Below are 115,343 nucleotides of genomic sequence, written 5' to 3' on the forward strand. Positions count from 1 at the left end.
GAGTTTTTCGCCCGTGAATCCTGCGGCTGGTGTACACCGTGCCGTGACGGTCTACCGTGGAGCGTGAAAATTCTGCGTGCGCTGGAGCGGGGCGAAGGTCAGCCGGGCGATATCGAAACACTTGAGCAACTGTGTCGATTCTTAGGCCCGGGTAAAACCTTCTGTGCCCACGCACCTGGTGCGGTGGAGCCGTTACAGAGCGCCATCAAATATTTCCGCGAAGAATTTGAAGCGGGAATCAAACAGCCGTTCAGCAATACCCATTTGATTAATGGGATTCAGCCGAACCTGCTGAAAGAACGCTGGTAACCGAATTTCGATTAACGCTCAGTCTCTGACTGAGAAAACTGGAAGCATGCTAATGGCTACAATTCATGTAGACGGCAAAGAATACGAGGTCAACGGAGCGGACAACCTGCTGGAAGCTTGTCTGTCTCTGGGTCTCGATATTCCTTACTTTTGCTGGCATCCGGCGCTGGGAAGCGTCGGTGCTTGCCGCCAGTGTGCGGTGAAGCAATACCAAAACGCGGAAGACACGCGTGGTCGCCTGGTGATGTCCTGTATGACACCGGCTTCCGATGGCACCTTTATTTCCATTGACGACGAAGAAGCGAAACAGTTCCGTGAAAGTGTGGTCGAGTGGTTAATGACTAACCACCCGCACGACTGTCCGGTATGTGAAGAAGGCGGTAACTGCCACCTTCAGGATATGACCGTGATGACCGGGCATACCTTCCGTCGCTACCGTTTCACCAAACGTACCCACCGCAATCAGGATCTGGGGCCGTTCATCTCTCATGAAATGAACCGCTGCATCGCCTGTTACCGCTGTGTGCGTTACTACAAAGATTACGCTGACGGTACGGATCTGGGCGTTTATGGTGCGCATGACAACGTCTACTTCGGTCGCCCGGAAGATGGCACCCTGGAAAGCGAATTTTCCGGTAACCTGGTCGAAATTTGCCCGACCGGCGTATTTACCGACAAAACGCACTCCGAGCGTTACAACCGTAAATGGGATATGCAGTTTGCGCCGAGCATCTGCCAGCAATGTTCCATCGGCTGTAACATCAGCCCCGGCGAACGTTACGGCGAACTGCGTCGTATCGAAAACCGTTACAACGGTACGGTAAACCACTACTTCCTCTGCGACCGTGGTCGTTTCGGTTACGGCTACGTCAACCTGAAAGATCGTCCGCGTCAGCCGGTACAGCGTCGTGGCGATGATTTCATTACCCTCAACGCCGAACAGGCAATGCAGGGCGCAGCAGATATTCTGCGTCAGTCGAAGAAAGTCATCGGCATCGGCTCTCCGCGTGCCAGCGTGGAAAGCAACTTTGCGCTGCGTGAGCTGGTGGGCGAAGAAAACTTCTATACCGGTATTGCTCACGGTGAGCAGGAACGTCTGCAACTGGCGCTGAAAGTACTGCGTGAAGGCGGCATTTATACGCCGGCACTGCGCGAAATCGAATCTTACGATGCGGTACTGGTACTGGGTGAAGACGTTACCCAGACCGGCGCACGCGTCGCGCTGGCGGTGCGTCAGGCGGTGAAAGGTAAAGCACGCGAAATGGCGGCAGCACAGAAAGTGGCTGACTGGCAGATTGCGGCAATCCTCAACATCGGTCAACGTGCGAAGCATCCGCTGTTTGTCACTAACGTTGATGACACCCGTCTGGATGATATCGCAGCGTGGACTTACCGCGCACCGGTTGAAGATCAGGCGCGTTTAGGTTTTGCCATCGCCCATGCGCTGGATAACTCCGCACCGGCAGTTGACGGTATCGAGCCTGAGCTGCAAAGCAAAATCGACGTCATCGTGCAGGCACTGGCTGGTGCGAAGAAACCGTTGATTATCTCCGGGACGAACGCCGGTAGCACAGAAGTGATTCAGGCGGCGGCTAACGTGGCGAAAGCCCTGAAAGGTCGCGGCGCTGACGTAGGTATCACCATGATTGCCCGTTCCGTCAACAGCATGGGGCTGGGCATTATGGGCGGCGGTTCGCTTGAAGAAGCGTTAACCGAACTGGAAACCGGACGCGCCGACGCGGTGGTGGTGCTGGAAAACGATCTGCATCGTCACGCTTCCGCAACCCGCGTGAATGCTGCGCTGGCTAAAGCGCCGCTGGTGATGGTGGTTGACCATCAACGCACGGCGATCATGGAAAACGCCCATCTGGTGCTTTCCGCCGCCAGCTTTGCTGAAAGCGACGGTACGGTTATCAACAACGAAGGTCGCGCTCAACGTTTCTTCCAGGTTTACGACCCGTCCTATTACGACAGCAAAACGGTCATGCTGGAAAGCTGGCGCTGGCTGCACTCGCTGCACAGCACCCTGCTGAGCCGTGAAGTGGACTGGACGCAGCTCGACCATGTGATTGACGCTGTTGTGGCGAAAATCCCGGAACTGGCGGGTATCAAAGATGCCGCGCCGGATGCGACATTCCGCATTCGTGGTCAGAAACTGGCTCGTGAGCCGCACCGTTACAGTGGTCGTACCGCCATGCGCGCCAACATCAGCGTTCATGAGCCGCGTCAGCCGCAGGATATTGACACCATGTTCACCTTCTCGATGGAAGGTAACAACCAGCCGACCGCGCACCGTTCACAAGTGCCGTTTGCCTGGGCGCCGGGCTGGAACTCCCCGCAGGCGTGGAACAAATTCCAGGACGAAGTGGGCGGCAAACTGCGCTTTGGCGATCCGGGTGTGCGTCTGTTTGAAACCAGCGAAAACGGTCTGGATTACTTCACCAGCGTACCGGCACGCTTCCAGCCGCAGGAAGGGAAATGGCGTATCGCGCCGTACTACCACCTGTTTGGCAGCGATGAACTGTCACAGCGTGCTCCGGTCTTCCAGAGCCGTATGCCGCAGCCGTACATCAAACTTAACCCGGCAGATGCCGCGAAGTTGGGTGTGAACGTGGGTACACGCGTCTCCTTTAGTTACGATGGCAATACGGTCACGCTGCCAGTTGAAATCGCCGAAGGGCTGACGGCAGGGCAGGTGGGCTTGCCGATGGGGATGTCCGGCATTGCTCCAGTGCTGGCTGGCGCGCATCTTGAGGATCTCAAGGAGGCACAACAATGAGTTGGTTATCACCGGAACTGATTGAGATCCTGCTGACCATCCTCAAAGCGGTGGTGATCCTGCTGGTGGTTGTCACCTGCGGGGCATTCATGAGCTTTGGCGAACGTCGCCTGCTGGGTCTGTTCCAGAACCGTTATGGACCTAACCGTGTTGGCTGGGGCGGTTCGCTCCAGCTGGTCGCGGACATGATCAAAATGTTCTTTAAAGAAGACTGGATCCCGAAATTCTCGGATCGCGTCATCTTTACCCTGGCGCCGATGATTGCCTTTACCTCGCTGCTGCTGGCCTTTGCGATTGTGCCAGTCAGTCCGGGTTGGGTGGTTGCCGACCTGAACATCGGGATTTTGTTCTTCCTGATGATGGCAGGTCTGGCGGTCTACGCGGTGCTGTTTGCGGGCTGGTCAAGTAACAACAAATACTCGCTGTTGGGTGCGATGCGTGCTTCTGCGCAGACCCTGAGCTACGAAGTGTTCCTCGGGCTTTCCCTGATGGGCGTGGTGGCGCAGGCCGGTTCATTCAACATGACCGACATCGTCAACAGCCAGGCGCATGTGTGGAACGTCATCCCGCAATTCTTTGGTTTTATTACCTTTGCCATCGCGGGTGTGGCGGTGTGTCACCGCCATCCGTTTGACCAGCCGGAAGCCGAGCAGGAACTGGCGGATGGTTACCACATTGAATACTCCGGCATGAAGTTCGGTCTGTTCTTCGTGGGTGAGTACATCGGGATTGTGACCATCTCTGCACTGATGGTGACGCTGTTCTTCGGTGGCTGGCAAGGCCCGTTGTTACCGCCATTCATCTGGTTCGCGCTGAAAACCGCGTTCTTTATGATGATGTTCATTTTGATTCGTGCGTCGTTACCACGTCCGCGTTATGACCAGGTAATGTCCTTCGGCTGGAAAATCTGCCTGCCGCTGACGCTGATCAACTTGCTGGTAACGGCGGCTGTCATTCTCTGGCAGGCGCAATAAGGGGCACTAAGACCATGACCTTAAAAGAATTGTTAGTAGGTTTCGGCACCCAGGTTCGTAGTATCTGGATGATCGGCCTGCACGCGTTCGCCAAACGCGAAACGCGAATGTACCCGGAAGAGCCGGTCTATCTGCCGCCCCGTTATCGTGGTCGTATTGTTCTGACCCGCGACCCGGACGGTGAAGAGCGTTGCGTAGCCTGTAACCTCTGCGCGGTAGCCTGCCCGGTCGGCTGTATCTCGCTGCAAAAAGCAGAAACCAAAGACGGTCGCTGGTATCCGGAATTTTTCCGCATCAACTTCTCACGCTGCATTTTCTGTGGTCTGTGCGAAGAAGCCTGTCCGACCACGGCGATCCAGTTAACCCCGGATTTCGAAATGGGGGAATACAAGCGCCAGGATCTGGTTTACGAGAAAGAGGATCTGCTGATCTCCGGTCCGGGCAAATACCCGGAATATAACTTCTACCGGATGGCAGGTATGGCAATCGACGGCAAAGATAAGGGCGAAGCAGAGAACGAAGCCAAGCCTATCGACGTCAAGAGCCTGTTACCGTAAGGAGAGGGGCAATGGAGTTCGCTTTTTATATCTGTGGCCTGATAGCCATACTTGCGACCTTGCGAGTGATCACCCATACCAATCCGGTACACGCACTGCTGTACCTGATTATTTCGCTGCTGGCGATTTCCGGGGTGTTCTTCTCACTAGGCGCTTACTTCGCCGGTGCGCTGGAAATTATCGTCTACGCGGGTGCCATTATGGTGCTGTTCGTGTTCGTGGTGATGATGCTCAACCTGGGCGGTTCGGAAATCGAACAGGAACGCCAGTGGCTGAAACCGCAGGTGTGGATTGGTCCGGCAATTTTGTCGGCCATCATGCTGGTGGTGATTGTTTACGCCATTCTCGGTGTTAACGATCAGGGTATCGACGGTACGCCAATCAGTGCTAAAGCAGTGGGTATTACGCTGTTCGGGCCTTACGTACTGGCGGTTGAACTGGCTTCTATGCTGCTACTGGCTGGTCTGGTTGTCGCCTTCCACGTCGGTCGTGAAGAGCGTGCGGGTGAAGTGCTGAGCAATCGTAAAGACGACAGCGCGAAAAGAAAAACGGAGGAGCGCGCATGATCCCCTTACAACATGGACTGATCCTCGCGGCAATCTTATTCGTTCTTGGCTTAACCGGTCTGGTTATCCGTCGCAATCTGCTGTTTATGCTGATTGGTCTGGAAATCATGATTAACGCCTCCGCGCTGGCCTTTGTGGTCGCCGGTAGCTACTGGGGCCAGACCGACGGTCAGGTGATGTACATTCTCGCCATCAGCCTCGCGGCGGCGGAAGCGAGTATCGGCCTTGCGCTGCTGCTGCAACTTCACCGTCGTCGCCAGAACCTGAACATCGATTCAGTAAGTGAGATGCGCGGATGAACATGCTTGCCTTAACCATTATTTTGCCATTGATTGGCTTCGTCCTGCTGGCGTTCTCTCGTGGGCGTTGGTCTGAAAACGTCTCGGCGATCGTGGGCGTTGGCTCTGTGGGCCTGGCGGCGCTGGTGACTGCCTTTATTGGCGTCGATTTCTTCGCTAACGGCGAGCAGGCTTACAGCCAGCCGCTGTGGACGTGGATGTCGGTAGGCGACTTTAATATCGGTTTCAACCTGGTGCTGGACGGCCTGTCGCTGACCATGCTCTCGGTGGTCACTGGTGTGGGTTTCCTTATTCACATGTACGCCTCCTGGTATATGCGCGGTGAAGAGGGGTACTCTCGCTTCTTCGCCTACACCAACCTGTTCATCGCCAGCATGGTGGTTCTGGTTCTCGCCGATAACCTGCTGCTGATGTACCTCGGCTGGGAAGGCGTGGGTCTGTGCTCCTATCTGCTGATCGGTTTCTATTACACCGATCCGAAGAATGGTGCAGCGGCAATGAAAGCGTTCGTCGTGACCCGTGTGGGTGACGTGTTCCTCGCTTTCGCGCTGTTCATTCTCTACAACGAACTGGGCACCCTGAACTTCCGCGAAATGGTGGAACTGGCACCAGCGCACTTTGCTGAAGGCAATAACATGCTGATGTGGGCGACGCTGATGCTGCTGGGCGGTGCGGTCGGTAAATCTGCGCAGCTGCCGTTGCAGACATGGCTTGCCGACGCGATGGCTGGCCCGACGCCTGTCTCTGCGTTGATCCACGCCGCAACGATGGTAACCGCTGGTGTCTACCTGATCGCCCGTACCCACGGTCTGTTCCTGATGACTCCGGAAATTCTGCATCTGGTCGGTATTGTGGGTGCGGTGACGCTGGTGCTGGCAGGCTTTGCCGCGCTGGTACAAACCGACATCAAACGTGTTCTCGCTTACTCCACCATGAGCCAGATTGGCTACATGTTCCTGGCGCTTGGCGTACAGGCATGGGATGCGGCGATTTTCCACTTGATGACCCACGCGTTCTTTAAAGCGTTGCTGTTCCTGGCATCCGGTTCCGTCATTCTGGCTTGTCATCACGAACAGAACATCTTCAAGATGGGCGGTCTGCGTAAATCTATTCCGCTGGTTTATCTCTGCTTCCTGGTGGGCGGCGCGGCACTGTCGGCACTGCCGCTGGTCACTGCGGGCTTCTTCAGTAAGGATGAGATCCTCGCGGGTGCGATGGCGAATGGTCATATCAATCTGATGGTGGCAGGTCTGGTCGGTGCGTTTATGACCTCGCTCTACACCTTCCGTATGATTTTCATCGTCTTCCACGGAAAAGAACAAATTCACGCTCACGCCGTGAAAGGGATCACCCACAGCCTGCCGCTGATTGTGCTGCTGATCCTTTCCACCTTCGTTGGCGCACTGATTGTACCGCCGCTGCAGGGCGTGCTTCCGCAAACTACGGAACTGGCACACGGCAGCATGTTGACCCTGGAAATTACCTCTGGCGTGGTTGCGGTCGTCGGCATTCTGCTGGCAGCCTGGCTGTGGCTGGGTAAACGTACTCTGGTGACCTCCATTGCCAACAGTGCGCCGGGTCGCCTGCTGGGAACCTGGTGGTACAACGCCTGGGGCTTTGACTGGTTGTACGACAAAGTGTTCGTCAAGCCGTTCCTGGGTATCGCCTGGTTGCTGAAACGCGATCCGCTGAACTCAATGATGAACATTCCGGCGATTCTCTCGCGCCTTGCGGGTAAAGGTCTGCTGTTCAGTGAGAACGGCTACCTGCGCTGGTATGTGGCATCCATGAGCATCGGTGCGGTCGTGGTGCTGGCACTGTTGATGGTACTGCGTTGAGTTAAGGATTGTGGAATTGCCCCTGGGCATATAAGTACGTAGGTCGGATAAGCCGCCTTCGCGGCGCATCCGACACTACAACCGCAATCCGAAGAGAATTTTCTGTCGTGAGAATTCGTTGAAAATCCGGTCCTGACGGGACTTTTACAAGGAATAAAGATCGCCATGTTACTACCCTGGCTAATATTAATTCCCTTTATCGGCGGCTTCCTGTGCTGGCAGACCGAACGCTTTGGCGTCAAGGTGCCGCGCTGGATCGCGCTGATCACCATGGGATTGACGCTGGCGCTGTCGCTGCAACTGTGGTTGCAGGGCGGTTATTCACTGACGCAATCCGCCGGAATTCCGCAGTGGCAGTCTGAATTCGACATGCCGTGGATCCCGCGTTTTGGAATCTCTATCCATCTCGCCATTGATGGTCTGTCGCTGCTGATGGTCGTCCTGACCGGTCTGCTCGGCGTGCTGGCGGTACTTTGCTCGTGGAATGAGATCGAAAAATATCAGGGCTTCTTCCACCTCAACCTGATGTGGATCCTGGGCGGCGTTATCGGCGTGTTCCTTGCCATCGACATGTTCCTGTTCTTCTTCTTCTGGGAAATGATGCTGGTGCCGATGTACTTCCTGATCGCACTGTGGGGGCATAAAGCCTCTGACGGTAAAACGCGTATCACGGCGGCAACCAAGTTCTTCATTTATACCCAGGCGAGTGGTCTGGTGATGTTGATCGCCATCCTGGCGCTGGTTTTCGTTCACTACAATGCGACCGGCGTCTGGACCTTCAACTATGAAGAGTTGCTGAATACGCCAATGTCCAGCGGTGTGGAATATCTGCTGATGCTGGGCTTCTTCATCGCCTTTGCGGTGAAAATGCCGGTGGTTCCACTGCACGGCTGGCTGCCGGATGCGCACTCCCAGGCACCGACTGCCGGTTCCGTTGACCTCGCGGGGATCTTGCTGAAAACCGCCGCTTACGGTCTGCTGCGTTTCTCCCTGCCGCTGTTCCCGAACGCGTCGGCAGAGTTCGCGCCAATCGCTATGTGGCTGGGTGTTATCGGCATCTTCTACGGTGCGTGGATGGCCTTTGCCCAGACTGATATCAAACGTCTGATCGCCTACACCTCGGTTTCCCACATGGGCTTCGTGCTGATTGCTATCTACACCGGCAGCCAGTTGGCCTACCAGGGTGCGGTTATTCAGATGATTGCGCACGGCTTGTCGGCGGCGGGTCTGTTTATTCTCTGCGGTCAGCTTTATGAACGTATCCACACCCGCGACATGCGCATGATGGGCGGTCTGTGGAGCAAGATGAAATGGCTGCCAGCACTGTCCCTGTTCTTTGCGGTGGCAACGCTTGGGATGCCAGGCACCGGTAACTTCGTCGGCGAATTTATGATTCTGTTCGGCAGCTTCCAGGTTGTCCCGGTGATTACCGTTATCTCTACCTTTGGGCTGGTCTTTGCATCTGTTTATTCGCTGGCGATGTTGCATCGCGCTTACTTCGGTAAAGCGAAAAGCCAGATTGCCAGCCAGGAACTGCCAGGGATGTCGCTGCGTGAGCTGTTTATGATCCTGTTGCTGGTGGTGCTGCTGGTACTGCTGGGCTTCTATCCGCAGCCGATTCTGGATACCTCGCATTCCGCGATTGGCAATATCCAGCAGTGGTTTGTTAATTCCGTTACTACTACAAGGCCGTAAATCGCCATGACAATAACTCCACAAAACCTGATCGCACTGCTACCGTTGCTGATCGTCGGCTTGACGGTGGTGGTTGTGATGCTCTCCATTGCGTGGCGACGCAATCATTTCCTCAACGCTACGCTCTCGGTTATTGGGCTTAACGCGGCGCTGGTTTCGCTCTGGTTTGTCGGCCAGGCGGGCGCTATGGACGTTACGCCGCTGATGCGCGTTGATGGTTTCGCCATGCTTTACACCGGGCTGGTACTGTTGGCGAGCCTCGCCACCTGTACTTTCGCTTACCCGTGGCTTGAAGGCTATAACGACAACAAGGACGAGTTCTACCTGTTGGTGTTAATTGCCGCGCTGGGCGGGATCCTGCTGGCGAATGCCAACCATCTGGCGTCTCTATTCCTCGGTATCGAACTGATCTCTCTGCCGCTGTTTGGCTTGGTCGGTTACGCTTTCCGCCAGAAACGTTCGCTGGAAGCCAGTATCAAATACACCATTCTCTCTGCCGCCGCGTCTTCTTTTCTGCTGTTCGGTATGGCGCTGGTGTACGCGCAGTCTGGTGACCTGTCGTTTGTTGCACTGGGTAAAAACCTCGGCGATGGTATGCTCAACGAGCCGCTGTTGCTGGCAGGTTTCGGCCTGATGATTGTTGGCCTCGGCTTCAAACTCTCTCTGGTGCCGTTCCACCTGTGGACGCCAGACGTATACCAGGGCGCGCCAGCTCCGGTTTCCACCTTCCTGGCGACGGCGAGCAAAATCGCTATCTTCGGTGTGGTGATGCGTTTGTTCCTTTACGCACCGGTGGGTGACAGCGAAGCGATTCGCGTGGTGCTGGCGATTATCGCCTTTGCCTCCATCATCTTCGGTAACCTGATGGCGCTGAGTCAGACCAACATCAAACGTCTGCTCGGTTACTCATCTATCTCTCACCTCGGCTATCTGCTGGTGGCGCTGATTGCGCTGCAAACTGGCGAGATGTCGATGGAAGCGGTAGGGGTTTACCTGGCCGGTTATCTGTTCAGCAGCCTCGGTGCGTTCGGTGTGGTCAGCCTGATGTCCAGCCCGTACCGTGGCCCGGATGCTGATTCCCTGTTCTCTTACCGTGGTCTGTTCTGGCATCGCCCGATCCTCGCGGCAGTGATGACGGTGATGATGCTGTCTCTGGCCGGTATCCCGATGACGCTGGGCTTTATCGGTAAGTTCTACGTGCTGGCAGTCGGTGTTCAGGCGCACTTATGGTGGCTGGTGGGCGCTGTGGTTGTCGGTTCGGCAATCGGCCTCTACTACTACCTGCGTGTGGCGGTGAGTCTGTACCTTCATGGTTCAGAACAGCCAAACCGTGATGCGCCGTCAGACTGGCAGTACACAGCAGGTGGTATCGTGGTGCTGATATCCGCACTGTTGGTACTGGTGCTGGGTGTATGGCCGCAACCGCTGATTAGCATTGTGCGTTTGGCAATGCCGATGATGTAAGTCGTCAGTCTGTAAGCTGAGAAAGCCGCCGACATGTTCGGCGGTTTTTTTATGGTGCCCTGACACCATCACCCAACAATAACCGTCAGCGCATGATTCCCTTGCCGTAGCATACGTCTGTACGCACTAATCAGCTTTTCCATATCAAGCATGATCGAAGCAAAGAGTTGCCCCTCTAACTCTTCTGAAAAGGTCACTCCCGGATATATCTCCATTTCATTGAGCCGCTGAATGGAAAACTGTTTACGCAGCACATTGCGGTCTAGTGCCTCCAGACGGTCGATAGTGGCGGCTAATTCCTGATTCCATGTCAATCCCAGGAAACCATCGATACCCTCTTCGAGACTATGTTCACCGAGCACAGCACGACTCAGCGGATCATTCTTCGCTGGATCAAAGGCAGAGGTGCCCGTCAGGCCAAAATGTAAAAAATCCCAGCGTTTATCAATATCCAGTCGCCTTGAGCCTGAAAGCGTTTCATGAATATCGTCCATTAAAGATTTTTCATTAGACTCAATCAACTTGTTGGCCTTTTCTGAGTTTATTTCCGCAAAATACGCAATCATTCCCATCTTATTTCTCCCATCAGATTTCCTTTTGCGCATCTTAAAACAGACGGAGAAAAATAAAATATACAAGCTGCTTTTTCTGGAGCCACCTCGAGAAAATTTTATTATTTACTGTTGTACAACAAGGTTATAACACCATCCACCACCTGCGCCATTTTCTGATAGTTCAGTCTGTCTGCTGTATCGCCGGGCTGGTGATATTGTTTATTACGATAAAAAGCTGTGTCTGTAATCATGACGGCGGGAATATCCTGCTGCCAGTAATTAAGGTGGTCGGAGAAATCAATACCGGGAATAAAATCAGGGGCATTAATAGAATAAACAGATAATTCTTTTGACGATAACAACGCGGCTTTTACCTGACGCACGGCGCTGATATCCTGCATTCTGCCGACCACAGCAATAAAGTCACCTCGATCGGGATAAAGCCAGGACATCGCAGAGTAAGGATAGTCTTGACTCCCAGGCGCGGAATCATAAAACCCAATCATTTCAAGGGATATCATCAGTTTAACCGGGCGCATCAGGGTAACGGCATGTACCGCGCTTCCCATTTCGTCACTGCGAAAGAAGGGCGGCTCTTCCGAAGCATAGGCAACCAGTTGTACGCCAATAGCTGGTGCTTTCTGTTGTAGCAGACGCGCCAGTTCCAGTAATCCTGCGACGCCGCTGGCGTTATCATCCGCACCAGGCGTATAGATTAATTGGTCGTTTTCATAACTGGTTGCGGAATCATAGTGCGCACCAATAATAATCAGCGGTCCATCCTGTGGACCATAGTCAGCAATAATGTTTTTGTAAGGCCCATCAATAATAGGAACCCTCTGTTCGGTAACTTTTGCCCCGCTTTGTGTGAAAATATTTTTAATATAGCTGGCAGATATATTCAATTTATCAATATGATCAGCACTGCGTGGATACTGTGTTTGTGAAAGATAACGTACCGTTTTTTCTAGCTGCTCAGGGCTGGCATGTTGCGGTGTGGGGGGTAAGGCGCTGACGTAAGGTTGATATAAAACAAGTAAAGGGAGAGAAAATATTAGCAATATGATATAGAGAGGAATTATTCTTTTCATATATTTATTGTTGATGAAATGTGTTGTTTTATCATTATTCATGATGAGTGCCAGTAATGTATTTAATTAATACTGACAGGAATATACAAAAGATATATTTTACGCCAGGTTCATGAGTTTTTTAAAAGGAATTTGTATGAGAAATAAAAATATAATTATGTTGCTTATTGGTGGTTTGATTTTGACAGGATGCGGACAGGAGCCTGATGATAAGGAAAACCCGCAGCACCAATCTACTACATCGACAGACCAGCAAGCGCGAGCCGCGCAACAAGCGGCAACAAAAGTGGCTGAGCAAAGAGCCGCCGCTGCTAAAGCCGCTGCAGACGCGAAAGCAAAAGCCTTAGTCCAGCAAGAAGCGCAACAATACTCAGACAAACAAGCTTTACAGGGGCGATTGCAGGAAGCGCCAACATATGAAAGAGCGGCTAAAGCAAAAGCTACACATATCTCAAATCCTGGAACCGCTCGCTACCAGCAGTTCGATGACAATCCGGTTAAGCAGGTAGCGCAAAACCCGTTGGCGACGTTTAGCCTTGATGTTGACACCGGCAGCTATGCAAATGTACGCCGTTTTCTCAATCATGGGCAGTTGCCTCCGCCAGATGCAGTGCGGGTGGAGGAGATGGTGAATTACTTTCCGTCAGACTGGGTTATTAATGATAAAAGCAATAATAAAGAGCTTGTTCCCGCCAGTAAGCCTGTACCTTTTGTTATGCGCCACGAACTGGCACCGGCGCCATGGAATGAGCAGCGAACCTTACTGAAAGTGGATATTCTGGCGAAAGATCTCAAAAGTGAAGCGTTGCCTGCTTCTAATCTGGTCTTTCTTATCGACACGTCCGGGTCAATGTATTCTGATGAACGCTTACCTCTAATTCAGTCTTCTTTGAAATTGCTAGTCAAAAAACTCCGTGATCAGGACAACATTTCTATCGTGACCTATGCCGGTGACTCCCGTATTGCGTTGCCTTCTACCTCCGGGAATCATAAAGATGAAATCAATGCTGCTATTGATTCGCTGAATGCCAGAGGTAGCACTAATGGCGGTGCCGGGCTGGAGATGGCTTATCAGCAGGCAGCTAAGGGGTTTATTAAAGGTGGCGTCAATCGCATTTTATTAGCAACTGACGGTGATTTTAACGTTGGCATTGACGATCCAAAATCGATTGAATTAATGGTGAAAAAACAGCGGGAGTCTGGTGTTACGCTATCGACGCTGGGCGTAGGAGGGGATAATTACAATGAGGCAATGATGGTGAGAATTGCCGATGTCGGCAACGGTAATTACAGCTACATTGATACCCTCTCTGAAGCGCAGAAAGTGTTAAACAGCGAAATGCATCAGACGTTGGTTACCGTGGCGAAAGATGTTAAAGCGCAGATTGAGTTTAACCCGGCGTGGGTGACGGAATATCGTCAGATTGGTTATGAAAAGCGCCAACTGCAGGCAGAAGATTTTAATAACGACAATGTTGATGCTGGCGATATTGGCGCAGGTAAACATATAACTTTGTTATTTGAATTAACGCTGAACGGACAAAAAGCGTCAATTGATAAATTACGCTATGCACCGGATCAGAAATCAGCGAAATCGGACAAAGCGAAAGAGCTGGCATGGTTAAAGATACGCTGGAAATTCCCTCAGGGAAAAGAAAGTCAGTTAGTTGAATTTCCACTGCTACCGACAACTAATGCTCCTTCTGAAGATATGTATTTTCGCGCAGCAGTAGCTGCATATGGGCAAAAGTTACGCGGTTCTGAATACCTGAACAATACATCCTGGCAGCAGATCAAACAGTGGGCGCGGCAGGCAAAAGGGCAAGATTCTCAAGGTTACAGAGCTGAATTTATTCGTCTGACTGAACTGGCGGAAGGTCTGGACAATTCACAAAACTAAAAATGATAAATCTGTTTGCCTGATATCGACATCAAGCATATTCGGCAAACAGATGAAAGATATGTCGAATAAGTACGTTGGCATCATGAAATTAATCCGCCAACTAACTACCGCATTTCGATTTAAATGCTAAACACCGCGAAATCGCTCGCCAGTTCTGTTGCCGGGAAAATTGCCCGGCACTCGCGTAATAAATGCTGACAGCCTTTATCATCATAGCGTGAGCTGACGTGGGTAATGATCAATTTGCCGACACCCGCCTCACGAGCCAGAGTCGCCGCCTGACGGCTTGAACTGTGCCCACGGCTGTTAGCTTTGACTTCCATCTCCATATCCAGCGTCGTTTCGTGAACCATTATGTCGACACCTTTAGCAAGATCGATTGCGGCATCGCAAGGGCCGGTATCACCGAAAATGGCGATTGATTTACCCGGCGTAGGCGCGGCTAAGTAATCAGCGCCATTAATCTGCCGACCGTCTTCCAGCGTGACTGTTTTGCCTTTTTTCAAATCCTGGAACAGCGGACCGGGTTGTACGCCGGCATCTTTTAACGCCTGGGCATTCAGCGCGCCTGGTTTATCATGTTCTTCAATACGATAGCCGTAACACTCCAGTGGATGTTCCATTGGATATGCCGTTACCTTGCGCAGGCCATCATCAACTATTTCTCCTGCCGTAATTTCAACAATTTCCAGCGGATAATCGGTCCATGAGCCGCTAATGCGTAACGCTGTCTCAACAAATTCACGGATACCTTTCGGACCATAAATCGTTAATGGTTGCATAATGCCTGACATGGAACGACTGCATAGCAATCCGGGCAAGCCAAAAAGGTGATCGCCATGAAGATGGCTTATAAAAATCCTGTCCAGTTTTCCTGGGTTAAATGCCGTGTGCAACATCTGGTGTTGTGTACCTTCACCACAGTCAAATAACCAAAGCCCGGCTTGCGTCGGATGTTGCAGATTAAGCAATATGGCTGTGACATTACGTGTCCGGGTCGGAACACCTGCCGAAGTACCTAAAAAAATTAATTCCATGAGTTCATCACGCTGCTGAAAATATTCCGGCTAGTATAAAGCAAACAGTACAAAGGAGCCTTCCATGATCGACTGGCAAGATCTGCATCATTCTGATTTATCCGTTTCTCAGCTTTATGCCTTATTACAGCTGCGTTGTGCGGTATTTGTAGTGGAACAAAACTGTCCTTACCAGGATATCGATGGTGACGATCTGGAGGGAGAAAATCGCCACATTCTCGGTTGGCATAACGGGACACTGGTGGCGTATGCGAGGATTCTGAAAAGTGACGACGAACTGCAACCCGTCGTGATTGGTCGGGTGATTGTCAGCGAAGACTTACGCGGCGAAAAAATCGGTCAACAATTGATGAGTAAGGCGCTGGAATCGTGTACTCGCCACTGGCCGGAGAAGCCGATCTATCTGGGGGCGCAGGCGCATTTACAAAACTTTTATGGGCAATTTGGTTTCATCCCTGTGACAGATATTTATGAGGAAGATGGTATTCCGCATATCGGGATGGCGCGCGAGGTTATTCAGGCGTAATCGATAACCGTTGTCTATAGTTAGTGGCAGGTTTTACGCAAATGGAGAACGATAATGTCTAATCAGTTTGGTGATACACGTATCGATGACGACCTGACGTTGCTGAGTGAAACACTTGAAGAGGTACTACGTTCCTCTGGCGATCCCGCCGATCAAAAATATGTTGAGTTAAAGGCGCGTGCAGAAAAGGCGCTGGATGATGTGAAAAAAAGGGTAAGCCAGGCTTCTGACAGTTATTACTATCGGGCGAAGCAGGCGGTTTATCGCGCCGATGACTACGTCCACGAAAAACCCTGGCAGGGAATTGGCGTTGGCGCGGCTGTTGGACTGGTATTAGGACTGTTGCTGGCTCGCCGTTAAAACCTCCCTACACTGGGGTACTGCATTTTTTCTGTAGTACCCCGTATAATGTGAGGCTTTTAACAGGGAGAGGTCCGCGTGCAATCACTTACTACGGCGCTGGAAAATCTACTGCGCCATTTGTCGCAAGAGATTCCGGCGACACCCGGCATTCGGGTTTTCGACATTCCTTTCCCTCTCAATGACGCTTTTGATGCCTTAAGCTGGCTGGCCAGTCAGCAAACGTATCCGCAATTTTACTGGCAACAACGTAATGGCGATGAAGAAGCTGCCGTGCTGGGCGCAATCACCCGCTTTACGTCGTTGGATCAGGCGCAACGTTTTCTTCGTCAGTATCCGGAACACACCGACTTACGTATCTGGGGACTGAATGCGTTTGACCCGTCGCAGGGCAATCTACTTTTACCACGCCTGGAATGGCGGCGCTGTGGCGGTAAAGCCACGCTACGGCTGACGCTATTCAGTGAAAATTCCCTTCAGCACGATGCAGTTAAGGCAAAAGAATTTATCGCCACACTGGCGAATATTAAACCTTTGCCCGCGTTACGTTTAACCACCACGAAAGAACAACACTGGCCGGACAAAACTGGCTGGACGCGATTAATCGAACTGGCAACGAAAACCATCGCCGAAGGTGAGCTCGACAAAGTGGTTCTTGCTCGGGCGACTGACCTGCATTTCGCAAGTCCGGTCAATGCGGCGGCGATGATGGCTGCCAGCCGGCGGCTCAATCTGAACTGCTATCATTTTTACATGGCCTTTGATGGCGAAAATGCTTTTCTTGGCTCAACGCCTGAGCGGCTATGGCGGCGGCGAGACAAAGCTCTGCGTACCGAAGCTCTGGCTGGAACGGTAGCAAATCATTCTGATGATAAGCAGGCGCAGCAGTTGGGTGAGTGGCTGATGGCGGATGATAAAAACCAGCGCGAGAACATGCTGGTGGTGGAAGATATCTGCCAACGATTGCAGGCCGATACCCAGACGCTGGATGTGTTACCGCCGCAGATACTGCGTCTGCGTAAAGTGCAGCATCTGCGCCGCTGTATCTGGACTTCACTCAACAAAGCGGATGATGTGATTTGTTTACATCAGTTGCAGCCAACGGCAGCAGTTGCTGGTTTACCGCGCGATCTGGCGCGGCAGTTCATCGCCCGGCACGAACCGTTCACCCGTGAATGGTATGCCGGTTCTGCGGGGTATCTCTCATTACAACAAAGCGAATTCTGCGTTTCCCTGCGCTCGGCGAAAATCAGTGACAATGTGGTGCGATTATATGCCGGAGCAGGCATTGTCCGAGGCTCAGACCCCGAGCAGGAGTGGCAGGAAATCGACAACAAAGCGGCAGGGTTGCGAACATTATTACAAATGGAATAGTAATGAGTCGCATCATTACCGATTCATATCAATAATCTATTTTTGTAGCTCCTTATACTTAGCCGCAATATTGATACCGGACAAACTCATGTCAGTAAGCGCATTTAACCGACGCTGGGCGGCGGTCATTCTGGAAGCATTAACGCGTCATGGCGTCAGACACGTCTGCATTGCCCCTGGCTCCCGTTCTACGCCGTTAACGTTAGCGGCGGCGGAAAATTCTGCATTCATCCACCACACCCATTTTGATGAGCGTGGGCTGGGGCATCTGGCGCTGGGGCTGGCGAAAGTCAGCAAACAGCCGGTGGCGGTGATAGTGACTTCCGGCACGGCGGTGGCAAATCTCTATCCGGCACTGATTGAAGCGGGGTTAACTGGAGAGAAACTGATCCTCTTAACCGCCGATCGTCCGCCGGAACTGATCGACTGCGGCGCGAATCAGGCGATTCGCCAGCCGGGAATGTTCGCCTCTCACCCCATGCATAGCATTTCACTACCGCGTCCGACGCAGGATATTCCCGCTCGCTGGCTGGTTTCTACCATCGACCATGCTCTCGGTACGCTTCATGCTGGCGGAGTCCATATCAACTGCCCGTTTGCTGAACCGTTGTATGGCGAGATGGACGACACAGGACTTGCGTGGCAACAACGTCTGGGCGACTGGTGGCAGGACAATAAACCGTGGCTGCGTGAAGCGCCTCGTCTGGAAAGTGAAAAACAGCGCGACTGGTTCTTCTGGCGGCAAAAACGCGGCGTAGTCGTTGCGGGTCGCATGAGTGCGGAAGAGGGCAAAAAAGTGGCCCAGTGGGCGCAAACTCTTGGCTGGCCGCTGATTGGCGACGTATTGTCGCAAACCGGACAGCCGCTGCCGTGCGCTGACCTGTGGTTAGGCAATGCCAAAGCAACCAGCGAGTTACAGCAGGCGCAGATTGTTGTGCAACTGGGGAGCAGTCTGACCGGCAAACGGTTACTGCAATGGCAGGCGAGTTGTGAGCCGGAAGAGTACTGGATTGTTGATAATATCGAAGGGCGACTCGACCCGGCGCACCATCGTGGACGTCGGCTGATTGCCAATATCGCCGACTGGCTGGAGCTGCATCCGGCAGAAAAACGCCAGCCCTGGTGCGTTGACATCCCGCGCCTGGCTGAACAGGCAATGCAGGCGGTTGTTGCGCGCCGTGATGCATTTGGTGAAGCGCAACTGGCACACCGCATCAGCGAGTATCTACCGGAACAGGGGCAACTGTTTGTCGGTAACAGCCTGGTGGTGCGTCTGATCGATGCGCTCTCGCAACTTCCGGCAGGTTATCCGGTTTACAGCAACCGTGGAGCCAGCGGTATTGACGGACTGCTCTCTACCGCCGCAGGCGTTCAGCGGGCGAGTGGTAAACCCACGCTGGCGATTGTTGGCGATCTCTCCGCACTTTACGACCTGAACGCACTGGCGTTACTGCGCCAGGTTTCCGCGCCGCTGGTATTAATAGTGGTGAACAACAACGGCGGGCAAATTTTCTCGCTGCTACCAACGCCGACAAGCGAGCGTGAGCGTTTCTATCTGATGCCGCAAAACGTCCATTTTGAGCACGCCGCTGCGATGTTTGAGTTGAAATATCATCGCCCGCAAAACTGGCATGAACTTGAAACGGCGCTTGCCGACGCCTGGCGCACCCCGACCACCACCGTGATTGAGATGGTGGTTAACGACACCGATGGTGCGCAGACCCTCCAGCAGTTGCTGGCGCAGGTAAGCCATTTATGATCCTGCACGCGCAGGCAAAACACGGCAAGCCAGGTTTACCCTGGCTGGTTTTTCTGCACGGTTTTTCCGGCGATTGCCAGGAGTGGCAGCAAGTCGGCGAAGCGTTTGCCGACTACTCGCGGTTGTATGTTGATCTCCCTGGTCACGGCGGTTCGGCGGAAATTAGCGTCGATGGATTTGATGATGTCATCGACTTACTGCGTAAAACCCTTGTTAGTTACAACATACTTAATCACTGGCTGGTGGGGTACTCGCTCGGTGGACGCGTGGCGATGATGGCGGCCTGTCAGGGGATGCCGGGGCTTTGTGGCGTTATTGTCGAAGGTGGTCATCCTGGGCTGCAAAGTGCTGAACAACGCGCGGAACGCCAGCGTTCCGATCACCGTTGGGCGCAGCGTTTTCGCACAGAACCATTAACGGCGGTCTTTGCCGACTGGTATCAACAACCGGTTTTTGCCTCGCTCAATGACGAGCAGCGCCAGGAACTGGTGACGCTGCGTAGCAACAATAATGGCGCAACGCTTGCCGCCATGCTGGAAGCAACCTCATTGTCCGTCCAGCCTGATTTACGTGCTAACCTTAGCGCCCGCACATTTGCGTTTTATTATTTATGTGGTGAACGTGACAGCAAATTCCGCGCTCTGGCGGCGGAACTGGCTGCTGACTGCCATGTCATTCCTCGCGCCGGACATAACGCGCATCGGGAAAATCCCGCTGGCGTAATCGCAAGTCTGGCGCAGATCTTGCGTTTCTGACTAAAGGACACAATATGATTTATCCTGATGAAGCAATGCTTTACGCACCGGTTGAATGGCACGACTGTTCCGAAGGTTTCGAGGACATTCGTTATGAAAAATCTGCCGACGGTATCGCAAAAATCACCATTAATCGTCCGCAGGTGCGCAATGCCTTCCGTCCTCTGACGGTAAAAGAGATGATCCAGGCACTGGCGGATGCGCGTTATGACGACAACATCGGCGTGATCATTCTGACTGGCGCAGGCGATAAAGCGTTCTGCTCCGGCGGCGATCAGAAAGTGCGTGGCGATTACGGCGGCTATAAAGATGACTCCGGCGTACATCACCTGAACGTGCTGGACTTCCAGCGTCAGATCCGCACCTGCCCGAAACCGGTTGTTGCGATGGTGGCTGGCTACTCTATCGGCGGCGGTCACGTTCTGCACATGATGTGCGATCTGACCATTGCGGCAGAAAACGCCATCTTCGGTCAGACTGGCCCGAAAGTCGGCTCCTTCGACGGTGGCTGGGGCGCTTCCTATATGGCGCGTATTGTCGGGCAGAAAAAAGCGCGTGAAATCTGGTTCCTGTGCCGTCAGTACGACGCAAAACAGGCGCTGGACATGGGCCTTGTGAACACCGTGGTGCCGCTGGCGGATCTGGAAAAAGAGACCGTCCGCTGGTGCCGCGAAATGCTGCAAAACAGCCCGATGGCGCTGCGTTGCCTGAAAGCTGCGCTGAACGCCGACTGTGACGGTCAGGCGGGGCTGCAAGAGCTGGCGGGTAACGCCACCATGCTGTTCTACATGACGGAAGAAGGTCAGGAAGGTCGTAATGCTTTCAACCAGAAACGTCAGCCTGATTTCAGCAAATTCAAACGGAATCCGTAATGCGTAGCGCGCAGGTATACCGCTGGCAGATCCCCATGGACGCGGGGGTGGTTCTGCGCGACAGGCGGTTAAAAACCCGCGATGGGCTGTACGTTTGCCTGCGCGACGGCGAGCGCGAAGGGTGGGGAGAGATCTCCCCACTGCCGGGCTTCAGTCAGGAAACCTGGGAGGAGGCGCAAAGTGTGCTGCTTGCCTGGGTAAATGACTGGCTGGCAGGTGATTGCGAATTACCGCAAATGCCTTCCGTTGCCTTTGGCGTGAGCTGCGCGCTGACAGAGCTTACCGATACGTTACCGCAGGCAGCCAATTACCGTGCAGCGCCGCTGTGTAATGGCGATCCTGACGATCTGATCCTCAAACTTGCCGATATGCCAGGTGAGAAAGTGGCGAAGGTCAAAGTGGGATTATACGAAGCCGTGCGCGACGGCATGGTGGTGAATCTGTTGCTGGAAGCGGTTCCGGATCTGCATTTGCGTCTTGACGCGAATCGCGCCTGGACGCCGCTGAAGAGCCAGCAGTTTGCCAAATACGTTAACCCGGATTATCGCGACCGCATCGCTTTTCTCGAAGAGCCGTGCAAAAACCGCGATGATTCGCGAGCCTTTGCCCGTGAAACCGGCATTGCCATTGCCTGGGATGAAAGCCTGCGCGAGCCGGATTTTGCCTTTGTGGCGGAAGAGGGTGTGCGCGCGGTGGTTATCAAACCCACACTCACTGGCAGCCTGGAAAAAGTACGCGAGCAGGTGCAGTCGGCGCACGCGCTGGGGCTGACGGCGGTGATCAGTTCTTCCATCGAGTCTAGCTTAGGCTTAACGCAACTGGCGCGGATTGCTGCCTGGTTAACGCCAGACACCATTCCGGGGCTGGACACGCTGGATCTGATGCAGGCGCAGCAGGTTCGTCGCTGGCCGGGTAGCCCGCTACCGTTAGTGGAATCAGATGCACTGGAGCGGCTGCTATGATCTTCTCTGACTGGCCGTGGCGTCACTGGCGGCAGGTGCGGGGAGATGCCATCGCCTTACGGCTCAATGATGAGCAACTCAACTGGCGGGAGCTTTGTGCTCGCGTCGATGAATTAGCGTCGGGCTTTGCGGCGCAGGGCGTGGTTGAGGGCAGCGGCGTGATGCTGCGGGCGTGGAATACACCGCAAACGCTGCTCGCCTGGCTGGCGTTGCTGCAATGCGGTGCGCGGGTGCTTCCCGTCAACCCACAGCTTCCGCAGCCGTTGCTTGAGGAGTTGCTGCCCAATCTTACTCTGCAATTTGCGCTGGTGCCGGAAGGGGAGAACACCTTTCCGGCGTTAACGTCGCTGCAAATTCAGGCTGGAGAGGGCGCATATGCAGCTATGTGGCAGCCGACACGTCTGTGCTCAATGACGTTGACCTCTGGTTCTACCGGGTTGCCAAAAGCCGCTGTTCATACTTATCAGGCTCATCTTGCCAGCGCCGAAGGTGTGTTATCGCTGATTCCGTTTGGCGAGCACGATGACTGGCTGCTCTCTTTGCCGCTATTTCACGTTTCCGGTCAGGGAATTATGTGGCGCTGGTTATACGCTGGCGCGCGGATGACGGTACGCGATAAACAGCCGCTGGAGCAAATGCTGGCAGGCTGTACTCACGCTTCGCTGGTGCCGACGCAGCTCTGGCGTTTGCTGGTTAACCGTAGTTCAGTTTCTCTGAAAGCGGTATTGCTTGGCGGCGCGGCGATCCCGGTCGAGTTGACGGAACAGGCGCGCGAGCAGGGCATCCGTTGCTTTTGCGGTTATGGTCTGACGGAGTTCGCCTCCACGGTATGCGCAAAGGAAGCGGACGGTCTGGCGGACGTCGGTTCGCCGCTGCCCGGTCGGGAAGTAAAAATCGTTAACGATGAAGTGTGGTTGCGCGCTGCCAGTATGGCCGAAGGTTACTGGCGTAACGGGCAACTGGTGCCGCTGGTGAACGACGAAGGCTGGTACGCTACGCGCGATCGCGGCGAGATGCATAACGGTAAACTGACCATTGTCGGGCGCTTAGATAATCTGTTCTTTAGCGGTGGCGAAGGTATTCAGCCGGAAGAAGTGGAGCGGGTTATTGCTGCGCATCCTGCGGTTTTGCAGGTGTTTATCGTCCCCGTTGCAGACAAGGAGTTTGGTCATCGCCCGGTGGCTGTCGTGGAGTATGACAGCGAAGTCGTTGATCTCAGCGAATGGGTGAAAGATAAACTGGCACGTTTTCAGCAGCCGGTGCGTTGGCTGACGCTTCCGCCTGAATTGAAAAACGGCGGCATTAAGATCTCACGCCAGGCGTTGAAAGCGTGGGTTCAACGCCAGCAGTAATGGATCATCCGTTTCACATCTCATTTTTGCCATTCCATTGCCGTTGATAAAGAGTTTATCTGTTAATCTGTAACTTAATGTGAAAACTCTTAGCAAACAGGATAATGCAATGGAATGGCTGGTCAAAAAATCATGTTGCGATAAACAAGATAACAGACATGTTCTTATGCTCTGCGGTGCTGGCGGTGCGATAAAAATGATCGCTGAAGTGAAGAGTGACTTCGCCGTGAAAGTGGGGGATTTACTCTCGCCTTTGCAGAATGCGCTTTACTGTATTAATCGTGAAAAGTTGCATACGGTGAAAGTCCTCTCGGCAAGCAGTTATAGCCCCGATGAGTGGGAACGACAGTGCAAATCGGCTGGGAAAACTCAGTAACGTTGTTTTGTCGTGGGCAGGAAAATCAGCATTAATCCGCTCACAATACAGGTTACGCCCAGCAGTGCCTTCAGTGAAAACGTCCCTTCCCAGCCAGGAAGTACCATTGAAGCAATCCATACCAGTACATAACTCATACTCAGTAAGGCATAGGCTTTGCTGAGAGCCAGTTGATGTAACGCTTTATACCAGCAAAAAACGGAGATCAGATAACCAGACAATCCGACCAGCAGCATCTGAGCACCGGTATCAAAAGCCAAAAACGCTGCGATAAAATCCCGCCACTGCGTCATCGGCGGCAGATGACTTGCCGCATAACCCAGACTTAATTGTGCTGCAGAAGCAATAATGACGCTGAATAATCCCCACATCAGACCCATTATACGGTACTCCCCAGGATCACAATGCCGCCAATAATGAATGTCACCCCGCACCAGTGACGCATCGATACCGGCTCGTGCCACAGTTTTACCGCAGCCAGCGTCACCCAGACAAAATTCAGACTCAACATCGGGTAGGCAATGCCCACCGGTACATTCTGTAAGACCAGTAGCCAAAGCACCATCGCAAGGCCAAGACAAGCCAGCGCCAGTCCCAGCCACAGTACGATATGTTTGCGCCGTTTGTTTATCGCCACAAAGCAGGTTGCCTGTTTCTGACACAACTGCCCGGCAACGCTAAGCAGGCTGGCAAAGACTAAAATCATCCAGATCATTTTGGGCGGTACTGAATGAGCACCAGACGTCCCTGATGATCGATAGCATCAGCGGGCGGAATGGCGAGGCTGTTGATGTCTTCATCGTGGTCAACCGAAAGCACTAGTGTAATAATCCCCTCCTGGCGATGCTGATTTAACCATTTGGAAAAATTATCACCGCTGACAAATCTCCCTTGCGCATCCGTATAATTAAGGCCGTATTTCAACTCACCCGTCTGACGATACATGATGATGTCATCGCGTTGCAGGCTCCATGCCAGACCTGCGGCAACACCGACGCTATCAGTAAGAATATAGCGGCTCGGCTGAAGTGATTCTTGCGTCATCTCGACAAAAAATTGCGGATGTTTTCCTTCCATAACTCTGTCAGGAATTGAAAATCCTACCAGCAACGCCATCCCCAGCGGGCAAAGTGCGGCAAAAGGCCAGGTTTTATCCACGTTTGTTAAGGTGTACCAGCCGAAAAATGCCCACAGCGAAAAAATAGACCATGAGCAAAAGACTTTATAGATCTCGAAAGTCTGCCAGACAGGTGTATTCATTGGCCCCCAGGGGGAGACAACAAACGTGGCAATAATACCCGTGACGCCAAATGCAATGTTAACCCAGCCATTAATTCGCAGCGCCAGAGGATTATTTTTTGCCGACTGCAAAGCGTAATGCGCCATCAACATCGCTAAAGGCGCAAAGCAGGAGAGAATATAAGTGGGCAATTTGCCTTTGGCGACGGAGAAAAACAGCAGCGGCATCACCATCCAGCTTAACAAATAGACGGTTGCGGAATGATTGCGATTTTTCCAGCCTGCGTAAAGTGCGCCGGGGAGTAATCCCAGCCACGGCAGGCTACCGGCAATGATGACAGGTAAGTAGTACCAGATCGGGGCTTTATGCTGGGCATCATCCATCGCAAAGCGTTGTATATGCTCAACCCAGAAAAAATAGTGCCAGAAATCAGGCTCCCGCTGCGCTATCGCCAGCCCCCAGGGGAGAACCGTTAGGACGCAACTGATAACCGCCAGCCAGCCGTAAATAAAGAAATCTTTCCAGCGTTTTTGCGTCGCTACCCACGGCAGCACGCTTAATACCGGCACGGCGAGGGCGAGGAAACCTTTGGTCATCACCCCCATGCCACAGGTTAACCCCAGCAGCAAAAATCCCGCGCTTTTGCCTCTCCTCGTTTGTGCCTGCATTGCCAGCCAGAAGCTGCACATCCCTGCCACCAGCCAGAATGCAATAAATGGATCGAGCACGGCATAAGTGCCGATGGCATAGACAATAAACAGCGAGAGATAAACCACAGCGGCGAGTAGTGCCAGACGCTTATCGCGCCATAAGCGCAGAGTAAACCAGGCCACCAGCGCGGCGGTTAACAGGGTTGCAAAGATAACACCAGCCCGTACACCAATGTTATTCGCGCCAAATAACCATTGCCCAATACTGTTAATCCAGTATCCGGCAATGGGTTTTTCGAAATAACGTAGCCCTAACAGATGAGGCACAATCCAGTCGCCGGAAGCCAGCATTTCCCGACTAATTTCCGCATAACGCGTTTCATCAGGTTGCCAGAGCAGACGTGTGCTGATCGGTAACACGTAATAACAGACAATAAACGCGAAGAGGCCGATAAGGTAACGTACCGATTTCATCACCGACTACCCGCAGCTTGTTGGCAACCCAGCCAGCCTTCACGTCCGGCAATACTTCCGCGAACGACGTGACCGAGCGGTAAATTCTCTGATAACAAGTCGCTTAAAGGACAAAACATAATACCTGCACGAGCTGCGCGTTTCAGGAGATCCACAAAATTATGCTGATAAGCACAGCCTTCAACTTCTGCATGAATGGTATAAACCGGCGTGCCTTTATCTCGCAGGATGCGGTTGAGCAGCCAGCCGTTGAAATCTTCTGCTTTCACATCCCGACCAATCACTTCATCCCAGGTGGGTAAGGTCACCGGGATTTGCGCAGTGCCGGGCTTTCCTGATTCGAGCAATGGACGAAACGGCATCGCCCCACGACAATCGCTGTTGTAGCGCAAATGGAACGCTTCTTTTGCTTCGATCACCTGCTGGTCGGCACGCCAGCCAGCGGCAGCGGAGCAGGTTACCGGTTGGCCGATAATCTCTTCCAGAGTGCGAAGGCCGTGTGCGATATCGTCGACCATTGTTTGCCGATCCCAGTGACCGATATGGGCTTGCCAGGCATGGTGATCCCAGGCGTGCAGGCCGACTTCGTGGTGTTTAGCCGCTTCACGAATGATATCGGCGTTAGCATGACCAATCTCTTTACCTGGCCATGCCGTACCTGCCAGTAAAATATTCCAGCCATAAAGCGATGCCGCGTTTGAGCGCAGCATCTTCCACAAAAACTGTGGCCTCACCAGTCGCCAGAGATGGCGGCCCATATTGTCCGGGCCAACGCTGAAAAAAATGCTGGCCTGAATATTATGCTTACTCAAGATTTCCAGCAGACGCGGCACGCCTTCACGGGTGCCACGAAAGGTGTCGACATCAATGCGTAAGCCCACTTTGGTCATGATGATTTTTCCGCAAGATCGACAGTGCGCAGGAAGAAATCTAGTGTTTCGTCGATGGTTTCCTGCATATCAATTTTCGGTTCCCAGCCCAGGCAGCGGCGAGCATTGCGGATGCTCGGTTTGCGATGTGCCACGTCCTGATATCCTTTGCCGTAGTAACTGCTACTTTCTACCACGCGAAAGCCTGCAAACGGTGGGAAGTGATGGCGCAGTGGATGTTTTTCGAAGCTCGCCAGCAGCATCTCGCCCAGTTCCTCAATGCTCGCTTCGTTATCAGGATTGCCAATGTTGATAATTTCGCCGTCGCAGCGATTTCCCGCATTTTCGATAATGCGGTATAACGCCTCGATACCATCGCGAATATCAGTAAAGCAGCGTTTTTGTTTTCCGCCATCAATCAGCTTAATCGGTGAACCTTCTACCAGATTGAGAATGAGTTGCGTAATAGCGCGGGAGCTGCCGATTCGTGCCGCATTAAGGTTATCCAGTCGTGGTCCCATCCAGTTAAACGGGCGGAAGAGGGTGAACTGTAAACCCTCTTTTTCGCCATAGGCCCAGATAACCCGATCAAGTAATTGTTTTGACACCGAATAAATCCAGCGTGGTTTATTCACCGGGCCGACGATTAAATTAGAATGGTCCTCATCGAAGTATTTATCGCTACACATCCCATAAACTTCTGAAGTTGATGGGAAGATGATTCGCTTACGGTACTTCACGCAGTAGCGGATAATGCGCAGATTCTCTTCAAAATCGAGTTCAAATACGCGCAGCGGGTTGCGGGTATATTCAATCGGCGTGGCTATCGCCACCAGCGGCAAGACGACATCACATTTTTTGACGTGATACTCAATCCATTCGGAATGAATACTGATATCGCCTTCGACAAAGTGAAAATGCGGATGATTCAGAAAACGGCTTATCGCATCGCTGCCAATATCCAGACCGTAAACTTCATAATGATCTTCGCGCAGCAGGCGTTCTGTCAGATGGTTGCCAATAAAGCCATTCACCCCGAGGATGAGTACCCGGGTACGGCGTCGGGCGGTGCAGACAGGCTGGCTATTCAAGCGTGAACCTTGCACCAGGCCCAGCGTCTGCGCTAATTGCGAGCCTTGTATGGTAATGCCGTCGCCCGCCTGTCCGGTGACGATTTCCAGCGTGCCATAACCACAGGCAATCAACAGCGGTGCAACAGAAATCACGCTGCCCGGTTGTGCGGCAGTAGTAAGAGAATGTACGCGGGACGACCAGACTGTAAATTTCTGATTGCCAACATAACTAAAGGCGCCAGGCCAGGGATCGGCAACGGCACGCACCATGTTGTGGAGTACACAAGCCGGTTTATGCCATTCCAGGCGGCTGTCCTCCGGTGTTCTGCGACCAAAACAGGTGGCTTCGTTCTCACGTTGGGCGATTTCCAGAATATTACCGTGTTTAATCGCGGGTAATGTCTGCTCCAGCAACTGACGCGCGGCGTGGCACAATTTATGATGTAGCGTAATGGCAATATCGTCTGGCGCAATGGCAACGCGCAGTTGGGCCACAATGGCTCCGGCATCGGCGCGTTTCACCATTCGGTGCAATGTAACGCCAGTTTCCGTTTCACCGTTCACCAGCACCCAGTTCAGCGGCGCGCGACCACGATATTTCGGTAACAGCGAACCATGCAGATTAAATGCGCCTGCGGTAGCAAGCTGCAAAATATCGTCACTGATCAGATGGCGATAATAAAAAGAGAAAATCACATCAGGTGACAGTTGGGCTATGCGTTCTACCCACAGCGGATGATTAACGTTATCCGGCGCATAAACCGGAATGCCTCTTTCCGCCGCCAGACGAGCCACCGAACCATAAAATGCTTTTTCGCCAGGATTATCGGTATGAGTAAAAATGGCGCTAATTTCGTAACCGGCAGCCAGCAAGGCTTCAATGCCCAGGCATCCCATATCGTGGTAGGCAAAAACGACGGCTTTCATTATTCATTTTCCTTGCTGGATGGACGGATAACTTGCTGAACAAAATAGCGGGGGCGGGCGCGGACATCGGTGTAGATCCTGCCGATATATTCACCGAGTAATCCCATGCCGATAAACTGAGCGCCAATAAAAGTAAACAGCACGGCAAATAGCATAAAGACGCCTTCTGCCGCCCATTGTGGTCCGAAGGTCAGGCGTAAAATCACCAGCAGTACCGCGATGCTAAAACCTCCAATCGCAATAATGCTGCCGAGCAGACTCAGCATACGTAGCGGCGTAGTGGTAAGGCAGGTCACCAGGTCGTACATCAAATTAATCAGGCGCATAAAGCTGTATTTGGATTCACCAAATTCACGCTCGGCATGATGCACTGGAATTTCAATGGCGCGGCGGGCAAAGATATTCGCCAGAATCGGGATAAAGGTGCTGCGTTCATGGCAGTGCAGCATGGCATCGATAATATGGCGGCGATAGGCGCGTAACATACAGCCGTAGTCGCCCATCGCTTTGCCGGTGGTGCGCTGGATCAACCGGTTAATCATCTTCGAGGCGGATTTACGAAACCAGCTATCCTGGCGGTTCTGGCGCACAGTCCCTACCACGTCGTAACCTTCATCGGCTTTTTCCACCAGATGGGGGATTTCTTCTGGTGGATTCTGGAGATCGGCATCAAGAGTAATGATTAAGTCGCCGGTAACGTGACTGAATCCCGCCATAATTGCCGAATGTTGTCCGTAATTGCGATTAAGCAAAATAGACACAATATGGCTGCCCTCCGCTTGTGAGGCATCGACCAGCATTTGTGCGGAGTTGTCGTTGCTGCCGTCATCAATCAGCAGGATCTCATACTCTTTGCCCAGCGATTCACAGGCTGTGGTGGTGCGCCTGATTAATTCCGGTAAGCTTTCCTGCTCGTTATAAACGGGAATAACCACCGAGACTTTCTTAACAGGGTGGATTTCAAACATGGCTTATTGTCCTGCGAGTTGCTGAAGGGCAGTGATGACGCGGTCGGCATCGGCGGTGGTCATATCCGGGAAAAGCGGCAACGAACAGATGCGTTCGCTATTCCATTCCGTATTCGGCAACGACAGCGTGGGAAAACGCTTGCGATAATATTTTTGCGTGTGGGCGGCGCGGAAATGTAACCCGGTTCCAATGCCTCTTTCTTTTAACGCTTCCATCAGAGCATCGCGGCTGATACCACAACGTTGTTCATCAACACGTATGATAAACAGATGCCAGGCGTGAACGTGCAACCATGCAGGAACGCTTAAAGGCTGGAAAGGGAGAGCTGCCAGTGCTTGCTGATATTGCAGGGCAATGTCGCGACGGCGAGTATTTAGTTGCTCTAATTTATTCAACTGCGTCAGAGCTATCGCAGCGTTAATATCGGTCAGATTGTACTTATAGCCCGGCGTTAATACTTCAGCCTGCGGCGCGCGTCCCCAGGTTTGCCTGTCATATGCATCGACACCCAGACCATGAAATTTCAACATGCGTAACTGGCGGGCGAGGTTTTCATTATCGGTAACAATCAGGCCGCCTTCCGCGCAGGTAATATTTTTGATGGCGTGGAACGAAAAAATAGCGGTGCCCTTTGCACCAGTATGCTGACCTTTGTAATACGTACCGACGGCGTGGGCGGCATCTTCAATGACCGCGATACCGTGGCGTTCAGCAATGGCGCGAATGGCGTCAATATCTGCTGGCGCTCCGGCATAATGCACCGGGATAATCGCTTTGGTGTAGGGCGTAATGGCCGCTTCGATCGCTTCAGGCGTGATCATCAGCGTATCGCGATCAACGTCCACCATCACCGGCTTTGCGCCCAACAGGGAGATCATATTGAGGGTTGAAACCCAGGTCATGGAGGGCGTGATGACTTCATCATCAGCGCCAATCCCCAGCGCCATCAGTGTGATATGCATTCCTGCAGTGGCCGAGCTGACTGCGATGGCATGTTGATTTCCTGTCAACTGGCAAAAGGCCGCTTCCAGTGCCTGATTCTTCGGACCAGTGGTTATCCAACCGGATTCGAAAACCTCTTGAACTGCAGCGAGTTCTTCCGCGCTTATTGCCGGACGCGAAAAAGGTAAAAAGTCTGACATTGTTTTTCCTTCGGCCATTGAATACCTTTTCCCGCTATTTGCTAATATTTTTCATAGGGAATGTTATTTGTATTTTGCCATTTGGAATGAAATTCTAAGGTCAGAACATTAATTTAACCTTAAGGAATGAATATAAGGCTTAAATATTATTTTTTTTGTTTTTGTATCTTATTCAGGCTTTTAATTTGACAAGATTTAAGGCATTTTGCGTGCATCGTAATGTTTTAATACTATCCCAGCCACTATTTACCAGTGAAAATGTCGTTTGTTTTCGCGGTCATTTAGCTGGCTACGCTTGTCTATAGGTGGAGCTTAAGTGTTAGCTTTTTGTCGGACTTCGTTGAAGTCTAAAAAATATATCTACATTTTACTGGTGCTTGGGGCGATTGCGGGGCTGGGTACACATGCTGCCTGGAGCAGTAATGGTTTGCCGCGTATCGACAATAAAACGCTGGCCAGATTAGCGCAGCAGCACCCGGTTGTGGTTCTGTTTCGCCATGCGGAACGCTGCGATCGCTCCTCTAATCAATGCTTGTCAGACAAAACGGGCATTACGGTGAAAGGTGCTCAGAATGCCCGTGAACTGGGCAAAGCTTTTAGCGCGGACATCCCTGATTTCGATCTTTATTCCAGTAATACCGTTCGGACTATTCAATCAGCGACCTGGTTTTCTGCTGGAAAAAAACTGACGGTAGATAAACGTTTTCTACAATGTAGAAATGAGATTTATAACACAATTAAGGAGTTGCAAAGTAAAGCGCCAGATAAAAATATCGTTATTTTCACCCATAACCATTGTCTGACCTATATCGCTAAAGATAAACGAAACGTGACATTTAAACCAGATTATCTGGATGGGCTGGTAATGCATGTTGAAAATGGCAACGTTTTACTGGATGGTGAGTTTGTTAATCGGTGATTTGTTAATATGACAGCCAATAATGGCTGTCATTACTGTTACATCAGACCTTTCAAACGTAACGTTTTCTGAGTGGCGACATTCAAATCATAGTGAGCAAGATCTTCAGGTTTTACCCATGCGTATTCCTGAAACTCTTCGTTAATTTTCACTTCACGGTTGGCAGAGACGCAGTCAAAGATCAGGTAAATCATATAAATCTCTTCCTTGCGACCATCTGCATACGTCTTGATACGAATGTCATCACTGAAAGTCCATGGCGTGATGTCAGTAAGAATCAGTTGCTCGCCCAGCTCTTCTCTGATTTCACGACGTAATGCTTCTTCAATGCGCTCACCGGGTTCTACGCCGCCGCCAGACAGCGCCCATTGTCCGGGGAAAACGCCGCGATCATCGGCCATTTTACACAGCAGATAAGCACCATCATTTTGAATTAAGGGACAAACTATAGTCCGTTGCCGCATGGGAATATTCCTTACCACTGAAAATAAAACAAAAGAATACGGCAATGGATCAACTCGTGAAAGTGGCATTGGCCTTTTTTGCGACGATAACTGCGATGATTATTTTTCTGGCAATCAATTTTTGGTGGCTACTTTTTCTGCACTTAATTATTAAAGAAGTATTTAGTTACAATAAGTGAGCAGATCGCTTTTTTCACGCATTGAATCCTCTGTGTCAGGCAGTACAATCCCGCAGCTTTGGGGACTTTTAATTATCTTCTTGCGGGAAAAGGTAAAAATGAAAAAATTTGCACTGCCAGTTCTGGCTGGAATGCTATTGGTTTCTGCATCGGCAAATGCGATAAGCATTAGCGGTCAGGCGGGAAAAGAATATACCAATATTGGCGTCGGTTTCGGTACTGAATCGACCGGTCTGGCATTAAGCGGTAACTGGACACATAACGATGACGACGGTGACGTCGCGGGCGTTGGCCTGGGATTGAATCTGCCGCTGGGACCGTTAATGGCAACTGTGGGTGGTAAAGGCGTTTACACCAACCCGAACGACGGCGATGAAGGTTATGCCGCAGCGGTAGGCGGTGGCTTGCAGTGGCAAATTGGCGATAGCTTCCGTCTGTTTGGCGAGTATTACTACTCTCCGGATTCGCTCTCCAGCGGTATTAAAAGTTATGAAGAAGCGAATGCTGGCGCGCGTTACACCATCATGCGCCCGATCAGCATTGAGGCGGGCTACCGCTACCTGAACCTGTCGGCTAAAGACGGCAATCGCGACAACGCGGTGGCTGACGGCCCGTATGTTGGGGTTAGCGCCAGCTTCTGATGCCTTCCGGCGCGGCGTTCTGCCGCGCCATTCAGTTTCTTACTACGCCTTATCTCCCTTTGCGTTATAGTGATTCGATAACAAAAGCAGGAGATAACCATGTTAAAAGTGGAAATGTTATCCACCGGGGATGAAGTGTTACACGGGCAAATCGTTGACACTAACGCTGCCTGGCTGGCGGATTTTTTCTTTCATCAGGGGTTGCCATTATCTCGCCGCAATACAGTGGGCGATAACCTTGAGGATTTAGTGACCATTCTTCGCGAACGTAGCCAGCACGCCGATGTGCTGATCGTCAATGGCGGACTGGGGCCGACCAGTGATGATTTAAGCGCACTCGCCGCAGCGACCGCCAAAGGTGAAAGCCTGGATCTTCATGAAGCCTGGCTCGAAGAGATGGAACGCTATTTCCGCGAACGTGGTCGCGTAATGGCGCCGAGCAACCGCAAACAGGCGGAGCTGCCTGCCAGTGCAGAATTTATCAATAATCCGGTTGGTACGGCCTGTGGTTTTGCTGTGCAACTTAACCGTTGCCTGATGTTCTTTACCCCAGGCGTGCCGTCGGAATTTAAAGTGATGGTTGAGCACGAAATCCTGCCGCGCCTGCGTGAGCGTTTTTCTTTGCCGCAACCGCCGGTTTGTCTGCGGCTGACCACTTTTGGTCGTTCAGAAAGCGATCTGGCGCAAAGCCTGGATTCGTTGCAACTGCCACCAGGTGTGACGATGGGCTATCGCTCCTCCATGCCCATTATTGAACTGAAACTCACCGGACCGGCAAGCGAGCAACAGGCAATGGAAAAACTGTGGCTGGACGTTAAACGTGTTGCCGGACAGAGTGTGATTTTCGAAGGCACCGAAGGACTGCCCGCGCAGATCAGTCGCGAATTGCAAAACCGCCAGTTCAGTCTGACGTTGAGCGAGCAATTCACCGGTGGTTTGCTGGCTTTGCAACTTTCTCGCGCGGGGGCGCCATTACTGGCGTGTGAAGTGGTTCCTTCACAGGAAGAAACCCTGGCGCAAACTGCGCACTGGATAACGGAACGCCGAGCTAACCATTTCGCCGGGCTGGCGCTGGCGGTTTCTGGTCTGGAAGATGAACATCTCAACTTTGCGCTGGCTACGCCAGACGGCACTTTCGCCCTGCGAGTACATTTCAGCACCACGCGCTACAACCAGGCTATCCGTCAGGAGGTGTGCGCAATGATGGCGCTTAATATGCTGCGCCGCTGGCTGAACGGTCAGGACATCGCCAGCGGGCATGGCTGGATTGAGGTTGTGGAGTCGTTGACACTGTCGCCACAGGGGGCGTGAAAGAGGGCGTGCCGGGGAGAAGTCTTTTACCCGGCACGTTGTCGCGTTCATTGCAGGCTTAATGGGGCGAGATTGGCATCGGTTAGCTGGGTTGTTGCCAGCACAATCTCACGTTCAAAACCTTGTTCCAGCATTCGTAAGGCGATTTTAATGGCTTGTTCGTGCAAACCTTCCAATTTATCTTCCTGCCAGCCAATTTGGTGTCCTTCCTGCCGTAGCCGTTCAGCAATGGTCATTAATCTCTCCTTTTAATGACAGTTCGGTGGAATATCAGCATCAGTGAGTTGGGTTGTCGCCAGCACAATCTCACGTTCAAAGCCTTGTTCCAGCATTCGTAAGGCGATTTTAATGGCTTGTTCATGCATGCCTTCCTGCAAACCTTCTAATTTACCTTCTTGCCAGCCTTCAATCTTACCCTCCTGCCAGCCAATTTGATGTCCTTCCTGCCGTAGCCGTTCAGCAATGGTCATTAATCTCTCCTTTTAATGACAGTTCGGTGGAATATCAGCATCAGTGAGTTGGGTTGTCGCCAGCACAATCTCACGTTCAAAGCCTTGTTCCAGCATTCGTAAGGCGATTTTAATGGCTTGTTCATGCATGCCTTCCTGCAAACCTTCTAATTTACCTTCTTGCAAGCCTTCTAATTTACCTTCTTGCCAGCCTTCAATCTTACCCTCCTGCCAGCCAATTTGATGTCCTTCCTGCCGTAGCCGTTCAGCAATAGTCATCAATCTCTCCTTTTGTAGTGGTGAACGTTCGGCAATCTCCTGAATAAAGCGGGTGAAACGGGAGGTATCGCCACATTGCAGGAGATAATTAAACAGTGTTTGCAATTGGCTGTCATTAGTGAAGCCTCTAACCAAAAGCGTGGTGATCCTGTCGACCATGCCGATTAAATCGCGGTCGCGAATATGTTTTTGAATAAGTTCCAGCAGGGCTATACGCCGATGTTGCATGATCTCATCGTCAGGTACGATGGTGATATCCACCAACGGAAAAGCTTCGGTGTACAACTGCCGGGCAAGTTGCGGATCGTTAAATTCATCCAGCCAGTTGAGAGAATACGGGTAGGGCGAGGTTTCGCCATGATAAAACAGCAATGGCACTACCAGCGGGACTTTGTCATAACCTTTATCCAGGTGACGCTGCATGGCGGCGGTGGCATAGCGCATCAGCCGAAAGGCCATATTCTTTTCCGCAGAACTTTGATGTTCAATTACGCAGTAGATATAGCCGTCACCTTCGCTGGTTTCTACCGACCACAAAACATCCGAGTAGTAAGCGCGTAAGCTTTTTTCAATAAAACTTGTGGGTTCCAGCCTTAACGTATGCAGATTACACAGCTTACGTAACGGTTCCGGTAGATGTATTTCCAGAAAATCCCGTGCGGTATCGGGTGAGAACATAAAGGTTTTAAATACCGCATCATGCGGGGAGGAGGTTGTTGATTCAGTCATGGTTGTCCGTCACCTGATATTTATGATGACGCGACATTACGGTTATCCCAGGCCTTTGACATCTGCCAGTTTCAGCCTTTGCGAGACGTTTTCAGAGGAATTTTCATTGTGATGAAACGCATACATTGGGTACGGAATCGCGCACGCAAAAATGCCCGATAAGCAATGCGCTTACCGGGCATCAGAAGGGAGTTTAAACCAGCGCCTGAGCCAGCAGCGTAATCGGATGTTCGCAGCGAAGACTTGTGGACATCTCAATCTGCCATTTGCAGGTTTCGCAGTCGGTAACCACCAGATCCGCGCCGCTCTCTTCTATCTGGCGGAACAGCGGTGCACCGATGGCTTGTGAGGTGGGGTAGTTCTCTTTTTTGAAACCGTAAGTTCCGGCAATACCGCAGCACTGGGAATCCAGCACTGTCAGCTCAAGCCCTGGGATCTTACGTAAAAGTTCCAGGGTGTAGAGCGTCCAGCCCATTTTTTCCATATGGCACGGCGTGTGATAAACCACTTTCAGCGGCAGCGTTTTCAGCGGTAACGTTTTGCCTTCGTCCAGCTTGCGCCACAGCCAGCGGGTCGCCAGTTCGATATGATCGCGTAAGCCTTTGTTGTCGACATTCAGCACTTCCGGGTATTCGTCACGCAGGGCGAAAGTACAGGTAGAGGAGGTGGCAATCACCGGAATACCTTTTCCCCCCACAGCTTCGCGAATTGATTCCACATTGGTTATTGCCTGTTTGCGCGCTTTATCGGTGAAACCGTTGGCGATGAGTGGCACACCGCAGCATTTCTCTTTGCTGAGCAGTTGCACGCCGGTGCCCATCGCGTTGAGCACTTTAATTAAATCCTTGCCTAACTGTGGATGGTTGTAGTTAACGAAGCAGCCGTGGAAAAAGGCCACCTGGTCTTTATATTGCGCCTGCTGCGAAGCCACACTGCGATACCAGCGACGAAAAGTGCCGAAGGAGTATTTCGGCAGCGTGCGGCGATGGTCAATTTTTAACGCCGCATCAAGCAGTTGTCGCACTGGTTTCAGCGAGGTAGCGGTGTTGACGATAGGCGCGAACGGCGTGGAAACGCTACCCATCAGGTCGGTATGACTCAAAACGAAATTGCGCAGCGACGGGCGTGAGGTGTCATATTTCGCCCGCGCGCGCTGGATGATATCGCCAATCTTCACATCGGACGGGCAGGCGACTTCGCAACGTTTGCAGTTAATGCAATATTTCAGCGCCTCGTCATACAGGGCGCCATCTTTCAGACGCAGACGCTCGCCATCCGGCCCGGCCTGTTTTGGCCCCGGATAGCCCGGATTCACCCGGCTTACCGGGCAGGCGGTGGTACAGACGGTGCACTTAATGCAATTTTCGAAGCTGGTATCGTTCATTGTTGGCCTCCTGCGCGTTGGGCAATCTGTTGAGCAGCATGTAATGCACTGACAGCACAAACGCCGCCGCCGCATCCCTGAGCGATAGGATCATATCCGCCCAGCACCGATCCGATGGCAAACAAGTTTTCTACCGTCTGGCCTGCCTGCGATGGGCGTAGCGCCTCATCAGTGGTTACACCGAACTGCTGCCATGGTTGCGCCGCAAAAAAATCACTTCGATACCACTCACCCCGCGTGGCGGTTTGCAGCACATCAAGGCCGAGAATCGGCTCGCGAATGCCGTTGCGTTCCGCAACCAGTCCGCCGCTAAAGAAGCTGCCGCTGGCGAGAACCGCGAAACGTGGACGCAGCGGGATGTCGGCGTGATTACGGGTCCAGATTTCATTCACCACGCCATTTTTACAGGTCACTTTTTTCACTTCATCGCCCGGCATCCATACACCGCCCTGGCGCACGAACTGACGTTGAAGCTGATTTTGCAGACGAATGCCCAGCACGGAAGGTGGCAGTGTCGGCAGTAACATTAATGAACAGGGCAATTGTTCGTTCAGCCAGCGCCAGAGTTTGTCATCAGCCAGGCCGAAGCAGGCTGGCATCAGGATCATTTCACAAGTGTTGGCGACAGGGATAAGCGCATCAAGCAACAGTGGCCAGTTTTCTTCGTTATCAAGGAAACGGGCAATATTTACCGCGCGGAACTCGGTGGCGTTATTACGTAGCACATCCAGTTCCGGCAGTTCAATTTCTGCGGTTTCAACCGAAAGATCCAATTCACGTAACGAAGCTGCCGCAAGATGCGCCTGAAAATCCATCAGCCCGCTGATACCCACCACACATATTTTCTTCGCTGGCAACGGCCAGACGGGGACTTCTGGCGAGCTTAGCCAGGTTGAGCGCAGAGTGCCGAGCGGTGTAACTCGCTGGTGAGCCAGTTCAACGCTACCCTGCAATTGCGCACCGCTTTCAGCGATCAATGCCTGCGCCCTGCAAGCGAGATCGAGTACGCGCTGTGAGCCGAGAACACTGTAAGGATGGGCAGGAGCTTGATGGCACAAAGATTCCAGGCCGTCGTGAATGTCTGTCACCGTTTGACCGTCAGGCAGATGGCTCAGTAAATCCAGCGATCCGGACGAAAAATGCAGCGCGCTTTGACCACGAGTGACAATCGCACAGCGCAGGCCGTGTTTTTGCAGTTGCAGACCGCAGAGTAATCCGGCAAGACCGCCGCCCATAATGACAGTATCAAATCGCATCTTTCTGCTCCTTCTCCAGACCACACAGTCCCTGATAAACCCAGCGGGTAAATTCGCTTTCGCGCAGCGCATCGCCCCAGGCAACAGGTTGCACGCCTTTCCAGCGTTCGTTCAGGAAGGTGGAAAGTTGCTCAATAGATTGCGCAGAGGTGGTGACATTAAAGCGTTGCAGCAGCCCGGCGGCGCGGCAGGCGCAGAGTTCGCCCTGGCAGGTGCCCATTCCCACACGGGTACGACGGCGCAAATCTAACAGACTGTTAACGTTTAAATTTTCTACTGCGTACTGTATTTCTCCCGCCGTGACGGCTTCACATTCGCACACCAGGCTTCGATGCAGGCGACCTTCACTCAGCCAGGCAGGCGTGCGATCGCCGTGACGGTAAACTGCGGAACCGCGCAGCGGGGCGGGCAGGGAGATCACTTTGCGTAAGGTAACTTCAGCGGGTTCCTGTGAACCAGGCAGTGGCGTGTTGGCAGTGGTACAGGGGCGCGAGTTGCCAAGCTTGCGGCATACCGCGTCGGTGGCCCATTCCGCCATCAGACGATAGGTCATCAGTTTGCCGCCGGTGATGGTGATAAATCCGTCAAGACCATCGCGTTCGGCGTGGTCGAGCAGCACGATGCCGCGACTGACGTTACGTCCACTCGGGTCATCATCGCTGGCAACCAACGGGCGCACGCCAGAGTAGGCTCGCAGAATACGCGTTTTCGCCATCACCGGAGCCAGTTTTTCCCCTTCACGCAGCAGAATATCCACTTCTTCTGCCGTCACTCTGTTGTCGTCGATCTCATTGTAATCAATACGTAAAGAGGTGGTTCCAATCAGCGAAATGGTATCGCCGGGAACCAGAATATCGGCATCAGAAGGTTTACGGCAGCGGTTGATCACATGCTGATTAATGCGGTGATCCATGATCAGCAGCGATCCTTTCGCCGGGAACATGAGAATGCGTAGATCGGCATACTCGGCAATATGTTGTCCCCAGATCCCGGCGGCATTAACCACCACAGGTGCATGAAGTGCCTGGGTTTCGCCGGTGAGATGGTTACGCACACGAACGCCACATACCGTCGCGCCTTCACGAATCAGGCCAGTGACTTCGTGGGCGGTGAGGATAACTGCACCGTGTTCTTTCGCATCGAGCATATTTGCTGCGGTCAAACGAAATGGATCAACGGTGCCATCCGGGACTTTCACTGCACCTATCAATGCCGGGTTAACGGAAGGTTCGATAATGCGCGCTTGCTGCGGATCGATGGCTTCTGCGCTTATTCCTGCTTCTTCGCAAGCGCGAATAAAAGTGGTTTGAAAGGAGAGGTCATCTTCTGGCAGGGTGATAAACAGGCCGTTGGTCGGCTCAACACAATGACGCGCAATGCGTTTTAATATCTTGTTTTCACTAATACATTCGCGGGCCGATTCCGCATCGGTTACCGCATAGCGCGCGCCGCTGTGCAGCAGACCGTGGTTACGCCCGGTCGCGCCTGTGGCGATGTCATGGCGCTCAACCAAAATCACGCGCAGCCCGCGTAGGGCACAGTCGCGGGCAATCCCGGCTCCCGTTGCGCCGCCGCCAATGATAATCACGTCACTTGATTGCGAGTCGCGAGTTTTCATTGTTATCCCTCTGAAGTTCGTTTTTTACCATTTAGCCATAGTAAAAACATGAATTGTTTGATTTCGCGCATATTCGCTCATAATTCGAAAGTGAAGCGTGATTTCATGCGTCTTTCAGAACATTTCAATCATTGTGTTTAATAATGTGTGCGGTAATTCACATTTAATTTATGAATGTTTTCTTAACATCGCGGCAACTCAAAAAACGGCAGGTTCTTCTACTGAATCAGGCTGTTAATCATAAATAAGACCATGGGCCACGGAGGCTATAAATGTTGAGTATTTTTAAACCGGCGCCACACAAAGCGCGCTTACCTGCTGCGGAGATCGACCCGACCTATCGTCGATTACGCTGGCAAATTTTCCTGGGGATATTCTTTGGTTATGCTGCTTACTATCTGGTTCGTAAGAACTTTGCTCTTGCTATGCCTTACCTGGTGGAGCAGGGATTCTCGCGTGGTGATTTAGGTTTTGCGCTTTCAGGGATCTCAATCGCCTATGGATTTTCGAAATTCATCATGGGCTCGGTATCGGATCGCTCGAATCCGCGCGTTTTCCTGCCAGCTGGTTTGATTCTTGCTGCGGCAGTGATGCTGTTTATGGGATTTGTGCCGTGGGCGACTTCCAGTATTGCGGTGATGTTCGTGCTGTTGTTCCTCTGCGGCTGGTTCCAGGGGATGGGATGGCCGCCGTGTGGTCGTACCATGGTGCACTGGTGGTCACAGAAAGAACGTGGCGGCATTGTGTCGGTGTGGAACTGTGCGCATAACGTTGGTGGTGGTATTCCGCCGCTGTTGTTCTTGCTGGGGATGGCCTGGTTCAATGACTGGCACGCGGCGCTTTATATGCCGGCTTTCTGTGCCATTCTGGTGGCGCTTTTCGCTTTTGCCATGATGCGCGATACCCCGCAATCCTGTGGTCTGCCGCCGATCGAAGAGTACAAAAATGACTATCCGGACGACTATAACGAAAAAGCGGAACAGGAGCTGACCGCGAAGCAGATTTTCATGCAGTACGTGCTGCCGAACAAACTGCTGTGGTATATCGCTATCGCTAACGTGTTCGTTTACCTGCTGCGCTACGGCATCCTCGACTGGTCGCCAACCTACCTGAAAGAGGTGAAACACTTCGCGCTGGATAAATCTTCCTGGGCCTACTTCCTTTATGAGTACGCGGGCATTCCGGGCACCCTTTTGTGCGGCTGGATGTCGGATAAAGTCTTCCGTGGTAACCGTGGCGCAACCGGCGTCTTCTTTATGACTCTGGTGACCATTGCCACTATCGTTTACTGGATGAACCCGGCGGGCAACCCGACCGTAGATATGATTTGTATGATTGTCATCGGCTTCCTGATTTATGGCCCTGTCATGCTCATCGGTCTGCACGCGCTGGAACTGGCACCGAAAAAAGCGGCAGGTACGGCGGCAGGCTTTACCGGACTGTTTGGTTATCTTGGTGGTTCTGTGGCCGCAAGTGCGATTGTCGGCTATACCGTTGACTACTTTGGCTGGGATGGCGGCTTTATGGTGATGATTGGCGGCAGCATCCTGGCAGTTATCTTGTTAATTGTCGTGATGATTGGCGAAAAACGTCGCCATCAGGAATTACAGCAAAAACGCAACGGAGGCTAATGGCATGAAATTGACGCTGAAAAACCTTAGCATTGCGATCATGATGAGTGGAATGATCATGGGAAGCAGTGCAATGGCGGCAGACAACAGCGAGAAAATTGTAATAGCCCATCGCGGCGCCAGTGGTTATTTGCCGGAGCATACGCTGCCAGCAAAAGCGATGGCATATGCACAGGGGGCTGACTATCTGGAGCAGGATTTGGTAATGACCAAAGACGACCATCTGGTCGTCCTGCATGACCACTATCTTGATCGCGTTACTGATGTCGCCGATCGTTTCCCGGACAGGGCACGCAAAGACGGTCGTTACTACGCGATAGATTTCACGCTGGATGAAATTAAATCACTGAAATTTACCGAAGGCTTCGATATTGAAAACGGTAAGAAAGTGCAGACTTTCCCTGGACGCTTCCCGATGGGTAAATCTGACTTCCGGGTGCATACTTTCGAAGAAGAGATTGAATTTGTTCAGGGGTTAAACCATTCGACCGGGAAAAACATCGGCATCTACCCGGAGATTAAAGCGCCGTGGTTCCATCACCAGGAAGGGAAAGATATAGCGGCTAAAACTCTGGAAGTGCTGAAAAAATATGGTTACACCAGCAAAGGGGACAAAGTTTATTTGCAATGCTTTGATGCTGATGAGCTGAAACGCATTAAAAATGAGCTGGAACCGAAAATGGGCATGGATCTCAATCTGGTTCAGTTGATTGCTTATACTGACTGGAATGAAACTCAGCAGAAACAGCCGGACGGAACCTGGGTAAATTACAGCTATGACTGGATGTTTAAGCCGGGCGCCATGAAGCAGGTGGCGGAATATGCTGACGGCATTGGCCCCGATTACCATATGGTCATTGATGAGACATCGCAGCCGGGCAATATTAAACTTACTGGAATGGTGAAAGATGCACAGCAGAATAAGCTGGTAGTGCATCCTTATACCGTGCGGTCGGATAAACTGCCGGCATATACGACCGATGTGAATCAACTGTATGACGCCCTGTATAACAAAGCAGGTGTTAATGGGCTGTTTACGGACTTCCCGGATAAAGCAGTAAAATTCCTCAATAAAGAGTAACTTCAGTGTCGGATGGCACGTAAGTGCCATCCGGTATATCTCTTCATTCAAAGCCTCATCTACGTCATAGTAAAATAGCGGACATATTTAATTCTTCATAAAGTCTGTTGGTTATCCTTACTTGCTGTTCTTTAGAGCGGGATGACTTGTTCCCGGCAAAAGAAATCCATTAAGAAACACTTTTTATTAAGTTTTTCTTAAGGTAAACACCTATAGTCATTGTCGTTAACAATAAAGACAGGCGACAGGGTATGGCAGTTTCAGCAAAACACGATGAGTTCAATCATTGGTGGGCTACAGAAGGTGACTGGGTTGAGGAGCCGAATTACCGCCGCAACGGTATGAGCGGGGTGCAATGCGTCGAGCACAACGGCAAAAAGTTGTATGTGAAGCGCATGACTCACCACTTGTTTTATTCTATCCGCTATCCGTTTGGGCGTCCGACGATTGTTCGGGAGATAGCTGTAATAAAAGATCTGAAGCGCGCCGGTGTGATTGTGCCGAACATCATTTTTGGTGAAGCGGTGAAAATTGAGGGTGAATGGCGCGCGTTGCTGGTGACTGAAGATATGGCGGGGTTTGTCAGCATTGCTGACTGGTATTCACAACACGCAGTAACGCCTTATTCCGACGATGTACGGCAAGCAATGTTGAAAGCGGTGGCGCTGGCATTTAAAAAGATGCATAGCGTTAATCGTCAGCATGGTTGCTGTTATGTTCGCCATATCTATGTGAAAACAGAAGGTAAGGCAGAAGCAGGTTTTCTTGATCTGGAGAAAAGTCGCCGTCGTCTGCGTCGCCATAAGGCTATTCATCATGACTTCCGCCAGTTGGAGAAATATCTGGAGCCGATCCCCAAAGCGGACTGGGAGCAGGTGAAAGCGTATTATTCTGCCATGTAATTGTTGTAGACCAGATAAGACGCGTAAGCGTCGCATCTGGCGCTAGTACCCGATCACATCTCGATTTCAATATCACCTTTTGCCCGGCAACAACAGGGCAAAATTTCCCCAGGTTGAATAAAGGCTAACGGTTCGGCAATCCAGTCCACCTGGCCTGCGACAAGGCGCGTGCGACAGGAGCCGCAGTAGCCTTCGCGGCACTGATACTCAACCGCCACATTGTGGGATTCCAGCGCCGCCAGAAGAGAAGGGTGTTCATCCTGGCACAGCAGTTGTGTGCCAGTGATGCGCAGGGTAACGCGAGCCATCAGAGTTGGAAGTTACTCAAATCGTCGGTGTCTACTTCCGAGTCAATCTGTCCGACCAGATAAGAACTGACTTCCACTTCCTGCGGAGCAACCTGTACGTTATCAGACACCAGCCAGGTGTTGATCCACGGGATTGGGTTGGAGCGCGTCTGGAACGGCAAATCTAAACCAACCGCCTGCATACGGATATTGGTGATGTACTCGACGTACTGGCAGAGAATGTCTTTATTCAGACCAATCATCGAACCGTCACGGAACAGATAATCCGCCCAGTCTTTCTCCTGCTGTGCCGCCTGGACAAACAGGTCATAGCACTCCTGCTTACACTCTTCGGCAATTTCCGCCATCTCAGGATCGTCCGCGCCGCTGCGCAACAGATTCAGCATATGCTGAGTACCAGTCAGGTGCAGGGCTTCGTCACGGGCAATCAGGCGAATAATTTTGGCGTTGCCCTCCATCAGCTCACGTTCAGCGAACGCGAAAGAGCAGGCGAAGCTGACGTAGAAGCGGATCGCTTCCAGCGCGTTAACGCTCATCAGGCAGAGATAAAGTTTTTTCTTCAGCTCGCGCAGGCTAACGGTCACGGTTTTGCCGTTGACGGTATGGGTGCCTTCGCCCAGCAGATGCCAGTAACTGGTCATTTCGATCAGTTCGTCGTAGTAAGCTGAAATCCCTTCTGCGCGTTTCTGGATCTGCTCGTTGGTGACGATATCATCAAACACAACAGACGGATCGTTAACGATATTACGAATGATGTGCGTGTAGGAGCGGGAGTGAATAGTTTCCGAAAACGCCCAGGTTTCTACCCAGGTTTCCAGTTCGGGAATGGAAATCAGCGGCAGCAGCGCCACGTTCGGGCTACGACCCTGAATGGAGTCCAGTAGCGTCTGATATTTCAGGTTGCTGATAAAAATGTGTTTTTCGTGCTCCGGCAGCGCCTGGTAATCGATACGGTCGCGGGAGACGTCAACTTCTTCCGGACGCCAGAAGAAAGAGAGCTGCTTTTCGATCAATTTTTCGAAGATTTCATATTTTTGCTGATCGTAGCGAGCCACGTTGACCGGCTGACCAAAGAACATGGGTTCTTTGAGCTGATCATTCTTCGTCTGTGAAAAGGTGGTATATGCCATGAATGTGTCCTGTGGTTTTATTACCCCTCACCCTAACCCTCTCCCGCAAGGGGAGAGGGGACGGTTTGGTGCAAAGGCTGGGGGATTATCAGATCTTACATGCGCCGCTTTCGCAGCCATCGTCCTGGATTGACGGCACCAGATCGTCCTGCGCGTCTTCAGCGCCATCACGGGTGTTCTGATAATACAGCGTTTTGACCCCGAATTTGTAGGCGGTGAGCAGGTCTTTCAGCAACTGCTGCATCGGCACTTTTCCTGACGGGAAGCGTGACGGATCGTAGTTGGTGTTAGCAGAGATCGACTGATCGATAAATTTCTGCATGATACCCACCAATTGCAGGTAACCATCGTTACCCGGCATTTCCCACAGCAGCTCATAGGCGTCGTGCAGGTGCTCGTAGTCCGGCACCACCTGGCGCAGAATACCGTCTTTCGACGCTTTGATGCTGACGTAACCGCGCGGCGGTTCAATACCGTTAGTGGCGTTAGAGATCTGCGAAGAGGTCTCGGACGGCATCAGAGCAGAAAGCGTGGAGTTACGCAGGCCGTGCGTTTTGATTGACTCACGCAACGCTTCCCAGTCGTAATGCAGCGGTTCATTGGTGATAGCATCCAGATCTTTCTTGTAGGTATCGATCGGCAGGATACCTTTCGCGTAAGTGGTTTCGTTAAACCACGGGCACGCGCCTTGCTCTTTCGCCAGCTCGTTAGACGCTTTCAGCAGGTAATATTGAATAGCTTCGAAGGTTTTATGCGTCAGGTTGTTGGCACTGCCGTCGGAGTAGCGTTTACCGTGCTTCGCCAGATAGTAAGCGAAGTTGATCACACCAATACCCAGCGTGCGACGACCCATCGCTCCGCGTTTGGCTGCCGGGATCGGGTAATCCTGATAATCCAGCAGCGCGTCGAGTGCGCGCACCGCCAGAATCGCCAGCTCTTCCAGTTCATCCAGGCTATTAATTGCGCCCAGGTTGAAAGCAGACAGCGTACACAACGCGATTTCACCGTTTTCGTCGTTGACGTCATTCAGCGGTTTGGTCGGCAGGGCGATTTCCAGGCACAGGTTAGACTGGCGCACTGGCGCAATAGCCGGATCAAACGGGCTGTGGGTGTTGCAGTGGTCAACGTTCTGAATATAAATACGACCGGTAGACGCACGTTCCTGCATCATCAGCGAGAACAGCTCAACGGCTTTCACACGCTGTTTGCGGATGCTGTCGTCTTTTTCATATTTGGTGTACAGGCGCTCAAATTCTTCCTGATCGGCGAAGAACGCGTCGTATAACCCTGGCACATCGGACGGGCTGAACAGGGTGATATCTTCACCTTTCAGCAGGCGGGTATACATCAGTTTGTTGATTTGTACCCCGTAGTCCATATGACGCACGCGGTTGCCTTCAACCCCACGGTTGTTTTTCAGCACCAGCAGGCTTTCTACTTCCAGATGCCAAATTGGGTAGAACAGCGTTGCTGCACCACCGCGCACACCGCCCTGGGAGCAGGATTTCACAGCGGTCTGGAAATGCTTATAGAACGGAATACAGCCGGTGTGGAATGCTTCGCCGCCGCGAATCGGGCTACCCAGTGCACGAATACGCCCGGCGTTGATACCGATACCGGCACGCTGGGAGACGTATTTTACAATCGCGCTGGAGGTCGCATTGATGGAATCCAGGCTGTCACCGCACTCAATCAGTACGCAGGAGCTGAACTGACGAGTCGGGGTACGCACGCCGGACATGATTGGCGTCGGCAGCGAAATTTTAAATGTGGAAACCGCGTCGTAAAAACGCTTCACGTATTGCAGACGCGTTTCACGCGGGTAGTTTGAGAACAGGCAGGCAGCAACCAGAATATAGAGGAACTGGGCGCTCTCGTAGATTTCGCCGGTCACGCGGTTCTGTACCAGATATTTCCCTTCCAGTTGCTTAACGGCAGCGTAAGAGAAGGTCATATCACGGTCGTGATCGATAAACGTGTCCATCTGCTTGAACTCTTCTTCCGTGTAGTCTTCCAGCAGATGATTATCGTATTTGCCCATTTCGACCATTTTCTTCACATGGTCATACAGCGCAGGCGGCTCAAACTGACCGTAGGCTTTTTTACGCAGGTGGAAAATTGCCAGGCGCGCGGCGAGGTACTGATAATCCGGTGCTTCACGGGAGATCAGGTCTGCGGCAGCCTTGATAATGGTTTCGTGGATGTCAGAAGTCTTGATACCGTCATAAAACTGAATGTGGGAGCGCAGTTCGACCTGGGAAATCGAAACGTTATGCAGTCCTTCTGCCGCCCAATCCAGAACGCGATGGATTTTGTCGAGATTGATGCGCTCTGTGCTACCGTTGCGCTTTGTCACCAGCAGATTCTGATTCATGTATGTAGTACCTGTTTTGGGAATACTTTCCGCTATAGTGTCGCTTTGACTACCTGTAGTGAGAAAAGTCGCAATGAACACTATATATAGGGGGTATGTTTGGGATTCACTGCAAGATAGTGTGAAAATGGCCCTCTTGCAAGTGCATAACTTTGTGGATAACTCACGACGGAAAAGGCGACTTCCACGCACCTTAGGTCAGACAAGGTGTTCGGGAAAGTCAATGGGAAGAGAAAAAATTGTTAAAAATAACCGTTCGGCGATTTCTTGAACGTTCAATTTAAGATAATTATTGATCCAGGTTATTTATTGCGCTTATGTCAGATGTGGCGAAAATTGATACCATCACAAACTCATATCACGTCGACACTTATTGTTATGTTTATGATGTGAGCAAATGTAAAGGGGGGGCGTTCACGAAACAGATGTTTTTTAATCAGTAGATGTAAAATAAAAGTTTGCGATATTGATTATTCCAGGTAAACAAGAAATGAATTAATCAGTTTAATATGTTTTAATTATCATTGTTTAATAATCAAGTAAACTTTGAAAGAAATAATTAATACCTTTCTGTAAATATTATTGCTGGTGCGATTATTTTAAAAATTTCTTGTTTACAATTGGTTATTATCTACAATCGTAATATGCCTTTTAATGATAGCGTGTTATTTCTCACAGGCTGTCAGATCATGAATAAAAAATGGATTATTTTTATCAGGAAAGGGTATCTGTTAATTTTCCCGGCTGTCGTTGCTTGCGTGTTTACGCGTGCAAACGCGGCGTCGCAGATTCTGGCTTCATGTCAGGGGGTTAATGTTTCTACCAGTTGCCTGGCCAGTCGCCAGAGCCTCTCAGGTAGTATGCAGACCTGGAGTGTTGCTGACGGGCAATGGCTTATTTTTTCCTCTATGGCAAATGATGCCAGTGGCGGAGCGGTATTTTTACAACAAGGAGCTGATTTCATATTGTCAGCACAAGGTGGAACAGGTATGACTCTGTTCGAAAATAATACCGTGAGTGGTGAATATAATAATGGAGGTGCTATCTTTGCGAAAGAAAACTCAACGCTGAATCTTACTCAGGTTATCTTCGACAGTAATGTGGCCGGAGGATATGGCGGGGCAATCTATTCTGCGGGTACAAATGACGCTGGTGATATTGATCTTAGCGTTACCAATGCTGTATTTACAGGTAATATTGCTAACGATGGCAAAGGTGGCGCAATTTATTCGATTAATAATAATATTTACTTAAATAACACGATTTTTAATAATAATCGGGCATATACATCAACAAGTTACAGTGATGGCGATGGTGGCGCTATCGATATCACCGATAATAATACGGAAAACATTCACCCATCAGAGTTCACAATAATTAATAACACCACGTTTACAGATAATATTGCTGAAGGCTACGGTGGTGCAATTTATAGCAGTAGTGCGAACTCTCCCTATCTTATTGATATTTCGGTTGATGCCGGCTACAGCTATAACGGTGGCGTTTTGGTGGATGAGAACAACAGTGCCACAGGATATGGCGATGTGCCATCTGCGTCGGCGGGCGGCTTTATGTACATCGATTCAAGTCAGGTCAGGTTTGATATCGCTGGTAATAAAACGTTGATTATTGGTGACCTGAGCAACGATGGTGCGCTCGATTCCATTGCCGGAACCGGAAGTATCAGCAAAACCGGCGCAGGCGAACTGGTGCTTAATGCGGATAATAATAATTTTACCGGCGAGATGCGGGTTGAAAATGGTGAAGTGACGCTGGGGCGTAGCAATTCGCTGATGAATGTTGGTGATGATCGTTGCCAGAGTAATCCACAAAATTGCTATGGCCTGATGGTCGGCAGTATCAGTCATCGGGATGATCAGGCAGAACTAAACGTTGGCGCAACACAGCAGACTTTTGTTCACTCACTGACGGGTTTTCAGAATGGCACTTTAAATATTGATGCTGGCGGTAACGTTACTGTAAATGCCGGCGGGTTTAGCGGAACTATTGAAGGTGAAGGGCAATTGACCATTGCTGAAAATGGTAGCTATGCGCTGGCGGGGGCGTCGTCGATGGCGCTGACCGGCGATATTGTGGTGGAAGATGGCGCAATCCTCTCGCTGGCGGGAAACGCGGCGGATCTGGCGGCGATGCAGGACGATCCGCAGTCAATTGTGTTAAACGGTGGCATATTAGATCTCTCCGATTTCATCACCTGGCAGAGCGGTACGTCAGAGAACGATGGGCTGGAAATCAGTGGCAGTGGCGGTACGGTAATTGGTCAGCAGGACGTTGTCGATCTTTATGGTGGTGAGGATTTGCATATTGGCGATGACGGGAAAAAAGGCGTCTATGTAGTGGTAGATGCAGGCGATGGACAGGTAAGCCTGGCGAATGACAATCAATACCTCGGCACAACACAAATCGCTTCCGGCACGCTGGTGGTGAGCAACAATTCTCAACTTGGTGATACTCACTATAACCGCCAGGTTATCTTCACTGATAATCAACAAGATAGCGCGATGGAGATTACGGCTGATGTCGATACTCGCTCTGCGATGGCTGGTCATGGGCGTGATATCGAAATGCGCGCTGATGGCGAAATTGTGGTTGACGATGGTGCTGTGACGCAGTGGGGCGCATTGATCGCCGACAGCAGTGGACAGCAGCAGGACGCGGGAACCACACTGACGAAAACCGGTGCAGGAACGCTGGAACTGACCGCCAGCGGTACAACGCAGTCGGCGGTACGTGTCGAAGAAGGCACCCTGAAAGGTGATGTTGCGGATATCCTTCCTTATGCTTCGTCGCTGTGGGTTGGTGACGGGGCAACGTTCGAGACTGGCGCGGATCAGGATATTCAGTCTATTGATGCCAGTTCCAGCGGCACTATCGACATCAGCGATGGCACGGTTTTGCGTTTAACCGGGCAGGATACGTCTGTGGCGCTTGACGCCTCATTGTTTAACGGTGGCGGTACGCTGGTGAATGCCACCGATGGCGTTACGTTGACAGGCGAGCTTAATACCGACCTTGAAACTGACAGCCTGACTTATCTTTCAGGTGTGACGGTCAATGGTGATCTGAGCAATACTTTCGGCGCGATCAGCCTGCAAAATGGCGTCGCTGGCGATACCCTGACCGTAAACGATGATTACAACGGTGGCGGTACGCTGTTTCTCGACAGCGAATTAAACGGCGATGACTCGGTAAGCGACCAGTTGGTGTTGAACGGCAATACCGCTGGCAGCACGACTGTGGTGGTTAACCCCATTACTGGCATTGGCGAGCCGACATCTACAGGTATAAAAGTGGTTGATTTCGCTGGCGATCCCACGCAATTTCAAAATAATGCGCAGTTCAGTCTGGCGGGCAGCGGCTACGTCAATATGGGCGCTTACGACTATACGTTGGTGGAAGATAACAACGACTGGTATTTGCGATCACAAAAAGTCACGCCGCCATCGCCACCTGATCCGACTCCCGATCCCACGCCGGCTCCTGACCCAACGCCCGCTTATCAGCCGGTGCTGAATGCAAAAATTGGTGGATATCTTAATAACCTGCGGGCGGCAAATCAGGCGTTTGTGATGGAGCGACGCGATCACGCAGGTGGCGACGGTCAGACGCTGCATTTGCGTATTATCGGTGGACGTTATCATTACACGGCGGCGGGGCAGCTGGCTCAGCATGAAGACACCTCTACGGTGCAGCTTAGCGGCGACCTGTTTAGCGGGCGATGGGGCGATGATGGCGAATGGACGCTGGGAGCCATTGGTGGTTACAGCGATAACCAGGGGGAAAGCCGCTCGAATATGACCGGAACCCGCGCCGATAACCAGAACCACGGCTATGCTATTGGGCTGACTTCGAGCTGGTTTCAGCATGGTAGCCAGCAGCAGGGGGCGTGGCTGGATAGCTGGCTGCAATATGCATGGTTTAGCAATGATGTTTCCGAACAAGGTGACGGCACGGATTATTACCACTCGTCGGGGATTATCGCCTCGCTGGAAGCAGGGTATCAGTGGTTACCGGGGCATAGTGTGGTAATCGAACCGCAGGCGCAGGTGGTTTATCAGGGCGTGCAGCAGGATGATTTTACCGCCGCTAACCGTGCGCGGGTGTCGCAATCGCAGGGTGATGATATTCTGACGCGTGTCGGGATACATAGCGAATGGCGTAATACTTTCTATATCACGCCAACCCTGGATTTGAATTATTATCACGATCCCAATTCGGCGGAAATTGAAGAAGATGGCAGCAATATCAGCGACGATACGGCGAAGCAGCGTGGTGAAATAAAAGTGGGGATAACTGGCAATATTAGCCAGCGAGTTTCCCTGCGCGGCAGTGTCGCATGGCAGAAGGGAAGTGATGATTTTGCCCAGACGGCAGGATTTTTGTCGATGACGGTGAAATGGTAATTGTTGTCCGCCCGGCATCGTTGCCGGATGCGGCGTAAACGCCTTATCCGACCTACGGGGGGCATTTGTAGGCCTGATAAGACGCGGCAAGCGTCGCATCAGGCATTGGTACGGTTGCCGGATGAATCCGGTCAACAATCTCACTTATTCTGCGTGTGCAGCATATAGTTCACATCCACGCCGGGGCCGAGTTTAAAGGAATTAGTGATCGGGTTGTAATGCAGCCCGGTCATATGACGCTCTTTTAAACTGGTCTGATCCACCCAGCCCAGCAGTTCTGCCGGTTTAATAAATTTCTTCACATCATGCGTACCTTTAGGCACCATGCGCAAAATATATTCTGCACCGACCACCGCCATCAGCCATGACTTACCGTTACGGTTAAGCGTAGAGAAAAAGACATCGCCGCCCGGTTTTACCAGTTGCGCACAGGCTCTGACTACTGACTGTGGATCGGGGACGTGCTCCAGCATCTCCATGCAGGTCACAACATCGTACTGCCCGGCATGTTTTGCCGCGTGTTCTTCAACGGTCTCCTGCACGTACTCCACCTGAATACCGCTTTCCAGCGCGTGTAGCTTTGCAACCTGTAGTGGTTCAAAGCCCATATCCAGGCCGGTTACCGTCGCGCCTTCTCGCGCCATACTCTCAGCCAGAATGCCGCCGCCGCAACCGACATCGAGCACCTTTTTGCCAAATAAACCGCCAGCACGCTCGGCAATATAGCCCAGACGCAGCGGGTTAATGCGGTGCAGCGGTTTGAACTCACCTTCAAGATCCCACCAGCGGGAGGCGACGGCTTCAAATTTAGCGATCTCTTCGTGGTCTACGTTATGGTTTACCGGCGATTTTTCGGCATTCATTGGCACTTCTACTCCGTAATTGGCAAGACAATCGAGTATATCAGGCATTGCAGGTGAATAAAGCGTATAGGTTTACCTCAATCTGCGCGGCTGTGTTATAATTTGCGACCTTTGAATCCGGGATACAGTAGAGGGATAGCGGTTAGATGAGCGACCTTGCGAGAGAAATTACACCGGTCAACATTGAGGAAGAGCTGAAAAGCTCCTATCTGGATTATGCGATGTCGGTCATTGTTGGCCGTGCGCTGCCAGATGTCCGAGATGGCCTGAAGCCGGTACACCGTCGCGTACTTTACGCCATGAACGTACTAGGCAATGACTGGAACAAAGCCTATAAAAAATCTGCCCGTGTCGTTGGTGACGTAATCGGTAAATACCATCCCCATGGTGACTCGGCGGTTTATGACACGATCGTCCGTATGGCGCAGCCATTCTCGCTGCGTTACATGCTGGTAGACGGTCAGGGTAACTTCGGTTCCATCGACGGCGACTCTGCGGCGGCAATGCGTTATACGGAAATCCGTCTGGCGAAAATTGCCCATGAACTGATGGCCGATCTCGAAAAAGAGACGGTCGATTTTGTTGATAACTATGACGGCACGGAAAAAATTCCGGACGTCATGCCGACCAAAATTCCTAACCTGCTGGTGAACGGTTCTTCCGGTATCGCCGTAGGTATGGCAACCAACATCCCGCCACACAACCTGACGGAAGTCATTAATGGTTGTCTGGCGTATATTGATGATGAAGACATCAGCATTGAAGGGCTGATGGAACACATCCCGGGGCCGGACTTCCCGACGGCGGCAATCATCAACGGTCGTCGTGGTATCGAAGAAGCTTACCGTACCGGTCGTGGCAAGGTGTATATCCGCGCCCGTGCAGAAGTGGAAGTTGACGCCAAAACCGGGCGTGAAACTATTATCGTCCACGAAATTCCGTATCAGGTGAACAAAGCGCGCCTGATCGAGAAGATTGCGGAACTGGTAAAAGAAAAACGCGTGGAAGGCATCAGCGCGCTGCGTGACGAGTCTGACAAAGACGGTATGCGCATCGTGATTGAAGTGAAACGCGATGCGGTCGGTGAAGTTGTGCTCAACAACCTCTACTCCCAGACCCAGTTGCAGGTTTCTTTCGGTATCAACATGGTGGCATTGCACCATGGTCAGCCGAAGATCATGAACCTGAAAGACATTATCGCTGCGTTTGTCCGTCATCGCCGCGAAGTGGTGACTCGTCGTACCATTTTCGAACTGCGTAAAGCCCGCGATCGTGCTCATATCCTTGAAGCATTAGCCGTAGCACTGGCGAACATCGACCCGATCATTGAACTGATCCGTCATGCGCCGACGCCTGCAGAAGCGAAAACCGCGCTGGTTGCTAATCCGTGGCAGTTGGGCAACGTTGCCGCGATGCTGGAACGTGCGGGTGACGATGCTGCGCGTCCGGAATGGCTGGAGCCAGAGTTCGGCGTGCGTGATGGTCTGTACTACCTGACCGAACAGCAAGCTCAGGCGATTCTGGATCTGCGTTTGCAGAAACTGACCGGCCTTGAGCACGAAAAACTGCTCGACGAATACAAAGAGCTGCTGGATCAGATCGCGGAACTGTTGCGTATTCTTGGTAGCGCCGATCGTCTGATGGAAGTGATCCGCGAAGAGCTGGAGCTGGTTCGTGAACAGTTCGGTGACAAACGTCGTACTGAAATCACCGCCAACAGCGCAGACATCAACCTGGAAGATCTGATCACCCAGGAAGATGTGGTCGTGACGCTCTCTCACCAGGGCTACGTTAAATATCAGCCGCTTTCTGAATACGAAGCGCAGCGTCGTGGCGGGAAAGGTAAATCTGCCGCACGTATTAAAGAAGAAGACTTTATCGACCGACTGCTGGTGGCGAACACTCACGACCATATCCTGTGCTTCTCCAGCCGTGGCCGTGTCTATTCGATGAAAGTCTATCAGTTGCCGGAAGCCTCTCGTGGTGCACGTGGTCGTCCGATCGTCAACCTGCTGCCGCTGGAGCAGGACGAGCGTATCACCGCGATCCTGCCAGTGACCGAGTTTGAAGAAGGCGTGAAAGTCTTCATGGCGACCGCTAACGGTACTGTGAAGAAAACCGTCCTCACCGAATTCAACCGTCTGCGTACCGCCGGTAAAGTGGCGATCAAACTGGTTGAAGGCGATGAGCTGATCGGCGTTGACCTGACCAGCGGCGAAGACGAAGTAATGCTGTTCTCTGCCGAAGGTAAAGTGGTGCGCTTTAAAGAGTCTTCTGTCCGTGCGATGGGCTGCAACACCACTGGTGTTCGCGGTATTCGTTTAGGTGAAGGCGATAAAGTCGTGTCTCTGATCGTACCGCGTGGCGATGGCGCAATCCTTACTGCAACACAAAACGGTTACGGTAAACGTACCGCAGTGGCGGAATACCCAACCAAGTCGCGTGCGACGAAAGGGGTTATCTCCATCAAAGTGACTGAACGTAACGGTTTAGTGGTTGGTGCGGTACAGGTTGATGACTGCGACCAGATCATGATGATCACCGATGCCGGTACGCTGGTACGTACCCGCGTTTCGGAAATCAGCATCGTGGGTCGTAATACCCAGGGCGTGATCCTCATCCGTACTGCGGAAGATGAAAACGTAGTGGGTCTGCAACGTGTTGCTGAACCGGTTGACGAGGAAGATCTGGATACCATCGACGGCAGTGCTGCGGAAGGGGACGATGAAATCGCTCCGGAAGTGGACGTTGACGATGAGCCAGAAGAAGAATAATTTCATTTCTTCATGCCAAAAGGGAGCCATCTCCCTTTTTTGAATTGAAAAGTCCAGGCTGTAAAGTCTGGGCTTTTGTCGTATTAGGGCGCGATAAAGTTGTGCATCGCCCATAAAAAATGGCTGGCTTTACACAAGGAATGTGGCAATGAGTGGTGAAAAAAAGGCGAAAGGCTGGCGGTTTTATGGCCTTGTAGGTTTTGGTGCAATAGCACTGCTTTCCGCTGGCGTCTGGGCATTGCAATATGCTGGCAATGAGCCAGAAAAAACGTTGTCGCCGCTGGTGGTGCACAACAATCTGCAAATCGATCTCAATGAGCCGGACCTCTTTCTCGACAGCGACTCTCTAAGCCAGCTTCCCAAAGATCTCCTTACCATTCCTTTTCTTCATGATGTCCTGAGCGAAGATTTCGTTTTTTATTATCAGAACCATGCCGACCGTCTGGGCATTGAAGGCAGCATTCGCCGCATTGTCTATGAGCACGATCTCACGCTGAAAGATAAGTTATTTTCCTCGTTATTAGACCAGCCTGCGCAGGCGGCGTTATGGCACGATAAACAAGGCCATCTTTCACATTATATGGTGCTGATCCAGCGCAGCGGCTTAAGCAAATTGCTGGAGCCATTACTGTTTGCTGTCACCAGCGATAGCCAGTTAAGCAAGACGGAAATCAGTAGCATCAAGCTAAATAACGAAACCATTCCTGTTTATCAGTTGCGCTATAACGGCAATAACGCCCTGATGTTTGCGACTTATCAGGACAAGATGTTGGTGTTTTCCAGCACGGATATGCTGTTTAAAGATGACCAGCAGGATACCGAAGCCACGGCGATCGCAAGTGATTTGTTGAGCGGTAAAAAACGCTGGCAAGCCAGCTTTGGCCTGGATGAGCGTACTGCCGAAAAAACGCCAGTACGCCAGCGCATCGTGGTCAGCGCAAATTTGCTGGGTTTTGGCTACCAGCGATTAATGCCTTCTTTTGCTGGCGTGCGCTTCGAAATGGGCAACGACGGCTGGCATAGCTTTCTGGCGTTAAATGATGAATCTGCAAGCGTAGATGCCAGTTTCGATTTCACGCCCGTGTGGAACAGTATGCCTGCCGGAGCCAGCTTCTGTGTGGCGGTGCCGTATTCGCACGGTATTGCCGAAGAGATGCTTGCGCACATCAGCCAGGAAAACATCAAGCTGAATGGAGCGTTAGACGGTGCTGCCGGGATGTGCTGGTACGAAGACTCAAAATTGCAAACCCCGCTATTTGTTGGTCAGTTTGATGGCTCAGCCGAACAGGCGCAACTGCCAGGGAAACTGTTTACGCAAAATATTGGTGCGCACGAAAGCAAAGCGCCAGAAGGTATATTGCCGGTAACCCAGACACAGCAGGGCGAAGCGCAAATCTGGCGTCGCGAAGTGAGTTCCCGATATGGTCAGTATCCGAAAGCGCAGGCGGTGCAACCAGATCAATTAATGTCGGATTATTTTTTCCGCGTGTCGCTGGCGATGCAAAACAAAACGCTGCTTTTCTCCCTCGATGACACGCTGGTTAATAACGCGCTGCAAACACTGAATAAAACCCGCCCGGCAATGGTGGATGTGATACCCAATGACGGCATCGTTCCGGTCTATATCAATCCACAAGGTGTGGCGAAACTGCTGCGTAACGAAACGCTGACCAGTCTGCCGAAGAATCTCGAACCGGTTTTTTATAACGCCGCGCAAACTTTATTAATGCCGAAACTGGACGCTCTATCTCAACAACCGCGTTATGTGATGAAACTGGATCAGATGAAACCGGGCGTCGCCTGGCAGTGGCTACCTGTCAACTGGCAGCCGTTATGAGGCGCGGACTTCTGGCGCTGATCTGCTGGCTGTGTTGTTTTTGCGCTCAGGGTGAAATGCTGAATGTCGAACAGTCGGGGCTGTTTCGTGCCTGGTTTGTGCGTGTTGCTCAGGAACAACTCCGTCAGGGGCCAAGTCCACGCTGGTATCAGCAGGATTGTGCGGGCCTGGTGCGCTTTGCGGCGAACGAGGCGCTGAAAGTTCACGACAGCAAATGGCTAAAAAGTAACGGTTTATCGAATCAGTATTTGCCGCCTGAAATGACGCTAACACCTGAACAGCGTCAACTGGCACAAAACTGGAACCAGGGGAACGGGAAAACAGGCCCCTATGTGACCGCAATTAATTTGATTCAGTACAACAGCCGTTTTATTGGCCAGGACATAAACCAGGCGCTGCCTGGCGATATGGTTTTTTTCGATCAGGGCGATGCTCAGCACTTAATGGTCTGGATGGGGCGTTACATCATTTACCACACCGGAAGCGCCACGAAAACTGACAACGGAATGCGCGCAGTCAGTCTGCAACAACTTATGACATGGAAGGACACCCGATGGATACCCAACGATTCCAATCCCAATTTCATTGGCATTTATCGTTTAAATTTTCTGGCGCGATAGCGGCCTGTCTGTGCCTGTCTCTTGTGGGGACGGGAATTGCTAATGCTGATGATTCGCTTCCTTCCAGTAACTATGCGCCGCCCGCCGGGGGAACGTTCTTTTTGCTCGCTGACAGCAGTTTTAGCAGCAATGAAGAGGCGAAAGTGCGGCTGGAAGCGCCAGGGCGTGATTATCGGCGTTATGAGATGGAAGAGTACGGCGGCGTGGACATTCGCCTGTATCGTATTCCTGACCCGATGGCATTTTTGCGCCAGCAGAAAAACCTGCATCGCATTGTGGTGCAACCGCAATATCTGGGCGACGGGCTGAACAATACGCTGACCTGGCTGTGGGATAACTGGTACGGCAAATCTCGTCGCGTGATGCAGCGTACTTTTTCTTATCAGTCACGGCAGAATGTGACTCAGGCGTTACCCGAATTACAGCTCGGCAATGCCATCATTAAACCTTCCCGTTACGTGCAAAACACTCAGTTTTCACCGCTGAAAAAATACCCGCTGGTGGAGCAATTCCGTTATCCGCTATGGCAGGCAAAACCGGTAGCGCCGCAGCAAGGGGTAAAACTGGAAGGCGCATCCAGCAATTTCATCTCGCCGCAGCCGGGCAACATCTATATTCCTCTCGGCAAACAAGAGCCGGGACTGTACCTCGTCGAGGCAATGGTAGGTGGGTATCGGGCGACAACGGTGGTGTTTGTTTCCGATACCGTGGCGCTTAGTAAAGTGTCAGGTAACGGGCTTCTGGTGTGGACCGCTGGCAAAAAACGGGGTGAAGCTAAACCTGGTTCGGAAGTTCTGTGGACTGACGGTCTTGGCGTGATGACACGAGGTGTGACTGATGATAGTGGCACCTTGCAGTTACAACATATATCGCCGGAACGTTCATACATTCTGGGTAAAGATGCTGAAGGCGGCGTTTTTGTCTCCGAGAACTTCTTCTACGAAAGCGAAATCTACAACACCCGCTTGTATATCTTTACCGACCGCCCGCTGTATCGGGCAGGCGATCGTGTCGATGTTAAAGTGATGGGGCGCGAGTTCCACGACCCGATGCATTCATCGCCCATCGTCAGCGCCCCGGCAAAACTCTCGGTGCTGGACGCCAACGGCAGCCTGTTGCAAACCGTCAATGTCACGCTGGATGCGCGCAATGGCGGGCAGGGGAGTTTCCGCCTGCCAGAAAATGCCGTTGCCGGAGGTTATGAGTTACGTCTTGCTTACCGCAATCAGGTCTATAGCAGTAGTTTTCGCGTAGCCAACTATATAAAGCCACATTTCGAGATTGGTTTAGCTCTCGACAAAAAAGAGTTCAAAACTGGCGAAGCGGTCAGCGGCAAACTGCAACTACTCTACCCGGATGGTGAGCCGGTAAAAGATGCCCGCGTGCAGTTAAGTTTGCGCGCTCAGCAATTATCAATGGTTGGTAACGATTTGCGTTATGCCGGACGTTTCCCGGTGTCGCTGGAAGGTAGCGATGCTGTTTCGGACGATAAAGGCAATGTAGCATTAAACCTTCCCGCTGCCGATAAACCGAGCCGCTATTTGTTAACCGTTTCCGCCAGCGATGGTGCGGCATATCGTGTCACCACCACCAAAGAGATCCTCATTGAACGCGGTCTGGCGCATTACTCTTTAAGTACCGCCGCACAATACAGTAATAGCGGCGAGCCGGTTGTTTTCCGTTATGCCGCGCTGGAAGCTTCAAAACAGGTTCCTGTTACGTATGAATGGTTGCGTCTCGAAGACCGCACGAGCCATAGCGGAGATCTACCGTCTGGCGGCAAATCCTTTACCGTCAATTTCGATAAACCTGGCAACTACAACCTGACGTTACGCGATAAAGACGGCTTAATTCTCGCCGGGTTAAGCCATGCCGTCAGCGGTAAGGGCAGCACGGCGCATACTGGTACGGTAGATATCGTTGCGGATAAAACGCTGTACCAGCCAGGCGAAACCGCGAAGATGCTGATTACCTTCCCGGAGCCAATCGATGAAGCGTTATTGACGCTGGAACGCGATCGCGTGGAACAGCAGTCGCTGCTATCGCATCCGGCGAACTGGCTGGCGTTACAACGTTTAAACGATACCCAGTATGAAGCCCGCGTACCGGTGAGCAATTCCTTTGCGCCTAATATCACTTTTTCGGTGCTGTATACCCGTAACGGTCAGTACAGTTTTCAGAATGCCGGGATCAAAGTTGCCGTTCCCCTGCTGGATATTCGGGTGAAAACGGACAAAACCCATTACCAGCCGGGTGACCTGGTAAACGTGGAATTAACCTCTTTGCTGAAGGGTAAACCGGTTTCCGCGCAGCTAACGGTTGGCGTGGTCGATGAAATGATCTACGCACTGCAACCGGAAATCGCGCCGAATATCGGTAAATTTTTCTATCCGCTGGGGCGTAACAATGTGCGTACCAGCTCCAGTTTGTCATTTATCAGCTACGACCAGGCGCTCTCCAGCGAGCCGGTTGCGCCAGGCGCGACTAACCGCAGCGAGCGGCGAGTAAAAATGCTGGAACGCCCACGACGCGAAGAAGTTGATACCGCTGCATGGTTGCCGTCGCTAACCACAGATAAACAAGGCAAAGCGTATTTCACGTTCCTGATGCCTGATTCGTTAACCCGCTGGCGTATTACCGCGCGAGGGATGAACGGCGACGGGCTGGTTGGGCAGGGGCGTGCTTATCTGCGTTCGGAAAAAAATCTCTACATGAAGTGGAGTATGCCAACGGTGTATCGTCTGGGCGACAAACCGGCGGCAGGGCTGTTTATCTTCAGTCAGCAGGATAACGAACCTGTGGAACTGGTGAGTAAATTTGCGGGCGCTGAGATGCGTCAGACGCTGACGCTGCACAAAGGGGCGAACTATATTTCGCTGGGGCAGAACATTCAGCAATCTGGCTTGTTAAGCGCAGAGCTGCAACAAAATGGGCAAGTGCAGGACAGCATTAGCACCAGGCTGTCTTTTGTGGATAACACCTGGCCCGTTGAACAGCAGAAAAACGTCATGCTCGGCGGTGGTGATAACGCGCTGATGTTGCCCGAGCAGGCGAGCAATATCCGGATACAAAGTAGTGAAACGCCGCAGGAGATTTTCCGCAATAACCTTGATGCGTTAGTCGATGAACCCTGGGGCGGCGTGATTAACACCGGTAGCCGTCTGATCCCGCTAAGTCTCGCCTGGCGTTCGCTTGCCGATCATCAGAGTGTTGCCGCTAATGACATTCGTCAGATGATTCAGGATAACCGTCTGCGGCTGATGCAACTGGCGGGGCCAGGTGCGCGTTTTACTTGGTGGGGGGAAGATGGCAATGGCGATGCGTTCCTGACGGCATGGGCATGGTATGCCGACTGGCAGGCCAGTCAGGCGCTTGGCGTAACGCAACAACCGGAATACTGGCAGCATATGCTCGACAGCTACGCGGAGCAGGCGGATAACATGCCGTTACTGCATCGGGCGCTGGTGCTGGCGTGGGCGCAGGAGATGAATCTGCCGTGCAAAACGTTGTTGAAAGGACTGGATGAAGCTATCGCCCGGCGCGGAACTAAAACTGAAGATTTCTCTGAGGAAGACACCAGCGATATCAATGACAGCCTGATCCTCGATACACCGGAATCTCCACTGGCAGATGCGGTGGCAAACGTCTTAACCATGACGTTGCTGAAAAAAGCGCAGTTGAAGTCCACTGTGATGCCACAGGTTCAGCAATATGCGTGGGATAAGGCAGCGAACAGCAACCAGCCGCTGGCGCACACGGTTGTGCTGCTCAATAGCGGTGGCGACACCACCCAGGCGGCCGCCATTTTAAGTGGTTTGACCGCTGAGCAATCCACTATTGAGCGCGCACTGGCCATGAACTGGCTGGCGAAATATATGGCGACGATGCCTCCGGTTGTGTTACCTGCGCCTGCGGGCGCATGGGCCAAACATAAGTTAACCGGAGGGGGCGAATACTGGCGTTGGGTTGGTCAGGGCGTGCCGGACATTCTCTCTTTTGGTGACGAATTATCGCCGCAAAACGTACAGGTCCGCTGGCGTGAACCGGCAAAAACGGCTCAACAAAGTAACATTCCGGTGACCGTTGAACGCCAGTTGTATCGGCTTATCCCTGGTGAAGAAGAGATGAGCTTTACTCTGCAGCCGGTGACTGGTAATGAGATCGACAGCGACGCGCTGTACCTTGATGAGGTAACGCTTACCAACGAGCAGGATGCATCTCTGCGCTACGGTCAGGTAGAAGTACCGCTGCCGCCGGGAGCCGATGTTGAACGGACAACGTGGGGCATTTCGGTCAATAAACCCAACGCCGCGAAACAGCAGGGGCAGTTGCTGGAAAAAGCGCGTAATGAAATGGGCGAGCTGGCCTATATGGTGCCGGTGAAAGAACTGACGGGAACGGTCACTTTCCGCCATTTGCTGCGTTTCTCGCAAAAAGGGCAATTCGTTCTGCCGCCTGCTCGTTATGTGCGTTCCTATGCACCTGCACAGCAAAGCGTTGCGGCAGGGAACGAATGGACCGGGATGCAGGTGAAATAAGTGAACTGGCGCAGAATCGTCTGGCTATTGGCGTTGGTTTCTCTGTCGACGATTGCAGGGGAGACACCGCTACAACTGGCGCTGCGGGGCGCGCAGCATGACCAACTGTATCAGCTTACTCCGTCAGGCGTGGCAAAAGTCACGACGTTACCTGACACGCTCACCACGCCGTTAGGGAGTTTGTGGAAACTGTATGTTTACGCCTGGCTGGAGGATACCCATCAACCAGAGCAGCCCTACCAGTGTCGCGGTAACTCCCCGGAAGAGGTTTATTGTTGTCAGACAGGGGAGAGCATAACGCGCGATACCGCACTGGTACGTTCCTGCGGACTCTATTTTGCGCCGCTACGGCTGCATATTGGCGCGGATGCATGGCGGCAATACTGGCAGCAGCGTCAGGCACCAGCGTGGTTAGCGTCTCTATCTACGCTGAAGCCAGAAACCTCGGTAACGGTTAAATCGCTACTTGATTCATTAGCGACGTTACCCGCGCAAAACAAAGCTCAGGAAATCTTACTGGATGTGGTGCTGGACGATGCGAAAATCGGTGTCGCGTCCATGCTCGGTAGTCGAGTACGAGTGAAAACCTGGAGCTGGTTTGCCGATGATAAGCAGGAAATCCGTCAGGGGGGGTTTGCCGGCTGGTTAACCGATGGTACACCGCTGTGGGTTACTGGCAGCGGCACCAGCAAAACGGTACTGACCCGTTATGCGACGGCGCTGAATCAGGTTTTACCTGTACCGACGCAAGTTGCCAGTGGGCAATGTGTGCAGGTTGATCTGTTTGCTCGCTATCCGCTGAAGAAAGTCACTGCGGAAAAGAGTGCGACAGCAGTAAAACCTGGCGTGCTTAATGGGCGCTATCGTGTGACGTTTGCCAATGGTAACCACATTACGTTTGCTAGCCACGGAGAGACGTCATTACTGAGCGAAAAGGGCAAACTGAAATTACAGTCGCATATCGATCGTGAAGAGTACGTTGCCAGAGTTCTGGATCGCGAGGCGAAAAGCACGCCTCCAGAGGCTGCGAAAGCCATGACCGTGGCGATTCGCACTTTTTTACAGCAAAACGCCAATCGGGAAGGCGATTGCCTGACCATCCCGGACAGCAGCGCCACGCAGCGTGTTTCTGCTTCGCCAGCCACCACGGGGGCGCGGACAATGACCGCCTGGACGCAGGATCTCATCTATGCGGGCGATCCAGTTCATTATCACGGCAGTCGCGCTACCGAAGGTACGCTCTCCTGGCGGCAAGCCACCGCCCAGGCGGGGCAGGGAGAGCGTTACGACCAGATACTCGCGTTTGCTTATCCCGACAACAGCCTTAGCCGCTGGGGAGCGCCACGCTCTTCCTGCCAGTTATTACCCAAAGCGAAAGCCTGGCTGGCGAAAAAAATGCCGCAGTGGCGGCGTATATTACAAGGCGAGACGGGGTACAACGAACCAGACGTGTTTGCGGTCTGCCGTTTAGTCTCAGGTTTCCCCTATACCGATCGGCAGCAGAAGCGGCTGTTTATTCGTAATTTCTTTACGCTTCAGGATCGGCTTGATTTAACCCACGAGTATCTGCATCTGGCCTTTGATGGCTATCCCACCGGGCTGGATGAGACGTATATCGAAACGCTGACCCGACAATTATTAATGGACTAATGCTATGCGAAAGATTTTTCTTCCGTTGTTACTGGTGGCGCTTTCGCCTGTTGCTCACGGCGAAGGTGTGCAGGAAGTCGAGATTGATGCGCCGCTCTCAGGCTGGCATCCGGCGGAGGGTGAAGATGCCAATTTTTCACAATCGATTAATTACCCCGCATCGTCCGTCAATATGGCCGATGATCAAAATATCTCAGCGCAGATCCGTGGCAAAATCAAAAATTATGCGGCGGCGGGCAAAGTCCAACAGGGGCGACTGGTGGTCAACGGCGCCAGTATGCCGCAGAGAATTGAATCCGATGGTTCATTTGCGCGCCCTTATATTTTCACCGAAGGCAGCAACAGCGTGCAGGTCATCAGCCCGGATGGGCAAAGCCGACAAAAAATGCAGTTTTACTCAACGCCGGGTACAGGAACGATTCGTGCGCGTTTACGGCTGGTTCTCTCGTGGGATACGGATAATACCGATCTCGATCTCCATGTCGTTACGCCTGATGGCGAACACGCCTGGTACGGTAACACGGTGCTGAAAAACAGTGGTGCACTGGATATGGATGTCACGACGGGGTACGGTCCAGAGATTTTCGCCATGCCAGCGCCGATTCACGGGCGCTATCAGGTGTATATCAACTATTATGGCGGACGCAGCGAAACGGAGTTGACGACTGCTCAACTGACGCTGATCACCGATGAAGGATCGGTCAATGAGAAACAGGAAACCTTTGTTGTCCCGATGCGTAATGCTGGCGAACTGACGCTGGTGAAAAGTTTTGACTGGTAATTAATGAGGTTACTTTCACTGTCGATGTTTAAGAAAACGCCCGATGACTTTCGCTATCGGGCGTTTTTGTTCGTTAATTCAACCGTTCAATCACCATCGCAATTCCCTGACCGCCACCAATGCACAGCGTTGCCAGACCCAGCGTTTTATCTCGTGCCTGCATTGCATGTAATAGCGTGACCAGAATACGTGCACCGCTGGCGCCGATAGGATGCCCCAGCGCGATGGCTCCGCCGTTGACATTCACTTTCTCAGGATCAAAGCCCAGAGTTTTCCCAACGGCAAGGAACTGCGCAGCAAATGCTTCATTGGCTTCGATGAGATCAATGTCTGCCAGTTGCAGCCCCGCCAGTTGTAATGCTTTTTGTGTGGCAGGTACTGGCCCCATACCCATCAATGCGGGAGGCACGCCGCCGCTGGCATAGCTTTTAATGCGTGCCAGTGGTTTTTGGCCTGCCGCCAGCGCCGCCGATTCTTCCATAATCACCAGTGCGGCAGCCCCGTCGTTAATGCCAGACGCGTTCCCGGCGGTGACCGTTCCGGCTTTGTCGAAGGCCGGGCGCAATGCAGCCAGAGCTTCTGCAGTAGAATCTACTTTCGGGAATTCATCGCGATCGAAGACGATGTTTTTCTTCCGTGTGACAACATTTACCGGGACGATTTCGGCGGTAAAAGCACCGGACTCAATGGCTGCTGCCGCTTTACGCTGTGAGTTTAGTGCCAGTTCATCCTGCATTTCACGGGTAATTCCGTACTCTTTGGCCACGTTCTCGGCGGTAATCCCCATATGATAACCGTGAGTGGCGCACATCAGGCCATCGCGCAGGATTACGTCATAAACCTGCCCATCTCCAAGACGATAACCAGAGCGTGCTTTTGCATCGAGTAAATAGGGCGCTAAACTCATGTTCTCCATTCCACCCGCTACGATGCTCTGTGCCTGACCAGCCTGAATTGCCTGGGCGGCAAGCGCCACGCTTTTCAGACCCGAACCACATACTTTGTTGACCGTAAATCCGCACACCGTTTCTGCCAGTCCGCTTTTTAGCAGTGCCTGACGAGCCGGATTTTGCCCCAGCCCGGCCTGCAATACGTTACCCATAATCACTTCATCGACGTGTTGTGAATCGAGTTTTGCGCGTTCAATGGCGGCCTGAATTACTGTTGCCCCCAGGTCGATGGCGCTGGTGGAGGCGAGTGAACCATTAAAACTACCGATGGCAGTACGTACCGCACTGACGATGACACAATTTTTCATTTTATCTTCCTTCTGTCTGTAGAGTTGCCGTCAGAACAGCGTTAAACCAATGACGAAAATGACGCCGGAGAAGAGCAGGGCAGTGATGCAATAGCCCATGATGTCGCGGACACCGAGCCCGGCGATTGCCAGTGCTGGCAGCGCCCAGAACGGTTGTGCCATGTTCATCCATTGCTCGCCGTAGGCGATCGCCATTACCGATTTACCGAGATCAGCGCCCAGCGCCTGAGCTGCGGGTATAACGAAAGGTCCCTGAATAACCCAGTGACCGCCGCCAGACGGAACGGCGAAGTTAATCAGTGCAGAACTAAAGAAGGTCATTACCGGGAAGGTGTCTTTGTTAGCGACATTGATAAAAAATTCGGTAATGAGTCCGCCCAGACCGGAGTGCTCCATCATCAGTTGGATCCCGGCGTAGAAGGGGAATTGCACCAGAATACCGGCGGTACTGCGTGCTGCCGCGCTGATAGCACGCATATAAGCCATTGGCGTTTTATGTAGCAGCAGACCTGCAATCATAAACATCAAGTTGACGGTATTGATGGTGATGTTGAAGCCATGTTCGATGAAGTACATCGCCAGGTAAGCGATACCCAGTGCGCCGATGATCAACGTCAGAATGCGGCTTTCTTCCAGTCGCTCGGACGGTGGAGCATCTTTCGGTAGCTGCTTTTGAAAATCAGCCTCTTCCATGAGTAGTTTTGGATCGATACTCACCACGTCGGATGGTTTTGGCATCATCATGCGGGTGATAAATGGCATCACCACAATCAACGCCACAGTGATGAAAATGTTAAAACCACTGAACAGAGTATCGCCCACCGGGATAATCCCGGCGATATGCTCAACCGGGTTGCCCGGTGTTGCAGCCAACAGAGGCATTGAGCCAGAGAAGCCGCCACCCCAGGTGAGAAAACCAATGTAGGCGCAGGCAATGAGCAACGGATAATCAGAACCTGGTACTCGCCGGGCGACTTCACGGGCGAACATTGCGCCGACAACCAGACCAAATCCCCAGTTGATGACACAAGCGACGGAACCGAAGAAAGTGACCAGCATGACGCCCTGTACGGGCGTCTTTGCGGCGGAGGCGGCAGTGCGCAGCAAGCTTTTCACCGGAGCGGAGCTGGCAAGGGCATGACCGGTAACGATGATCAGCGCCATCTGCATACCGAACGCCAGCAAGTTCCAGAAACCGTCACCCCACATCTTCACCATGCTGATCGGCGTTTGTGGTGTTAACCAAAGCGCGATCACGAACGTTAGCAACGTCAGCAACATGGCAAAGATCAGAGGATCGGGAAGCCACCGGCTGACAAAGCGCGTCATAAAACGCGAGATGCGACCAATCATAAATCACCCCGTTGCGTATTCAGATCGGTGGCGACTTCAAACTGAGCTTCGGTTTTTGCACGCACGGTGGCTAAATCACACCCGTCGGCAATTTCGGTGAGCCACATTTTGCCGTCAATGAAACGAAAGACAGCCAGTTCAGTGACCAGCATATGCACCGCGTGTTGCGCAGTGAGCGGCATGGTGCAGCGGCGCAAAATTTTCGGTGAACCATCTTTGGCGCAATGTTCCATGGCAATGATCACTTTGCGCGCCCCGGTCACCAGATCCATTGCGCCACCCATACCGGGCACCATTTTCCCAGGCACTACCCAGTTCGCGAGGTTGGCTTCTTCGTCTACCTGCAAACCACCGAGCACACAGGCATCAATATGACCGCCACGGATCAGCGCAAATGACATGGCGCTGTCAAACATGGCTGCACCAGGCAAAACACCACAAGGCTGTCCGCCAGCGTTCACCAGATCGGGATGCGCTGTTGTGACCGGGCCTAAACCGAGGAAGCCGTTTTCCGATTGCAGAGTGATATGAATGCCTTCTGGTAAATAGTTGGCGACCATCGTCGGCAGACCAATGCCCAGATTCACGATGTCACCATCACGAAGCTCTTGTGCCACACGGCGTGCAATACGTTGTTTCGCATCCATTATTTACTCTCCTGTGAAACGATGATGTGGTCGATAACGGCACCAGGGGTGACAATATGGTCAGGTTGCAGCTCACCGACTTCGACCAGTTCATCTGGCTCTACCAGCGTGATATCAGCCGCAAGGGCAATCAGGGGGTTAAAGTTGCGGGCGCTAAGTTGATAGGTCAGGTTGCCAAGTGGGTCGCAACGATGAGCGCGAATGAGCGCCAGGTCGGCGCGCAGCGGGCGTTCAAGCAGCCAGGTTTTGCCGTCGAGTGTCAGTGTCTGTTTGCCTTCCTCTACGACGGTACCGACACCGGTTGGAGTGAGAAAACCACCAAGTCCAGCACCACCACAGCGAATTTGCTCGATTAGCGTACCTTGTGGCACCAGGACGACGTCCATTTCACCAGATATCATGCGTCGGCCTGTTTCCGGGTTGGTGCCGATATGTGAAGCAATTACTTTGCGGACTCGACCATTGACGATGAGCGGACCGATGCCGGTATCAACAAACGCGGTATCATTGGCTATCAATGTCAGGTCGCGAACGCCAGATTCCAGTAATGCTTCAACCAGGCGGGATGGAGTGCCAATCCCCATAAATCCGCCCACCATGATGGTCATGCCGTCACGAAAGAAGCCGGAGGCGTCTTGTAATGTCATCAATTTTGTTTTCATTATTTATCCCTCTTGCATACACCGTTGTGGGTACAGTCAGGGAATAGCAAGGGGAGTGCCAGAATGAGAATATTGGATGTTGTTTCTTAACTGATTGAATAGAAAAGAATAAATCAGATGGGGGTTAAGAAGGAGATTGAGCGGCTATGCAGAAATTTGCGCACTGTGCAAATTTCTGCATAGCAAGTTTTGGTGTTATACATCCGCCGGTTCGATACCGTATTCCTGGAGTTTATACATCAATGCACGGCGACTGATACCCAGCATTAAAGCTGTGCGGGTTCGGTTTCCATCTTGTTGTTCCAGCACTTCCATAATGATGCGTTTTTCGACGCGTTTAATTTCCTCTTTTAAATTACGCTCACCGACAGGGGCTGTTTTTGCCTCTCCAGCATTACAGACTGGCTGACGAATCTGTGGCGGAAGATCCTCAGAAAAAATGATCGGGCCTGAGTTCATCACGACGGCGCGTTCAATGACGTTGGAAAGCTCTCGAATATTTCCCGGCCATGACCAGGCGGTAAGCAGTGACATTGCCATCGGATCGATGTCGATAATATCGCGCTGATTCTCACTACTGAATTTTTGCAAAAAGTGATTAGCTAACAGGGAAATATCTTCCCGACGATCGCGCAGAGGCGGCAGTACTAAATGAATAACGTTAAGGCGATAAAAGAGATCTTCACGGAAGGTGCCTTCTTTTACCATCGCCTGCAAGTCACGGTTGGTGGCGGCAATGATGCGGATATCAACTTTTATGGTCTGATGACCGCCAATCCGTTCAAATTCCCGTTCCTGCAGAATGCGTAGTAATTTGGCTTGCAGTACCAGCGGCATTTCGCCAATTTCATCGAGGAGCAGAGTCCCCTCGTTGGCGCGTTCAAATAATCCCTGACGCAAGGTTTGTGCACCAGTAAATGCGCCTTTTTCATGACCAAACAGTTCACTTTCGAGCAACGATTCCGGCAGCGCCGCGCAGTTGACTTTAATAAACGGCCCCTTTGCCCGCCGCGAATTGTAGTGAATCGCTCTGGCAATCAATTCTTTCCCGGTGCCGCTTTCACCGCTAATCAAGACGCTGGCCTGAGAAAGGGCAATTTTGGCGGTGTCTTTGCAGATGTCCATCATCGCCGGGCTGTTGGTGAGAATATGCCCCCATTGCCAACTGGTGCTCAGTGCCTGGTGCAGATGGCGGATCTCTTTTTTCATTGACTGGAGTTGTAAAGCGCGCTGAACGATTAAATTCAACTCATCGAGATCAAACGGTTTAATAACATAGTCAAAGGCCCCGCAGCGTAGTGCTTCGACGGCGGTTTCCACTTCAGCATAGGCCGTCATCAGAATAACGGGTGTCCGAGTCTCATGGCTGCGCATCTCCTTTAGTGCCTTGATGCCGTCCATCTCTGGCATACGGATATCCATCAACACCACGTCAGGGTGAATATCGGCAAACAGGTTTAATGCTGTGCGTCCGTTGTTCGCACAATGTGTTTCGTATCCTTGTAGTGCAAAAGCGGTGCTCAGCATACGGCGAACATTATCTTCATCATCAACAATAAGGATGCGATTAATAGCGGTCATACGGTCTGATTTCCCTGTGGGTTGATCGGTAAAATAAGGGTGAAGGTTGCGCCGTAGCCCGGCAAACTGGCGACGCGAATATCACCCTGATGGGCGTTAATGATGCGTTGACTTAACGCCAGACCAAGCCCGGTTCCTGAGGCTTTGGTGGTGAAAAAGGGATCGAAGATCTTCTTTTGCAGCGAGAGATCAATGCCACAGCCGTTGTCTTCTATCGAAATGGCCTGTTGTGAGTCGCTGTACTGCCAGGTTCGAATGCGAATTTTCCCTCGTGCACTGATAGCCTGGACGGCATTGATCAGGATATTCAGTAGTACCTGTTTGAGCAGTTCACGATCGGCGCTAATCGGACTTAATTCATTATCCAGTTCGCTTATGAAGTCGACCCGCGCTTGTACGCCGGCGGTTTGTACCAGTACCAGAGTTTCTTCAACCAATGCATTGAGGCTGACTTGTTGCCATTGGCTGTGGCGTGGGCGTGAAAAATCGAGCAATTGCTGAATGACTTTGTTAATTGAGTCGATTTCTTTGAGTACTACAGAAAGATATTCCTGATGTATTGGATCACTGGTTTGTTGGCGCAAGATCTGTACATAACCACGAATAGCTGTCAGCGGATTACGGACTTCATGCGCCACGCCAGCCATCAGCTCACCCAGCGTGGCGAGGCGTTCAGCTTGCGCCATGCGGCGTTGGGTTTCTTTGCGGGCAGTTAAATCAGAGAAAATCACCAAAGCACCTATCATTTCACCATGCGTATTATGAATACGACTGGTAGTGACACTGAGTTCAATGGTGCGGTCACGGCCTGGAAAACTGATCTCCAGCGCCACGTGTTCGGTGCCATGTTCCAGCGTATCCAGTACTGGACTGTAGAACTGAGTATTGTCGAACAACATGGAGTAAGGCTGCCCTACCAGTTCATGACGTTGATAGCCAGTGATGACTTCTGCTGCTGGGTTCATGGTGGTTACATCACCCTGGCGGTCAATGGCAATGACGCCATCGGCAGCGTTTTCAATAATCAGATCGTTAAGTGTTCGCGTTTCACGCAGTGCCTGGGCGAGGTTGTTAACACTCTGACTGATTTGCCCCATTTCACCGGGCAATTGTGGTAATCGAGTGGGAATATTTTGCGCCAGAGTCGAGAGGCCGTCGGTAATGATATCTATATTGGCGCTCAGGCGACGGGAGAAAAGGACAATCAACAACAGGCTTATCAGCAAACCGGCGGTGAGTACAATGATAATCCTCACATCCATTTTCCAGGCCTGGCGGCGAATATCTTCGGTTAATTCATTGGCCCAGATATAACCGAGGACTTCACCATTACGCTCAATGGGGATCATTGAATTCAAAATATCGCCGCGCACCTGCCTGCCTGAATAAACCAAAGGGGTATTTGTACGCATAACTTCGCGACCAGGGTGATCCGCAGCAATAGTCACGCCCACATTATTCTGATATAGCGATGAAGGCGCGTAGGTGATTATCGCATCCAGCGTCTTGTTATAATAACCAGCGCCTATGCCAGGAAAGGCGCGAGTAATATTTTCGGTAATGGGGGCAAGCTCTGCATTCAATGCGCGGATACGCTCCTCACGCGGTAAGTCGATATAGAGATCGTAGCGATCGCCTAGCGCCTGATTAAGCAGGTTGACCACGGCAGAAAGTTTTTTTTCTTTTTCAGATAAGACTGCTGAACGTCCTTCCGTTTCTACGATATAACCAATAGTAAGCGTTGGGACAATGACCATCAGGATTGCCATCAGGATCATTTGATTGCGTAAGCGGCGAGGATATATCCATTTCATATTACGCGTCCTTTTCTCCATCAGTATTGTTCCGGCATAGCACTATTATTGGGGGTTAAGGTGATGATTTCTCGGCGGTGTATCATATTACCGAGAAGAGAGAACATTGCGGTGGCACGCTTTTACCGCTACCTTAACCACACTCCATCGGTCACCTGAGGCGGAGCTTCGCCCCTTTGAAATACCTTGCTTCTTTTCGCACAACCCTGAAAGTCTCGCGCTATATGTTCAGAGCATTGGCGTTATTGCTCTGGCTGTTGATTGCTTTTTCATCAGTGTTTTACATCGTCAATGCCCTGCATCAGCGAGAATCAGAGATTCGTCAGGAATTTAACCTGAGTTCCGATCAGGCTCAGCGGTTTATTCAGCGCACTTCTGACGTGATGAAAGAGCTGAAGTACATTGCTGAAAATCGCTTATCTGTAGAAAACGGCGTGCTTTCCCCGCGTGGGCGAGAAACGCAAGCGGATGTGCCGGTGTTCGAACCGTTGTTTGCCGATTCCGACTGTTCCGCGATGAGTAACACCTGGCGCGGCTCTCTGGAGTCGCTGGCGTGGTTTATGCGCTACTGGCGCGATAATTTCTCTGCAGCTTACGATCTCAACCGCGTATTTTTGACCGGCAGCGATAACCTCTGCATGGCAAACTTTGGCCTGCGTGATATGCCGGTTGAACGCGACACCGCCCTGAAAGCTCTGCATGAGCGCATCAATAAGTATCGTAATGCTCCGCAGGATGACAGCGGCAGCAACCTTTATTGGATCAGCGAAGGCCCGCGTCCTGGCGTTGGATATTTCTACGCGCTGACGCCGGTGTATCTGGCGAACCGTTTGCAGGCTTTGTTGGGCGTTGAGCAAACCATTCGGATGGAGAACTTCTTCTTACCAGGTACATTACCGATGGGGGTTACTATCCTTGATGAGAATGGTCATACCCTGATTTCGTTGACCGGACCAGAAAGCAAAATCGAGGCTGAACCGCGTTGGATGCAGGAACGTTCCTGGTTCGGTTATACACCTGGCTTCCATGAGCTGGTGCTGAAGAAAAATCTGCCGCCATCATCGTTAAGTATTGTTTACTCGGTGCCTGTAGATCAGGTGCTGGAACGCATTCGTATGCTGATACTTAACGCAATTTTGCTGAATGTTATTGCCGGTGCGGCGCTGTTTACCCTCGCGCGGATGTACGAGCGGCGTATTTTCATTCCGGCAGAAAGTGACGCCCAGCGGCTGGAAGAACACGAGCAGTTTAATCGCAAGATTGTCGCCTCCGCCCCGGTGGGGATCTGTATTTTGCGCACCGCTGATGGTGTCAATATTTTGAGTAACGAACTGGCACATACCTATCTCAATATGCTTACGCATGAGGATCGCCAGCGGCTGACGCAAATTATCTGTGGGCAGCAAGTCAATTTTGTCGATGTCCTGACCAGCAACAATACTAATCTGCAAATCAGCTTTGTTCATTCGCGCTATCGTAATGAAAACGTGGCGATTTGTGTACTTGTCGATGTTTCTTCTCGTGTGAAGATGGAAGAGTCGTTGCAAGAGATGGCGCAGGCGGCAGAACAGGCGAGTCAGTCGAAATCGATGTTCCTTGCCACCGTTAGCCACGAGTTGCGAACGCCGCTGTATGGCATTATCGGTAACCTGGATCTGTTGCAAACCAAAGAGTTACCGAAAGGCGTTGACCGTCTGGTGACGGCAATGAATAACTCTTCCAGCCTGCTGTTGAAAATTATCAGCGACATTCTCGATTTCTCGAAGATTGAATCGGAACAGTTAAAGATAGAGCCGCGTGAGTTTTCACCGCGTGAAGTGATGAACCATATCACCGCCAACTATTTGCCGCTGGTGGTGCGAAAGCAGCTTGGTTTGTACTGCTTTATTGAACCGGATGTGCCGGTAACCTTAAACGGCGATCCGATGCGTTTACAGCAGGTCATCTCCAATCTGTTGAGTAACGCCATTAAATTTACCGATACCGGCTGCATTGTTCTGCATGTCCGTGCTGATGGCGATTATCTTTCTATTCGCGTTCGCGATACTGGCGTGGGGATTCCGGCGAAAGAAGTGGTGCGGCTGTTCGATCCCTTCTTCCAGGTAGGGACGGGTGTACAGCGTAACTTCCAGGGAACCGGTCTGGGACTGGCGATTTGTGAAAAACTGATCAGCATGATGGACGGTGATATCTCAGTAGAGTCTGAACCAGGTATGGGAAGCCAGTTTACGGTACGTATTCCGCTGTATGGTGCGCAATATCCACATAAAAAAGGTGTCGAAGGATTAACGGGTAAACGCTGCTGGTTGGCGGTACGCAATGCGTCACTATGCCAGTTTATCGAAACCAGTTTGCAGCGCAGTGGTGTAATCGTTACAACATACGAAGGTCAGGAACCCTCACCGGAGGATGTGTTGATTACTGATGAGGCGCTGAGTGAAAAATGGCAGGGCAGAGCGGTGGTGACTTTCTGCCGTCGACATATTGGCATTCCGCTGGAGAGAGCGCCCGGTGAGTGGGTGCATAGCGTCGCCTCGTCGCATGAACTGCCTGTGCTACTGGCGCGTATCTATCGGATAGAAATTGAAAGTGATGATCCTGCCAACGTTCTGCCGTTGACGGACAAAGACTCCACCAGCAATGACGACATGATGATTCTGGTGGTTGACGATCATCCGATTAACCGTCGCTTACTAGCCGATCAGCTCGGATCGTTGGGTTATCAGTGTAAAACGGCAAATGATGGCGTCGATGCGCTTAATGTACTAAGCAAGAATCATATCGATATCGTGCTTAGTGACGTCAACATGCCAAATATGGACGGTTACCGGTTAACGCAACGTATCCGCCAGCTGGGGTTAACGTTGCCGGTAATCGGAGTAACTGCTAATGCGTTGGCTGAAGAGAAGCAGCGGTGTCTGGAGTCCGGGATGGATAGCTGTCTGTCGAAGCCAGTGACGCTGGATGTCATAAAACAGACGCTGACGATGTATGCCGAGAGGGTCAGGAAAGCGCGGAAATCGTAGGAGCGGTCGGTGCAAACGCCTGATGCGACGCTGGCGCGTCTTATCAGGCCTGCGTTTGTGTAATGTATTGAAATATTGGGATTTGTAGGCCGGATAAGGCGTTTACGCCGCATCCGGCGGTCGGTGCTTATCTGGCCTGTCGGGAGATTACTCTTTATCTGCCGGACTTAAGGTCACAGAAGAGAGATAATTCAGCAGGGCGATATCGTTCTCGACACCCAGCTTCATCATCGCGGATTTCTTCTGGCTGCTGATGGTTTTGATGCTACGGTTGAGCTTTTTAGCAATCTCGGTAACCAGGAAACCTTCTGCAAACAGGCGCAGTACTTCACTCTCTTTAGGTGAGAGACGCTTGTCGCCGTAACCACTGGCGCTGATTTTCTCCAGCAGACGAGATACGCTTTCTGGGGTAAATTTCTTGCCTTTTTGCAGCGCGGCGAGGGCTTTTGGCAGATCCGTAGGCGCGCCTTGCTTCAGGACGATCCCTTCGATATCCAGATCCAGTACCGCGCTAAGAATTGCCGGGTTGTTGTTCATGGTCAGAACAATGATCGACAGGCTTGGGAAATGACGCTTGATGTATTTGATCAAGGTGATCCCGTCACCGTATTTATCTCCAGGCATGGAGAGATCGGTAATCAACACGTGCGCATCCAGTTTCGGCAGGTTGTTGATCAGTGCTGTGGAATCTTCAAATTCGCCGACAACATTCACCCACTCGATTTGTTCAAGTGATTTGCGAATACCGAACAGTACTATCGGATGGTCATCGGCAATAATTACGTTCATATTGTTCATGTAATAGGCTACCTTGCTACAGCAAGCTCTTGACATAGCTGTCAATGTCGCTGATGTATTTTTCTGTTCCTGGGACATCCTTCTCGCGAATAAGATGTTCCAGCGTTTCACATAACTGCTTGCCGGGTACCAGATTTAGCATGGCAAACACGCCTTTAAGACGATGAGCCGTTTGGGCTAATGCAGCAAAGTCACTGGTTGCTGCTTCAGTATATAGCCTCTTAACATCATCCGGTACTGTGTCTACAAAGAGCGCATAATAGCCGCTGGCATGGAGTTGTGCATTTTCATCTCCACCCATAGGCGATTCTGTCACCTCTTCCTGCGCCAGTTGCACTTCAATTAATTGTAAGACCGCTTCCTGCATAGCATTGCTCATATTGAAGTTGACGCACAATTGACCAGGCCCAATTTCCCGTACGCCAGACTCATCATCGCTTAAAAGCAAGCCAGAGGCAGTAAGATTAGACGGATTATCCGTTAAAAAGATATCATAATCCTGACTAATTAATCTTTCATCGGGTGTGATACAGGTTGCACCCCAATTTTCTAACTGGCGAGTGACAATATTCCGAATTTCTGTGGAAGTTACATCCACCATCACGGTGACATCATCCAGTAAACGTTCCTCTTCCTCTTCAACGTCCGGGTCTGCAGGCAGCATTTTGATATGCACGGAGTAGCGTGTACCAAGCCCGTCCCGCGTTTTAATATTTAAATGACCGCCCAGTTTTCGCGCCAGTTGATCACTCAACCAGAATGCCAACGGGTCCGCCTTGCCATAGCGATCGCTTTGGGTCTGGTTGATGAACGGGAAGTGTAAATTATCCATTTCATGAATGCTTACACCGTCTCCGGTGTCCAGAATGCGGAAAGTCAGACGTTCGTCAGAGGATTCATCCTGATCAACCTCAAGGGTAATTTTCCCCAGTTGCGTTGAGGTGACGGCATATTGCATCAACAGCAGCAAAATACGGCGTAAAGCATCGCGATCGCCACGGCGCATATCGTGTGCTTTCAGATGATTGTTAATCAGTAGTTGCAGGCCTTTGCGCTTCATTGCCGGTAGCACAGCAGGAACCACTTCATCGATTAAATCCTGTACGGAGAAAAGCTCGGTCTCGCTCTTCCAGCTATCGTCCGCAAGCATGTTCGCTAGCTGAATTTCATCGACCAGGCGCACCAGCACATCAGCCTGATTTGCCAGTTGTTTGCTTTCCGGGGAGTTGAGTTTAGCCGCACTCTCCGCCAGTGACCGTGCGGGTTCTTTCAGCGCATCGCCAATGTTTTGCATAAAGGCCATCCGGCCCTGCTGGTTTTTCTCGTACAGACGCTGCGCCTGCTTGAGTTTCTTGTTCACCAGCACCTCGCGATCCTGATCGCGAATGATGAAGATTTGCGTACGCGGCGCTATCTGGCTGCGGAACATGCGAATTTCATACAGCTCGTTATTGACGGTCGCCTGAATAATCCCCTGATGCTGTTCTGCCATGGTGGTGATGTTTTGCAGATTCAAATGCGGCAGCAGATGGTCGGCAATCTTATTGCTGATAACTGTGCGATTCGATTCCTGATCGTGAACCAGCAGACCGAGTGGCAGCAGTGACACAATCTCTTCATTTATTGCCCGCAAGATACGCAGTTCGTTATTCACTGCGGTGCTGGGAACGCTTTCTGTGCTGCGCCCGGAGAAATGGCGAAAGGTGGTGTAACCAAAAAGTGCCAGTGCCAGCAAACCGATATTCAGCAGCAGTGGCAGCAGAATGTTTTGCAATGTATCCAGCAGCAAAGTGCCGTAAGGAACCTGCCAGACCAGCCGCATATCGGTGGAGTTGAGCGCCGAAGAGATTTCAATCTTCGAACTATTAAAGTTAATGCTGACGCTATCCGTTGCTTCTTTCTCATTATTATTGTTACCCGCAGTACCTGCTTCTGGTTCAAGACGGAAGCTATCCAGCGGCATCCCTGGCGGGATTAGATCATTAATAGGCAGATCAAATGCAACCACCGTTGCCAGATGTCCCGGCTGGTTAAAGGTTGTACGCAAGGTAAAATAATGACCGTTCTGCCAGGCAAGACGGCGCAGGTTAGAAAAACTTTCACGTTCATCCAGTGCGTTAGCCTGTTGCAGCATCTCCGCGCGACGAGAATCAACAATGTCACTGACAGTCGATTCTTTAAATCCGGAGGTGAGATCTTTTAACGGCAGGGTCGAGATAAGAATCAGGCTGTTATCCTGCCCGTTCAGATAATACATCGACCACGGTACATTTTCTGCGCCCCATAATGTGTCCAGATAAGTAGACATTCGTTGGGTCATCTCAAGCGTTGAGTTGTCGTGAGAACCAAAGATCAGGGCTTCTGTTTTGCGACGCGGTTTTTCCAGATAGTAGACATCCTGTTTCAGACGCGTCTCTTGCAAACTTTCACTGGTGGAAGGTGAAGTCGTTGCAGCGATGTTGTCGTAGATCTGCCAGGTCACGTAACGCCAGGTATCGACGCGCTTTTGTATAGCATGAGTAATGTCGACAATCTGGTAGCTTTTATCTTTCAGCCAGGCGTTGACTGCGCTTTGTACCATTACACCCATCATCACCAGCAACACAATGATCAACAGTAAAAAGAAGCGGGTAATGCTCCCCGGTAGGAGTGAAAAGCGGGTCGTGGCCGTTGTCTCTTTCTGACGCATTCGTGTTTATGACCTGTTAAAACTTCGCGAAGTGATAGGGCAGTATAAAGGGTACAGTGCGAAATTCCAGACTATTACCCGATAGATGATTCTCTATTCCTCAACGATATGTCTCGTTCTGCCCGATGGGAAATAGATGTACACACCGCATTCTGCTGTACAAATAATCTGCAAAAAGAAGAGCGAAATTAATTACGGATAAAGAAAAGATGGCGGGAATTATATCTTGTTAAATTTTTGTGAAATTATTAACAAGCGTTATAATTTTCTAGCGGTAGTACAAAAAAATAAAAGTTGTGTAAAGAAGGGTAAAAAAAACCGGATGCGAGGCATCCGGTTGAAATAGGGGTAAACAGACATTCAGAAATGAATGACGGTAATAAATAAAGTTAATGATGATAGCGAGACATATTTTAGTTGCGAGTGAAGATTTTGTTTTGGCATTCAGTGCTATCAAGTACTTAAGAATAAGTTATTGATTTTACCTTTGAATTATTATTGCTTGATGTTAGGTGCTTATTTCGCCAATCATCAAGAATCTTAAAAAGTTCCATCATATTTACATTTTGAAACATCTATAGCGATAAATGAAACATCTTAAAAGTTTTAGTATCATATTCGTGTTGGATTATTCTGCATTTTTGGGGAGAATGGACTTGCCGACTGATTAATGAGGGTTAATCAGTATGCAGTGGCATAAAAAAGCAAATAAAGGCATATAACAGAGGGTTAATAACATGAAAGTTAAAGTACTGTCCCTCCTGGTCCCAGCTCTGCTGGTAGCAGGCGCAGCAAACGCTGCTGAAGTTTACAACAAAGACGGCAACAAATTAGATCTGTACGGTAAAGTAGACGGCCTGCACTATTTCTCTGACAACAAGTCAGAAGACGGCGACCAGACCTATGTACGTCTTGGTTTCAAAGGCGAAACTCAGGTTACTGACCAGCTGACCGGTTACGGCCAGTGGGAATATCAGATCCAGGGCAATACCTCTGAAGACAACAAAGAAAACTCCTGGACCCGTGTGGCATTCGCTGGTCTGAAATTCCAGGACGTTGGTTCTTTCGACTACGGTCGTAACTACGGCGTTGTTTACGACGTAACTTCCTGGACCGACGTACTGCCAGAATTCGGTGGCGACACTTACGGTTCTGACAACTTCATGCAGCAGCGTGGTAACGGCTTCGCGACCTACCGTAACACCGACTTCTTCGGTCTGGTTGACGGTCTGAACTTTGCTGTTCAGTACCAGGGTAAAAACGGTAGCGTAAGCGGCGAAGGCATGACCAACAACGGTCGTGGTGCTCTGCGTCAGAACGGCGACGGCGTTGGCGGTTCTATCACTTATGATTACGAAGGCTTTGGTATCGGTGCTGCAGTATCCAGCTCCAAACGTACCTGGGATCAGAACAACCAAGGCTTCATCGGTACTGGCGACCGTGCTGAAACCTACACTGGTGGTCTGAAATACGACGCTAACAACATCTACCTGGCTGCTCAGTACACCCAGACCTACAACGCAACTCGCGTAGGTTCTCTGGGTTGGGCGAACAAAGCACAGAACTTCGAAGCTGTTGCTCAGTACCAGTTCGACTTCGGTCTGCGTCCGTCTGTAGCATACCTGCAGTCTAAAGGTAAAAACCTGGGTGTCGTTGCTGGTCGTAACTACGACGACGAAGATATCCTGAAATATGTTGATGTTGGTGCTACCTACTACTTCAACAAAAACATGTCCACCTACGTTGACTACAAAATCAACCTGCTGGACGACAACCAGTTCACCCGCGCTGCTGGCATCAACACTGATGACATCGTAGCTCTGGGTCTGGTTTACCAGTTCTAATCTCGATTTATATCGAACAAAGGGCCTGCGGGCCCTTTTTTCATTGTTTTCAGCGTACAAACGCAGTTTTTTGGTGTACTCTTGCGACCGTTCGCATGAGGATAATCACGTATGGAAATAAGCTTTACCCGCGTGGCATTGCTGGCTGCCGCGCTCTTCTTTGTTGGTTGCGATCAAAAAACACAACCCGCCAAATCCCACGCTACTGAAGTTACCGTTCTTGAAGGCAAAACGATGGGAACCTTCTGGCGTGCCAGCATCCCTGGCCTTGACGCCAAACGCAGTGCTGAACTTAAAGAGAAGATTCAGACCCAGCTGGACGCCGACGATCAGCTGCTTTCGACCTATAAAAAAGACTCCGCGCTGATGCGCTTTAACGACTCGAAAAGTTTGTCGCCGTGGCCGGTAAGTGAAGCGATGGCCGATATCATCACCACCTCGCTGCGCATTGGCGCCAAAACCGATGGCGCGATGGATATTACTGTCGGGCCGCTGGTGAATCTGTGGGGCTTTGGCCCGGAACAACAGCCGGTACAAATCCCGAACCAGGAACAGATCGACGCGATGAAAGCCAAAACGGGTTTACAGCATCTGACGGTCATTAATCAGTCACATCAACAATATCTGCAAAAAGATCTGCCGGATTTATATGTCGATCTCTCTACCGTTGGCGAAGGTTATGCGGCAGATCATCTGGCACGCTTAATGGAGCAGGAAGGGCTTTCCCGCTATCTGGTGTCGGTGGGCGGCGCGCTGAACAGCCGTGGCATGAACGGCGAAGGGCAGCCGTGGCGGGTGGCGATCCAAAAACCGACCGATAAAGAAAACGCGGTTCAGGCCGTGGTTGACATCAATGGTCACGGTATCAGCACTTCTGGCAGCTATCGCAACTATTACGAGCTGGACGGCAAACGCCTTTCCCATGTTATTGATCCGCAAACCGGGCGTCCCATTGAACACAATCTGGTATCCGTGACGGTGATTGCCCCGACGGCGCTGGAAGCCGACGCCTGGGATACTGGCTTAATGGTGCTCGGGCCGGATAAAGCCAAAGAAGTCGTTCGCCGGGAAGGGCTGGCGGTCTATATGATCACCAAAGAGGGCGATAGCTTTAAAACCTGGATGTCGCCGCAGTTTAAAAGCTTCCTTATCAGCGAAAAAAATTAAAGCGCAAGATTGTTGGTTTTTGCGCAATGGTGACCGGGCAGACTAAAGGCTATCCTTAACCAGGGAGCTGATTATGAACAACGCCACACGCTTAACTGACGATCAACGCTGGCAATCTGTCTTAGCCCGCGACCCAAACGCCGACGGCGAATTTGTCTTCGCCGTGCGCACCACGGGCATCTTTTGTCGTCCGTCTTGTCGGGCTAAACACGCTCTGCGGGAAAACGTCTCCTTCTTTTCTGATGCCAGCGAGGCGCTTGCCGCTGGCTTTCGCCCCTGCAAACGTTGTCAGCCAGACAAAGCCAATCCCCAACAACATCGCCTTGATAAAATTACCCACGCCTGCCGACTGCTGGAACAGGAAACGCCTGTAACGCTGGAAGCCTTAGCCGACCAGGTGGCGATGAGTCCGTTCCATCTGCATAGATTGTTTAAAGCGACTACCGGAATGACACCGAAAGTCTGGCAGCAGGCCTGGCGCGCTCGCCGATTGCGGGAATCGTTAGTGAAAGGGGAGAGCGTGACCCAGGCTATTCTCAATGCCGGATTCCCCGACGGCAGCAGTTACTACCGTAAAGCCGATGAAACGCTGGGCATGACGGCTAAACAGTTTCGTCACGGTGGCGAAAACCTGGCTGTGCGTTATGCACTGGCTGATTGTGAGCTGGGTCGTTGCCTGGTGGCAGAAAGCGAGCGGGGGATTTGCGCGATATTACTGGGTGATGATGACGCGACATTAATCAGTGAACTGCGGCAGATGTTTCCCGCTGCCGACAACGCACCCGCTGACCCGACGTTTCAGCAACATGTGCGTGAAGTGATCGCCAGCCTCAATAACCGGGATACGCCGCTGACGTTGCCGCTGGATATTCGCGGCACCGCTTTTCAGCAGCAAGTCTGGCAGGCGCTGCGTACCATTCCTTGCGGTGAAACTGTGAGTTATCAGCAACTGGCAAACACCATCGGCAAACCGAAAGCGGTACGTGCCGTGGCAAGTGCCTGCGCCGCCAATAAGTTAGCGATCGTTATACCTTGTCATCGGGTGGTACGTGGTGATGGCACACTTTCCGGTTACCGCTGGGGTGTTTCGCGTAAAGCACAGTTGCTACGTCGTGAAGCTGAAAACGAGGAGAAATAATGTTGGATCTGTTTGCTGATGCTGAACCGTGGCAAGAACCCCTGGCACCTGGCGCGGTGATCCTGCGCCGTTTTGCCTTTAATACTGCGGAGCAACTGATGCAGGGAATCAGCAATGTCGCCCGCCAGTCGCCGTTTCGCCAGATGATCACACCCGGCGGATATACCATGTCGGTGGCGATGACCAACTGCGGGCGTCTGGGCTGGACCACCAATCGGCAGGGTTATCTCTATTCGCCCATTGATCCGCAAACAAATAACCCGTGGCCTGCGATGCCGCAAAGTTTTCATGATTTATGTCAGCGTGCAGCCACGGCGGCGGGCTATCCAGATTTCCAGCCAGATGCCTGTTTGATCAACCGCTATGCCCCTGGCGCGAAACTGTCGTTACATCAGGATAAAGACGAACCGGATCTGCGCGCACCGATTGTTTCTGTTTCTCTGGGCTTACCCGCGATTTTTCAATTTGGTGGCCTGAAACGTAATGATCCGCTAAAACGACTGTTGCTGGAGCATGGCGACGTGGTGGTGTGGGGCGGTGAGTCGCGGCTGTTTTATCACGGCATTCAACCGCTGAAAGCAGGGTTTCATCCACTCACCGCCGACTGCCGCTACAACCTGACTTTTCGTCAGGCAGGTAAAAAAGAATAAAAATAAGAATTATTATTGCTGTGCGCGCGAAGATGTTTAAACTGCGGGCTGTAATTCATTGTCCGGGTTTTCTGCATGGAACTTCTTGTACTTGTCTGGCGGCAGTATCGCTGGCCATTTATCAGTGTGATGGCGCTAAGCCTCGCCAGTGCGGCATTAGGCATTGGCTTAATTGCTTTTATCAATCAGCGCCTTATCGAAACGGCGGATACCAGTCTGCTGGTGTTGCCGGAGTTTCTGGGATTATTGCTGCTGTTGATGGCAGTCACTCTCGGATCGCAACTGGCGCTCACCACTTTGGGTCATCACTTCGTTTACCGACTGCGTAGTGAATTTATCAAGCGGATTCTCGATACTCACGTCGAGCGCATTGAACAACTTGGTAGCGCCTCGTTGTTGGCGGGGTTAACCAGCGATGTGCGCAATATCACCATTGCTTTTGTGCGTCTGCCGGAACTGGTGCAGGGGATCATTCTCACTATCGGTTCAGCGGCGTATCTGTGGATGCTGTCGGGCAAAATGTTGCTGGTAACGGCTATCTGGATGGCAGTCACCATCTGGGGTGGTTTTGTACTGGTGGCGCGGGTGTACAAACATATGGCGACCCTGCGTGAAACCGAAGACAAGCTGTACACGGATTTTCAAACTGTACTCGAAGGGCGCAAAGAGCTGACTCTGAACCGGGAACGCGCCGAGTATGTGTTTAACAACCTCTACATTCCTGATGCGCAAGAATATCGCCATCATATTATCCGTGCTGACACCTTCCATCTTAGTGCTGTGAACTGGTCAAACATCATGATGCTGGGTGCTATCGGCCTGGTGTTCTGGATGGCGAACAGTCTCGGTTGGGCTGATACCAACGTTGCCGCGACCTATTCGCTGACGCTGTTATTCCTGCGCACGCCGCTGCTTTCTGCGGTTGGCGCATTGCCGACGCTGCTGACGGCGCAGGTGGCGTTTAACAAGCTGAACAAATTCGCGCTCGCGCCTTTCAAAGCGGAGTTTCCACGCCCGCAGGCGTTTCCTGACTGGCAAACGCTGGAGCTACGTAACGTGACGTTTAGTTATCAGGACAACGCGTTTTCCGTTGGCCCACTCAACCTCACCATTAAACGTGGCGAACTGTTGTTTCTGATTGGTGGCAACGGTAGTGGAAAATCGACGCTGGCGATGTTGCTGACGGGGTTGTATCAGCCGCAAAGCGGTGAAATTTTGCTGGATGGTAAACCCATCAGCGGCGAAAAACCGGAGGATTATCGCAAGTTGTTTTCCGCCGTGTTTACCGATGTCTGGCTGTTTGATCAACTGCTGGGGCCAGAGGGAAAACCTGCTAATCCGCAACTGGTTGAGAAGTGGCTGGCGCAGTTGAAAATGGCTCATAAGCTGGAGTTAAGTAACGGGCGTATTGTTAACCTGAAGTTATCAAAAGGGCAGAAAAAACGCGTGGCGCTGTTGCTGGCGCTGGCAGAAGAACGCGATATTATCCTGCTGGATGAATGGGCGGCGGATCAGGACCCACACTTCCGCCGTGAGTTTTATCAGGTGCTGCTGCCGCTGATGCAGGAGATGGGGAAAACTATTTTCGCCATCAGCCATGATGACCATTACTTTATCCACGCCGACCGCCTGCTGGAGATGCGCAACGGGCAACTTAGCGAGCTGACTGGCGAAGAGCGCGATGCTGCTTCGCGTGATGCCGTTGCCCGGACGGCATAATATTTTGACGCTGACCTGGCGGATTTCTGCCGCCAGGTAAATATTCTAAAAATCCCTTCATTTCTAATAACCCTATAATTAATCAACGAAATTACAATGTTTCTAAAATTAGAATATAATTTATAAACATTATTTAAATGTTGTTACTTAAGTGTTACCGTTGATGCCGCGCAAATCTCACCTGCAATAAAGCGACTAAAAGTAAGGCATTAACAAGATGAAAAAAGTGACTGCCATGCTCTTCTCGATGGCCGTGGGGCTTAATGCCGTTTCGATGGCGGCAAAAGCGAAAGCGTCCGAGGAGCAGGAAACTGATGTACTGTTGATTGGCGGCGGCATTATGAGCGCCACGTTGGGGACTTATTTACGCGAGCTGGAGCCAGAGTGGTCGATGACCATGGTAGAGCGCCTGGAGGGGGTTGCGCAGGAGAGTTCGAACGGCTGGAACAACGCCGGAACCGGGCATTCTGCGCTGATGGAACTCAATTACACCCCGCAAAACGCCGATGGCAGCATCAGTATTGAAAAAGCAGTCGCCATTAACGAAGCATTTCAGATTTCCCGCCAGTTCTGGGCGCACCAGGTCGAGCGCGGCGTGCTGCGTACTCCGCGTTCATTTATCAATACCGTTCCGCACATGAGCTTTGTCTGGGGTGAGGATAACGTCAATTTCCTGCGCGCCCGTTATGCGGCATTGCAACAAAGTTCGCTGTTTCGCGGTATGCGTTACTCTGAAGATCACGCGCAGATCAAAGAGTGGGCACCGTTAGTGATGGAAGGGCGCGATCCACAGCAGAAAGTGGCGGCTACACGTACAGAAATCGGCACTGATGTGAACTACGGCGAGATCACCCGCCAGTTAATAGCTTCCTTGCAGAAGAAGTCTAACTTCTCGCTGCAACTCAGCAGTGAAGTCCGCGCTCTCAAACGTAATGACGATAGCACCTGGACCGTCACCGTTGCCGATCTGAAAAACGGCACTGCACAGAACATTCGTGCCAAATTTGTCTTTATCGGCGCGGGCGGTGCGGCGCTGAAGCTGTTACAGGAATCGGGGATTCCGGAAGCGAAAGACTACGCCGGTTTCCCGGTGGGCGGACAGTTCCTTGTTTCGGAAAACCCGGACGTGGTTAATCACCATCTGGCGAAAGTTTACGGTAAAGCATCCGTTGGCGCACCACCGATGTCGGTTCCGCATATCGATACCCGTGTTCTGGACGGTAAACGCGTAGTGCTGTTTGGGCCATTTGCCACCTTCTCAACCAAATTCCTCAAAAACGGTTCATTGTGGGATCTGATGAGTTCCACCACCACCTCTAACGTGATGCCGATGATGCACGTTGGGCTGGATAATTTCGATCTGGTGAAATATCTGGTAAGTCAGGTGATGTTGAGTGAAGAGGATCGTTTTGAAGCGTTGAAAGAGTACTATCCGCAAGCGAAAAAAGAGGACTGGCGTTTGTGGCAAGCGGGGCAGCGTGTGCAGATTATCAAGCGTGATGCCGAGAAAGGTGGTGTACTGCGTCTGGGTACCGAAGTGGTCAGTGACCAGCAAGGAACCATTGCCGCGCTCTTGGGGGCATCGCCAGGGGCGTCAACCGCCGCGCCGATTATGTTGAATCTGCTGGAAAAAGTATTTGGCGATCGCGTTTCCAGCCCGCAATGGCAGGCAACGTTGAAAGCGATCGTTCCGTCTTATGGACGCAAGCTGAACGGTGATGTAGCGGCAACAGAACGCGAGTTGCAGTACACCAGCGAAGTGCTGGGGCTGAAATACGACAAACCGCAAGCAGCAGATAGTACGCCGAAACCGCAGTTGAAACCGCAACCCGTTCAAAAAGAAGTCGCGGATATTGCGTTGTAATGGTGTGCCGCATCCGGCATTGAGTGTCGGATGCGGCGTAACCACCTTATCCGACATACGGAGTGCAGCACTTCACCGCAGTTTAGCGGACTACCGCGTTGTCAATTTTCTCTTCCGCCTTCCAGATACGGTATTTCACATCCACATTGTCTGGCGTATATACCACGATCGGCAGCTTGCTGTTGTAACGCAGCATTCCGGCATCGCCCAGATACGCGGTGACAAATTTCTTCTCTTTCTTGCCATCCGGGCAGGCCATCATCGTGGAAACCGGCGAGCTTACTTTATCAAAGACATAATAATCATAGCCCCAGCCTTCCAGCGTTTTGCTTTCCAGCTTTCCGCCGAGACGATGCAGGTTGCAATCGACTTCCAGCGTCTGACCGATCAACAGTTCTACTTTCAGGGTAGATTCATCTTCTTGCGGGGTTAACTGAATCACCTGACGCTTCATGCCTTTTTCAGCTTGCGGATAAGGGGCGATTTTTTCCAGTGGCTGGACGCTGTCTGCCGCCCAGGCTGAGGTTGCGGCGAAAGCGGCAAACAGCACTGCAGGTAGAATGGTCTTCATTTGTTTTCCTTCTTCATTTATAGGTTTTCACCGAGGATGTCGCTGAAGGTTAACATATTCATCAGATTTATTAATTTGCTTTATGAATAACTGAAAGAACATTCAGACAATTTTACCTGCTCTTTTAGTGTTAAATGCTAATGAGAGAACAAACCAGCTGAAATATCTCTGGTGAATTAATCGCTATATAAATGTGTTTATAACCATTTGAAATGTGAGCAAAAGCTCGTTTTTGCCACTCTTCCCACCACTCTTTTGATCCTGCTACAGGTTTTACCCCGATCGGGGTATGCATCTTTGACACATCCTTTAATATCTTAGCGGCTATAAAAATGGCTTATTAATTATGCGGTTTATTTGGTCGCTCTCAGTTTTCAGAGCGCGTTAATGATGGAAGGTCAATGTGAAGATTGATGCATCCCGTCGGGGCATACTGACTGGTCGCTGGCGTAAAGCCAGTAACGGTATCCGTCCGCCCTGGTCCGGTGATGAATCTCATTTTCTTAACCATTGCACCCGCTGCGACGCCTGTATTAATGCTTGTGAAAACAACATTCTTGAACGCGGCGCGGGTGGTTATCCGAGCGTTAATTTCAAAAATAACGAGTGCAGCTTCTGTTACGCCTGCGCGCAGGCTTGCCCCGAATCGCTATTTTCTCCGCGCCACACCAGGGCCTGGGATTTGCTGTTCACCATCGGGGAGGCGTGCCTGGCGTATCAAACAGTTGAATGCCGCCGCTGTCAGGATAGCTGCGAGCCAATGGCAATTATCTTTCGCCCGACGCTCTCCGGGATCTACCAGCCGCAACTTAATAGCCAACTTTGCAACGGATGTGGAGCATGTGCAGCCAGCTGTCCGGTATCAGCCATAACTGCGGAGTATCTCCATGCACACTAACTGGCAAGTTTGCAGCCTGGTCGTGCAGGCCAAAAGCGAACGAATTTCAGACATCAGCACCCAACTGAACGCCTTTCCCGGCTGTGAAGTCGCTGTCAGCGACGCGCCGAGCGGTCAGTTGATTGTGGTGGTGGAAGCAGAAGACAGCGAAACGCTGATCCAAACCATTGAGTCAGTACGCAACGTAGAAGGCGTGCTGGCGGTGTCGCTGGTTTATCACCAGCAGGAAGAGCAAGGTGAGGAAACACCATGAAACTCAGTCGTCGTAGCTTTATGAAAGCTAACGCCGTTGCGGCCGCTGCGGCGGCTGCCGGTCTCAGCGTGCCGGGCGTTGCCCGCGCCGTTGTTGGTCAGCAGGAAGCCATTAAATGGGATAAAGCGCCGTGCCGTTTCTGCGGTACTGGTTGCGGCGTTCTGGTCGGAACGCAGCAGGGGCGTGTGGTGGCCTGTCAGGGCGACCCAGACGCACCGGTTAACCGTGGCCTGAACTGCATTAAGGGCTATTTCCTGCCCAAAATCATGTACGGTAAAGACCGTTTGACGCAGCCGCTGCTGCGTATGAAAAACGGTAAATATGACAAAGAAGGCGAATTTACCCCAATCACTTGGGATCAGGCTTTCGATGTGATGGAAGAGAAATTCAAAACCGCCCTGAAAGAAAAAGGGCCGGAATCGATCGGTATGTTCGGTTCTGGTCAGTGGACTATCTGGGAAGGTTATGCCGCCTCCAAGCTGTTTAAAGCGGGCTTCCGTTCGAACAACATCGACCCGAACGCGCGTCACTGTATGGCGTCGGCAGTAGTTGGCTTTATGCGTACCTTTGGTATGGATGAGCCGATGGGCTGCTATGACGACATCGAGCAGGCTGACGCGTTTGTGCTGTGGGGCGCAAACATGGCGGAGATGCACCCGATCCTCTGGTCGCGCATCACCAACCGTCGTCTCTCTAACCAGAACGTCACCGTGGCGGTGCTTTCTACCTACCAGCATCGTAGCTTCGAGCTGGCGGATAACGGCATCATCTTTACGCCACAGTCTGACCTGGTGATCCTGAACTATATCGCCAACTATATCATTCAAAACAATGCGATAAATCAGGACTTCTTCAGCAAACACGTTAATCTGCGTAAAGGGGCGACGGACATCGGCTACGGTTTACGTCCGACCCATCCGCTGGAAAAAGCAGCGAAGAATCCAGGTTCTGACGCCTCTGAACCGATGAGCTTTGAAGATTACAAAGCCTTCGTTGCTGAGTATACGCTGGAAAAAACTGCCGAAATGACCGGCGTGCCGAAAGACCAGTTAGAACAACTGGCGCAGCTGTATGCCGATCCGAACAAGAAAGTCATCTCCTACTGGACGATGGGTTTCAACCAGCATACCCGTGGCGTGTGGGCCAACAACCTGGTCTACAACCTGCACCTGCTGACCGGCAAAATTTCCCAACCGGGTTGCGGTCCGTTCTCCCTGACCGGGCAGCCTTCCGCGTGTGGTACTGCGCGTGAAGTGGGCACCTTTGCTCACCGTCTGCCTGCGGACATGGTGGTGACCAACGAGAAGCACCGTGATATCTGCGAGAAGAAGTGGAATATCCCGAGCGGCACTATTCCGGCAAAAATCGGTCTGCACGCGGTGGCGCAAGACCGTGCGCTGAAGGACGGCAAGCTGAATGTTTACTGGACCATGTGTACCAACAACATGCAGGCCGGGCCGAACATTAATGAAGAGCGTATGCCGGGCTGGCGCGACCCGCGCAACTTTATCATCGTCTCCGATCCATATCCGACAGTCAGTGCGCTGGCAGCCGACTTGATCCTGCCGACAGCAATGTGGGTAGAAAAAGAGGGCGCTTACGGTAACGCCGAACGCCGTACTCAGTTCTGGCGTCAGCAGGTACAGGCACCGGGCGAAGCAAAATCGGATCTCTGGCAGTTAGTTCAGTTCTCCCGCCGCTTCAAAACCGAAGAAGTGTGGCCGGAAGAGCTGCTGGCGAAGAAACCGGAACTGCGCGGCAAAACGCTGTACGAAGTGCTGTATGCCACCCCGGAAGTGAGCAAATTCCCGGTATCTGAACTGGCGGAAGATCAGCTGAACGATGAATCCCGCGAGCTGGGCTTCTATCTGCAAAAAGGGCTGTTCGAAGAGTACGCATGGTTTGGTCGCGGTCACGGTCACGATCTCGCGCCGTTCGATGACTACCACAAAGCGCGCGGTCTGCGCTGGCCGGTGGTGAACGGTAAAGAAACGCAGTGGCGTTACAGCGAAGGTAACGACCCGTACGTGAAAGCGGGCGAAGGCTATAAGTTCTACGGTAAACCGGATGGCAAAGCGGTGATCTTCGCACTGCCGTTCGAACCGGCGGCGGAAGCACCGGATGAAGAGTACGATCTGTGGCTCTCTACCGGACGCGTACTGGAGCACTGGCACACCGGCAGTATGACTCGCCGTGTACCGGAACTGCACCGCGCCTTCCCGGAAGCGGTACTGTTTATTCACCCGCTGGATGCGAAAGCGCGCGATCTGCGTCGTGGCGACAAAGTGAAAGTGGTTTCTCGCCGTGGCGAAGTGATCTCGATTGTCGAAACGCGCGGTCGTAACCGTCCGCCGCAGGGGCTGGTGTATATGCCGTTCTTTGACGCCGCACAGCTGGTAAACAAACTGACGCTGGATGCGACCGATCCGCTCTCGAAAGAGACGGACTTCAAGAAGTGCGCGGTCAAACTGGAGAAGGTGTAAGCCATTATGTCCCGGTCAGCGAAACCTCAAAATGGTCGCCGCCGCTTTCTGCGCGATGTTGTTCGCACAGCAGGCGGGCTGGCTGCCGTGGGTGTGGCGCTGGGGTTACAACAGCAAACCGCACGCGCATCTGGCGTGCGGTTACGCCCGCCCGGAGCCATAAACGAGAACGCCTTTGCCAGTGCCTGTGTGCGTTGCGGTCAGTGTGTTCAGGCTTGCCCTTATGACACCTTAAAACTGGCGACGCTGGCTTCTGGCCTGTCGGCGGGCACGCCATATTTTGTCGCGCGTGATATTCCTTGCGAAATGTGTGAGGACATTCCGTGCGCCAAAGTGTGCCCGAGCGGTGCGCTGGATCGTGAGATCGAATCGATCGACGACGCGCGGATGGGGCTGGCGGTGCTGGTGGATCAGGAGAACTGCCTCAACTTTCAGGGGCTGCGCTGCGATGTTTGCTATCGCGAATGCCCGAAAATTGATGAGGCCATCACCCTGGAGCTGGAGCGCAACACGCGTACCGGTAAGCACGCCCGCTTTCTGCCGACGGTTCACAGCGACGCCTGTACCGGCTGCGGTAAGTGCGAAAAAGTGTGCGTGCTGGAACAACCGGCAATCAAGGTGTTACCGCTGTCACTGGCGAAAGGGGAGTTAGGTCACCATTACCGCTTCGGCTGGCTGGAGGGGAACAATGGCAAATCGTAAACGTGACGCCGGGCGCGAGGCGCTGGCGAAAAAAGGCTGGTGGCGCAGTCACCGTTGGCTGGTGTTGCGTCGCCTTTGTCAGTTCTTCGTGCTGGGGATGTTTTTGAGTGGTCCGTGGTTTGGTGTGTGGATCTTGCACGGCAACTACAGCAGTAGCCTGTTATTCGACACCGTTCCGCTGACCGATCCACTGATGACGCTGCAAAGCCTTGCCAGCGGTCATCTGCCTGCCACGGTGGCGCTGACCGGTGCGGTGATTATCACCGTGCTCTACGCCCTGGCAGGAAAGCGATTATTTTGCAGCTGGGTCTGCCCGCTGAACCCAATTACCGATTTAGCGAACTGGTTACGCAGACGATTTGACCTCAATCAGTCTGCGACGATCCCTCGCCACATTCGCTACGTGCTGTTGGTGATCATTCTGGTGGGATCGGCCTTAACTGGCACGCTCATCTGGGAATGGATCAACCCCGTTTCCTTGATGGGGCGCAGCCTGGTAATGGGATTCGGCAGCGGCGCGCTGCTTATTCTCGCACTGTTTTTATTTGATCTACTGGTCGTTGAACACGGCTGGTGCGGGCACATTTGTCCGGTTGGCGCGCTGTATGGCGTGCTGGGTAGCAAAGGCGCTATCACCGTTGCGGCAACCGATCGGCAGAAATGTAACCGCTGTATGGATTGTTTTCATGTTTGCCCGGAACCGCATGTGCTACGTGCCCCGGTGCTGGATGAACAAAGCCCGGTGCAGGTCACCAGCCGCGATTGCATGACGTGCGGTCGCTGCGTGGATGTCTGTTCTGAGGATGTATTTACAATAACTACACGATGGAGTTCGGGAGCGAAATCATGAAAAGCCATGACCTGAAGAAGGCGCTGTGTCAATGGACGGCGATGCTGGCCCTGGTGGTGAGCGGCGCAGTTTGGGCGGCTAATGGCGTCGATTTTAGCCAGTCGCCGGAAGTATCCGGGACGCAGGAAGGGGCCATTCGGATGCCAAAAGAGCAGGAACGAATGCCGCTGAACTATGTGAATCAACCGCCAATGATCCCGCATAGCGTTGAAGGTTATCAGGTAACGACCAATACCAACCGCTGCTTGCAGTGCCACGGTGTTGAAAGCTATCGCACCACTGGCGCGCCGCGTATCAGTCCTACTCACTTTATGGACAGCGACGGCAAAGTGGGCGCGGAAGTGGCTCCGCGTCGTTATTTCTGTCTGCAATGTCACGTACCGCAGGCCGATACCGCGCCAATCGTGGGGAATACCTTTACCCCATCAAAAGGTTACGGGAAATAAGAGGTTATTATGGGAAATTCTGACCGTAAGCCTGGTCTGATTAAGCGCCTGTGGAAATGGTGGCGTACCCCCAGCCGTCTGGCGCTGGGGACGCTGCTGTTGATCGGTTTTGTCGGCGGCATCGTCTTCTGGGGCGGCTTTAACACCGGGATGGAAAAAGCCAATACCGAAGAGTTCTGCATTAGCTGCCACGAAATGCGTAACACGGTGTATCAGGAATACATGGATTCCGTGCACTACAACAACCGTAGCGGCGTGCGTGCGACCTGCCCGGATTGTCACGTTCCGCACGAGTTTGTGCCAAAGATGATACGCAAGCTCAAAGCAAGTAAAGAGCTGTATGGTAAAATTTTTGGTGTTATTGACACGCCGCAGAAATTTGAAGCTCATCGCCTGACGATGGCACAGAATGAGTGGCGGCGCATGAAGGACAATAACTCGCAGGAGTGCCGTAACTGTCACAACTTCGAGTATATGGATACAACCGCCCAGAAATCTGTTGCCGCTAAGATGCACGACCAGGCGGTGAAAGATGGGCAAACCTGTATTGATTGCCATAAAGGGATAGCGCACAAGCTGCCCGATATGCGCGAAGTCGAGACAGGTTTTTAACAGGGTTATTGCGTGGGTATGCTTGAAGCCAGAGAATTACTTTGCGAGCGGGATGAACGAATCTTATTTAGTGGTTTGTCGTTTACGCTGAATGCAGGAGAGTGGGTACAAATTACCGGCAGCAACGGTGCGGGGAAGACAACGCTTCTCCGTTTGCTGACGGGATTGTCTCGCCCTGATGCGGGTGACGTTCTCTGGCAAGGGCAGCCCTTGCATCAGGTACGCGACAGCTACCATCAAAATCTGTTATGGATAGGCCATCAGCCGGGGATCAAAACCCGGCTGACGGCGTTAGAAAATCTGCACTTTTATCATCGCGATGGCGATACCGCACAATGTCTGAAAGCCCTGGCGCAGGCCGGGCTTGCCGGATTCGAAGATATTCCCGTTAATCAACTCTCTGCCGGGCAACAACGCCGCGTGGCGCTGGCGCGTCTGTGGCTGACCCGTGCCACGTTGTGGATCCTCGACGAACCTTTTACCGCGATTGACGTTAACGGCGTCGATCGTCTGACCCAGCGAATGGCGCAGCATACGGAGCAGGGGGGGATTGTTATTCTGACCACCCACCAGCCGCTCAACGTTGCTGAAAGTAAAATCCGCCGCATTTCGCTGATGCAAACGAGGGGCGCATGATGTTCTGGCGCATTTTCCGTCTTGAGCTGCGCGTGGCGTTTCGCCATAGCGCCGAAATCGCTAATCCGCTGTGGTTCTTCCTGATTGTAATTACCCTTTTTCCGCTCAGTATTGGCCCGGAGCCGCAGCTGCTGGCGCGCATTGCACCGGGAATTATCTGGGTTGCGGCGCTGCTTTCTTCACTGCTGGCGCTGGAGCGGCTGTTCCGTGACGATTTGCAGGACGGCAGTCTTGAACAATTGATGTTGTTGCCGTTACCCTTGCCCGCCGTTGTGCTGGCGAAGGTGATGGCGCACTGGATGGTAACCGGTCTGCCGTTACTCATCCTCTCGCCTCTGGTGGCATTGCTACTGGGAATGGACGTTTATGGCTGGCAAGTGATGGCGCTGACGCTGCTGCTGGGAACCCCTACGCTTGGCTTTCTCGGCGCACCGGGCGTGGCGCTGACGGTGGGGCTTAAGCGCGGCGGCGTGCTATTGAGCATTCTGGTGTTACCGCTGACTATCCCATTACTCATCTTTGCCACCGCCGCGATGGACGCGGCTTCGATGCATTTGCCCGTTGACGGGTATCTGGCAATTTTAGGTGCGTTGCTGGCAGGCACCGCGACATTAAGCCCTTTTGCGACGGCGGCAGCGTTACGAATCAGCATTCAATAACGCTGGATTACTGATTTTTGTTCAAGTCTGGTATCGAAACTATGTGGAAAACACTGCATCAACTGGCGATCCCACCACGGCTGTACCAAATCTGTGGCTGGTTTATACCGTGGCTGGCAATCGCCAGTGTGGTTGTGCTTACCGTCGGCTGGATCTGGGGATTCGGCTTTGCCCCCGCTGATTATCAGCAGGGAAATAGCTACCGCATTATCTATCTGCATGTACCTGCGGCGATCTGGTCGATGGGCATTTATGCCTCAATGGCGGTGGCGGCGTTTATCGGCCTTGTCTGGCAGATGAAAATGGCCAACCTGGCGGTGGCGGCGATGGCGCCCATTGGTGCCGTGTTTACCTTTATTGCCCTGGTCACCGGCTCCGCATGGGGGAAACCGATGTGGGGCACCTGGTGGGTATGGGACGCACGCCTGACTTCTGAACTGGTGCTGCTGTTTCTGTATGTGGGTGTGATTGCCCTGTGGCACGCCTTCGACGACCGCCGTCTGGCAGGCCGTGCGGCAGGTATTCTGGTGCTGATTGGCGTGGTGAATCTGCCGATTATTCATTACTCCGTGGAGTGGTGGAACACCCTACATCAGGGATCAACGCGGATGCAGCAAAGTATCGATCCGGCGATGCGTTCGCCGCTACGCTGGTCGATTTTTGGCTTCCTGCTGCTGTCCGCCACGCTGACGCTGATGCGGATGCGTAATTTGATTTTGCTGATGGAAAAACGCCGTCCGTGGGTGAGTGAACTGATACTGAAAAGAGGCCGTAAATGACCCCTGCATTTGCTTCCTGGAATGAATTTTTCGCAATGGGCGGTTACGCCTTTTTTGTCTGGCTGGCGGTGGTGATGACAGTTATTCCGCTGGTGGTTTTGGTCGTGCACTCGGTGATGCAGCATCGCGCAATTCTGCGTGGCGTGGCGCAACAGCGGGCGCGTGAGGCGCGTTTACGTGCTGCGCAACAGCAGGAGGCTGCATGAATATTCGCCGTAAAAATCGGTTGTGGATTGCCTGTGCTGTGCTGGCGGGGCTGGCGCTGACGATTGGTCTGGTGCTGTATGCGCTGCGCTCGAATATCGATCTTTTTTATACGCCGGGGGAGATTCTCTACGGCAAACGTGAAACTCAGCAGATGCCGGAAGTCGGTCAGCGTCTGCGCGTCGGTGGAATGGTGATGCCGGGTAGCGTGCAGCGCGATCCCAATTCGCTGAAAGTAACGTTCACCATTTACGACGCTGAAGGTTCGGTCGATGTCTCTTACGAAGGCATTTTGCCGGATCTGTTCCGTGAAGGGCAGGGCGTTGTGGTGCAGGGCGAACTGGAAAAAGGCAATCATATCCTCGCGAAAGAAGTGCTGGCGAAACACGATGAAAACTATACGCCGCCAGAAGTTGAGAAAGCGATGGAAGCTAACCACCGTCGCCCGGCGAGTGTTTATGAGGACCCAGCATCATGATGCCGGAAATTGGTAACGGACTGCTGTGCCTGGCGCTGGGGATTGCGCTGCTGCTGTCCGTGTATCCGCTATGGGGCGTGGCGCGCGGGGACGCGCGCATGATGGCGTCTTCCCGCTTGTTTGCCTGGCTGCTGTTTATGTCTGTGGCTGGCGCATTTCTGGTGCTGGTCAATGCTTTCGTGGTCAACGACTTTACCATCACCTATGTTGCCAGCAACTCCAATACCCAGCTTCCGGTGTGGTATCGCGTGGCGGCGACCTGGGGTGCGCATGAAGGCTCGCTACTGCTGTGGGTGCTGCTGATGAGCGGCTGGACGTTTGCGGTGGCGATTTTTAGCCAGCGTATTCCACTGGATATTGTGGCGCGCGTACTGGCGATAATGGGGATGGTTAGCGTCGGCTTTTTGCTGTTCATTCTCTTTACCTCTAACCCGTTTTCACGCACGTTGCCGAACTTCCCGATTGAAGGGCGCGATCTTAACCCGTTGTTGCAGGATCCGGGGCTGATCTTCCATCCGCCTTTGCTCTATATGGGCTACGTCGGTTTCTCGGTGGCGTTTGCTTTTGCCATTGCTTCTTTGCTGAGTGGGCGTCTGGATAGCACCTACGCACGTTTTACCCGCCCGTGGACGCTGGCGGCGTGGATCTTCCTGACGCTCGGCATTGTGCTCGGTTCCGCATGGGCCTATTACGAACTCGGCTGGGGCGGCTGGTGGTTCTGGGATCCGGTTGAAAACGCCTCGTTTATGCCGTGGCTGGTGGGCACTGCGCTGATGCACTCGCTGGCGGTCACTGAACAACGCGCCAGCTTCAAAGCGTGGACACTACTGCTGGCAATTAGTGCCTTCTCGCTGTGTCTGCTGGGCACTTTCCTCGTGCGTTCCGGTGTGCTGGTATCGGTACATGCGTTTGCGTCTGATCCTGCGCGCGGTATGTTTATCCTCGCCTTTATGGTGCTGGTGATTGGTGGTTCACTGCTGCTGTTTGCTGCGCGTGGACACAAAGTTCGCTCACGCGTAAACAATGCGCTGTGGTCGCGGGAATCTCTGTTGTTAGCGAACAACGTTTTGCTGGTCGCCGCGATGCTGGTGGTGTTGCTGGGGACGCTGCTGCCGCTGGTGCATAAACAACTCGGGCTGGGCAGCATTTCGATTGGCGAACCGTTTTTCAACACCATGTTTACCTGGCTGATGGTGCCGTTTGCGCTACTGCTAGGTGTCGGCCCTCTGGTGCGCTGGGGGCGCGATCGCCCACGTAAAATCCGCAACTTATTGATTATCGCCTTCATCTCTACGCTGGTGCTGTCGCTGCTGTTGCCGTGGCTGTTCGAAAGCAAAGTTGTGGCGATGATGGTACTCGGTCTGGCAATGGCCTGCTGGATTGCGGTGCTGGCGATTGCGGAAGCGGCGCTGCGTATTTCACGCGGCACGAAAACCACCTTCAGTTATTGGGGGATGGTGGCGGCTCATCTGGGACTGGCGGTGACAATTGTTGGCATTGCCTTCAGCCAGAACTACAGCGTTGAGCGTGATGTACGTATGAAGTCCGGCGATAGCGTCGATATCCATGAATATCGCTTCACCTTCCGTGATGTAAAAGAGGTTGCTGGCCCAAACTGGCGCGGCGGTGTGGCGACTATCGGCGTGACGCGTGACGGCAAACCGGAAACGGTGCTGTATGCGGAAAAACGTTATTACAACACTGCTGGTTCGATGATGACCGAAGCGGCAATTGACGGCGGTATTACCCGTGACCTGTACGCGGCGCTCGGCGAAGAGCTGGAAAACGGCGCGTGGGCAGTTCGTCTTTACTACAAACCGTTTGTTCGCTGGATCTGGGCGGGCGGGCTGATGATGGCGTTGGGCGGGCTGTTATGCCTGTTTGATCCTCGCTATCGCAAGCGCGTGAACCCGCAAAAAACTGCGCCGGAGGCTGTATGAAGCGCAAAGTATTGTTAATTCCTTTGATTATCTTCCTGGCGATTGCCGCAGCGTTGCTGTGGCAGTTGGCGCGTAATGCCGAAGGGGATGATCCGACCAATCTGGAATCGGCGCTCATTGGCAAGCCGGTGCCGACGTTTCGCCTCGAATCACTGGATAATCCCGGTCAGTTTTATCAGGCGGACGTGCTGACCCAGGGCAAACCGGTGCTGCTCAACGTCTGGGCGACCTGGTGCCCGACCTGCCGTGCGGAACATCAATATCTGAATCAGCTTTCTGCGCAGGGCATCCGCGTGGTGGGTATGAACTATAAAGACGATCGCCAGAAGGCAATCAGCTGGCTGAAAGAGCTGGGGAATCCTTACGCGCTAAGCCTGTTTGATGGCGACGGCATGTTAGGGCTGGATCTCGGCGTGTATGGCGCGCCAGAAACGTTCCTCATCGATGGTAACGGCATCATTCGCTATCGCCATGCGGGCGATCTCAATCCTCGCGTCTGGGAAGAAGAGATCAAGCCGCTGTGGGAGAAATACAGTAAGGAGGCCGCACAATGAGGTTTTTATTGGGCGTGCTGATGCTGATGATCTCCGGCTCGGCGCTGGCAACCATCGACGTGTTGCAGTTTAAGGATGAAGCACAGGAACAGCAGTTCCGCCAGCTCACGGAAGAACTGCGCTGTCCGAAATGCCAGAACAACAGCATTGCCGATTCCAACTCGATGATTGCCACCGACCTGCGCCAGAAAGTGTATGAACTGATGCAGGAAGGTAAAAGCAAGAAAGAGATAGTTGATTATATGGTGGCGCGTTACGGCAACTTCGTCACTTACGATCCGCCATTAACACCGCTGACCGTGCTACTGTGGGTGCTGCCAGTTGTCGCTATTGGTATTGGCGGCTGGGTCATTTACGCCCGCTCGCGGCGTCGGGTACGCGTGGTGCAGGAGGAGTTTCCTGAACAAAGCGTGCCAGAAGGTAAGCGTGCCGGATATGTTGTTTATCTGCCGGGTATTATGGTGGCGTTAATTGTGGCAGGTATCAGCTACTACCAGACTGGCAATTATCAGCAGGTAAAAGTCTGGCAGCAGGCCACAGCGCAGGCTCCGGCATTGCTGGACAGGGCGCTGGATCCGAAAGCCGATCCGCTCAATGAAGAAGAGATGTCACGTCTTGCGCTGGGGATGCGTACTCAACTGCAAAAAAATCCGGGAGATATAGAAGGCTGGATTATGTTGGGCCGCGTTGGCATGGCGCTGGGTAACGCCAGTATCGCGACTGATGCATATGCCACAGCGTATCGCCTCGATCCGAAAAACAGCGATGCTGCGCTGGGTTACGCGGAGGCGTTAACACGTTCTTCTGACCCCAACGATAACCGCCTGGGCGGCGAGTTGTTGCGTCAACTGGTGAGAAGCGACCATAGCAATATTCGCGTGCTGAGCATGTATGCGTTTAATGCCTTTGAGCAGCAGCGATTTGGCGAAGCCGTTGCTGCGTGGGAAATGATGTTGAAACTCTTGCCTGCCAACGATACTCGCCGTGCGGTGATTGAGCGCAGTATCGCGCAGGCGATGCAGCATTTGTCGCCGCAGGAGAGTAAATAAGAAGAAGCCCGATGGTGACGCCATCGGAGCCAGGCGGATGACAACGTGCGCTATGTTTATGCCGGATGCGGCGTGAGCGCCTCATCCGGCCTACAAAATCGTGCAAATTCAATACATTGCTCGATCTGCGTAGGCCTGATAAGCATAGCGCATCAGGCAGTTTTGCGTTTGTCATCAATCTCAGCCCGATGATAAATCCATCGGGCTATTTTTTTATTGTGTCCCGCGTTGTTGCAGGAACAGAATGGTGGCCGCCACGCGTGAGCGGACATTGAGTTTACGCAGCAGATTGCGAATGTGCACTTTTACCGTCTGCTCAGAAATATTCAACACCGAGGCAATTTGCTTATTCGACAGCCCTTGCGCCAGTTCGTGCAGAACATCCAGCTCACGCTCCGTCAGCACGCTGAAGGGATCTTCTTCCGCACCGAACATTTCACGCTCGCGTAAGTACTGATTGACGCGTTCGCTAAAGACTTTGCTGCCTTTTGCTCCGGCGCGAATTGCTTCCAGTAATACTTCCGGGTCGCTGTCTTTTAGCAGATAGCCGTCTGCGCCTGCGTCTATCAGTGCAAAGATATCGCTGGAGGCATCTGATACGGTCAGGATAATAATTTGCGCGGTAACGCCATCCCTGCGCAAGGCATTGAGGGTATCCAGGCCACTCATACCTTTCATATTGAGATCCAGCAAGATAACGTCGATATCCAGTCGATTAGCCAGATCGATAGCACTAGCGCCGTCGCCTGCTTCGGCGACCACTTCAAAACCAGGATCAAGCTCCAGTAACTGACGAACACCGCGTCGCATAAGTGGATGATCATCCACAATCATCACCTGAAAAGGCGTTGCTTCAGGCATAGTAGTCTCCTGAGGTTTTATTAGAATCATTATGTTTGAGCGTAGCGTTGGTAACGCTACCAGGCGCGTGAATGTTACCCCATTTTATGTATGGGCATGTAGTAAAACTGCAAGTGAGGGTAGCAAGACAATGCTATGGATATAAAAAAACCAACCGTAAAGGTTGGTTTTCTTGGGATTTTTGGTCGGCACGAGAGGATTTGAACCTCCGACCCCCGACACCCCATGACGGTGCGCTACCAGGCTGCGCTACGTGCCGACTCGTGGCTGCTTATACTACCGTTTTCCACAACGATTGCAAGTAAGATATTTTGCTAACTGATTTATAATTAATCAGTTAGCGATGAAACGCTTCTCGTCTGTCAGCACTTGCAATAACAAACTTAACTGTGGTTTTTCGTCTTTCACTCTTTCGCCACGTAAGTTGTAAGTGCGGTATTTACCGTTATTGTTCAATACCAGCGTCATTTTCGGGGTGGTAATTGCCAGCGTATCGTTATCCGCAGCTGTAACCCAGTAATGACGGCGCTCAGGGTTGAACAAATCCTGACCTTGCGAATATTCGCTCGCCGGTGTGCTGACGTGTAGCAGACGTTGCATCAGCGTGGTCATCAGATCGGTATGGTCGGTCAGGGTATTAATTCGCTGTGCCGGTGTGCCTGGCCAGTGAATCACTAACGGCACCTGAAGATGACCGTGGGACCAGTCAAAGGTTTCTTCCTCTTCGCTCAGCGGAATACCCCGACCGGCAGTAATAATCACCACCGTATTGTCCAGCTTGCCGGACGCTTTCAGCGCATCAAGCACGCGGTTAATCTGGTCATCGACATTACCTGCCGCGCGGCTATATTTCCGTGTAAATGCTTGCTGGTTGCTGTCGTCAATGTTGGTGCCATTGAAAGATACCCATGAGAACCAGCGATTATCTTCTTGCGCGTAGCGGCTCAGCCAGTTGATCCACTGTGTGGCTGTCTGCTCATCGGATTGCGTGCGAACGCTCGGCATTGAGAAGTCTGACAACAATGCCTGACGATACAACGGGCTGGTAAAGCCATCGGATGAGAATAATCCCAGTTGATAGCCTTGCTGGTTAAGCGCGGTAATTAATGCCGCAGGCGTACGGGTCGACAGAATGCCGTCCATATAACTTGGCGATATGCCATAGAACAGGCCAAAGATGCCGTTGTCTGTCGTGTTGCCGGAACTCATATGGCGCGTGAACGAAATATTTTGCTCAGCAAAACCGGCCAGCGCAGGCATCTGCTTCTCAAAGCGTGAGTAGTTCAGGCCATCGACAGTAATCAGCAAGACGTTTTGCCCGGTGCCCATATCGCGGTAGCGCAGCTCGCTTAACGGATACTGTACGGAAACGGCATCTGGATTGCCTTGCTCAATAAGACGACGTTGATACTCTTGCGCATCAAGCAGACCATGCTTCTCAAGAAAACGTCGCGCCGTCATTGGATACGAAAGCGGCAGGTTGGCGCGCTGCATGGTGATTGGGCGATAGAAGTTAGCATCGGCCCAGATATACACCACATGCGAGGCGATAAAGGCGATGAATAAGAATGCGGCCAACGGGCGGGCGAAGCGTCGACGGCGCGTCAGGCTGCGCAGCTTTTGCCAGCTCCACGTCGCAAACACCAGTTCAAGCAATAATATTACCGGCACACTGATGAACATCAGTTGCCAGTCGCGCGCCATCTCATTTTCGTCCGGGTTGATAACCAGCTGCCAGACGATGGGATTAAGATGGAGATGGAAACGGGTAAAGACTTCGCTATCGATCAGTAATAGCGTCATTCCCGCCGTTGCCAGAATGACGGACAAAAACCTCATCAGCCTCTGGGAGCCGACAATAAAGGTCAGCGGGAAGAGGATCAGCAAATAGGTGGCGAACACCAGGAAGCTGAAATGACCGATAATGCTTACGTAGGAATAAATACGACCCGCAAGCGTTGTCGGCCAGTCGGCGATAAACAGGTAACGGCTGCCAATGACGAGCGAAAGCAGAATATTGAACAGTGCAAACCAGTGCCCCCAACTGACCATCTGGGAGACTTTTTCACGGTAGCGCTGACGATGAGTTACCATAACCTGTTATCTGTTTCCCTTAGTGCGCTTTGTCTTCGTTGATAGAGGACTGTAAGGCGCGGGCAAAAGAGTTGGCAATCGCCTGGCGCTGAGCCGGGGCAATGCTGGTGTTGATAAGGTTGGTGACCATATTGCCTAACACCATCAGGGAAAGGTCGGTCGGAGCCTTATGTTTTTCCAGTACGTTGAGCAGCTCTGCGAGCAATTGTTCAACCTGTTCATCACTGTAGCGGGAAATTTGTGGCATAAATCGAAATCAGTTAGTTGATGAAAGGGCAACATATTACCGTAGCAACGGTTTTTTTTCTGCTTTTTTATACTTTAAATCATTCGCGTTACGCCACCTTCTGTAAAATGACCGCCATCTTTTATTGCGTCGCTTAACCGGCGGTGGTTGAATACCGCCCGGTCTTAAAGGAGAGTTTATCATGAGTCTGGATATCAACCAGATTGCTCTGCACCAGCTTATCAAGCGTGATGAGCAGAACCTTGAGCTGGTGCTGCGCGATTCATTGCTGGAACCGACGGAAACCGTCGTTGAGATGGTGGCAGAGCTGCATCGTGTCTATAGCGCCAAGAACAAAGCCTACGGTTTGTTTAGCGAGGAGAGTGAGCTGGCGCAGACGCTGCGCTTACAGCGTCAGGGCGAAGAAGACTTTCTGGCATTTAGTCGGGCAGCAACTGGTCGCCTGCGTGACGAACTGGCGAAATATCCTTTTGCTGACGGCGGCTTCGTGCTGTTTTGTCACTATCGCTATCTGGCGGTTGAGTATTTGCTGATTTGCGTACTGAACAATTTAAGCAGTATGCGCGTTAACGAAAACCTCGACATCAACCCGACCCATTATCTCGATATTAATCATGCGGATATTGTTGCGCGTATCGATTTAACCGAATGGGAAACCAATCCAGAATCGACCCGTTATCTTACTTTCCTGAAAGGGCGAGTAGGGCGCAAAGTGGCTGATTTCTTTATGGACTTCCTCGGTGCCAGCGAAGGATTGAATGCGAAAGCGCAAAACCGTGGTCTGTTACAGGCGGTCGATGACTTTACCGCCGAAGCGCAACTGGATAAAGCAGAACGGCAGAACGTTCGCCAGCAGGTTTATAGCTACTGTAATGAGCAATTGCAGGCGGGCGAAGAGATCGAGCTGGAGTCGCTGTCGAAAGAACTGGCGGGCGTCAGCGAAGTGAGCTTCACGGAATTTGCGGCTGAAAAAGGCTATGAACTGGAAGAGAGCTTCCCGGCAGATCGTAGCACGCTGCGTCAGTTGACTAAGTTTGCCGGTAGTGGTGGTGGCTTAACCATCAACTTTGATGCAATGCTGTTAGGCGAACGGATTTTCTGGGACCCGGCGACCGATACCCTGACCATTAAGGGCACGCCGCCGAACTTGCGCGATCAGCTTCAGCGCCGGACGTCTGGCGGTAATTAATCGGTTTTACGTAATGAATGCCAGATGCGGCGTGACGCCTTCTCTGGCCTGCAAATAACGGTAATACCTGTATGCCTGATAAGACGCACTGCGTCGCATCAGGCATAATCTGCAGATACAAAAAACCCCGCCGGAGCGGGGTTTTTTACAACTTATTCAGCGATTAAGCGCGAACGAAGTCGATGTGCTGCAGCTTCGGTTTGTACGGGTGACGCTGTACATCCTGAGCTTTAACTTTGATTTCTTTACCGTCAACAACGATGGTCAGAACTTCGCTGTAGAATTCAGCTTTAGCTTGCATGTTCATGACTTTGTCGTGATCCAGCTCGATAGCCAGCGGCGCTTCTTTGCCACCGTAGATGATTGCCGGGAATTTGTTAGCGGCACGCAGGCGGCGGCTCGCACCCTTACCCTGCTCTTTACGTACTTCTGCGTTGATAGTAAACATTTCTTTCTCTCTTAAATTAATCCTGCTACAGGCGACCCAGCAACAGGTAAGTGATCTGCTTTGCGTATGCAAAAGCGGGCGAGATTCTATACTCAATCGCCTTATACATCAATCAAAACTACTATTAACCGCGTAATTCATGCGCCCGACGAAAACGACCTTCGTAATCGAACACTTTTTCACGCACTTGCCAATACTGGCCTTTCATTCGCGCAACAACAAAATCCGGATGGCGCAGTAACGCTTGCTGAGCGAGGATATCGGCAGCGGTGATCCAGCGCAGAGGGATGCCCGGTGTGCGCGTATGCGGGCGGATAAAAAGCTGCTCGAAGGCGGTACGCTGGGCGGGCGTTTGCAGACGGAAACGCTCACTCACATCCGCGCCGTCTTCATCGTAATAGGTGATTTTCAACCATTCGCCTTTCTCGTCGTGTCCATGCTGCAAAGACATGCCGCTACAGCGTAATACCAGAGCATCTTTCAGTCGTAGCGCCGCTTTTAACATGTCGTCTGGATCAACCAGTACCGTGTCACATTCGCGGCAGCGTCGGGCGGCAATATCATTTTCCGCGTTACATTGCGGGCAATTTTTAAAACGGAAACGGAAGTCACACTGTTCGCGATGACCGTCGTCATCTTCAAACCATCCCTGACAGCGACGACCAAAGTGTTCAATCAATGTCCCGTCGGCGGTCGTTTTGCCCCAGAAGGTGTTGGCAAAACCGCAGGCAGGGCAGAAAACCTGTACCGGAACGTTGTCACTTTTGCCTTTTGGGGTGCCAACTTCTGGCGCGTAGAGATCGTGAGGATTACCCGCATAATCAAGAATTAAGCAATCAGTCTTGCCGGGAGCCAGACGCAGACCGCGCCCGACAATTTGTTGGTAAAGACTCACTGATTCAGTAGGACGCAGAATGGCGATAAGATCGACGTGCGGGGCGTCAAATCCGGTGGTCAGTACCGCAACGTTGACCAGATAGCGAAAACGCTGGGTTTTAAAATCTTCAATTAATACATCACGTTCAGCGCCGGGTGTGTCACCGGTAATGAGTGCTGCATCTTCGGCGGGCAGCAATCCCACAATCTCTTTTGCGTGTTCAACCGTCGCGGCGAAAATCATCACCCCTTTGCGCGTTGCGGCGAACTCCATGATCTGGCTGATGATGTGCGGCGTAATACGTTGTTGTTTTTTCAGCTCGCGATTGAGATCTGCTTCGCTGAACAGCCCATTGCTCTGTGCCTGTAAGCGGCTGAAATCGTATTGCACTACCGGCATATCCAGCCGTTCTGGTGGCGTCAGATAACCGTGTTTAATCATATAACGCAGCGGCAGCTCATAAATGCAGTCACGGAAAAGGGCTTTCTCATCGCCGCGTACCATGCCGTGATAATGGAACTGGTAGATCCAGCCTTTGCCCAGTCGAAAAGGCGTGGCAGTCAGCCCCAGCAGGCGTAAGTGGGGATTCACTTTGGTCAGGTGAGTAAGGATTTGCTGATACTGGCTCTCTTCGTCGTCGCCAATACGGTGGCATTCATCGACAATCAACAGCGAAAATTCACCCTGAAAGGCATCGAGATTGCGTGCGACCGACTGTACGCTGCCAAACACCACTTTGCCGTGGCTCTCTTTACGCTTCAGCCCGGCGGCAAAAATATCGGCTTCCAGCCCCAGCGCCTGATATTTTGCATGGTTTTGCGCCACCAGCTCTTTGACGTGCGCCAGCACCAGCACGCGACCACGCGCCAGCCGTGCCAGTTCCGCTATCACCAGGCTTTTACCTGCACCAGTAGGCAGCACGATAACGGCAGGAGTTTTATGACGACGAAAATGGTTGAGCGTGGCATCCACGGCTTCTTGCTGATATGGACGGAGTGTAAAAATCATGGTCTCGCGTAGGTAGATTATTCTGCTAATAGTATGCCACGGATCTTTTTCTCTTGAGGGAAGTTATTAGACCGCTATACTGGGCGAACAACAGTTCAGATTTTCGGGTCATTACCCGACCTCCGTTTTTTACAGGCAAAATCACACACATGCGACTTGATAAATTTATCGCACAGCAACTCGGCGTTAGCCGTGCTATTGCCGGGCGTGAAATCCGTGCCACTCGTGTCACCGTCGATGGCGAAATCGTCCGCAATGCAGCGTTTAAACTGCTCCCTGAACACAGTGTGGCTTACGATGGAAACCCGCTGGCACAGCAACACGGACCACGTTACTTCATGCTCAATAAGCCTCAGGGCTATGTTTGTTCTACTGACGATCCGGATCACCCAACGGTGCTCTATTTTCTGGATGAACCTGTGGCGTGGAAACTACACGCAGCAGGGCGGCTGGATATCGACACCACCGGTCTGGTGCTGATGACCGATGACGGTCAGTGGTCGCACCGCATTACTTCTCCGCGTCATCATTGTGAGAAAACCTACCTGGTGACGCTGGAGTCCCCGGTGGCAGCCGATACGGCAGAGCAGTTTGCTAAAGGCGTGCAGTTACATAACGAAAAAGATCTCACTAAGCCGGCGGTGCTGGAAGTGATTACTCCGACGCAGGTACGTCTGACCATCAGCGAAGGACGTTATCATCAGGTGAAACGCATGTTCGCCGCCGTGGGTAACCACGTGGTTGAGCTGCATCGTGAACGTATTGGCGGCATTACGCTGGATGCTGATTTAGCACCCGGTGAATATCGTCCATTAACTGCAGAAGAAATCGCCAGCGTTAGTTAACACTTTCATTATATTCAGGAGCCCGTTGTGACCACGCGACAGCATTCATCGTTTGCTATTGTCTTTATCCTTGGCCTGCTGGCCATGTTGATGCCGCTGTCGATTGATATGTATCTGCCCGCGCTGCCAGTGATTTCTGCGCAGTTTGGTGTGCCGGCGGGCAGTACGCAGATGACCCTGAGTACTTATATTCTGGGCTTTGCGTTGGGGCAGTTAATCTACGGGCCGATGGCGGATAGCTTCGGGCGTAAGCCGGTGGTTCTCGGCGGCACTCTGGTATTTGCTGCGGCGGCGGTGGCGTGTGCACTGGCGCAAACTATCGATCAGCTGATTGTGATGCGTTTCTTCCACGGGCTGGCGGCAGCAGCGGCCAGCGTGGTCATCAACGCCCTGATGCGCGATATCTACCCGAAAGAAGAGTTCTCGCGGATGATGTCGTTTGTCATGCTGGTAACGACCATCGCACCGCTGATGGCACCGATTGTTGGCGGTTGGGTGCTGGTGTGGCTGAGCTGGCATTACATTTTCTGGATCCTCGCCGTGGCGGCGATTCTGGCTTCGGCGATGATCTTCTTCCTGATCAAAGAAACGTTACCGCCGGAGCGTCGTCAGCCGTTTCACATCCGTACCACTATTGGTAACTTCGCTGCGCTGTTCCGTCATAAGCGTGTCCTGAGTTATATGCTGGCCAGCGGTTTTAGCTTTGCCGGGATGTTCTCGTTCTTAAGCGCCGGACCGTTTGTCTACATTGAAATTAACCACGTCGCGCCGGAAAACTTTGGTTATTACTTTGCGCTGAATATTGTTTTCTTGTTCGTGATGACCATCTTTAACAGTCGCTTTGTTCGCCGCATTGGCGCGCTGAATATGTTCCGATCGGGGCTGTGGATACAATTTATTATGGCGGCGTGGATGGTCATCAGTGCGCTGCTGGGACTAGGGTTCTGGTCGCTGGTGGTTGGTGTGGCGGCGTTTGTGGGTTGCGTGTCGATGGTGTCATCCAATGCGATGGCAGTGATTCTGGATGAGTTTCCGCATATGGCGGGAACGGCATCATCGCTGGCAGGAACCTTCCGCTTTGGTATTGGCGCCATTGTCGGTGCATTGCTCTCCCTTGCGACCTTTAACTCCGCATGGCCGATGATCTGGTCGATTGCGTTCTGTGCGACCTGCTCCATTCTCTTCTGTCTGTACGCCAGTCGGCCGAAAAAACGGTGATCTATTGCACAACGGGGAAGCTAAAAGGCTTCCTTTGTTGATGCATATCAACCGCAAATCTATCAATCTCCCGTCATTTGTTTATTTTATGTAAAATCAATTTATGTAAAAAGTCACATCATTGTAGTTAAAAAGGTTGAGTTAGATCGCAGAAACGGGTACATATAGCCCCGCAAACGTGACCACGCCCGCAGATATTATTTAAATCAGAGCCATAGAGGCCACGCAGGCGAGGCATCAATCTTTACGATCTGTTTAAAGACGGGTTGTTGATGATGTGTTAAAATTGATGTAAACAAATTGTGAAGTAAATGTGCTTCCGGGGAAAATAAGTGACTTCATTACAACTCTCAATCGTCCATCGACTGCCGCAGAACTATCGCTGGTCTGCTGGTTTCGCAGGTTCGAAGGTTGAACCGATTCCGCAAAATGGACCGTGCGGTGACAACAGCCTGGTGGCGCTTAAATTGCTTAGCCCGGATGGTGATAATGCATGGTCGGTGATGTATAAACTAAGTCAGGCGTTAAGCGACATCGAAGTTCCATGCTCGGTACTGGAGTGTGAAGGTGAACCGTGCCTGTTTGTAAATCGCCATGATGAGTTTGCTGCGACATGCCGACTGAAAAATTTTGGTGTGGCAATTGCCGAGCCCTTCTCAAATTACAATCCTTTTTAAGCGTCAGCTTAACGCCAGTAGCTGACGCGTATACTCCTGCTGCGGTGCGGCAAATACGCGCGCGCACGGCCCTTGTTCCACCACTTCCCCTTGTCGCAGTACGATAACCTGATGACATAACGCGCGGACGACGTGTAAATCGTGGCTGATAAACAAATAGGCCAGTTGATGCTTTTGTTGCAATGATTTCAATAGCGTCAATATTTGCGCCTGTACCGTTTTGTCGAGCGACGATGTTGGTTCATCAAGAATGATCAGTGAAGGCTTAAGAATCAACGCCCTGGCAATCGCTATGCGTTGTCGTTGCCCCCCGGAAAACTCTGCCGGATAACGATGGCGCGTTTCAGGATCTAATCCCACTTCATGCATCACCGCTTTCACTTGTTCTTCGCGTTGTGCGGCAGAAAGCGTCGGCTGGTGAACCCGTAATCCCTCCTCAATAATCTGCAATACGTTGAGTCGTGGATTGAGCGAGGAGTTTGGATCCTGAAATACCACCTGAATGCGATGGCGAATCGGCAATAGCTGGCGGCGATTTAAATTTTGCAATGGCTGACCGTCAAAGACGATGCTGCCCTGAGAGTTAATCAGTCGCAGTAGCGCCAGTCCCGTAGTGCTTTTACCGGAACCGGACTCGCCCACTAAACCCAGCGTTTCACCTGCCCGTAGCGTAAAACTGACACTTTTCACCACCACGTTATGATCGACAACGCGTTTTAAAATCCCCTTGCGAATGGGGAAGGCAACCTGAAGCTGTTCAACATCAAGCAACGTTGAGGCAGGCTCTGGCAACGGCACCGGGTCGCCTGACGGCTCGCTGTTGAGTAGCTTTTGCGTGTAAGAATGAGCAGGGGAGGCAAATAGCGCAGTGGCGTTATTTTGCTCCACGCAGCGACCGTTTTGCATCACTGCCACGCGATGAGCCAGTTTTCTGACAATGCTGAGGTTATGAGTAATAAACAGCATACCCATATTCAGTTCATGTTGCAGTTCGCGCAACAGTTGCAAAATCTGCGCCTGGACAGAGACGTCCAGCGCGGTGGTCGGTTCATCGGCAATTAATAATTCCGGTCGTGTTAATAGCGCCATCGCAATCATCACCCGCTGGCGTTCGCCGCCAGAGAGCTGATGCGGGTAATCTGTCAGTCGTTTTGCTGCCTGACGGATACCTACGCGATCAAGGCAATTTAATATCTCGCCACGTGCCGCTTCTCGTCGCATCCCGCGATGGAGTGAAAGCACTTCATAAAGCTGTTTTTCCAGGGTATGCAATGGATTTAACGACACCATTGGCTCCTGGAAGATCATGGCTATCTTATTACCGCGTACGCCACGCAACGTTTGCTCGCTGGCATGAAGCAGCGATTCGCCATGAAAACGAATATCTCCAGCAAGATATTCAACCGGTGGGGAAGGGAGCAGACGTAAAATAGACAGTGCGGTAACGCTCTTGCCGGAACCTGACTCGCCTACCAGTGCCAGCGTTTCGCCAGCCTCAATCTGTAGTGAAACATCATTCACTACGGTACGAACAGTTTGCTGATGGCGAAAACCCACCGACAAGTTTTCAATCGCTAACAGAGTTTGCGTCATGCTACACCGCCTTATTAGGATCAAATGCGTCGCGGACTGCTTCACCAATAAAGATCAGCAAAGACAACAATATCGCCACCGACAAGAAGGCGGTGATCCCAAGCCACGGTGCCTGGAGGTTATTTTTTCCTTGTAACAGCAGTTCGCCGAGCGACGGTGAACCGAGCGGCAGACCGAAACCGAGGAAATCGAGCGAGGTCAGGGTAGTTATTGAACTGCATAAAATAAACGGTAAAAAGGTAAGGGTAGCGACCATGGCATTTGGCAACATATGACGCAGAATTATACTGCGATCGCTGACGCCAAGCGCCTGAGCTGCACGGATGTAGTCGAAATTGCGGGTACGTAAAAACTCTGCGCGCACCACGCCGACCAGACTCATCCAGCCAAACAAAACGGTAATTGCCAGCAGCCACCAGAAGTTAGGCTGCACGACACTGGAGAGCAGAATAATTAAAAACAGCGTTGGCATTCCCGACCATACTTCAATAAAGCGTTGTCCCCAGAGATCGACTTTACCGCCGTAATAGCCTTGTAGCGCCCCCGCCAGCACGCCCATCACGCTGGAACAGAGTGTCAACATCAAACCAAACAGAACCGAGATCCGCGTACCATACAGAATGCGCGCCAGCACATCACCGCCGTTGGCATCGGTTCCCAGCCAGTTTTGTCGGGATGGCGGGGAAGGGAAAGGCTTATCGGTGGAAAAGTTGATACTGGTAGCACCAAAGCGAATCGGCGCCCACAGTACCCAGCCATTATCCTCCAGCCGTTGTTTCAGCCACGGGTCCTGATAATCAGCCTGGCTTGCCAGCGGGCCGCCAAAATCGCTTTCACTGTAGTTTTTCAGCAACGGGAAATACCAGCTGCCGTCATAACGCACCAGCAACGGTTTATCGTTGGCGATCAGTTCAGAACACAAACTCAAACCAAACAAGACGAGAAAAATCCATAACGACCAGTAGCCGCGACGGTTATGACGAAAACGTGCCCAACGGGCCTGATTGACGGGGCTGAGTCGCGACATTAGCGTCCCTCAAAATCAATACGCGGATCGACCAGCGTATAGCTGATATCACTGACGATATTCAGCAGCAGGCCAATCAGGGTGAAAATATACAGCGTGCCAAACATCACCGGATAATCGCGTGAGACGGTCGCTTCGTAGCCCAGTAAGCCAAGGCCATTGAGCGAAAACATCACCTCAATCAGCAGTGAACCGGTGAAAAACATGCTGATAAACGTCGCCGGAAAACCGGCAATCACCAGCAGCATGGCGTTACGAAACACATGTTTCCAGAGAATATTTTTCTCACTGACCCCTTTCGCACGCGCGGTCACCACGTATTGTTTGCGCACTTCATCAAGGAATGAGTTTTTGGTCAGCATCGTGAGTGCCGCAAAGCCGCCAATCACTGTCGCCAGCACGGGTAGCGTGATATGCCACAGATAATCGGTGATTTTCTGATACCACGGCAGCGAATCAAAATTAGCGGATACCAGGCCGCGCAGAGGGAACAGGTCGAAATAGCTGCCCCCTGCGAAGAAGACAATCAGCAAGATGGCAAATAAAAAGGCCGGAATGGCGTAACCGATGATGATAAATGCGCTACTCCAGACGTCAAAGCGGCTACCGTTATAAACGGCTTTGCGAATGCCTAACGGAATCGACACCAGATAGATAATCAGCGTGCTCCATAATCCGAGGGTGATGGAAACCGGCAGACTGTCTTTAATTAGCGTCAGTACCGAGGCGCTGCGAAACAGGCTGTCGCCGAAATCAAAGCGGATGTAGTCCCAGAGCATTTTGAAGTAACGTTCGTGGATCGGCTTATCGAAACCGTAGCGATGAGTGATCTCGGCGATCACTTCTGGATCTAATCCGCGTCCGCCACGGTAATTACTGTCGCTGATATTGCCGACGCCCGTTTGCGCATGGCTGGCACGAACACCTTCGCCGCCTGCGCCGGGTAATACTCCGGCATTACCAAACTCAATGGCGGCGATAGCCTGATCGACCGGACCGCCAGGCGCAATTTGCACGATGAAAAAGTTGATGGTGATAATCGCCCATAACGTTGGGATCACCAGCAACAGACGGCGAATCAGATAAGCGCCCATCTACTCTCCCTGTTGTCTGGCTGACGGCAGTTTGCCCGCTTTATTGACGTCATACCACCAGGTATCGATACCGAGGCTGTAAATGGGGCGCACTGCTGGGTGAGAGAATTTATCCCACCAGGCAAGACGGTCTTCCGCCATGTACCACATCGGCAGCATGTAATAATTCCACGTTAACACGCGATCCAGTGCGCGCCCCAACGGCAGTAATTTTTCTTTATTTCCCTGCGCGGCAATAATCTGGTTGATCAGCGAGTCGATAACCGGACTTTGCACGCCGGGGGCATTATAAGTGGAGTTGATATATTCCGATGACCAGGAAATCTGTAAATCGGAACTGGGCCACGGCATTGCTCGCCACACGCGCGGCATCATGTCATAGTCGCGACTGCGCATTCGGTTGGTGATTTGCGAGTTATCCACCTTGCGAATGTCCATATTGATGCCCAGCCGTTGCAGGCTGTGCTGGAACGGTAATACCCACTGACTATTGCTGCTCGAAGGCAGCAATAACTCAAAGCTGAGCGGCTGACCCGTTGTGGTATTTACGCGTTGCTGACCTTTCAGAACCCAGCCTGCTTCGTTGAGAAGTTTGTCGGCTTTTAACAGGTTGTCACGATCGTAGCCATCGCCTTTGGATACCGGCGGCTGGTAGATTTGCGTGAAGACTTCTGGCGGTAACTCTTTTTTCATCGGCGCCAGAAGCACCAGTTCCGCAGCGTCGGGGTAATTTCTGGCAGCGTATTCTGTATTCTGAAAATAACTGTTAGTGCGACTCCAGGCATTGTAAAACAACGCCTTGTTCATCCATTCAAAGTCAAAGGCGAGAGTGATGGCTTCCCGGATCCGGCGATCGCTGAATACCGGACGCTGGATGTTAAACGCCAGCCAGCGCGTATCCTGTGCTGATTCGTTCTTTTGCTCGTCTTTGATAATGTATTTTTTGTCGAAATTTTTACCGGTATAGCGCGTGGCCCAGTTTTTGGCGTCGTTTTCCATACGCAAATCAAAAGCGCCGGCTTTAAATGCTTCAAAGGCGACATTATCGTCGAGGTAATAATCGTAGCGAATGGTGTCGAAATTCCAGCGCCCACGGTTTACCGGTAAGTTTGCCGCCCAGTAATCTTTCACGCGGGAATAAACAATATTCTGCCCCATTTTCCAGGACGTAATTCGGTACGGACCACTGGCAAGCGGAGGCGTGGCGAGCGGGTCGCTAAGTTTGTGATCTTTCCAGTACTTTTCTGGAAACACCGGCAGCGAAAACAGACTAAGCATATCTTCTTTACCGGGTTTGGCTAATTCAATGCGCACGGTTAAAGGCGCAATGGCTTTAACGGTAGTGCCTTTATAAACCAGACGAAATTGCGGTACGCCTTCGGTCATAAATTTTTGAAAAGTGAATTCAACATCGCGGGCAGTAATGGGCGAACCATCATGAAAACGGGCGCGCGGATTAATTGCGACCTCCACCCAGGAATAATCGTCAGCATAGCGCGCGCTTTCGGCAATCAGCGGGTAATAACTGCCTGGCTCGTCATCGGAGGTGGTAAATAGCGTGTCGTACAGCTGCTCGGTACGTGCGCCAGGGTTACCGCGCAGTGCATAGCGGTTGAAATTATCGAAGGTTCCAATGGAGGATAACGTTATTTGCCCACCTTTTGGCGCGGCGGGGTTCACATAATCAAAATGGTTGAAATTAAACGCGTACCGGGGTTCTCCCAGCACCGCAAAGGCATAGCTTTCCTTGATAGCCTGCGCCTGCGCACAAAAGGTGAACAGAGCGATAAACAGCAGCAGTATGCGCACAATCATCTGCAACGGATTTCCTTTTACTCATCATTAGCCGCAATCCGGCATACTTTCACTATGAATAATAAGGGACGCACGCACACCTTACCACTGTGGCGTATGAGGTTTCTCCAGCCAGCGGATAAAATCATCCAGCGGCAG

The 115,343-nt window shown here is 52.0% G+C and carries 97 protein-coding genes, 1 tRNA gene and 2 pseudogenes (2 of these 100 cut by a window edge); 58 read left to right on the forward strand and 42 right to left on the reverse strand.

The annotated features are described in order from the left end of the window. The 9 genes from nuoF to nuoN all read left to right on the forward strand — a co-directional run. Nucleotides 1-309 carry the 3' end of an NADH-quinone oxidoreductase subunit NuoF gene (gene nuoF, locus C3D30_RS08300; RefSeq protein ID WP_000789511.1) on the forward strand. 1,029 nt of this gene lie to the left of the window's left edge, so 309 of the gene's 1,338 nt are visible here — the last part of the coding sequence; the start codon falls outside the window, past its left edge; its stop codon occupies nt 307-309. Between the two features lie 52 nt (nt 310-361). Continuing rightward, a complete protein-coding gene (nuoG, locus tag C3D30_RS08305; RefSeq protein WP_105286728.1) occupies nt 362-3,088 on the forward strand; it encodes an NADH-quinone oxidoreductase subunit NuoG in 2,727 nt (908 codons plus the stop codon). After that, complete coding sequence (nuoH, locus tag C3D30_RS08310; RefSeq protein WP_000118685.1) at nt 3,085-4,062, forward strand: NADH-quinone oxidoreductase subunit NuoH; 978 nt, start codon at nt 3,085-3,087, stop codon at nt 4,060-4,062. The genes nuoG and nuoH overlap by 4 nt, the downstream gene beginning before the upstream one ends. Before the next feature lie 14 nt (nt 4,063-4,076). Continuing rightward, the gene (gene nuoI, locus C3D30_RS08315; RefSeq protein ID WP_000172749.1) at nt 4,077-4,619 is read left to right on the forward strand and encodes an NADH-quinone oxidoreductase subunit NuoI; all 543 of its coding nucleotides are present in this window, start codon (nt 4,077-4,079) and stop codon (nt 4,617-4,619) included. Nucleotides 4,620-4,630: 11 nt separating this feature from the next. Further along, a complete protein-coding gene (gene nuoJ / locus C3D30_RS08320) occupies nt 4,631-5,185 on the forward strand; it encodes an NADH-quinone oxidoreductase subunit J (RefSeq protein WP_000393513.1) in 555 nt (184 codons plus the stop codon). Continuing rightward, on the forward strand, nt 5,182-5,484 hold the full coding sequence (gene nuoK, locus C3D30_RS08325; RefSeq protein ID WP_000612644.1) for an NADH-quinone oxidoreductase subunit NuoK: 303 nt from the start codon (nt 5,182-5,184) through the stop codon (nt 5,482-5,484). The genes nuoJ and nuoK overlap by 4 nt, the downstream gene beginning before the upstream one ends. Continuing rightward, the gene (nuoL, locus tag C3D30_RS08330) at nt 5,481-7,322 is read left to right on the forward strand and encodes an NADH-quinone oxidoreductase subunit L (protein ID WP_016231834.1); all 1,842 of its coding nucleotides are present in this window, start codon (nt 5,481-5,483) and stop codon (nt 7,320-7,322) included. The genes nuoK and nuoL overlap by 4 nt, the downstream gene beginning before the upstream one ends. 165 nt (nt 7,323-7,487) lie before the next feature. Continuing rightward, the gene (gene nuoM, locus C3D30_RS08335; protein ID WP_000926452.1) at nt 7,488-9,017 is read left to right on the forward strand and encodes an NADH-quinone oxidoreductase subunit M; all 1,530 of its coding nucleotides are present in this window, start codon (nt 7,488-7,490) and stop codon (nt 9,015-9,017) included. Nucleotides 9,018-9,023: 6 nt separating this feature from the next. Beyond that, nucleotides 9,024-10,481 carry an NADH-quinone oxidoreductase subunit NuoN gene (gene nuoN, locus C3D30_RS08340; RefSeq protein WP_000156703.1) on the forward strand — a complete coding sequence of 486 codons (1,458 nt, stop codon included), beginning with the start codon at nt 9,024-9,026 and terminating at the stop codon, nt 10,479-10,481. 68 nt (nt 10,482-10,549) lie between these two features. Here nuoN and C3D30_RS08345 read toward each other — a convergent pair whose 3' ends face one another. Together C3D30_RS08345 and C3D30_RS08350 are read right to left on the reverse strand one after the other, a co-directional pair. Continuing rightward, entirely contained in the window at nt 10,550-11,053 is a 504-nt protein-coding gene (locus tag C3D30_RS08345; RefSeq protein WP_105286729.1) for a YfbM family protein, read from the reverse strand. 101 nt (nt 11,054-11,154) lie between these two features. Continuing rightward, nucleotides 11,155-12,126, reverse strand: a complete 972-nt coding sequence (locus C3D30_RS08350; protein WP_105285583.1) for a M28 family metallopeptidase — start codon at nt 12,124-12,126, stop codon at nt 11,155-11,157. A gap of 136 nt (nt 12,127-12,262) precedes the next feature. Here C3D30_RS08350 and C3D30_RS08355 point away from each other — a divergent pair, with 136 nt between their 5' ends. After that, nucleotides 12,263-14,026, forward strand: coding sequence for a vWA domain-containing protein (locus tag C3D30_RS08355; protein ID WP_105286730.1), 1,764 nt, complete (start codon nt 12,263-12,265; stop codon nt 14,024-14,026). A 122-nt stretch (nt 14,027-14,148) separates the two neighbouring features. Here C3D30_RS08355 and rbn read toward each other — a convergent pair whose 3' ends face one another. Then, nucleotides 14,149-15,066, reverse strand: coding sequence for a ribonuclease BN (gene rbn / locus C3D30_RS08360; protein ID WP_105286731.1), 918 nt, complete (start codon nt 15,064-15,066; stop codon nt 14,149-14,151). Between the two features lie 64 nt (nt 15,067-15,130). On the opposite strand from rbn, the gene C3D30_RS08365 reads away from it, so the two are divergent. The 9 genes from C3D30_RS08365 (at nt 15,131) to pmrD (ending at nt 23,402) form a co-directional block, all read left to right on the forward strand. Continuing rightward, nucleotides 15,131-15,592 (forward strand): GNAT family N-acetyltransferase, encoded by a 462-nt coding sequence (locus tag C3D30_RS08365; RefSeq protein WP_000568143.1) that lies wholly within the window; start codon nt 15,131-15,133, stop codon nt 15,590-15,592. Nucleotides 15,593-15,646: 54 nt separating this feature from the next. Continuing rightward, nucleotides 15,647-15,952, forward strand: a complete 306-nt coding sequence (gene elaB / locus C3D30_RS08370; RefSeq protein WP_000070621.1) for a stress response protein ElaB — start codon at nt 15,647-15,649, stop codon at nt 15,950-15,952. A gap of 78 nt (nt 15,953-16,030) precedes the next feature. Next, the gene (menF, locus tag C3D30_RS08375) at nt 16,031-17,326 is read left to right on the forward strand and encodes an isochorismate synthase MenF (RefSeq protein WP_105286732.1); all 1,296 of its coding nucleotides are present in this window, start codon (nt 16,031-16,033) and stop codon (nt 17,324-17,326) included. Between the two features lie 88 nt (nt 17,327-17,414). Then, nucleotides 17,415-19,085 carry a 2-succinyl-5-enolpyruvyl-6-hydroxy-3-cyclohexene-1-carboxylic-acid synthase gene (gene menD / locus C3D30_RS08380; RefSeq protein ID WP_105286733.1) on the forward strand — a complete coding sequence of 557 codons (1,671 nt, stop codon included), beginning with the start codon at nt 17,415-17,417 and terminating at the stop codon, nt 19,083-19,085. Further along, a complete protein-coding gene (gene menH, locus C3D30_RS08385) occupies nt 19,082-19,840 on the forward strand; it encodes a 2-succinyl-6-hydroxy-2,4-cyclohexadiene-1-carboxylate synthase (protein ID WP_105286734.1) in 759 nt (252 codons plus the stop codon). Before menD ends, menH begins: the two co-directional genes overlap by 4 nt. A gap of 14 nt (nt 19,841-19,854) precedes the next feature. Beyond that, on the forward strand, nt 19,855-20,712 hold the full coding sequence (gene menB, locus C3D30_RS08390) for a 1,4-dihydroxy-2-naphthoyl-CoA synthase (protein ID WP_000639990.1): 858 nt from the start codon (nt 19,855-19,857) through the stop codon (nt 20,710-20,712). Further along, a complete protein-coding gene (menC, locus tag C3D30_RS08395) occupies nt 20,712-21,674 on the forward strand; it encodes an o-succinylbenzoate synthase (RefSeq protein ID WP_001255551.1) in 963 nt (320 codons plus the stop codon). The genes menB and menC overlap by 1 nt, the downstream gene beginning before the upstream one ends. Continuing rightward, entirely contained in the window at nt 21,671-23,026 is a 1,356-nt protein-coding gene (gene menE, locus C3D30_RS08400) for an o-succinylbenzoate--CoA ligase (protein ID WP_000577539.1), read from the forward strand. The genes menC and menE overlap by 4 nt, the downstream gene beginning before the upstream one ends. Before the next feature lie 109 nt (nt 23,027-23,135). Further along, complete coding sequence (gene pmrD, locus C3D30_RS08405; RefSeq protein WP_010350632.1) at nt 23,136-23,402, forward strand: signal transduction protein PmrD; 267 nt, start codon at nt 23,136-23,138, stop codon at nt 23,400-23,402. Here pmrD and arnF read toward each other — a convergent pair. The 7 genes from arnF to arnB are packed head-to-tail and all read right to left on the reverse strand — an operon-like array spanning nt 23,396 to nt 30,746. Further along, a complete protein-coding gene (gene arnF / locus C3D30_RS08410) occupies nt 23,396-23,782 on the reverse strand; it encodes a 4-amino-4-deoxy-L-arabinose-phosphoundecaprenol flippase subunit ArnF (protein ID WP_000523875.1) in 387 nt (128 codons plus the stop codon). The two genes, pmrD and arnF, sit on opposite strands and share 7 nt — an antisense overlap. Next, nucleotides 23,782-24,117 (reverse strand): 4-amino-4-deoxy-L-arabinose-phosphoundecaprenol flippase subunit ArnE, encoded by a 336-nt coding sequence (gene arnE / locus C3D30_RS08415; protein ID WP_105286735.1) that lies wholly within the window; start codon nt 24,115-24,117, stop codon nt 23,782-23,784. The genes arnF and arnE overlap by 1 nt, the downstream gene beginning before the upstream one ends. Beyond that, the gene (gene arnT / locus C3D30_RS08420; protein ID WP_016158674.1) at nt 24,114-25,766 is read right to left on the reverse strand and encodes a lipid IV(A) 4-amino-4-deoxy-L-arabinosyltransferase; all 1,653 of its coding nucleotides are present in this window, start codon (nt 25,764-25,766) and stop codon (nt 24,114-24,116) included. Before arnT ends, arnE begins: the two co-directional genes overlap by 4 nt. Beyond that, on the reverse strand, nt 25,766-26,656 hold the full coding sequence (gene arnD, locus C3D30_RS08425) for a 4-deoxy-4-formamido-L-arabinose-phosphoundecaprenol deformylase (protein WP_105285550.1): 891 nt from the start codon (nt 26,654-26,656) through the stop codon (nt 25,766-25,768). The genes arnT and arnD overlap by 1 nt, the downstream gene beginning before the upstream one ends. Next, nucleotides 26,653-28,635: a bifunctional UDP-4-amino-4-deoxy-L-arabinose formyltransferase/UDP-glucuronic acid oxidase ArnA gene (gene arnA / locus C3D30_RS08430; RefSeq protein WP_105286736.1), complete on the reverse strand. Its 1,983-nt coding sequence runs from the start codon at nt 28,633-28,635 to the stop codon at nt 26,653-26,655. The genes arnD and arnA overlap by 4 nt, the downstream gene beginning before the upstream one ends. Next, nucleotides 28,635-29,603, reverse strand: a complete 969-nt coding sequence (arnC, locus tag C3D30_RS08435) for an undecaprenyl-phosphate 4-deoxy-4-formamido-L-arabinose transferase (RefSeq protein ID WP_000461645.1) — start codon at nt 29,601-29,603, stop codon at nt 28,635-28,637. The genes arnA and arnC overlap by 1 nt, the downstream gene beginning before the upstream one ends. 3 nt (nt 29,604-29,606) lie before the next feature. Continuing rightward, the gene (gene arnB, locus C3D30_RS08440; protein WP_021551110.1) at nt 29,607-30,746 is read right to left on the reverse strand and encodes a UDP-4-amino-4-deoxy-L-arabinose aminotransferase; all 1,140 of its coding nucleotides are present in this window, start codon (nt 30,744-30,746) and stop codon (nt 29,607-29,609) included. Between the two features lie 316 nt (nt 30,747-31,062). Here arnB and ais point away from each other — a divergent pair, with 316 nt between their 5' ends. Beyond that, nucleotides 31,063-31,665 carry a lipopolysaccharide core heptose(II)-phosphate phosphatase Ais gene (ais, locus tag C3D30_RS08445; protein ID WP_016158670.1) on the forward strand — a complete coding sequence of 201 codons (603 nt, stop codon included), beginning with the start codon at nt 31,063-31,065 and terminating at the stop codon, nt 31,663-31,665. Between the two features lie 38 nt (nt 31,666-31,703). On the opposite strand, the gene nudI is transcribed toward ais, so the two are convergent. Beyond that, nucleotides 31,704-32,129, reverse strand: a complete 426-nt coding sequence (gene nudI, locus C3D30_RS08450; protein ID WP_001249882.1) for a nucleoside triphosphatase NudI — start codon at nt 32,127-32,129, stop codon at nt 31,704-31,706. Between the two features lie 277 nt (nt 32,130-32,406). On the opposite strand from nudI, the gene C3D30_RS08460 reads away from it, so the two are divergent. Then, entirely contained in the window at nt 32,407-32,949 is a 543-nt protein-coding gene (locus tag C3D30_RS08460; protein WP_000712687.1) for a YfaZ family outer membrane protein, read from the forward strand. Nucleotides 32,950-33,048: 99 nt separating this feature from the next. Beyond that, nucleotides 33,049-34,260, forward strand: coding sequence for a nicotinamide mononucleotide deamidase-related protein YfaY (locus C3D30_RS08465; RefSeq protein WP_105286737.1), 1,212 nt, complete (start codon nt 33,049-33,051; stop codon nt 34,258-34,260). 47 nt (nt 34,261-34,307) lie between these two features. Here the strand turns inward: C3D30_RS08465 and C3D30_RS08470 are convergent. The 6 genes and pseudogenes from C3D30_RS08470 to glpA all read right to left on the reverse strand — a co-directional run. Beyond that, a pseudogene (locus C3D30_RS08470) lies at nt 34,308-34,508 on the reverse strand (Rpn/YhgA-type helix-turn-helix domain-containing protein); the annotation flags it as partial. Then, nucleotides 34,509-34,742 (reverse strand): annotated as a pseudogene (locus tag C3D30_RS08475) (Rpn/YhgA-type helix-turn-helix domain-containing protein); the annotation flags it as partial. Beyond that, nucleotides 34,743-35,717 (reverse strand): ISNCY family transposase, encoded by a 975-nt coding sequence (locus tag C3D30_RS08480; protein ID WP_105286740.1) that lies wholly within the window; start codon nt 35,715-35,717, stop codon nt 34,743-34,745. A gap of 193 nt (nt 35,718-35,910) precedes the next feature. Beyond that, nucleotides 35,911-37,101, reverse strand: coding sequence for an anaerobic glycerol-3-phosphate dehydrogenase subunit GlpC (glpC, locus tag C3D30_RS08485; protein WP_105286741.1), 1,191 nt, complete (start codon nt 37,099-37,101; stop codon nt 35,911-35,913). Further along, the gene (gene glpB / locus C3D30_RS08490) at nt 37,098-38,357 is read right to left on the reverse strand and encodes a glycerol-3-phosphate dehydrogenase subunit GlpB (protein ID WP_105286742.1); all 1,260 of its coding nucleotides are present in this window, start codon (nt 38,355-38,357) and stop codon (nt 37,098-37,100) included. The genes glpC and glpB overlap by 4 nt, the downstream gene beginning before the upstream one ends. Then, nucleotides 38,347-39,975 (reverse strand): anaerobic glycerol-3-phosphate dehydrogenase subunit A, encoded by a 1,629-nt coding sequence (gene glpA, locus C3D30_RS08495; protein ID WP_105286743.1) that lies wholly within the window; start codon nt 39,973-39,975, stop codon nt 38,347-38,349. The genes glpB and glpA overlap by 11 nt, the downstream gene beginning before the upstream one ends. 272 nt (nt 39,976-40,247) lie before the next feature. Here glpA and glpT point away from each other — a divergent pair, with 272 nt between their 5' ends. The 3 genes from glpT to inaA all read left to right on the forward strand — a co-directional run bounded on the left by glpT (nt 40,248) and on the right by inaA (nt 43,589). Then, nucleotides 40,248-41,606: a glycerol-3-phosphate transporter gene (glpT, locus tag C3D30_RS08500; RefSeq protein WP_016158665.1), complete on the forward strand. Its 1,359-nt coding sequence runs from the start codon at nt 40,248-40,250 to the stop codon at nt 41,604-41,606. A gap of 4 nt (nt 41,607-41,610) precedes the next feature. Then, a complete protein-coding gene (gene glpQ / locus C3D30_RS08505) occupies nt 41,611-42,687 on the forward strand; it encodes a glycerophosphodiester phosphodiesterase (protein ID WP_105286744.1) in 1,077 nt (358 codons plus the stop codon). A gap of 251 nt (nt 42,688-42,938) precedes the next feature. After that, on the forward strand, nt 42,939-43,589 hold the full coding sequence (inaA, locus tag C3D30_RS08510) for a lipopolysaccharide kinase InaA (RefSeq protein ID WP_105286745.1): 651 nt from the start codon (nt 42,939-42,941) through the stop codon (nt 43,587-43,589). 53 nt (nt 43,590-43,642) lie between these two features. Here inaA and yfaE read toward each other — a convergent pair whose 3' ends face one another. The 3 genes from yfaE to nrdA all read right to left on the reverse strand — a co-directional run bounded on the left by yfaE (nt 43,643) and on the right by nrdA (nt 47,401). Further along, nucleotides 43,643-43,897, reverse strand: a complete 255-nt coding sequence (gene yfaE / locus C3D30_RS08515; protein ID WP_000135040.1) for a ferredoxin-like diferric-tyrosyl radical cofactor maintenance protein YfaE — start codon at nt 43,895-43,897, stop codon at nt 43,643-43,645. Further along, nucleotides 43,897-45,027: a class Ia ribonucleoside-diphosphate reductase subunit beta gene (gene nrdB, locus C3D30_RS08520; RefSeq protein ID WP_000332038.1), complete on the reverse strand. Its 1,131-nt coding sequence runs from the start codon at nt 45,025-45,027 to the stop codon at nt 43,897-43,899. The genes yfaE and nrdB overlap by 1 nt, the downstream gene beginning before the upstream one ends. An 88-nt stretch (nt 45,028-45,115) precedes the next feature. After that, on the reverse strand, nt 45,116-47,401 hold the full coding sequence (gene nrdA, locus C3D30_RS08525) for a class 1a ribonucleoside-diphosphate reductase subunit alpha (protein WP_001075192.1): 2,286 nt from the start codon (nt 47,399-47,401) through the stop codon (nt 45,116-45,118). A gap of 689 nt (nt 47,402-48,090) precedes the next feature. On the opposite strand from nrdA, the gene yfaL reads away from it, so the two are divergent. Then, nucleotides 48,091-51,825, forward strand: coding sequence for an AIDA-I family autotransporter adhesin YfaL/EhaC (gene yfaL, locus C3D30_RS08535; RefSeq protein ID WP_105286746.1), 3,735 nt, complete (start codon nt 48,091-48,093; stop codon nt 51,823-51,825). A gap of 140 nt (nt 51,826-51,965) precedes the next feature. Here yfaL and ubiG read toward each other — a convergent pair whose 3' ends face one another. Beyond that, nucleotides 51,966-52,688, reverse strand: a complete 723-nt coding sequence (gene ubiG, locus C3D30_RS08540) for a bifunctional 2-polyprenyl-6-hydroxyphenol methylase/3-demethylubiquinol 3-O-methyltransferase UbiG (protein WP_000990774.1) — start codon at nt 52,686-52,688, stop codon at nt 51,966-51,968. 146 nt (nt 52,689-52,834) lie between these two features. On the opposite strand from ubiG, the gene gyrA reads away from it, so the two are divergent. From gyrA to C3D30_RS08570, 6 genes are all read left to right on the forward strand, one after another. Further along, nucleotides 52,835-55,462, forward strand: a complete 2,628-nt coding sequence (gyrA, locus tag C3D30_RS08545; RefSeq protein ID WP_001281237.1) for a DNA topoisomerase (ATP-hydrolyzing) subunit A — start codon at nt 52,835-52,837, stop codon at nt 55,460-55,462. Between the two features lie 148 nt (nt 55,463-55,610). Continuing rightward, the gene (locus tag C3D30_RS08550) at nt 55,611-57,299 is read left to right on the forward strand and encodes a DUF2138 domain-containing protein (RefSeq protein WP_105286747.1); all 1,689 of its coding nucleotides are present in this window, start codon (nt 55,611-55,613) and stop codon (nt 57,297-57,299) included. Next, nucleotides 57,296-57,919, forward strand: coding sequence for a DUF1175 domain-containing protein (locus C3D30_RS08555; protein WP_010353017.1), 624 nt, complete (start codon nt 57,296-57,298; stop codon nt 57,917-57,919). The genes C3D30_RS08550 and C3D30_RS08555 overlap by 4 nt, the downstream gene beginning before the upstream one ends. Before the next feature lie 23 nt (nt 57,920-57,942). Then, nucleotides 57,943-62,457 carry an alpha-2-macroglobulin family protein gene (locus C3D30_RS08560; protein ID WP_183083597.1) on the forward strand — a complete coding sequence of 1,505 codons (4,515 nt, stop codon included), beginning with the start codon at nt 57,943-57,945 and terminating at the stop codon, nt 62,455-62,457. Then, on the forward strand, nt 62,458-64,107 hold the full coding sequence (locus C3D30_RS08565) for a YfaQ family protein (RefSeq protein WP_105286749.1): 1,650 nt from the start codon (nt 62,458-62,460) through the stop codon (nt 64,105-64,107). It abuts the gene before it with no gap. Nucleotides 64,108-64,111: 4 nt separating this feature from the next. Then, entirely contained in the window at nt 64,112-64,888 is a 777-nt protein-coding gene (locus tag C3D30_RS08570; protein ID WP_016158657.1) for a YfaP family protein, read from the forward strand. A gap of 73 nt (nt 64,889-64,961) precedes the next feature. Here the strand turns inward: C3D30_RS08570 and atoB are convergent, their stop codons facing one another. The 6 genes from atoB to atoS all read right to left on the reverse strand — a co-directional run bounded on the left by atoB (nt 64,962) and on the right by atoS (nt 72,203). Further along, entirely contained in the window at nt 64,962-66,146 is a 1,185-nt protein-coding gene (gene atoB, locus C3D30_RS08575; protein ID WP_105286750.1) for an acetyl-CoA acetyltransferase, read from the reverse strand. 30 nt (nt 66,147-66,176) lie between these two features. After that, complete coding sequence (locus tag C3D30_RS08580; RefSeq protein WP_000580270.1) at nt 66,177-67,499, reverse strand: TIGR00366 family protein; 1,323 nt, start codon at nt 67,497-67,499, stop codon at nt 66,177-66,179. Further along, on the reverse strand, nt 67,496-68,146 hold the full coding sequence (gene atoA / locus C3D30_RS08585) for an acetate CoA-transferase subunit beta (RefSeq protein ID WP_000339061.1): 651 nt from the start codon (nt 68,144-68,146) through the stop codon (nt 67,496-67,498). The genes C3D30_RS08580 and atoA overlap by 4 nt, the downstream gene beginning before the upstream one ends. Further along, nucleotides 68,146-68,808 carry an acetate CoA-transferase subunit alpha gene (atoD, locus tag C3D30_RS08590; RefSeq protein WP_000850522.1) on the reverse strand — a complete coding sequence of 221 codons (663 nt, stop codon included), beginning with the start codon at nt 68,806-68,808 and terminating at the stop codon, nt 68,146-68,148. Before atoD ends, atoA begins: the two co-directional genes overlap by 1 nt. A gap of 195 nt (nt 68,809-69,003) precedes the next feature. Further along, nucleotides 69,004-70,389, reverse strand: a complete 1,386-nt coding sequence (gene atoC / locus C3D30_RS08595) for an acetoacetate metabolism transcriptional regulator AtoC (protein WP_105286751.1) — start codon at nt 70,387-70,389, stop codon at nt 69,004-69,006. Next, nucleotides 70,386-72,203 carry a two-component system sensor histidine kinase AtoS gene (gene atoS / locus C3D30_RS08600; protein ID WP_105286752.1) on the reverse strand — a complete coding sequence of 606 codons (1,818 nt, stop codon included), beginning with the start codon at nt 72,201-72,203 and terminating at the stop codon, nt 70,386-70,388. The genes atoC and atoS overlap by 4 nt, the downstream gene beginning before the upstream one ends. Before the next feature lie 176 nt (nt 72,204-72,379). Here atoS and rcsC point away from each other — a divergent pair, with 176 nt between their 5' ends. Continuing rightward, nucleotides 72,380-75,229, forward strand: a complete 2,850-nt coding sequence (gene rcsC, locus C3D30_RS08610) for a two-component system sensor histidine kinase RcsC (protein ID WP_105286753.1) — start codon at nt 72,380-72,382, stop codon at nt 75,227-75,229. 147 nt (nt 75,230-75,376) lie between these two features. Here the strand turns inward: rcsC and rcsB are convergent, their stop codons facing one another. Beyond that, nucleotides 75,377-76,027 carry a response regulator transcription factor RcsB gene (gene rcsB, locus C3D30_RS08615; RefSeq protein WP_001516743.1) on the reverse strand — a complete coding sequence of 217 codons (651 nt, stop codon included), beginning with the start codon at nt 76,025-76,027 and terminating at the stop codon, nt 75,377-75,379. Between the two features lie 16 nt (nt 76,028-76,043). Next, on the reverse strand, nt 76,044-78,716 hold the full coding sequence (gene rcsD, locus C3D30_RS08620) for a phosphotransferase RcsD (protein WP_105286754.1): 2,673 nt from the start codon (nt 78,714-78,716) through the stop codon (nt 76,044-76,046). 737 nt (nt 78,717-79,453) lie between these two features. On the opposite strand from rcsD, the gene ompC reads away from it, so the two are divergent. From ompC to mqo, 6 genes are all read left to right on the forward strand, one after another. Beyond that, nucleotides 79,454-80,560, forward strand: a complete 1,107-nt coding sequence (gene ompC, locus C3D30_RS08630) for a porin OmpC (protein WP_105286755.1) — start codon at nt 79,454-79,456, stop codon at nt 80,558-80,560. Nucleotides 80,561-80,671: 111 nt separating this feature from the next. Then, nucleotides 80,672-81,727, forward strand: coding sequence for an FAD:protein FMN transferase ApbE (gene apbE / locus C3D30_RS08635; RefSeq protein WP_105286756.1), 1,056 nt, complete (start codon nt 80,672-80,674; stop codon nt 81,725-81,727). Nucleotides 81,728-81,800: 73 nt separating this feature from the next. Beyond that, on the forward strand, nt 81,801-82,865 hold the full coding sequence (gene ada, locus C3D30_RS08640; protein ID WP_105286757.1) for a bifunctional DNA-binding transcriptional regulator/O6-methylguanine-DNA methyltransferase Ada: 1,065 nt from the start codon (nt 81,801-81,803) through the stop codon (nt 82,863-82,865). Continuing rightward, the gene (gene alkB, locus C3D30_RS08645) at nt 82,865-83,515 is read left to right on the forward strand and encodes a DNA oxidative demethylase AlkB (RefSeq protein WP_105286758.1); all 651 of its coding nucleotides are present in this window, start codon (nt 82,865-82,867) and stop codon (nt 83,513-83,515) included. Before ada ends, alkB begins: the two co-directional genes overlap by 1 nt. Nucleotides 83,516-83,590: 75 nt before the next feature. Next, on the forward strand, nt 83,591-85,234 hold the full coding sequence (gene yojI, locus C3D30_RS08650; RefSeq protein ID WP_032225729.1) for a microcin J25 efflux ABC transporter YojI: 1,644 nt from the start codon (nt 83,591-83,593) through the stop codon (nt 85,232-85,234). Between the two features lie 217 nt (nt 85,235-85,451). Beyond that, entirely contained in the window at nt 85,452-87,098 is a 1,647-nt protein-coding gene (gene mqo, locus C3D30_RS08655) for a malate dehydrogenase (quinone) (RefSeq protein WP_105286759.1), read from the forward strand. Between the two features lie 82 nt (nt 87,099-87,180). On the opposite strand, the gene eco is transcribed toward mqo, so the two are convergent. Together eco and yojO are read right to left on the reverse strand one after the other, a co-directional pair. Further along, nucleotides 87,181-87,669: a serine protease inhibitor ecotin gene (eco, locus tag C3D30_RS08660; protein WP_105284969.1), complete on the reverse strand. Its 489-nt coding sequence runs from the start codon at nt 87,667-87,669 to the stop codon at nt 87,181-87,183. A gap of 130 nt (nt 87,670-87,799) precedes the next feature. Continuing rightward, nucleotides 87,800-87,964 carry a protein YojO gene (yojO, locus tag C3D30_RS20720; RefSeq protein ID WP_032337191.1) on the reverse strand — a complete coding sequence of 55 codons (165 nt, stop codon included), beginning with the start codon at nt 87,962-87,964 and terminating at the stop codon, nt 87,800-87,802. 108 nt (nt 87,965-88,072) lie between these two features. Between yojO and napF the strand changes: the two genes are divergently transcribed. Genes napF through ccmH form a run of 15 tightly spaced genes read left to right on the forward strand, consistent with a single transcriptional unit; the run spans nt 88,073 to nt 100,212 of the window. Next, the gene (napF, locus tag C3D30_RS08670; RefSeq protein ID WP_021551081.1) at nt 88,073-88,567 is read left to right on the forward strand and encodes a ferredoxin-type protein NapF; all 495 of its coding nucleotides are present in this window, start codon (nt 88,073-88,075) and stop codon (nt 88,565-88,567) included. After that, nucleotides 88,557-88,820: a chaperone NapD gene (gene napD / locus C3D30_RS08675; protein WP_000557378.1), complete on the forward strand. Its 264-nt coding sequence runs from the start codon at nt 88,557-88,559 to the stop codon at nt 88,818-88,820. Before napF ends, napD begins: the two co-directional genes overlap by 11 nt. Beyond that, nucleotides 88,817-91,303: a periplasmic nitrate reductase subunit alpha gene (gene napA / locus C3D30_RS08680; protein ID WP_000778067.1), complete on the forward strand. Its 2,487-nt coding sequence runs from the start codon at nt 88,817-88,819 to the stop codon at nt 91,301-91,303. Before napD ends, napA begins: the two co-directional genes overlap by 4 nt. A 6-nt stretch (nt 91,304-91,309) precedes the next feature. Next, nucleotides 91,310-92,005, forward strand: coding sequence for a ferredoxin-type protein NapG (gene napG / locus C3D30_RS08685; RefSeq protein WP_000091291.1), 696 nt, complete (start codon nt 91,310-91,312; stop codon nt 92,003-92,005). Beyond that, nucleotides 91,992-92,855 (forward strand): quinol dehydrogenase ferredoxin subunit NapH, encoded by an 864-nt coding sequence (napH, locus tag C3D30_RS08690; RefSeq protein ID WP_105286760.1) that lies wholly within the window; start codon nt 91,992-91,994, stop codon nt 92,853-92,855. The genes napG and napH overlap by 14 nt, the downstream gene beginning before the upstream one ends. Further along, a complete protein-coding gene (napB, locus tag C3D30_RS08695) occupies nt 92,852-93,301 on the forward strand; it encodes a nitrate reductase cytochrome c-type subunit (protein WP_000835177.1) in 450 nt (149 codons plus the stop codon). The genes napH and napB overlap by 4 nt, the downstream gene beginning before the upstream one ends. Nucleotides 93,302-93,310: 9 nt before the next feature. After that, the gene (gene napC / locus C3D30_RS08700; RefSeq protein WP_000528377.1) at nt 93,311-93,913 is read left to right on the forward strand and encodes a cytochrome c-type protein NapC; all 603 of its coding nucleotides are present in this window, start codon (nt 93,311-93,313) and stop codon (nt 93,911-93,913) included. Between the two features lie 12 nt (nt 93,914-93,925). Next, complete coding sequence (gene ccmA / locus C3D30_RS08705; RefSeq protein WP_105284972.1) at nt 93,926-94,549, forward strand: cytochrome c biogenesis heme-transporting ATPase CcmA; 624 nt, start codon at nt 93,926-93,928, stop codon at nt 94,547-94,549. Beyond that, complete coding sequence (ccmB, locus tag C3D30_RS08710; RefSeq protein WP_000971724.1) at nt 94,546-95,208, forward strand: heme exporter protein CcmB; 663 nt, start codon at nt 94,546-94,548, stop codon at nt 95,206-95,208. Before ccmA ends, ccmB begins: the two co-directional genes overlap by 4 nt. A gap of 41 nt (nt 95,209-95,249) precedes the next feature. Further along, a complete protein-coding gene (gene ccmC, locus C3D30_RS08715; RefSeq protein ID WP_001295447.1) occupies nt 95,250-95,987 on the forward strand; it encodes a heme exporter protein CcmC in 738 nt (245 codons plus the stop codon). Next, the gene (ccmD, locus tag C3D30_RS08720; protein ID WP_000186540.1) at nt 95,984-96,193 is read left to right on the forward strand and encodes a heme exporter protein CcmD; all 210 of its coding nucleotides are present in this window, start codon (nt 95,984-95,986) and stop codon (nt 96,191-96,193) included. The genes ccmC and ccmD overlap by 4 nt, the downstream gene beginning before the upstream one ends. Next, entirely contained in the window at nt 96,190-96,669 is a 480-nt protein-coding gene (gene ccmE, locus C3D30_RS08725) for a cytochrome c maturation protein CcmE (protein WP_001026417.1), read from the forward strand. The genes ccmD and ccmE overlap by 4 nt, the downstream gene beginning before the upstream one ends. Beyond that, nucleotides 96,666-98,609 (forward strand): cytochrome c-type biogenesis heme lyase CcmF, encoded by a 1,944-nt coding sequence (gene ccmF / locus C3D30_RS08730; RefSeq protein ID WP_000982416.1) that lies wholly within the window; start codon nt 96,666-96,668, stop codon nt 98,607-98,609. Before ccmE ends, ccmF begins: the two co-directional genes overlap by 4 nt. Continuing rightward, nucleotides 98,606-99,163, forward strand: coding sequence for a thiol:disulfide interchange protein DsbE (dsbE, locus tag C3D30_RS08735; RefSeq protein WP_000824453.1), 558 nt, complete (start codon nt 98,606-98,608; stop codon nt 99,161-99,163). Before ccmF ends, dsbE begins: the two co-directional genes overlap by 4 nt. Continuing rightward, entirely contained in the window at nt 99,160-100,212 is a 1,053-nt protein-coding gene (gene ccmH / locus C3D30_RS08740) for a cytochrome c-type biogenesis thiol:disulfide oxidoreductase CcmH (protein ID WP_001211594.1), read from the forward strand. Before dsbE ends, ccmH begins: the two co-directional genes overlap by 4 nt. 213 nt (nt 100,213-100,425) lie before the next feature. Here the strand turns inward: ccmH and narP are convergent, their stop codons facing one another. The 4 genes from narP to C3D30_RS08760 form a co-directional block, all read right to left on the reverse strand. Further along, complete coding sequence (gene narP / locus C3D30_RS08745; protein WP_010350424.1) at nt 100,426-101,073, reverse strand: nitrate/nitrite response regulator protein NarP; 648 nt, start codon at nt 101,071-101,073, stop codon at nt 100,426-100,428. A gap of 182 nt (nt 101,074-101,255) precedes the next feature. Continuing rightward, nucleotides 101,256-101,332 (reverse strand) — tRNA-Pro (locus C3D30_RS08750). Between the two features lie 74 nt (nt 101,333-101,406). Further along, on the reverse strand, nt 101,407-103,167 hold the full coding sequence (gene yejM / locus C3D30_RS08755; protein ID WP_000256208.1) for an LPS biosynthesis-modulating metalloenzyme YejM: 1,761 nt from the start codon (nt 103,165-103,167) through the stop codon (nt 101,407-101,409). A gap of 19 nt (nt 103,168-103,186) precedes the next feature. Continuing rightward, entirely contained in the window at nt 103,187-103,414 is a 228-nt protein-coding gene (locus tag C3D30_RS08760; protein ID WP_001135667.1) for a YejL family protein, read from the reverse strand. 181 nt (nt 103,415-103,595) lie between these two features. On the opposite strand from C3D30_RS08760, the gene yejK reads away from it, so the two are divergent. Continuing rightward, nucleotides 103,596-104,603, forward strand: a complete 1,008-nt coding sequence (yejK, locus tag C3D30_RS08765; protein ID WP_000050780.1) for a nucleoid-associated protein YejK — start codon at nt 103,596-103,598, stop codon at nt 104,601-104,603. Nucleotides 104,604-104,766: 163 nt separating this feature from the next. Here the strand turns inward: yejK and rplY are convergent, their stop codons facing one another. Further along, nucleotides 104,767-105,051, reverse strand: coding sequence for a 50S ribosomal protein L25 (gene rplY / locus C3D30_RS08770; RefSeq protein WP_000494183.1), 285 nt, complete (start codon nt 105,049-105,051; stop codon nt 104,767-104,769). A 124-nt stretch (nt 105,052-105,175) separates the two neighbouring features. Further along, nucleotides 105,176-106,936 carry a DNA repair helicase RadD gene (gene radD, locus C3D30_RS08775; RefSeq protein ID WP_000578060.1) on the reverse strand — a complete coding sequence of 587 codons (1,761 nt, stop codon included), beginning with the start codon at nt 106,934-106,936 and terminating at the stop codon, nt 105,176-105,178. A gap of 149 nt (nt 106,937-107,085) precedes the next feature. Between radD and rsuA the strand changes: the two genes are divergently transcribed. The 3 genes from rsuA to C3D30_RS08800 all read left to right on the forward strand — a co-directional run bounded on the left by rsuA (nt 107,086) and on the right by C3D30_RS08800 (nt 109,676). Continuing rightward, complete coding sequence (rsuA, locus tag C3D30_RS08785; RefSeq protein WP_021551075.1) at nt 107,086-107,781, forward strand: 16S rRNA pseudouridine(516) synthase RsuA; 696 nt, start codon at nt 107,086-107,088, stop codon at nt 107,779-107,781. Nucleotides 107,782-107,808: 27 nt separating this feature from the next. Further along, the gene (gene bcr / locus C3D30_RS08790) at nt 107,809-108,999 is read left to right on the forward strand and encodes a multidrug efflux MFS transporter Bcr (protein WP_000213383.1); all 1,191 of its coding nucleotides are present in this window, start codon (nt 107,809-107,811) and stop codon (nt 108,997-108,999) included. A 332-nt stretch (nt 109,000-109,331) separates the two neighbouring features. After that, nucleotides 109,332-109,676, forward strand: coding sequence for a YejG family protein (locus C3D30_RS08800; protein WP_000202796.1), 345 nt, complete (start codon nt 109,332-109,334; stop codon nt 109,674-109,676). Nucleotides 109,677-109,679: 3 nt separating this feature from the next. On the opposite strand, the gene yejF is transcribed toward C3D30_RS08800, so the two are convergent. The 5 genes from yejF to C3D30_RS08825 form a co-directional block, all read right to left on the reverse strand. Next, nucleotides 109,680-111,269, reverse strand: a complete 1,590-nt coding sequence (yejF, locus tag C3D30_RS08805) for a microcin C ABC transporter ATP-binding protein YejF (RefSeq protein WP_105284977.1) — start codon at nt 111,267-111,269, stop codon at nt 109,680-109,682. Nucleotide 111,270: 1 nt separating this feature from the next. Beyond that, complete coding sequence (locus C3D30_RS08810; RefSeq protein WP_021551073.1) at nt 111,271-112,296, reverse strand: ABC transporter permease; 1,026 nt, start codon at nt 112,294-112,296, stop codon at nt 111,271-111,273. Continuing rightward, nucleotides 112,296-113,390, reverse strand: coding sequence for a microcin C ABC transporter permease YejB (locus tag C3D30_RS08815; RefSeq protein WP_000501604.1), 1,095 nt, complete (start codon nt 113,388-113,390; stop codon nt 112,296-112,298). Before C3D30_RS08815 ends, C3D30_RS08810 begins: the two co-directional genes overlap by 1 nt. After that, entirely contained in the window at nt 113,391-115,205 is a 1,815-nt protein-coding gene (locus C3D30_RS08820; protein ID WP_105286761.1) for an extracellular solute-binding protein, read from the reverse strand. Nucleotides 115,206-115,286: 81 nt separating this feature from the next. Next, nucleotides 115,287-115,343: the 3' end of a cyclic di-GMP phosphodiesterase gene (locus C3D30_RS08825; RefSeq protein ID WP_000470613.1), read on the reverse strand. It continues 1,500 nt past the right edge of the window; the window shows 57 of its 1,557 coding nt (coding positions 1,501-1,557); the start codon falls outside the window, past its right edge; its stop codon occupies nt 115,287-115,289.

Origin of the sequence: Escherichia sp. MOD1-EC5433, from assembly GCF_002966005.1 — a bacterium.
Taxonomy (GTDB): domain Bacteria; phylum Pseudomonadota; class Gammaproteobacteria; order Enterobacterales; family Enterobacteriaceae; genus Escherichia; species Escherichia ruysiae.

Coding starts and splice junctions, on each gene's coding strand:
- C3D30_RS08480 (WP_105286740.1), bottom strand. CDS start 35,717: ATGACTGAATCAACAACCTCCTCCCCGCATGATGCGGTATTTAAAACC.
- atoS (WP_105286752.1), bottom strand. CDS start 72,203: ATGAAATGGATATATCCTCGCCGCTTACGCAATCAAATGATCCTGATG.
- rcsB (WP_001516743.1), bottom strand. CDS start 76,027: ATGAACAATATGAACGTAATTATTGCCGATGACCATCCGATAGTACTG.
- ompC (WP_105286755.1), top strand. CDS start 79,454: ATGAAAGTTAAAGTACTGTCCCTCCTGGTCCCAGCTCTGCTGGTAGCA.
- yejF (WP_105284977.1), bottom strand. CDS start 111,269: ATGACGCAAACTCTGTTAGCGATTGAAAACTTGTCGGTGGGTTTTCGC.
- C3D30_RS08760 (WP_001135667.1), bottom strand. CDS start 103,414: ATGCCACAAATTTCCCGCTACAGTGATGAACAGGTTGAACAATTGCTC.
- C3D30_RS08815 (WP_000501604.1), bottom strand. CDS start 113,390: ATGGGCGCTTATCTGATTCGCCGTCTGTTGCTGGTGATCCCAACGTTA.
- rcsD (WP_105286754.1), bottom strand. CDS start 78,716: ATGCGTCAGAAAGAGACAACGGCCACGACCCGCTTTTCACTCCTACCG.
- nrdA (WP_001075192.1), bottom strand. CDS start 47,401: ATGAATCAGAATCTGCTGGTGACAAAGCGCAACGGTAGCACAGAGCGC.
- C3D30_RS08365 (WP_000568143.1), top strand. CDS start 15,131: ATGATCGACTGGCAAGATCTGCATCATTCTGATTTATCCGTTTCTCAG.
- nudI (WP_001249882.1), bottom strand. CDS start 32,129: ATGCGGCAACGGACTATAGTTTGTCCCTTAATTCAAAATGATGGTGCT.
- yojI (WP_032225729.1), top strand. CDS start 83,591: ATGGAACTTCTTGTACTTGTCTGGCGGCAGTATCGCTGGCCATTTATC.
- pmrD (WP_010350632.1), top strand. CDS start 23,136: ATGGAATGGCTGGTCAAAAAATCATGTTGCGATAAACAAGATAACAGA.
- gyrA (WP_001281237.1), top strand. CDS start 52,835: ATGAGCGACCTTGCGAGAGAAATTACACCGGTCAACATTGAGGAAGAG.
- C3D30_RS08355 (WP_105286730.1), top strand. CDS start 12,263: ATGAGAAATAAAAATATAATTATGTTGCTTATTGGTGGTTTGATTTTG.
- C3D30_RS08350 (WP_105285583.1), bottom strand. CDS start 12,126: ATGAAAAGAATAATTCCTCTCTATATCATATTGCTAATATTTTCTCTC.
- napB (WP_000835177.1), top strand. CDS start 92,852: ATGAAAAGCCATGACCTGAAGAAGGCGCTGTGTCAATGGACGGCGATG.
- glpT (WP_016158665.1), top strand. CDS start 40,248: ATGTTGAGTATTTTTAAACCGGCGCCACACAAAGCGCGCTTACCTGCT.
- arnD (WP_105285550.1), bottom strand. CDS start 26,656: ATGACCAAAGTGGGCTTACGCATTGATGTCGACACCTTTCGTGGCACC.
- arnE (WP_105286735.1), bottom strand. CDS start 24,117: ATGATCTGGATGATTTTAGTCTTTGCCAGCCTGCTTAGCGTTGCCGGG.
- atoB (WP_105286750.1), bottom strand. CDS start 66,146: ATGAAAAATTGTGTCATCGTCAGTGCGGTACGTACTGCCATCGGTAGT.
- ccmH (WP_001211594.1), top strand. CDS start 99,160: ATGAGGTTTTTATTGGGCGTGCTGATGCTGATGATCTCCGGCTCGGCG.
- napG (WP_000091291.1), top strand. CDS start 91,310: ATGTCCCGGTCAGCGAAACCTCAAAATGGTCGCCGCCGCTTTCTGCGC.
- napH (WP_105286760.1), top strand. CDS start 91,992: ATGGCAAATCGTAAACGTGACGCCGGGCGCGAGGCGCTGGCGAAAAAA.
- atoA (WP_000339061.1), bottom strand. CDS start 68,146: ATGGATGCGAAACAACGTATTGCACGCCGTGTGGCACAAGAGCTTCGT.
- dsbE (WP_000824453.1), top strand. CDS start 98,606: ATGAAGCGCAAAGTATTGTTAATTCCTTTGATTATCTTCCTGGCGATT.
- yfaE (WP_000135040.1), bottom strand. CDS start 43,897: ATGGCTCGCGTTACCCTGCGCATCACTGGCACACAACTGCTGTGCCAG.
- napD (WP_000557378.1), top strand. CDS start 88,557: ATGCACACTAACTGGCAAGTTTGCAGCCTGGTCGTGCAGGCCAAAAGC.
- arnF (WP_000523875.1), bottom strand. CDS start 23,782: ATGGGTCTGATGTGGGGATTATTCAGCGTCATTATTGCTTCTGCAGCA.
- atoD (WP_000850522.1), bottom strand. CDS start 68,808: ATGAAAACAAAATTGATGACATTACAAGACGCCTCCGGCTTCTTTCGT.
- elaB (WP_000070621.1), top strand. CDS start 15,647: ATGTCTAATCAGTTTGGTGATACACGTATCGATGACGACCTGACGTTG.
- narP (WP_010350424.1), bottom strand. CDS start 101,073: ATGCCTGAAGCAACGCCTTTTCAGGTGATGATTGTGGATGATCATCCA.
- menH (WP_105286734.1), top strand. CDS start 19,082: ATGATCCTGCACGCGCAGGCAAAACACGGCAAGCCAGGTTTACCCTGG.
- menE (WP_000577539.1), top strand. CDS start 21,671: ATGATCTTCTCTGACTGGCCGTGGCGTCACTGGCGGCAGGTGCGGGGA.
- glpB (WP_105286742.1), bottom strand. CDS start 38,357: ATGCGATTTGATACTGTCATTATGGGCGGCGGTCTTGCCGGATTACTC.
- nuoK (WP_000612644.1), top strand. CDS start 5,182: ATGATCCCCTTACAACATGGACTGATCCTCGCGGCAATCTTATTCGTT.
- ccmF (WP_000982416.1), top strand. CDS start 96,666: ATGATGCCGGAAATTGGTAACGGACTGCTGTGCCTGGCGCTGGGGATT.
- C3D30_RS08345 (WP_105286729.1), bottom strand. CDS start 11,053: ATGGGAATGATTGCGTATTTTGCGGAAATAAACTCAGAAAAGGCCAAC.
- yejK (WP_000050780.1), top strand. CDS start 103,596: ATGAGTCTGGATATCAACCAGATTGCTCTGCACCAGCTTATCAAGCGT.
- yfaL (WP_105286746.1), top strand. CDS start 48,091: ATGAATAAAAAATGGATTATTTTTATCAGGAAAGGGTATCTGTTAATT.
- ccmC (WP_001295447.1), top strand. CDS start 95,250: ATGTGGAAAACACTGCATCAACTGGCGATCCCACCACGGCTGTACCAA.
- arnA (WP_105286736.1), bottom strand. CDS start 28,635: ATGAAAGCCGTCGTTTTTGCCTACCACGATATGGGATGCCTGGGCATT.
- menC (WP_001255551.1), top strand. CDS start 20,712: ATGCGTAGCGCGCAGGTATACCGCTGGCAGATCCCCATGGACGCGGGG.
- apbE (WP_105286756.1), top strand. CDS start 80,672: ATGGAAATAAGCTTTACCCGCGTGGCATTGCTGGCTGCCGCGCTCTTC.
- ada (WP_105286757.1), top strand. CDS start 81,801: ATGAACAACGCCACACGCTTAACTGACGATCAACGCTGGCAATCTGTC.
- glpA (WP_105286743.1), bottom strand. CDS start 39,975: ATGAAAACTCGCGACTCGCAATCAAGTGACGTGATTATCATTGGCGGC.
- nuoH (WP_000118685.1), top strand. CDS start 3,085: ATGAGTTGGTTATCACCGGAACTGATTGAGATCCTGCTGACCATCCTC.
- glpC (WP_105286741.1), bottom strand. CDS start 37,101: ATGAACGATACCAGCTTCGAAAATTGCATTAAGTGCACCGTCTGTACC.
- napC (WP_000528377.1), top strand. CDS start 93,311: ATGGGAAATTCTGACCGTAAGCCTGGTCTGATTAAGCGCCTGTGGAAA.
- nuoN (WP_000156703.1), top strand. CDS start 9,024: ATGACAATAACTCCACAAAACCTGATCGCACTGCTACCGTTGCTGATC.
- arnT (WP_016158674.1), bottom strand. CDS start 25,766: ATGAAATCGGTACGTTACCTTATCGGCCTCTTCGCGTTTATTGTCTGT.
- yojO (WP_032337191.1), bottom strand. CDS start 87,964: ATGCATACCCCGATCGGGGTAAAACCTGTAGCAGGATCAAAAGAGTGG.
- nrdB (WP_000332038.1), bottom strand. CDS start 45,027: ATGGCATATACCACCTTTTCACAGACGAAGAATGATCAGCTCAAAGAA.
- rplY (WP_000494183.1), bottom strand. CDS start 105,051: ATGTTTACTATCAACGCAGAAGTACGTAAAGAGCAGGGTAAGGGTGCG.
- nuoI (WP_000172749.1), top strand. CDS start 4,077: ATGACCTTAAAAGAATTGTTAGTAGGTTTCGGCACCCAGGTTCGTAGT.
- C3D30_RS08550 (WP_105286747.1), top strand. CDS start 55,611: ATGAGTGGTGAAAAAAAGGCGAAAGGCTGGCGGTTTTATGGCCTTGTA.
- rbn (WP_105286731.1), bottom strand. CDS start 15,066: ATGGAATTAATTTTTTTAGGTACTTCGGCAGGTGTTCCGACCCGGACA.
- C3D30_RS08810 (WP_021551073.1), bottom strand. CDS start 112,296: ATGTCGCGACTCAGCCCCGTCAATCAGGCCCGTTGGGCACGTTTTCGT.
- ubiG (WP_000990774.1), bottom strand. CDS start 52,688: ATGAATGCCGAAAAATCGCCGGTAAACCATAACGTAGACCACGAAGAG.
- alkB (WP_105286758.1), top strand. CDS start 82,865: ATGTTGGATCTGTTTGCTGATGCTGAACCGTGGCAAGAACCCCTGGCA.
- ccmE (WP_001026417.1), top strand. CDS start 96,190: ATGAATATTCGCCGTAAAAATCGGTTGTGGATTGCCTGTGCTGTGCTG.
- C3D30_RS08465 (WP_105286737.1), top strand. CDS start 33,049: ATGTTAAAAGTGGAAATGTTATCCACCGGGGATGAAGTGTTACACGGG.
- yejM (WP_000256208.1), bottom strand. CDS start 103,167: ATGGTAACTCATCGTCAGCGCTACCGTGAAAAAGTCTCCCAGATGGTC.
- nuoM (WP_000926452.1), top strand. CDS start 7,488: ATGTTACTACCCTGGCTAATATTAATTCCCTTTATCGGCGGCTTCCTG.
- ccmB (WP_000971724.1), top strand. CDS start 94,546: ATGATGTTCTGGCGCATTTTCCGTCTTGAGCTGCGCGTGGCGTTTCGC.
- nuoL (WP_016231834.1), top strand. CDS start 5,481: ATGAACATGCTTGCCTTAACCATTATTTTGCCATTGATTGGCTTCGTC.
- nuoG (WP_105286728.1), top strand. CDS start 362: ATGGCTACAATTCATGTAGACGGCAAAGAATACGAGGTCAACGGAGCG.
- menD (WP_105286733.1), top strand. CDS start 17,415: ATGTCAGTAAGCGCATTTAACCGACGCTGGGCGGCGGTCATTCTGGAA.
- inaA (WP_105286745.1), top strand. CDS start 42,939: ATGGCAGTTTCAGCAAAACACGATGAGTTCAATCATTGGTGGGCTACA.
- napA (WP_000778067.1), top strand. CDS start 88,817: ATGAAACTCAGTCGTCGTAGCTTTATGAAAGCTAACGCCGTTGCGGCC.
- mqo (WP_105286759.1), top strand. CDS start 85,452: ATGAAAAAAGTGACTGCCATGCTCTTCTCGATGGCCGTGGGGCTTAAT.
- arnC (WP_000461645.1), bottom strand. CDS start 29,603: ATGTTTGAAATCCACCCTGTTAAGAAAGTCTCGGTGGTTATTCCCGTT.
- radD (WP_000578060.1), bottom strand. CDS start 106,936: ATGATTTTTACACTCCGTCCATATCAGCAAGAAGCCGTGGATGCCACG.
- eco (WP_105284969.1), bottom strand. CDS start 87,669: ATGAAGACCATTCTACCTGCAGTGCTGTTTGCCGCTTTCGCCGCAACC.
- C3D30_RS08570 (WP_016158657.1), top strand. CDS start 64,112: ATGCGAAAGATTTTTCTTCCGTTGTTACTGGTGGCGCTTTCGCCTGTT.
- C3D30_RS08555 (WP_010353017.1), top strand. CDS start 57,296: ATGAGGCGCGGACTTCTGGCGCTGATCTGCTGGCTGTGTTGTTTTTGC.
- nuoJ (WP_000393513.1), top strand. CDS start 4,631: ATGGAGTTCGCTTTTTATATCTGTGGCCTGATAGCCATACTTGCGACC.
- ccmD (WP_000186540.1), top strand. CDS start 95,984: ATGACCCCTGCATTTGCTTCCTGGAATGAATTTTTCGCAATGGGCGGT.
- rsuA (WP_021551075.1), top strand. CDS start 107,086: ATGCGACTTGATAAATTTATCGCACAGCAACTCGGCGTTAGCCGTGCT.
- glpQ (WP_105286744.1), top strand. CDS start 41,611: ATGAAATTGACGCTGAAAAACCTTAGCATTGCGATCATGATGAGTGGA.
- menB (WP_000639990.1), top strand. CDS start 19,855: ATGATTTATCCTGATGAAGCAATGCTTTACGCACCGGTTGAATGGCAC.
- C3D30_RS08820 (WP_105286761.1), bottom strand. CDS start 115,205: ATGATTGTGCGCATACTGCTGCTGTTTATCGCTCTGTTCACCTTTTGT.
- atoC (WP_105286751.1), bottom strand. CDS start 70,389: ATGACCGCTATTAATCGCATCCTTATTGTTGATGATGAAGATAATGTT.
- arnB (WP_021551110.1), bottom strand. CDS start 30,746: ATGTCAGACTTTTTACCTTTTTCGCGTCCGGCAATAAGCGCGGAAGAA.
- C3D30_RS08460 (WP_000712687.1), top strand. CDS start 32,407: ATGAAAAAATTTGCACTGCCAGTTCTGGCTGGAATGCTATTGGTTTCT.
- C3D30_RS08580 (WP_000580270.1), bottom strand. CDS start 67,499: ATGATTGGTCGCATCTCGCGTTTTATGACGCGCTTTGTCAGCCGGTGG.